Origin of the sequence: Streptomyces sp. NPDC001351 (assembly GCF_042896045.1) — a bacterium.
In the GTDB taxonomy this organism is placed as follows: Bacteria; Actinomycetota; Actinomycetes; order Streptomycetales; family Streptomycetaceae; genus Streptomyces.
In genome coordinates this window covers 451,135-565,789 of sequence record NZ_JBIAWS010000006.1, presented here as the reverse complement: position 1 = coordinate 565,789, position 114,655 = coordinate 451,135, and the positions used below count along the sequence as shown (strand labels likewise).

At 71.3% G+C, this 114,655-nt stretch carries 101 protein-coding genes and 1 pseudogene (1 of these 102 cut by a window edge); 45 read left to right on the top strand and 57 right to left on the bottom strand.

Features of this window, described 5'->3' with window-relative positions:
• From ACFY1U_RS24880 to ACFY1U_RS24860, 5 genes are all read right to left on the bottom strand, one after another.
• Positions 1-233 carry the beginning of a 3-hydroxyacyl-CoA dehydrogenase NAD-binding domain-containing protein gene (locus ACFY1U_RS24880; RefSeq protein WP_390696311.1) on the bottom strand. 1,894 nt of this gene lie to the left of the window's left edge, so 233 of the gene's 2,127 nt are visible here — the first part of the coding sequence; it begins with the start codon at positions 231-233; its stop codon lies beyond the left edge, outside the window.
• Positions 230-1,456 (bottom strand): acetyl-CoA C-acyltransferase, encoded by a 1,227-nt coding sequence (locus ACFY1U_RS24875; protein ID WP_344401850.1) that lies wholly within the window; start codon positions 1,454-1,456, stop codon positions 230-232. The genes ACFY1U_RS24880 and ACFY1U_RS24875 overlap by 4 nt, the downstream gene beginning before the upstream one ends.
• 286 nt (positions 1,457-1,742) lie before the next feature.
• Complete coding sequence (locus ACFY1U_RS24870; RefSeq protein ID WP_390696309.1) at positions 1,743-3,047, bottom strand: HRDC domain-containing protein; 1,305 nt, start codon at positions 3,045-3,047, stop codon at positions 1,743-1,745.
• A gap of 265 nt (positions 3,048-3,312) precedes the next feature.
• Positions 3,313-3,975, bottom strand: a complete 663-nt coding sequence (locus tag ACFY1U_RS24865; protein WP_030939825.1) for a response regulator transcription factor — start codon at positions 3,973-3,975, stop codon at positions 3,313-3,315.
• Between the two features lie 222 nt (positions 3,976-4,197).
• Complete coding sequence (locus ACFY1U_RS24860; RefSeq protein WP_390696428.1) at positions 4,198-4,827, bottom strand: DUF3000 domain-containing protein; 630 nt, start codon at positions 4,825-4,827, stop codon at positions 4,198-4,200.
• Positions 4,828-4,995: 168 nt separating this feature from the next.
• Between ACFY1U_RS24860 and hemE the strand changes: the two genes are divergently transcribed.
• Entirely contained in the window at positions 4,996-6,072 is a 1,077-nt protein-coding gene (gene hemE / locus ACFY1U_RS24855) for a uroporphyrinogen decarboxylase (RefSeq protein ID WP_390696308.1), read from the top strand.
• A gap of 16 nt (positions 6,073-6,088) precedes the next feature.
• Here the strand turns inward: hemE and ACFY1U_RS24850 are convergent, their stop codons facing one another.
• Complete coding sequence (locus ACFY1U_RS24850; protein WP_390696307.1) at positions 6,089-6,913, bottom strand: rhomboid family intramembrane serine protease; 825 nt, start codon at positions 6,911-6,913, stop codon at positions 6,089-6,091.
• A 125-nt stretch (positions 6,914-7,038) separates the two neighbouring features.
• Here ACFY1U_RS24850 and ACFY1U_RS24845 point away from each other — a divergent pair, with 125 nt between their 5' ends.
• Positions 7,039-7,377, top strand: coding sequence for a hypothetical protein (locus tag ACFY1U_RS24845; protein ID WP_390696306.1), 339 nt, complete (start codon positions 7,039-7,041; stop codon positions 7,375-7,377).
• A 16-nt stretch (positions 7,378-7,393) separates the two neighbouring features.
• Here ACFY1U_RS24845 and ACFY1U_RS24840 read toward each other — a convergent pair whose 3' ends face one another.
• Together ACFY1U_RS24840 and ACFY1U_RS24835 are read right to left on the bottom strand one after the other, a co-directional pair.
• On the bottom strand, positions 7,394-8,782 hold the full coding sequence (locus ACFY1U_RS24840) for an FAD-dependent oxidoreductase (RefSeq protein WP_390696305.1): 1,389 nt from the start codon (positions 8,780-8,782) through the stop codon (positions 7,394-7,396).
• Positions 8,783-8,830: 48 nt separating this feature from the next.
• Complete coding sequence (locus ACFY1U_RS24835) at positions 8,831-9,802, bottom strand: DUF4349 domain-containing protein (RefSeq protein ID WP_390696304.1); 972 nt, start codon at positions 9,800-9,802, stop codon at positions 8,831-8,833.
• 129 nt (positions 9,803-9,931) lie between these two features.
• Between ACFY1U_RS24835 and hemG the strand changes: the two genes are divergently transcribed.
• Positions 9,932-11,476 (top strand): protoporphyrinogen oxidase, encoded by a 1,545-nt coding sequence (gene hemG / locus ACFY1U_RS24830; RefSeq protein WP_390696303.1) that lies wholly within the window; start codon positions 9,932-9,934, stop codon positions 11,474-11,476.
• 4 nt (positions 11,477-11,480) lie between these two features.
• Complete coding sequence (gene hemQ / locus ACFY1U_RS24825; RefSeq protein WP_115909758.1) at positions 11,481-12,212, top strand: hydrogen peroxide-dependent heme synthase; 732 nt, start codon at positions 11,481-11,483, stop codon at positions 12,210-12,212.
• 130 nt (positions 12,213-12,342) lie between these two features.
• Here the strand turns inward: hemQ and ACFY1U_RS24820 are convergent, their stop codons facing one another.
• The 6 genes from ACFY1U_RS24820 to ACFY1U_RS24795 all read right to left on the bottom strand — a co-directional run bounded on the left by ACFY1U_RS24820 (position 12,343) and on the right by ACFY1U_RS24795 (position 18,837).
• Positions 12,343-13,983 (bottom strand): alpha/beta hydrolase, encoded by a 1,641-nt coding sequence (locus tag ACFY1U_RS24820; protein WP_390696302.1) that lies wholly within the window; start codon positions 13,981-13,983, stop codon positions 12,343-12,345.
• 98 nt (positions 13,984-14,081) lie between these two features.
• Positions 14,082-14,882 (bottom strand): TIGR04222 domain-containing membrane protein, encoded by an 801-nt coding sequence (locus tag ACFY1U_RS24815; RefSeq protein WP_390696301.1) that lies wholly within the window; start codon positions 14,880-14,882, stop codon positions 14,082-14,084.
• A 103-nt stretch (positions 14,883-14,985) separates the two neighbouring features.
• The gene (locus ACFY1U_RS24810; RefSeq protein WP_390696300.1) at positions 14,986-15,744 is read right to left on the bottom strand and encodes a DUF4142 domain-containing protein; all 759 of its coding nucleotides are present in this window, start codon (positions 15,742-15,744) and stop codon (positions 14,986-14,988) included.
• 71 nt (positions 15,745-15,815) lie between these two features.
• On the bottom strand, positions 15,816-17,126 hold the full coding sequence (locus ACFY1U_RS24805; protein ID WP_390696299.1) for a DUF692 domain-containing protein: 1,311 nt from the start codon (positions 17,124-17,126) through the stop codon (positions 15,816-15,818).
• Positions 17,127-17,250: 124 nt separating this feature from the next.
• On the bottom strand, positions 17,251-18,036 hold the full coding sequence (locus ACFY1U_RS24800) for a DUF4142 domain-containing protein (protein WP_390696298.1): 786 nt from the start codon (positions 18,034-18,036) through the stop codon (positions 17,251-17,253).
• A gap of 84 nt (positions 18,037-18,120) precedes the next feature.
• Complete coding sequence (locus ACFY1U_RS24795) at positions 18,121-18,837, bottom strand: aminoacyl-tRNA hydrolase (RefSeq protein ID WP_390696297.1); 717 nt, start codon at positions 18,835-18,837, stop codon at positions 18,121-18,123.
• 52 nt (positions 18,838-18,889) lie between these two features.
• Here ACFY1U_RS24795 and ACFY1U_RS24790 point away from each other — a divergent pair, with 52 nt between their 5' ends.
• Positions 18,890-19,762 (top strand): ATP-binding cassette domain-containing protein, encoded by an 873-nt coding sequence (locus ACFY1U_RS24790; RefSeq protein ID WP_390696296.1) that lies wholly within the window; start codon positions 18,890-18,892, stop codon positions 19,760-19,762.
• Entirely contained in the window at positions 19,759-20,430 is a 672-nt protein-coding gene (locus ACFY1U_RS24785; protein WP_390696295.1) for an ABC transporter, read from the top strand. The genes ACFY1U_RS24790 and ACFY1U_RS24785 overlap by 4 nt, the downstream gene beginning before the upstream one ends.
• Here the strand turns inward: ACFY1U_RS24785 and ACFY1U_RS24780 are convergent.
• From ACFY1U_RS24780 to zapE, 8 genes are all read right to left on the bottom strand, one after another.
• Positions 20,422-20,601: a hypothetical protein gene (locus ACFY1U_RS24780; RefSeq protein ID WP_390696294.1), complete on the bottom strand. Its 180-nt coding sequence runs from the start codon at positions 20,599-20,601 to the stop codon at positions 20,422-20,424. The two genes, ACFY1U_RS24785 and ACFY1U_RS24780, sit on opposite strands and share 9 nt — an antisense overlap.
• 18 nt (positions 20,602-20,619) lie before the next feature.
• Complete coding sequence (locus ACFY1U_RS24775; RefSeq protein WP_390696293.1) at positions 20,620-21,480, bottom strand: polysaccharide deacetylase family protein; 861 nt, start codon at positions 21,478-21,480, stop codon at positions 20,620-20,622.
• 71 nt (positions 21,481-21,551) lie between these two features.
• Positions 21,552-22,103: a YbhB/YbcL family Raf kinase inhibitor-like protein gene (locus tag ACFY1U_RS24770; RefSeq protein ID WP_390696292.1), complete on the bottom strand. Its 552-nt coding sequence runs from the start codon at positions 22,101-22,103 to the stop codon at positions 21,552-21,554.
• Positions 22,104-22,239: 136 nt separating this feature from the next.
• Positions 22,240-23,058, bottom strand: coding sequence for a slipin family protein (locus tag ACFY1U_RS24765; protein ID WP_390696291.1), 819 nt, complete (start codon positions 23,056-23,058; stop codon positions 22,240-22,242).
• A 100-nt stretch (positions 23,059-23,158) separates the two neighbouring features.
• Entirely contained in the window at positions 23,159-24,616 is a 1,458-nt protein-coding gene (locus ACFY1U_RS24760) for a SulP family inorganic anion transporter (RefSeq protein WP_390696290.1), read from the bottom strand.
• 8 nt (positions 24,617-24,624) lie between these two features.
• Complete coding sequence (locus ACFY1U_RS24755) at positions 24,625-25,203, bottom strand: carbonic anhydrase (protein WP_123968085.1); 579 nt, start codon at positions 25,201-25,203, stop codon at positions 24,625-24,627.
• 87 nt (positions 25,204-25,290) lie between these two features.
• Positions 25,291-25,680 (bottom strand): hypothetical protein, encoded by a 390-nt coding sequence (locus ACFY1U_RS24750; RefSeq protein ID WP_390696289.1) that lies wholly within the window; start codon positions 25,678-25,680, stop codon positions 25,291-25,293.
• Between the two features lie 153 nt (positions 25,681-25,833).
• Positions 25,834-26,940 (bottom strand): cell division protein ZapE, encoded by a 1,107-nt coding sequence (gene zapE, locus ACFY1U_RS24745; RefSeq protein ID WP_390696288.1) that lies wholly within the window; start codon positions 26,938-26,940, stop codon positions 25,834-25,836.
• Positions 26,941-26,977: 37 nt separating this feature from the next.
• Between zapE and ACFY1U_RS24740 the strand changes: the two genes are divergently transcribed.
• The 12 genes and pseudogenes from ACFY1U_RS24740 to ACFY1U_RS24685 form a co-directional block, all read left to right on the top strand.
• Positions 26,978-27,817 carry a pyrimidine reductase family protein gene (locus ACFY1U_RS24740; protein ID WP_390696287.1) on the top strand — a complete coding sequence of 280 codons (840 nt, stop codon included), beginning with the start codon at positions 26,978-26,980 and terminating at the stop codon, positions 27,815-27,817.
• Between the two features lie 133 nt (positions 27,818-27,950).
• The gene (locus tag ACFY1U_RS24735) at positions 27,951-28,424 is read left to right on the top strand and encodes an indole-3-glycerol phosphate synthase (protein WP_390696286.1); all 474 of its coding nucleotides are present in this window, start codon (positions 27,951-27,953) and stop codon (positions 28,422-28,424) included.
• 144 nt (positions 28,425-28,568) lie between these two features.
• Positions 28,569-29,960 carry a UDP-N-acetylmuramate--L-alanine ligase gene (murC, locus tag ACFY1U_RS24730; protein ID WP_390696285.1) on the top strand — a complete coding sequence of 464 codons (1,392 nt, stop codon included), beginning with the start codon at positions 28,569-28,571 and terminating at the stop codon, positions 29,958-29,960.
• Positions 29,961-29,973: 13 nt separating this feature from the next.
• Entirely contained in the window at positions 29,974-30,381 is a 408-nt protein-coding gene (gene msrB / locus ACFY1U_RS24725; protein ID WP_390696284.1) for a peptide-methionine (R)-S-oxide reductase MsrB, read from the top strand.
• 896 nt (positions 30,382-31,277) lie between these two features.
• Complete coding sequence (locus tag ACFY1U_RS24720; RefSeq protein ID WP_390696283.1) at positions 31,278-33,869, top strand: GIY-YIG nuclease family protein; 2,592 nt, start codon at positions 31,278-31,280, stop codon at positions 33,867-33,869.
• Positions 33,870-33,882: 13 nt separating this feature from the next.
• Positions 33,883-34,029, top strand: coding sequence for a hypothetical protein (locus ACFY1U_RS24715; protein ID WP_390696282.1), 147 nt, complete (start codon positions 33,883-33,885; stop codon positions 34,027-34,029).
• A gap of 86 nt (positions 34,030-34,115) precedes the next feature.
• Positions 34,116-34,370 carry a hypothetical protein gene (locus ACFY1U_RS24710; protein WP_390696281.1) on the top strand — a complete coding sequence of 85 codons (255 nt, stop codon included), beginning with the start codon at positions 34,116-34,118 and terminating at the stop codon, positions 34,368-34,370.
• Positions 34,367-34,717 carry a peptide-methionine (R)-S-oxide reductase gene (locus ACFY1U_RS24705; RefSeq protein ID WP_390696280.1) on the top strand — a complete coding sequence of 117 codons (351 nt, stop codon included), beginning with the start codon at positions 34,367-34,369 and terminating at the stop codon, positions 34,715-34,717. Before ACFY1U_RS24710 ends, ACFY1U_RS24705 begins: the two co-directional genes overlap by 4 nt.
• Before the next feature lie 197 nt (positions 34,718-34,914).
• The gene (locus ACFY1U_RS24700; protein ID WP_390696279.1) at positions 34,915-36,588 is read left to right on the top strand and encodes an SWIM zinc finger domain-containing protein; all 1,674 of its coding nucleotides are present in this window, start codon (positions 34,915-34,917) and stop codon (positions 36,586-36,588) included.
• A 116-nt stretch (positions 36,589-36,704) separates the two neighbouring features.
• A complete protein-coding gene (locus ACFY1U_RS24695) occupies positions 36,705-39,092 on the top strand; it encodes a DUF4132 domain-containing protein (RefSeq protein ID WP_390696278.1) in 2,388 nt (795 codons plus the stop codon).
• Positions 39,092-39,484 carry a hypothetical protein gene (locus tag ACFY1U_RS24690; protein WP_351223694.1) on the top strand — a complete coding sequence of 131 codons (393 nt, stop codon included), beginning with the start codon at positions 39,092-39,094 and terminating at the stop codon, positions 39,482-39,484. Before ACFY1U_RS24695 ends, ACFY1U_RS24690 begins: the two co-directional genes overlap by 1 nt.
• 61 nt (positions 39,485-39,545) lie before the next feature.
• Positions 39,546-39,767 (top strand): annotated as a pseudogene (locus ACFY1U_RS24685) (peptide-methionine (R)-S-oxide reductase); the annotation flags it as partial.
• Positions 39,768-39,772: 5 nt separating this feature from the next.
• On the opposite strand, the gene ACFY1U_RS24680 reads toward ACFY1U_RS24685, so the two are convergent.
• The 3 genes from ACFY1U_RS24680 to ACFY1U_RS24670 all read right to left on the bottom strand — a co-directional run bounded on the left by ACFY1U_RS24680 (position 39,773) and on the right by ACFY1U_RS24670 (position 42,834).
• Complete coding sequence (locus ACFY1U_RS24680; protein ID WP_390696277.1) at positions 39,773-40,312, bottom strand: hypothetical protein; 540 nt, start codon at positions 40,310-40,312, stop codon at positions 39,773-39,775.
• Positions 40,313-40,412: 100 nt separating this feature from the next.
• On the bottom strand, positions 40,413-41,621 hold the full coding sequence (locus ACFY1U_RS24675) for a hypothetical protein (RefSeq protein ID WP_390696276.1): 1,209 nt from the start codon (positions 41,619-41,621) through the stop codon (positions 40,413-40,415).
• Positions 41,622-41,817: 196 nt separating this feature from the next.
• A complete protein-coding gene (locus tag ACFY1U_RS24670; RefSeq protein ID WP_390696275.1) occupies positions 41,818-42,834 on the bottom strand; it encodes a YbhN family protein in 1,017 nt (338 codons plus the stop codon).
• Between the two features lie 145 nt (positions 42,835-42,979).
• Between ACFY1U_RS24670 and nagZ the strand changes: the two genes are divergently transcribed.
• Positions 42,980-44,470 (top strand): beta-N-acetylhexosaminidase, encoded by a 1,491-nt coding sequence (gene nagZ / locus ACFY1U_RS24665; protein ID WP_390696274.1) that lies wholly within the window; start codon positions 42,980-42,982, stop codon positions 44,468-44,470.
• 91 nt (positions 44,471-44,561) lie between these two features.
• Here the strand turns inward: nagZ and ACFY1U_RS24660 are convergent, their stop codons facing one another.
• Positions 44,562-45,851 carry a glycosyl hydrolase gene (locus ACFY1U_RS24660; RefSeq protein ID WP_390696273.1) on the bottom strand — a complete coding sequence of 430 codons (1,290 nt, stop codon included), beginning with the start codon at positions 45,849-45,851 and terminating at the stop codon, positions 44,562-44,564.
• 5 nt (positions 45,852-45,856) lie between these two features.
• Here ACFY1U_RS24660 and ACFY1U_RS24655 point away from each other — a divergent pair, with 5 nt between their 5' ends.
• Positions 45,857-46,876 (top strand): N-acetylglucosamine kinase, encoded by a 1,020-nt coding sequence (locus ACFY1U_RS24655; RefSeq protein ID WP_390696272.1) that lies wholly within the window; start codon positions 45,857-45,859, stop codon positions 46,874-46,876.
• 59 nt (positions 46,877-46,935) lie between these two features.
• Positions 46,936-49,092, top strand: coding sequence for a glycoside hydrolase family 3 N-terminal domain-containing protein (locus ACFY1U_RS24650; RefSeq protein WP_390696427.1), 2,157 nt, complete (start codon positions 46,936-46,938; stop codon positions 49,090-49,092).
• Here ACFY1U_RS24650 and ACFY1U_RS24645 read toward each other — a convergent pair.
• The 6 genes from ACFY1U_RS24645 to ACFY1U_RS24620 form a co-directional block, all read right to left on the bottom strand.
• Complete coding sequence (locus ACFY1U_RS24645) at positions 49,082-49,960, bottom strand: carbohydrate ABC transporter permease (protein WP_099931964.1); 879 nt, start codon at positions 49,958-49,960, stop codon at positions 49,082-49,084. The genes ACFY1U_RS24650 and ACFY1U_RS24645 overlap by 11 nt on opposite strands.
• Positions 49,957-50,985, bottom strand: a complete 1,029-nt coding sequence (locus ACFY1U_RS24640) for a carbohydrate ABC transporter permease (protein WP_390696271.1) — start codon at positions 50,983-50,985, stop codon at positions 49,957-49,959. The genes ACFY1U_RS24645 and ACFY1U_RS24640 overlap by 4 nt, the downstream gene beginning before the upstream one ends.
• Before the next feature lie 2 nt (positions 50,986-50,987).
• On the bottom strand, positions 50,988-52,364 hold the full coding sequence (locus ACFY1U_RS24635) for an extracellular solute-binding protein (RefSeq protein WP_390696270.1): 1,377 nt from the start codon (positions 52,362-52,364) through the stop codon (positions 50,988-50,990).
• A gap of 142 nt (positions 52,365-52,506) precedes the next feature.
• Positions 52,507-53,193 carry a peptidyl-prolyl cis-trans isomerase gene (locus ACFY1U_RS24630; protein ID WP_390696269.1) on the bottom strand — a complete coding sequence of 229 codons (687 nt, stop codon included), beginning with the start codon at positions 53,191-53,193 and terminating at the stop codon, positions 52,507-52,509.
• Positions 53,190-57,413, bottom strand: a complete 4,224-nt coding sequence (locus tag ACFY1U_RS24625) for an NEW3 domain-containing protein (RefSeq protein ID WP_390696268.1) — start codon at positions 57,411-57,413, stop codon at positions 53,190-53,192. Before ACFY1U_RS24625 ends, ACFY1U_RS24630 begins: the two co-directional genes overlap by 4 nt.
• A gap of 110 nt (positions 57,414-57,523) precedes the next feature.
• Complete coding sequence (locus tag ACFY1U_RS24620) at positions 57,524-58,408, bottom strand: MurR/RpiR family transcriptional regulator (protein WP_123968103.1); 885 nt, start codon at positions 58,406-58,408, stop codon at positions 57,524-57,526.
• A gap of 171 nt (positions 58,409-58,579) precedes the next feature.
• Between ACFY1U_RS24620 and ACFY1U_RS24615 the strand changes: the two genes are divergently transcribed.
• Complete coding sequence (locus ACFY1U_RS24615) at positions 58,580-59,344, top strand: sugar isomerase domain-containing protein (protein ID WP_390696267.1); 765 nt, start codon at positions 58,580-58,582, stop codon at positions 59,342-59,344.
• A gap of 92 nt (positions 59,345-59,436) precedes the next feature.
• Here ACFY1U_RS24615 and ACFY1U_RS24610 read toward each other — a convergent pair whose 3' ends face one another.
• Positions 59,437-62,526, bottom strand: a complete 3,090-nt coding sequence (locus ACFY1U_RS24610; RefSeq protein WP_390696266.1) for a beta-N-acetylglucosaminidase domain-containing protein — start codon at positions 62,524-62,526, stop codon at positions 59,437-59,439.
• A 202-nt stretch (positions 62,527-62,728) separates the two neighbouring features.
• Between ACFY1U_RS24610 and ACFY1U_RS24605 the strand changes: the two genes are divergently transcribed.
• Positions 62,729-65,593: a SpoIIE family protein phosphatase gene (locus ACFY1U_RS24605; protein ID WP_390696265.1), complete on the top strand. Its 2,865-nt coding sequence runs from the start codon at positions 62,729-62,731 to the stop codon at positions 65,591-65,593.
• A 114-nt stretch (positions 65,594-65,707) separates the two neighbouring features.
• Here the strand turns inward: ACFY1U_RS24605 and ACFY1U_RS24600 are convergent, their stop codons facing one another.
• Complete coding sequence (locus ACFY1U_RS24600; protein WP_390696264.1) at positions 65,708-67,024, bottom strand: hypothetical protein; 1,317 nt, start codon at positions 67,022-67,024, stop codon at positions 65,708-65,710.
• Positions 67,025-67,138: 114 nt separating this feature from the next.
• On the opposite strand from ACFY1U_RS24600, the gene ACFY1U_RS24595 reads away from it, so the two are divergent.
• Positions 67,139-68,377, top strand: coding sequence for a molybdopterin-dependent oxidoreductase (locus ACFY1U_RS24595; RefSeq protein ID WP_390696263.1), 1,239 nt, complete (start codon positions 67,139-67,141; stop codon positions 68,375-68,377).
• Entirely contained in the window at positions 68,377-68,832 is a 456-nt protein-coding gene (locus tag ACFY1U_RS24590; RefSeq protein WP_390696262.1) for a hypothetical protein, read from the top strand. The genes ACFY1U_RS24595 and ACFY1U_RS24590 overlap by 1 nt, the downstream gene beginning before the upstream one ends.
• A 92-nt stretch (positions 68,833-68,924) precedes the next feature.
• Here ACFY1U_RS24590 and ACFY1U_RS24585 read toward each other — a convergent pair whose 3' ends face one another.
• The 3 genes from ACFY1U_RS24585 to ACFY1U_RS24575 all read right to left on the bottom strand — a co-directional run bounded on the left by ACFY1U_RS24585 (position 68,925) and on the right by ACFY1U_RS24575 (position 71,442).
• On the bottom strand, positions 68,925-69,659 hold the full coding sequence (locus ACFY1U_RS24585) for a methyltransferase domain-containing protein (protein WP_390696261.1): 735 nt from the start codon (positions 69,657-69,659) through the stop codon (positions 68,925-68,927).
• A gap of 485 nt (positions 69,660-70,144) precedes the next feature.
• Positions 70,145-70,753, bottom strand: coding sequence for a DUF2064 domain-containing protein (locus tag ACFY1U_RS24580; RefSeq protein ID WP_390696426.1), 609 nt, complete (start codon positions 70,751-70,753; stop codon positions 70,145-70,147).
• A 5-nt stretch (positions 70,754-70,758) separates the two neighbouring features.
• Positions 70,759-71,442 (bottom strand): glycosyltransferase family 2 protein, encoded by a 684-nt coding sequence (locus tag ACFY1U_RS24575; protein ID WP_390696260.1) that lies wholly within the window; start codon positions 71,440-71,442, stop codon positions 70,759-70,761.
• Positions 71,443-71,657: 215 nt separating this feature from the next.
• Here ACFY1U_RS24575 and ACFY1U_RS24570 point away from each other — a divergent pair, with 215 nt between their 5' ends.
• Together ACFY1U_RS24570 and ACFY1U_RS24565 are read left to right on the top strand one after the other, a co-directional pair.
• The gene (locus tag ACFY1U_RS24570) at positions 71,658-72,395 is read left to right on the top strand and encodes a response regulator transcription factor (RefSeq protein WP_390696259.1); all 738 of its coding nucleotides are present in this window, start codon (positions 71,658-71,660) and stop codon (positions 72,393-72,395) included.
• Between the two features lie 2 nt (positions 72,396-72,397).
• Complete coding sequence (locus ACFY1U_RS24565; RefSeq protein WP_390696425.1) at positions 72,398-73,510, top strand: sensor histidine kinase; 1,113 nt, start codon at positions 72,398-72,400, stop codon at positions 73,508-73,510.
• Positions 73,511-73,514: 4 nt separating this feature from the next.
• Here the strand turns inward: ACFY1U_RS24565 and ACFY1U_RS24560 are convergent, their stop codons facing one another.
• The 4 genes from ACFY1U_RS24560 to ACFY1U_RS24545 form a co-directional block, all read right to left on the bottom strand.
• Positions 73,515-73,820: a hypothetical protein gene (locus tag ACFY1U_RS24560; RefSeq protein WP_390696258.1), complete on the bottom strand. Its 306-nt coding sequence runs from the start codon at positions 73,818-73,820 to the stop codon at positions 73,515-73,517.
• A gap of 146 nt (positions 73,821-73,966) precedes the next feature.
• Positions 73,967-74,968, bottom strand: a complete 1,002-nt coding sequence (locus ACFY1U_RS24555; RefSeq protein WP_390696257.1) for an NAD-dependent epimerase/dehydratase family protein — start codon at positions 74,966-74,968, stop codon at positions 73,967-73,969.
• Positions 74,969-75,021: 53 nt separating this feature from the next.
• On the bottom strand, positions 75,022-76,494 hold the full coding sequence (locus ACFY1U_RS24550) for a sensor histidine kinase (protein WP_390696256.1): 1,473 nt from the start codon (positions 76,492-76,494) through the stop codon (positions 75,022-75,024).
• On the bottom strand, positions 76,491-77,180 hold the full coding sequence (locus ACFY1U_RS24545; protein ID WP_344401905.1) for a response regulator transcription factor: 690 nt from the start codon (positions 77,178-77,180) through the stop codon (positions 76,491-76,493). Before ACFY1U_RS24545 ends, ACFY1U_RS24550 begins: the two co-directional genes overlap by 4 nt.
• A 151-nt stretch (positions 77,181-77,331) precedes the next feature.
• On the opposite strand from ACFY1U_RS24545, the gene ACFY1U_RS24540 reads away from it, so the two are divergent.
• The 6 genes from ACFY1U_RS24540 to ACFY1U_RS24515 all read left to right on the top strand — a co-directional run bounded on the left by ACFY1U_RS24540 (position 77,332) and on the right by ACFY1U_RS24515 (position 82,810).
• The gene (locus ACFY1U_RS24540; RefSeq protein WP_390696255.1) at positions 77,332-78,669 is read left to right on the top strand and encodes a ferric reductase-like transmembrane domain-containing protein; all 1,338 of its coding nucleotides are present in this window, start codon (positions 77,332-77,334) and stop codon (positions 78,667-78,669) included.
• A gap of 19 nt (positions 78,670-78,688) precedes the next feature.
• Complete coding sequence (locus ACFY1U_RS24535; RefSeq protein WP_390696254.1) at positions 78,689-79,399, top strand: FMN-binding protein; 711 nt, start codon at positions 78,689-78,691, stop codon at positions 79,397-79,399.
• A 5-nt stretch (positions 79,400-79,404) separates the two neighbouring features.
• Positions 79,405-80,145, top strand: coding sequence for an FAD:protein FMN transferase (locus ACFY1U_RS24530; protein WP_390696253.1), 741 nt, complete (start codon positions 79,405-79,407; stop codon positions 80,143-80,145).
• 150 nt (positions 80,146-80,295) lie between these two features.
• The gene (locus ACFY1U_RS24525) at positions 80,296-81,435 is read left to right on the top strand and encodes an ABC transporter ATP-binding protein (protein WP_390696252.1); all 1,140 of its coding nucleotides are present in this window, start codon (positions 80,296-80,298) and stop codon (positions 81,433-81,435) included.
• Positions 81,432-82,142, top strand: coding sequence for an ABC transporter permease (locus tag ACFY1U_RS24520; RefSeq protein WP_390696251.1), 711 nt, complete (start codon positions 81,432-81,434; stop codon positions 82,140-82,142). Before ACFY1U_RS24525 ends, ACFY1U_RS24520 begins: the two co-directional genes overlap by 4 nt.
• Entirely contained in the window at positions 82,139-82,810 is a 672-nt protein-coding gene (locus ACFY1U_RS24515) for an ABC transporter permease (protein ID WP_389080365.1), read from the top strand. Before ACFY1U_RS24520 ends, ACFY1U_RS24515 begins: the two co-directional genes overlap by 4 nt.
• 63 nt (positions 82,811-82,873) lie before the next feature.
• On the opposite strand, the gene ACFY1U_RS24510 is transcribed toward ACFY1U_RS24515, so the two are convergent.
• From ACFY1U_RS24510 to ACFY1U_RS24495, 4 genes are read right to left on the bottom strand one after another with little or no spacing between them, the layout of a single operon-like run.
• Entirely contained in the window at positions 82,874-83,476 is a 603-nt protein-coding gene (locus ACFY1U_RS24510) for an ATP/GTP-binding protein (protein ID WP_390696250.1), read from the bottom strand.
• Positions 83,463-83,879: a DUF742 domain-containing protein gene (locus tag ACFY1U_RS24505; RefSeq protein WP_266961866.1), complete on the bottom strand. Its 417-nt coding sequence runs from the start codon at positions 83,877-83,879 to the stop codon at positions 83,463-83,465. The genes ACFY1U_RS24510 and ACFY1U_RS24505 overlap by 14 nt, the downstream gene beginning before the upstream one ends.
• 17 nt (positions 83,880-83,896) lie before the next feature.
• Positions 83,897-84,355 carry a roadblock/LC7 domain-containing protein gene (locus tag ACFY1U_RS24500; RefSeq protein WP_389080368.1) on the bottom strand — a complete coding sequence of 153 codons (459 nt, stop codon included), beginning with the start codon at positions 84,353-84,355 and terminating at the stop codon, positions 83,897-83,899.
• On the bottom strand, positions 84,352-87,267 hold the full coding sequence (locus ACFY1U_RS24495) for an ATP-binding protein (RefSeq protein WP_390696249.1): 2,916 nt from the start codon (positions 87,265-87,267) through the stop codon (positions 84,352-84,354). Before ACFY1U_RS24495 ends, ACFY1U_RS24500 begins: the two co-directional genes overlap by 4 nt.
• A 264-nt stretch (positions 87,268-87,531) precedes the next feature.
• Here ACFY1U_RS24495 and ACFY1U_RS24490 point away from each other — a divergent pair, with 264 nt between their 5' ends.
• Positions 87,532-88,491: an ABC transporter substrate-binding protein gene (locus tag ACFY1U_RS24490; protein ID WP_390696248.1), complete on the top strand. Its 960-nt coding sequence runs from the start codon at positions 87,532-87,534 to the stop codon at positions 88,489-88,491.
• Between the two features lie 64 nt (positions 88,492-88,555).
• Here the strand turns inward: ACFY1U_RS24490 and ACFY1U_RS24485 are convergent, their stop codons facing one another.
• The 11 genes from ACFY1U_RS24485 to ACFY1U_RS24435 all read right to left on the bottom strand — a co-directional run bounded on the left by ACFY1U_RS24485 (position 88,556) and on the right by ACFY1U_RS24435 (position 100,883).
• Positions 88,556-89,968, bottom strand: a complete 1,413-nt coding sequence (locus ACFY1U_RS24485) for a glycoside hydrolase family 43 protein (RefSeq protein WP_390696247.1) — start codon at positions 89,966-89,968, stop codon at positions 88,556-88,558.
• 109 nt (positions 89,969-90,077) lie between these two features.
• On the bottom strand, positions 90,078-90,680 hold the full coding sequence (locus ACFY1U_RS24480; RefSeq protein ID WP_390696246.1) for an ATP/GTP-binding protein: 603 nt from the start codon (positions 90,678-90,680) through the stop codon (positions 90,078-90,080).
• Positions 90,667-91,026: a DUF742 domain-containing protein gene (locus tag ACFY1U_RS24475; protein ID WP_390696245.1), complete on the bottom strand. Its 360-nt coding sequence runs from the start codon at positions 91,024-91,026 to the stop codon at positions 90,667-90,669. The genes ACFY1U_RS24480 and ACFY1U_RS24475 overlap by 14 nt, the downstream gene beginning before the upstream one ends.
• 1 nt (position 91,027) lies before the next feature.
• Positions 91,028-91,459: a roadblock/LC7 domain-containing protein gene (locus tag ACFY1U_RS24470; protein WP_365832774.1), complete on the bottom strand. Its 432-nt coding sequence runs from the start codon at positions 91,457-91,459 to the stop codon at positions 91,028-91,030.
• A gap of 15 nt (positions 91,460-91,474) precedes the next feature.
• Positions 91,475-93,844 (bottom strand): nitrate- and nitrite sensing domain-containing protein, encoded by a 2,370-nt coding sequence (locus ACFY1U_RS24465; RefSeq protein ID WP_390696244.1) that lies wholly within the window; start codon positions 93,842-93,844, stop codon positions 91,475-91,477.
• Positions 93,845-94,016: 172 nt separating this feature from the next.
• Positions 94,017-95,024 carry a substrate-binding domain-containing protein gene (locus tag ACFY1U_RS24460; protein WP_390696243.1) on the bottom strand — a complete coding sequence of 336 codons (1,008 nt, stop codon included), beginning with the start codon at positions 95,022-95,024 and terminating at the stop codon, positions 94,017-94,019.
• A gap of 234 nt (positions 95,025-95,258) precedes the next feature.
• Positions 95,259-96,068 (bottom strand): SAM-dependent methyltransferase, encoded by an 810-nt coding sequence (locus tag ACFY1U_RS24455; RefSeq protein ID WP_390696424.1) that lies wholly within the window; start codon positions 96,066-96,068, stop codon positions 95,259-95,261.
• Between the two features lie 126 nt (positions 96,069-96,194).
• Positions 96,195-97,196: an Lrp/AsnC family transcriptional regulator gene (locus ACFY1U_RS24450; RefSeq protein WP_390696242.1), complete on the bottom strand. Its 1,002-nt coding sequence runs from the start codon at positions 97,194-97,196 to the stop codon at positions 96,195-96,197.
• Between the two features lie 136 nt (positions 97,197-97,332).
• A complete protein-coding gene (locus tag ACFY1U_RS24445; RefSeq protein ID WP_390696241.1) occupies positions 97,333-98,718 on the bottom strand; it encodes an aldehyde dehydrogenase family protein in 1,386 nt (461 codons plus the stop codon).
• On the bottom strand, positions 98,718-99,818 hold the full coding sequence (locus tag ACFY1U_RS24440; RefSeq protein WP_390696240.1) for a phenazine antibiotic biosynthesis protein: 1,101 nt from the start codon (positions 99,816-99,818) through the stop codon (positions 98,718-98,720). The genes ACFY1U_RS24445 and ACFY1U_RS24440 overlap by 1 nt, the downstream gene beginning before the upstream one ends.
• 42 nt (positions 99,819-99,860) lie before the next feature.
• Positions 99,861-100,883 (bottom strand): MDR family NADP-dependent oxidoreductase, encoded by a 1,023-nt coding sequence (locus ACFY1U_RS24435; protein ID WP_390696239.1) that lies wholly within the window; start codon positions 100,881-100,883, stop codon positions 99,861-99,863.
• A gap of 388 nt (positions 100,884-101,271) precedes the next feature.
• On the opposite strand from ACFY1U_RS24435, the gene ACFY1U_RS24430 reads away from it, so the two are divergent.
• Complete coding sequence (locus tag ACFY1U_RS24430; protein WP_390696238.1) at positions 101,272-102,723, top strand: MFS transporter; 1,452 nt, start codon at positions 101,272-101,274, stop codon at positions 102,721-102,723.
• A gap of 94 nt (positions 102,724-102,817) precedes the next feature.
• Here the strand turns inward: ACFY1U_RS24430 and ACFY1U_RS24425 are convergent, their stop codons facing one another.
• On the bottom strand, positions 102,818-103,837 hold the full coding sequence (locus ACFY1U_RS24425; protein WP_390696237.1) for an Lrp/AsnC family transcriptional regulator: 1,020 nt from the start codon (positions 103,835-103,837) through the stop codon (positions 102,818-102,820).
• Positions 103,838-104,085: 248 nt separating this feature from the next.
• Here ACFY1U_RS24425 and ACFY1U_RS24420 point away from each other — a divergent pair, with 248 nt between their 5' ends.
• From ACFY1U_RS24420 to phzG, 10 genes are all read left to right on the top strand, one after another.
• The gene (locus ACFY1U_RS24420) at positions 104,086-104,931 is read left to right on the top strand and encodes an SAM-dependent methyltransferase (protein WP_390696236.1); all 846 of its coding nucleotides are present in this window, start codon (positions 104,086-104,088) and stop codon (positions 104,929-104,931) included.
• Between the two features lie 318 nt (positions 104,932-105,249).
• A complete protein-coding gene (locus tag ACFY1U_RS24415) occupies positions 105,250-106,638 on the top strand; it encodes an FAD-dependent oxidoreductase (RefSeq protein WP_390696235.1) in 1,389 nt (462 codons plus the stop codon).
• A gap of 166 nt (positions 106,639-106,804) precedes the next feature.
• Positions 106,805-107,986, top strand: coding sequence for an acyl-CoA dehydrogenase family protein (locus ACFY1U_RS24410; RefSeq protein ID WP_390696234.1), 1,182 nt, complete (start codon positions 106,805-106,807; stop codon positions 107,984-107,986).
• Positions 107,987-108,020: 34 nt separating this feature from the next.
• The gene (locus tag ACFY1U_RS24405) at positions 108,021-108,500 is read left to right on the top strand and encodes a PhzA/PhzB family protein (protein WP_390696233.1); all 480 of its coding nucleotides are present in this window, start codon (positions 108,021-108,023) and stop codon (positions 108,498-108,500) included.
• 38 nt (positions 108,501-108,538) lie between these two features.
• Complete coding sequence (locus ACFY1U_RS24400; RefSeq protein ID WP_390696232.1) at positions 108,539-109,723, top strand: 3-deoxy-7-phosphoheptulonate synthase; 1,185 nt, start codon at positions 108,539-108,541, stop codon at positions 109,721-109,723.
• 48 nt (positions 109,724-109,771) lie between these two features.
• The gene (locus tag ACFY1U_RS24395) at positions 109,772-110,395 is read left to right on the top strand and encodes an isochorismatase family protein (protein WP_390696231.1); all 624 of its coding nucleotides are present in this window, start codon (positions 109,772-109,774) and stop codon (positions 110,393-110,395) included.
• Positions 110,392-112,272 (top strand): anthranilate synthase family protein, encoded by a 1,881-nt coding sequence (locus ACFY1U_RS24390; RefSeq protein WP_390696230.1) that lies wholly within the window; start codon positions 110,392-110,394, stop codon positions 112,270-112,272. Before ACFY1U_RS24395 ends, ACFY1U_RS24390 begins: the two co-directional genes overlap by 4 nt.
• Positions 112,262-112,633, top strand: a complete 372-nt coding sequence (locus ACFY1U_RS24385; protein WP_390696229.1) for a hypothetical protein — start codon at positions 112,262-112,264, stop codon at positions 112,631-112,633. Before ACFY1U_RS24390 ends, ACFY1U_RS24385 begins: the two co-directional genes overlap by 11 nt.
• Complete coding sequence (locus ACFY1U_RS24380) at positions 112,618-113,451, top strand: PhzF family phenazine biosynthesis protein (RefSeq protein WP_390696228.1); 834 nt, start codon at positions 112,618-112,620, stop codon at positions 113,449-113,451. The genes ACFY1U_RS24385 and ACFY1U_RS24380 overlap by 16 nt, the downstream gene beginning before the upstream one ends.
• A 17-nt stretch (positions 113,452-113,468) precedes the next feature.
• On the top strand, positions 113,469-114,107 hold the full coding sequence (gene phzG / locus ACFY1U_RS24375; protein ID WP_390696227.1) for a phenazine biosynthesis FMN-dependent oxidase PhzG: 639 nt from the start codon (positions 113,469-113,471) through the stop codon (positions 114,105-114,107).
• Positions 114,108-114,655 lie beyond the last annotated feature (548 nt).

Below are 114,655 nucleotides of genomic sequence, written 5' to 3'. Positions count from 1 at the left end.
ACGATCTCGCCGGCCGCGGCCTCCTTCTCGACCTGGTCGATGGCGGTGTTCAGGTTCGCCAGCGAGGCCGGACCGAAGGTGGTCGGCTTGGTGTGGTCGAAGCCGTTGTCCAGCGTGATCAGGGCGAAGCGACCAGCGCCGAACGGCAGGTCGAGGTGGCGTACGTGCGCGGACGTCACGACCTCGTCCGGGAACAGCTCGGCCGCGCCCTTCAGGAGTTCGGTGGTGCTCACTTGTTGCCTCCGGCGTCCTTGTGGTTCGGGTTCTCCCAGATCACCGTGGCGCCCATGCCGAAGCCGACACACATGGTGGTGAGGCCGTAACGGACCTCCGGCTGCTCCTCGAACTGGCGGGCCAGCTGCGTCATCAGACGGACGCCGGAGGAGGCCAGCGGGTGGCCGTAGGCGATCGCGCCGCCGTACTGGTTGACGCGGGCGTCGTCGTCGGCGATGCCGTAGTGCTCCAGGAAGGCGAGCACCTGCACGGCGAAGGCCTCGTTGATCTCGAAGAGGTTGATGTCCTCGATCGACAGGCCCGCCTTGGCAAGGGCCTTCTCGGTCGCCGGGATCGGGCCGTAGCCCATGACCTCCGGCTCGACGCCGGCGAAGGCGTACGAGACCAGGCGCATCTTGACCGGCAGGTTGTTCTCGCGGGCGAAGTCCTCGGAGGCGATGATCGAGGCGGTCGCACCGTCGTTGAGACCGGCGGCGTTACCGGCGGTGACGCGGCCGTGCACACGGAACGGCGTCTTCAGGCCCTGGAGGTTCTCCAGGGTGGTGCCCGGGCGCATCGGCTCGTCGGCGGTGACCAGGCCCCAGCCGGTCTCACCGGCCTCCGCGTTGGTGCGGCGCACCGAGATCGGCACCAGGTCCTGCTGGATCTTGCCGTTGGCGTACGCCTTGGCGGCCTTCTCCTGCGAGCGCACGGCGTACTCGTCGGCACGCTGCTTGGTGATCGTCGGGTAGCGGTCGTGCAGGTTCTCCGCCGTCATGCCCATGAACAGCGCGGACTCGTCGACCAGCTTCTCGCTGACGAAGCGCGGGTTCGGGTCCACGCCCTCGCCCATCGGGTGGCGGCCCATGTGCTCGACACCACCGGCGATGACGGCGTCGTACGCACCGAAGGCGATCGAGCCGGCGGTGGTCGTCACGGCGGTCAGGGCGCCGGCGCACATGCGGTCGATGGAGTAGCCCGGGACCGACTGCGGCAGCCCGGCGAGGATGCCGGCCGTCCGGCCGAGGGTGAGCCCCTGGTCACCGATCTGCGTGGTCGCGGCGATGGCGACCTCGTCGATCTTCTTCGGGTCGAGACCCGGGTTGCGGCGCAGCAGCTCCCGGATCGCCTTCACGACGAGGTCGTCGGCGCGGGTCTCGTGGTAGATGCCCTTCGGGCCCGCCTTGCCGAACGGGGTACGGACGCCGTCGACGAAGACGACGTCCCTGACGGTACGAGGCACGATGGCTCTCCTCCAGATGCGGGATGGCACTGCTGCACGGCGCAAGCGCAAGCGCTGAGCGCGCGCTCAGGCCCATGCTACTTGCGGGTAACGTGCCTGCACACCCCTGACGGCTGGAGCGGTGAACGTCACACTCCTGGGGGTGCCGTCGAGCCACGCGGAGTGAGTACGGGCGTGGGTACGGCATGCCAACGCGTGCATGCCGTCCCAGGATCTTGGCGTGATCTCGACATCCCTGTTTCCGCTTCAAGGGTCATCACGAGGGAGGCGACCGGGTGAGGTCTTCCTAGGCGGACAACGCGGCGACCAGCACCGGTGTCACCTGCTCGACCTGCCAGGCCCGCGCGCCGAAACCTGCGAGCGCCGCACCGACCGAGTCCTCGTCGACGACCTTCGGCGGCTCCCAGCACACCCGCCGCACCGTATCCGGCGTGATCAGGTTCTCCTGGGGCATGTTCAGCTGCTCGGCCAGGGCGGACACCGCCGCCCGGGCCGCCGACAGACGAGCCGCGGCCGCCGGGTCCTTGTCGGCCCACGCGCGCGGCGGCGGAGGCCCGGTCACCGGCTGCCCCGGCGCCGGCAGCTGCGCCTCCGTCAGGGCCTTCGCACGATCCACCGCGGCCTGCCACTGCTCCAGCTGCCGCCGCCCCATCCTGTTCCCGAACCCGTTCAGGGCGGCCAGCGCGTGCACGTTGCTCGGAAGGGAGAGCGCCGCCTCCACGATGGCGGCGTCCCCGAGCACCTTGCCCGGCGACACGTCCCGCCGCTGGGCGATCCGGTCCCGCGTCTGCCACAGCTCCCGCACCACGGCGAGCTGCCGGCGCCGCCGCACCTTGTGCATCCCGGACGTACGCCGCCAGGGGTCCTTGCGGGGCTCCGGCGGCGGAGCCGAGGCGATCGCGTCGAACTCCTGCTGGGCCCACTCCAGCTTGCCCTGTCGGTCCAGCTCCTTCTCCAGGGCGTCCCGCAGATCCACCAGGAGCTCGACGTCCAGCGCCGCATACCGCAGCCACGGCTCGGGCAGCGGGCGGGTCGACCAGTCGACGGCGGAGTGGCCCTTTTCGAGTACGAAGCCGAGGACGTTCTCGACCATGGCGCCGAGGCCGACCCTGGGGAACCCGGCGAGACGTCCCGCGAGCTCGGTGTCGAACAGCCGCGTCGGCACCATGCCTATCTCGCGCAGACACGGCAGGTCCTGAGTGGCCGCGTGCAGCACCCACTCGACGCCGGAGAGCGCCTCGCCGAGGCCGGAGAGATCGGGACAGGCCACGGGATCGATCAGCGCGGTCCCCGCGCCCTCGCGGCGCAGCTGCACGAGATAGGCCCGCTGTCCGTAGCGATAGCCGGACGCGCGCTCGGCGTCGACGGCGACGGGTCCTGAACCGGCCGCGAAGGCGGCGACCACCTCGGCGAGCGCGTCCGCGTCGGCGATCACGGGCGGGATGCCCTCGCGCGGCTCGAGCAAAGGGGTCGGTTCCGGGCTCGGTTCTGCGTTCGGCGCCCCCGTAACAGATGTTCCGCCGTCTTCCGGAGGGGCGCCTCCGGTGGTTCGCAGTGAGCTGTCTGCTGCGGTCTCTTGGGCGTCGGTCACGTGTCAAGGGTATCTGTGTATGGACAGCGCCCGCCGACGTAACGTTCCGTCGACGGGCGCCTGAGGGTCGTAAACCAGTCAGGTCGGTGAACGATCCGGTTCACGACAGGTGGGGACACGGGCGGAGAATCAGCGGCCGATCCTGTTCACGTCCGTGAATGGCAGAGATGTACGGGGGAGAGGGCGGAGAGGGGAGAGCCGGAGAGAGGGGGAGGAGCGGAGGGGGAGAGGTAAGGGGCGGAGGTAAAGGGCGGAGACGCACGGGTCAGTGGATGATGCCGGTCCGCAGGGCCACCGCGACCATCCCGGCGCGGTCGCCCGTGCCGAGCTTGCGGGCGATGCGGGCGAGGTGGCTCTTGACGGTCAGCGCGGACAGGCCCATCGAAACGCCGATCGCCTTGTTCGACTGTCCCTCCGCGACCAGTCGCAGCACCTCGACCTCGCGGCCGGAGAGCTCGCGGTAGCCACCCGGGTGACTCGGGGCACCCGGGGGGCGGCGGTGCATACGCGCGGCGGCGGATCCGATGGGGGCGGCGCCCGGCCGGGTGGGGAGCCCGACGTTGGTACGGGTGCCGGTGACGACGTAGCCCTTGACGCCGCCCGCGAGGGCGTTGCGCACGGCACCGATGTCGTCGGCGGCCGACAGGGCGAGGCCGTTGGGCCAGCCCGCCGCGCGGGTCTCCGAGAGGATCGTGAGGCCGGAGCCGTCGGGCAGGTGGACGTCGGCGACGCAGATGTCGCGGGGGTTGCCGATGCGGGGACGAGCCTCCGCGATGGACGAGGCCTCGATGACGTCGCGCACACCGAGCGCCCACAGATGTCGGGTCACGGTGGAGCGGACGCGGGGATCGGCCACGACCACCATGGCGGTCGGCTTGTTCGGGCGGTAGGCGACCAGGCTTGCGGGCTGCTCGAGGAGAACGGACACCAGGCCTCCTGGGGTGCGGGACGGCTTTCAAGGTCACAGTCGTCTTCGGCACCAAACCCGAAGTCCTTTAGGGAAAGATCACGATTTAGTGAGTATCAATTAGTGCAATTCGGACACGCGATCGATCGTGCGATGAGCGAATCGGTTCGTTCGCGGCCCTGTTCGTGACCGAAAGTGGCCGTATCGACAAAGTGACGGTCAAGGCGCCGGCCGAGGTGCCGGTCAGCGTGCCTGCGGGTCCCGACGCTGCGGCAGCGTCACGACCGAGGCGTCCCCCGGACCGGCCGGCGGCAGGCCCGCGACCTGGGCCAGCAGATCGCACCAGGAGGCCAGGTGGGACGCCGTGTCCGGGACCCCGCCCAGGCCCTCGCGGGGCGTCCAGGAGGCGCGGATCTCGATCTGCGAGGCCGCCGGGCGCTCCGCCAGACCGCCGAAGTAGTGCGAGCTCGCCCGGGTGACGGTGCCGCTCGCCTCGCCGTACGACAGACTGCGCGCCTGCAGCGCGCCGGTCAGCCAGGACCAGCACACGTCCGGCAGCAGCGGGTCGGCGGCCATCTCCGGCTCCAGCTCCGCGCGCACCAGCGTCACCAGCCGGAAGGCACCCCGCCAGGCGTCGTGCCCGTCCGGGTCGTACAGCAGCACCAGGCGGCCGTCGGCCAGGTCCTGGTCGCCGTCGACGACGGTCGCCTCCAACGCGTACGCGAAGGGCGCGAGCCGCTTGGGCGCCGGCGCCGGCTCGATCTCGATCTGCGGCCGCAGCCGCGCGGTCCTCAGCGCGTCGACGGCAGCCCGGAAGGGCAACGGAGGAGGTGTACCGCCGCCATTCCGATCCCCCTCCTTGGTGTCGTCCATTCCGTCAGCGCCGTCCGACAGTCGTCCCTGAGCCGCAGCCATGCGGGGAAGATTAAGGGGAACGGGGGCTTCGTGCAGGGAGGGACACCCGTGCGGGGTCCGCATGTCCGGATAGTGCCTCATGAACCCCGGCCGTAGCGCCTCGGGCGCCGTGCGAGACTTGCGGTCGTGAGTGCGAACGAGAGCCCCGCGGGCCACGACCGGACACAGCCGGCAGCGACGTACGAATCGGCCTTCCTCAAGGCGTGCAGGCGCGAGCCCGTGCCTTACACGCCCGTGTGGTTCATGCGGCAGGCCGGGCGCTCCCTGCCCGAGTACCGCAAGGTCCGCGAGGGCGTCCCGATGCTCGAGTCCTGCACCCGCCCCGAACTCATCACGGAGATCACGCTCCAGCCGGTGCGCCGGCACGGCGTGGACGCGGCGATCTACTTCAGTGACATCGTCGTCCCGCTCAAGGCCATCGGCGTCGACCTCGACATCAAGCCGGGCGTCGGCCCGGTCGTCGCACACCCGATCCGCACCCGCGCCGACCTGGCCCAGCTCCGTGACCTCACCCCTGAGGACGTCTCGTACGTCACCGAGGCGATCGGTCTGCTGACGCGCGAGCTCGGCTCGACCCCCCTCATCGGTTTCGCCGGGGCGCCCTTCACCCTCGCGAGCTACCTCATCGAGGGCGGCCCGTCGCGCACGTACGAGAACGCCAAGGCGATGATGTACGGCGACCCCGAGCTCTGGGCCGACCTGCTCGACCGCCTCGCGGAGATCACGTCCGCGTTCCTGAAGGTGCAGATCGAGGCGGGCGCCTCGGCCGTCCAGCTCTTCGACTCGTGGGCCGGCGCCCTCGCCCCCGCCGACTACCGCCGCTCGGTGCTGCCCGCCTCCGCGAAGGTCCTCGACTCCGTCGCCGGATACGGCGTCCCGCGCATCCACTTCGGTGTCGGCACGGGCGAGCTGCTGCAGCTGATGGGCGAGGCGGGCGCGGACGTCGTGGGCGTCGACTTCCGTGTCCCGCTCGACGAGGCGGCCCGCCGGGTCGGCCCCGGCAAGGCCCTCCAGGGCAACCTCGACCCGACCGTCCTGTTCGCCTCCACGGAGGCCGTCGAGGCCAAGACCCGCGAGGTCCTCGACTCGGCCGCGGGGCTCGAGGGCCATGTCTTCAACCTCGGCCACGGCGTCATGCCGTCCACCGACCCGGACGCGCTGACCCGGCTCGTGGAGTACGTGCACACCCAGACGGCCCGCTAGACCTCTTTCCGACGGCTCACCACGTGTGCCGGGGCCGCGCCCTCCTGCCGAACACCAGGCCGCGCGGTTCCGGCGGCGGGGGCGTGCCCGGTTTGAGCGGCCAGGCGAGCAGCATGCCGACGAGGAAGCCGACGACGTGCGCCGCGTACGCCACCGTCCCCGCGGTGGAGACGCCCTCGCCGGAGGAGTACAGGGCCTGCAGCACGAACCAGAAGCCCAGCACCAGCCAGGCCGGCAGTCTCAGCGGCAGGAAGAGCAGGAACGGCACGAGGATCCAGACCCTGGCCTTCGGATACAGCACCAGATAGGCGCCCAGGACCCCGGCGATGGCTCCCGACGCACCGATCAGCGGGTCGGAGGAGTCGGCGTTGGCCAGCGCGAAGCCGTACGACGCCGCGTAGCCGCAGACGACGTAGAACAGCGCGTACCTGATGTGCCCCATGCGGTCCTCGACGTTGTTGCCGAAGATCAGCAGAAAGAGCATGTTGCCTAGCAGGTGCAGCCAGCTGCCGTGCAGGAACATCGCGGTGAAGACGGACACGGGCGGCGACTTGTGGTAACTCGGCGGGGCCACCACACAGCCCGCCCCGTGCGCGCCCACTCCTGTGCCGCCGGTGGGGACCAGCCGGGGCATCTGATGGTGGATCAACTCCCGCGGTACGGCCGCGTAGTGGTCCAGGAACGCCTGCAGATGGCACAGCTGGGACAGGCTGCTGCCGCCCGCCACGGAACCGGCGAGACCGGGCGTGGACAGGAAGACGTACACGTTCGCGGCGATCAGCGCGTACGTCACCCAGGGGGTGCGGCGCACCGGGTTCACGTCATGGACGGGTATGACCACAAGGAATTAGTGCCCCTGATGGACCGCGTGAATCGGTGAACGCGGCCACGCGCGCGTGCGTATGTCTCCTCAACCGCCCGCGGCGCGGGGAAGGCGGGTCGCGGGGACGACGTGAGGAACAGGCGATGAACGACCGAGTTACTCCTCCGATGCACGCCACGCCCGACGGGGAGGCGGAGCTCTCCCTGGTGGTGAGGTTGCCCTGGGAGGACGTCGCCCGGCTCGGCCAGGAGGCCGGACGGCTGGCTTCGCAGATGCAGCGGCCGGTGACACTGGACGAGGCGGTGAGTCACCGGTTGCGGTCCGTACGGGGCGCTGCGCATGCGAAGCCGGCGGGGGAGCAGCCAGCGGCGGTCTCGGCCGCCCCTGCCATGACCTCCACCGCCTCGGTGTCGTCGTTGCCACCGCGGCCTCCGGCGGAGCAGGCGCGTCAGGCCATTGAACGGATCAATGGTTCGGCGTAGGGGTTTCGCCGTGCCCCTAAGAGCCTTGCTGGACCGCCTTTGATGCCTTGCGGGCGGCTACGAGTACCGGGTCCCAGACCGGGCTGAACGGTGGTGCGTAGCCCAGGTCCAGGGCTGTCATCTGCTCCACCGTCATGCCGGCCGTGAGGGCGACCGCGGCGATGTCCACTCGTTTGCCCGCGCCCTCGCGGCCCACGATCTGCACGCCGAGCAGGCGGCCCGTCCGCCGCTCGGCGAGCATCTTCACCGTCATCGGGGAGGCGTTCGGGTAGTAGCCCGCGCGGCTCGTCGACTCGATGGTGACCGTCTCGAATTGGAGGCCGACCCGGCGGGCGTCCTTCTCCCGGAGGCCCGTGCGGGCGATCTCCAGGTCGCAGACCTTCGACACCGCGGTGCCGACGACGCCCGGGAAGGTGGCGTAGCCGCCGCCGACGTTGGTGCCGATGACCTGGCCGTGCTTGTTGGCGTGGGTACCGAGGGCGATGTGGCGCTCCTGGCCCGAGACCAGGTCGAGGACCTCCACGCAGTCGCCGCCGGCCCAGATGTTCTCGTGCCCGCGCACCCGCATGGACAGGTCGGTGAGCAGGCCGCCGTGGGCACCGAGGGGCAGCCCGGCCGCCTCGGCCAGCGCCGTCTCCGGGCGTACGCCGATGCCCAGGATCACCACATCCGCCGGGTACTCGGCGTCCTCCGTGGCCACCGCCCGCACCCGGCCGTCCTGGCCGGTGTGCACCTTGGTGACCTCGGCGTCGTCGACCATGGTGATGCCCATGCCCTCCATGGCCTCGTGCACCAGGCGGCCCATGTCGGGGTCGAGCGTGGACATCGGCTCGCTGCCGCGGTTGACGACGGTCACCTCGTAGCCGCGGTTGATGAGCGCCTCCGCCATCTCCACGCCGATGTAGCCCGCCCCGACGACCACCGCGCGACGGCCACCCGTGCGCGTGAGCGTGTCGATGAGCGCCTGGCCGTCGTCCAGCGTCTGCACGCCGTGCACACCAGGGGCGTCGACGCCCGGCATGTCCGGGCGGATCGGGCGGGCGCCGGTAGCGATCACGAGCTTGTCGTACGACGTCCAGGACTCGTCGCCGGAATCGAGGTCACGCGCGCGTACCCGGCCGCCCGCCACGTCGATCTCGGTGACCTCCGTCCGCATGCGCAGATCGATGTCCCGCGCGCGGTGTTCCTCGGGGGTTCGGGCGATCAGCTGATCCCGTTCGTCGACGTCGCCGCCCACCCAGTAAGGGATGCCGCACGCCGAGAAGGAGGTGAAGTGGCCGCGCTCGAACGCCACGATCTCCAGCTCGTCGGGGCCCTTCAGGCGGCGTGCCTGCGACGCCGCGGACATCCCCGCGGCGTCGCCGCCGATCACGACCAGTCGTTCCCTCGCAGCGCTCATGTCCATGCGAACACGCTACGGGGACGCGGCATTTCGGGCCGGGCGCGGTACCGGTCAGTCCTGGTCGTTCTCGCGCGTGCTCGGGTCCTGCGGTGCCGGACGGGCCGTCGGCAGCGGGCCCAGTGCCCCGGTCGCGGGCGCGGGGGCCGGGCGGTGCGGCAGCCGGGGCCGGACGAGCCGCAGCCACGCGAGCGCGATCAGCGCCGCCACCACGGCGAACGGGAGCACCGCGCCGAACGCCACCGCGAGCCAGCGCAGCATCGTCACGAACGCGCCCCAGCCGCCGGCCAGCGCGTCCACGAACCCGGGACCGTCGTCCTTCGCGGCCTCCTTCACCGGTGTCTCCGAGAGGGACAGGGTGATCGTCGCGAGGCTCGTGCGGTCCTTCAGGGACGCCTGCTGAGCGAGCAGCGCCTCCAGATCGGCCTCCCGGTTGCTCAGCTCGCCCTCCAGCTCCACCACGTCACTCAGCTTGGTGGCCCGGTCCATCAGCTCCCGGACCCGGGCCACGCTCGCCCGCTGCGACTTGATACGGCTGTCCACGTCGACGACCTGGTCGGTGACGTCCTCGGCCTTCGCGGTGCGGTCGAGGAGCTTGCCCGCGCCCTGCAGGCCGGCGAGGACCTCGTCGTACCTGTCGACCGGCACACGCAGGACGACACGGGTGCGCTCCCGGCCCTTCTCGTCCCGGCTGGTGGTCTCGTCGCCGACGTAACCGCCCGCGTTCTCGGTCGTCGTGCGGGCCTCGTCTAGGGCCTTCGGTACGTCCCTGACCTGCACGGTCAGCGAGGCGGTGCGGATGATGCTGCTCGCGGTGAGCTTCGGCGCCCGCTTGGTCCCGGCGCCGCTCGCGTTCCTCTCGCCGCCCGGCGCGGCGGCCTTCCCGTCGCTCCGGACGGCCTTCTCGGCCGTGCTGCTGCCTCCGGAATCGGAGGTGCTCCCGCTGCATCCGGTGAGCGCGAGTGCCGCGGCGAGCAGGAGCGCGGCCAGGGCCGGGACAGGTCGTACGGGACGTCGTGCGCGCATGTGGGTGTACCCCCGAGGGTTGTGACGACTGACGCTCCTTCGACGCCCCAAGGGGCCGGGACGTTGGACCCGGACGGTCCCGATGCGGTCACGGTCGGGACTCGTGAAGGACACCAGGTCGCCGACGGGTTGTCAGAGGGGTCTGAGACGCTTGGGGACATGCGCGAAGTGGAGAGTGGTACGGGCCCCGGGCGGGTCGTCGTCGTCGGTGCCGGGATCGCCGGACTGGCCGCGGCCCACCGGTTGTTGCAGCGGGGTGCGCGGGTGACCGTGCTGGAGGCGTCGGACCGCGTCGGCGGCAAGCTGCTGCCCGGTGAGATCGCGGGCGCCCGCGTGGACTTCGGCGCCGAGTCGATGCTGGCGCGCAGACCGGAAGCGGTGGCCCTCGCCCGCGAGGTGGGCCTCGACGACCGGCTGCAGCCGCCGGCCACGGCGACGGCCTCGATCTGGACCCGCGGCGCCCTGCGCCCCATGCCCAAGGGCCATGTCATGGGCGTCCCCGGCACCGCCGCCGCGCTGACCGGAGTCCTGTCCGACGAGGGCCTGGCCCGCATCGAGCGCGACGCCGACCTGCCGCGCACGGAGGTCGGCGAGGACGTCGCGGTCGGGGAGTACGTGGCGGCCCGGCTCGGCCGCGAGGTCGTCGACCGCCTGGTGGAACCCCTCCTCGGCGGCGTCTACGCGGGCGACGCGTACCGCATCTCCATGCGCTCGGCGGTCCCGCAGCTGTACCAGGTCGCGAAGACGCACGACTCGCTCACTCAGGGCGTCCGCGAGCTCCAGGCCAGGATGGCCGCCGCCCAGCAGACCGGCCCCGTCTTCATGGGCATCCGGGGCGGCATCGGCAGCCTGCCCCTAGCGGTGGCGGACTCGGTCCGAGCGCGTGGCGGCGAGATCCTGACCGGGACGCCGGTGACCGAGGTGCGCCGCGAGACACCCGGCGGCTGGCGTGTCGTCGCCGGTGACCGTGTTCTGCACGCGGACGCCGTCGTCGTGGCCGCCCCGGCTCCCGTGGCCGCCGGCCTCCTGCGCCCCGAGGCCCCGGAGGCCGCCACCGAACTCGCGGCCGTCGAGTACGCCTCCATGGCCCTGGTCACCCTCGCCTACCGCCGCGCCGACACCGCCCTCCCCGAGGGCAGCGGCTTCCTCGTCCCGCCGGTGGACGGACGCACCATCAAGGCGTCGACCTTCGCCTCCCAGAAGTGGGGCTGGATCGCCGAGGAGAACCCGGACACGGTCGTCCTGCGCACATCGGTCGGGCGGTACGGCGAGACGGAGATCCTCCAGCGCGAGGACGCCGGCCTGGTGGACGTCTCCCGTCACGACCTGCGCGAGGCCACCGGCCTTGACGCCACCCCCCTGGAAACCCGCGTCACCCGCTGGACCGACGGCCTGCCCCAGTACCCCGTCGGCCACCACGCGCGCGTGGCCCGCATCCGCGAGCACGTGGCCAAGCTGCCGGGCCTCGCCGTCTGCGGCGCCCCGTACGACGGCGTCGGCATCCCGGCCTGCATCGCGAGCGCGTACGCCGCCGTCGACCAGATCGGCGGGGACCTGGAATCAAGAGGTGCAGCGCGAAGCGCTTCGGTTGAGGGTGGTGGCGGGCGACGGGCGGGCGTGGAGGAGCTCACCGCCAACCCGGTGCAGAGTCTGCACGGCGGAGCGGGAGAATAGCGACATGAGTGACGACGCCCCCACCACCGCCCCGGACCGCATCGCGAACAAGGGCAAGCTGGCCAAGGACCTCAACGAGGTCATCCGCTACACCCTGTGGTCCGTCTTCAAGCTGAAGGACGTACTGCCCGAGGACCGCGCGGGCTACGCCGACGAGGTCCAGGAGCTGTTCGACCAGCTCGCCGCCAAGGACGTGACGATCCGCGGCACGTACGACGTGTCGGGCCTGCGCGCCGACGCCGACCTCATGATCTGGTGGCACGCGGAGACCAGCGACCAGCTGCAGGAGGCGTACAACCTCTTCCGCCGCACCAGGCTCGGCCGCGCCCTGGAGCCGGTCTGGTCGAACATGGCGCTGCACCGCCCCGCCGAGTTCAACCGCTCGCACATCCCGGCCTTCCTCGCCGACGAGACGCCCCGCAACTACGTCAGCGTCTACCCCTTCGTGCGGTCGTACGACTGGTACCTGCTCCCCGACGAGGACCGCCGCCGCATGCTCGCCGACCACGGCAAGATGGCCCGCGGCTACCCGGACGTGCGCGCCAACACGGTCGCCTCGTTCTCCCTCGGCGACTACGAGTGGATCCTGGCCTTCGAGGCCGACGAGCTGTACCGCATCGTCGACCTCATGCGCCACCTGCGCGCCTCCGAGGCCCGGATGCACGTCCGCGAGGAGGTCCCGTTCTACACCGGGCGCCGCAAGTCCGTGGCTGAGCTGGTCGAAGGGCTCGCCTGACCAAACGCGGTGCCCCGTGCCCGGCCGGGGGTCCGGGGGTTGGCCCCCGGGAAATGCAGCACGGGGCGCCGCAAGGACATCGCGGAACTCGTCGCGGGCCTGGCGTAGGCGTCGCCCGGTTGTCGCGCGGTCAGGGACGGGCGGTCTTTCCCTTCAGGTTCTCCTTGAGGGGGGCCGGGTGGGAGCGGCCGTCCGCCGTGGCCGGGTTCGGCCCCGCGTGCGGGGCGCAGGACGCCTCCTCCAGCGGCAGCCGGCCCTCCAGCAGATACGCGTCCAGGTAGCCGTTGACGCACCGGTTCGGGCCGCCCGCGATGCCGTGTGTGCCCGCCTCCCGCTCGGTCACCAGAACCGAGCCGCTCAGCCGCTGGTGCAGTTCCACGGCGCCGTCGTACGGCGTCGCGGCGTCCCGCTCGGCGGCCAGGATCAGCGTCGGCGGCAGTTCACCCGGCCCGGTCCGCACATCGAGGGGCTGCTGCCGGGGCGCCGGCCAGTAGGCGCACGGCAGGTTCATCCACGCGTTGTCCCAGGTCTCGAAGGGGGCCACGCGCGCGAGCTGTGTGTTGTCCTGGTCCCAGACCTTCCAGTCCGTCGGCCAGGGCGCGTCGTTGCACTCGACGGCGGTGTACACCGCGTTGGTGTTCTCCGCCTCGGCGGCCGTCTCGGTGGCCGGACCGGCCTGCTCGACCAGCGGCTTCTCATCGCCCTTCAGATAGGCCGACAGCGCCTTCGCGCGGGTCGCCCAGTAGTCGTCGTAGTACCCGGCCGACAGGAACGCCGCCTGCAGCTCCGCCGGCCCCACCTTGCCGCCCGCCGGCTTCGAGGCCAGCTGCTCGCTCGCCTTCTCGTAACTGGCCTGCACCTCGTCGGCCGTCTTCCCCAGCCCGTACACGTCGTCGTGCCGGGCGATCCACTCCCGGAAGTCCGCCCAGCGCTTCTCGAACGCGGCCGACTGGTCGAGGTTGTTGCGGTACCAGATCTGCTCGGGAGCCGGGTTCACCGCCGAGTCGAACACCATCCGCCGTACGTGCGAGGGGAAAAGCGTCGCGTACAACGCCCCGAAGTAGGTGCCGTACGACGCCCCCATGAACGTCAGCTTCCCCTCGCCCAGTGCCGCCCGCACGACGTCCAGGTCACGGGCGTTGTTGAGCGAGTTGAAGTACTGCAGCCCGCCACCGGACCGCTTGGCGCAGCCCGTCGCGTAGGCCTTCGCCTCCTTGACGCGCTCCTGCTTGTACGCCTCCGAGGGGTACGTCGGCGCCTGCGAGGGTGCCTTGAAGAAGAGCTTGGGCTCCTCGCAGGACAGGGGGGAGGACTTGCCGACGCCGCGCGGGGAGTAGCCGACCAGGTCGTAGGCCGCCGCGAGCCGCTTCCACTGCGGGAGCATCCCGACGAGCGGGAAGTACAGGCCGTCGCCGCCGGGTCCGCCGGGGTTGTAGACCAGGGCGCCCTGCCGGGGTACCCGCCGCTTGCTGTTCTGGGGGTCCTTGTGCGTGGCCGGCACCCGGCTGACGGTCAGCTTGATCTGCTTGCCACGGGGATGCGCGTAGTCGAGCGGGACGGACACCGTGCCGCACTCCATGGTGCCCGGCATGTCCTGCGCGGCGGCGCACTTCCCGAACTCGATGCCGGCCGCCTTGGCGCGCGCGGCGGCCACCGCCGTGCCGTGCAGCTCGGCCGCGTCGGGGCCGACGGGTGTGCTGCCTGCCGGGGCGGCCGCGAGGGCGGTCAGGAGCAAGGATCCGGCGGCCGAGTAGAGGGCGGCAGCTCTCATGACGTATCCCTTCGGTGCATGGCAGCGACAAAAGGGATGTTTCGTTCGGTGCATGAAGAAGGCAAGCACCGCCCCGGCGGTGTCGGCCTCAATGCCCCCTATGCGCCCCTGGCGTGTGGTTCACGCCAGGACTGGTCGCGGTGCGCGAAGGCCGCGCGCAGGTCGGGTTCGCCGATCGCGCGGACGCCTCGTACGGCGACGGTGGTGAGATACGTACGGTCGTCACCGTTCGAGACATGCCGGGTCAGGGCGCCCAGCAGCCGCTGCCCGGCCGGGGAGGCCCAGCGCGAGTAGGGGTGGGCCTCGACCCGGGCGATGGCGAGGCAGCTCAGCGTCAGCGCGAGCGGCAGGGCGAACCACAGGGCGACCAGGCCGCGCGGCATGTCCGGCCGGGCGGGCACCAGCAGCGCGACCGCCCCCAGCACGAGCACGGCCACCGCGGCGAGCTGCACCTGGCGCACTCCGGCGGCGACGGTGGTCCGGGCGCCGGCGGGCACGGCCAGGCCCGCGTCGACGAGCCGGTCGCCGAGACCGGCGACCGCGTCCGCGGAGGCCGCCGCGGCCCGGACCGGCGCGATGCGGCTCTGCCCCCCGGGCCCGATGGCCCCTATGACGGACCGCTCCATGTCGTCCCGGCCGCGCGGGTCGACCACCGTCGCCCAGCCCGTGTGGGCGAGCAGCAGGCGCCGCTGCCGGGCCATGGAGACCATGGTCAGATCGGCGACCCTGCCGGGTCCGCCGGACAGGAACGCGGCCTCGTACAGCGTCAGATCATGACGCCGGGCATGCGCTGCGACGTCCGAGTCCGCGGCCGCCGCACGTACGGCGGCCAGGCACAACCGCGTGCACGCGGTGCCGGCGGCGGCCCAGGCCAGCAGCAGGAGAACAACCCAGAACATGCCGCGTTTCTATGCCAGATGCCCGGGGAAACACCATGCCTTGTTCACCATGCGGACGGAGTGTTGTGGGTATGTGACGTTCCGTTTGCCGGCCCGGCAGCGGTCACGGCGGCGGGCTGGAGGCGGCCGGCGGGAGCGTGTAGGAAGGGGAGGCGGACGGCTCGAGCGGGAGGACGGGGCCGGGGCCCGTGGTCGGGTCGGCCGGCGGGGGAGTGTTCGGCGAGGCCATGTTCCGGGCGAGGGCGTCCCAGTCGATGTAGCCCGTGGCCTCCAGGACCTTGATGTGGTCCAGCACGGTCGTGTTCGCGTCGTCGGCGAGCGCGCGCACCAGCGAGTTCTGGGTGCTCGCGCGGACCTGGGCGACGACCGAGAACACCCTGCCGTGGGCCAGCCGCAGGATGTTGGCGAACTTGCTGTCGTAGTCCGTGCCCTGCGCCGCGTTCAGGGTCGCCAGCCACTGCTTCTGCTGGTCGTTGGGCTCGTTGGGCAGCTGCAGCCCGAGCTTGGCCGCCACGTCCCGTACCCGCTGGTCGAGGAAGGTGTGCCCCAGGACGAGATGCTGCCCCGCGGTCCGTACGGCCTGGGTGGTGCCCTTCTGCTCGGCCTGCTGTCCGGCGGGCAGCTCCCACAGGCCGGCCAGCCGGACCTTGGTGATGAAGTCGCGGTCGAGCGCGGACAGCGGCCCGTACTGCGTCGACACGGTGTCGGCGTTCAGGACGCTGACGCTGACGCCGGTCCCGGACCGGTCGGCGTACGACCAGATCGGGAAGATCAACGCCAGCAGGGTGGCCGTCAGGCCGATGATGATGACCCCGGTGCCGCTGAATATGCCTCGGCCGGTGACAGGTGGTCGCGGTCGCATGGTGCCTCCTACGGCACCGCATATTACTGCGGGGTTCGGCGGGCCCCGCCGGCGCGGCCGTCGCCCGTCACTCAGCGGTGCAGGAGCACCCGCCGTGCCGCCCTGGCCATCCTCACCGCCGGCCGCTGCGAGCGCGGGACGGGCCCCGACCGCTCCAGCCACCACTCCCTGAGCTCCCGCCGGGCCCGGCCCTCCTCCGGGCGTCCGTCGAGCAGCAGCTGCCGGGCGAAGTCGAGGGCGTCCCGGCGGTAGCCGCCGGTCATCGGGTGGCGTTGGGCGTACGCGAGAAAGGCGGGCCGGTACGCGTCCCCGAGGATCGCCGGCAGTTCGGGCGCGACCTTCGCCACGACATCCGCCCGCTTCCCGGCGAGCGCCCGCGCCTGCACCCCCAGCCGCACCCGGTCGAACCCCTCCGGCACGGGTGTCCCGGCGACGAGCGCGGACAGCAGGGCGGCCTGGGCGAGCCCCAGCCGCTGCCGGGTGGCGTCGGTCGCAGGGGCGGCGACGGAGCCCATGGCCGCCTCGGCCGCCTCTGCCGCTGCCTCCCCGCGTATCGCCCGTCCCTTCGCCACGGCTGTCCGAATCGCCTCCAACTCCCCTTCCAGCACGGTGGGTTCGGGAAAGTTCTCGTCCCTCTCCAGCAGTACCCCGGGCGGCGAGACCCGTGCGGCGAGGTCGGTCAGGATGTCGAGGACCGGCTCCGGCACCGGGTGGGCGTGGCTGTCGTGCCAGACGCCATCGCGTTCGAAGCCGCCCGCGACATGGACGTACGCGATGGCCTCCAGGGGGAGTTCCGCGAGCGCCTCGGCCGGGTCCTCGCCGCGGTTGACGTGGTTGGTGTGCAGGTTGGCCACGTCGATCAGCAGCCGTACGCCCGTCCGGTCGGCCAGCTCGTACAGGAACTGCCCCTCGGTGAGTTCCTCGCCCGGCCAGGAGATCAGCGCGGCGATGTTCTCGACGGCGAGCGGCACCGGCAGCGCGTCCTGCGCGATGCGGACGTTCTCGCACAGCACGTCGAGGGCGTCCCGGGTGCGCGGCACGGGCAGCAGATGCCCGGCCTCAAGCAGCGGGGACGCCGTCAGCGGCCCGCCCGCTCGTACGAACGCGATGTGCTCCGTGACCAGCGGCGCGCCCAGCGCCTCGGCCCGCTCGGCGAGTGCGGTGAGCCGGTGCTCGTCGGGCCGGTCGGCGCCGCCGAGGCCGAGGGAGACGCCGTGCGGGACGACGGTCACTCCGCGCTCGCGCAGCCGCCGCAGCGACTCGGGGAGGTGCCCCGGGCACACGTTCTCGGCCACGGCCTCGACCCAGTCGATGCCCGGCATGCGCTCCACGGCGTCGGCGATCTCCGGCCGCCACCCGATGCCCGTTCCCAGTCGCTCCATGGTCCGTCCCCTCCCTGCCGTCTCCTCGACGAACGTGACGGGGGTATGGCCCCGCCGCTCGGACGCGAATCCCGTCGCCGGAACCTTCAGAGCAACATTTGAGCTTCGGTCCGGGCGGCTCGGCTCACCGCGGCACACCCCCGGAGTCCACCGGATCCGGCCGGTCGGTGTTGACGGTGCCGGGCGCGCCCGGTGACGGCCGGGAGGTGGTGCCGACGTCACCGGTGGCCTCGGCGGCCGGCGCCGAGGGCGCCGCCTGGCCGGGGACCGGTGCCGACGGGCCGGTCGGGCTGGCGGTCGTGGTGGCCACCGCGTCGTTGGCGATGGCGTCGAAGTCGACCCGGCCGGTCTTCTCCAGCACCGTGATGTGGTCGAGCACCGTCTGGTTGGCGTCCGAGGCCAGCTGCCGTACCAGCGTGTTCCGGGTGGAGTTCCGGACGGTGCCGATGGCCGGGAAGATCTTGCCGTGCGCGGCGCGCAGCAGGTTCACGAACTTGTACTCGTACTGCGCGCCCGTCGCCGCGGTCATCTCCTGCAGCCAGCCCTGCTGTTGCTCGTTCGGCTGGTTCGGCAGTTCGACGCCGAGCCGGGCCGCGACGATCCGCACCCGCTTGTCGAGGTCGGTGTGGCCGACGATGAGGTGGTCGCCCGCCTCCTTGATCGCCTGGCTGGGCGCGCGCTCGACCGCCTGCTGCCCGGCGGGCAGCTCCCACAGACCCGCCAGCCGCACCCGCACGATCAGATCGCGGTCGGCGGCGGTCAGCGGACCCCACTGGGTGTTCACGGTCCCCGCCGCGACGTTCGCCTGACCGGTGCCCGACCGGTCCGCGTAGGACCACACCGGGAACGCGATGGCTCCGATGGTGACGACGAGGGCCGCGACGAGCAGGGCCGTACCGTTGATCCGCATGCCGGGAAGTACGCGCGGGACCCCCGCATTGTTCAAGCTAAAGAAAAAAAGCTAAATGACTGGCAAAGCCCTGGCGGGCCCGGGTCAGCGCAGCGCCGGGTGTTCGGCCACCACCGTGCAGGAGCCGGGCGCGATCTCCGTGAAGCCCGCGTCGCGCACCAACGGCAGCCCGCTCGTGGTCAGTTGACCCCAGTGGCCCGGGTCGGCGCTCCGTACGGCGAGCGGGAAACCCGCGTCCCGCCAGGCCGCACGCTCCTCGTCCGACAGCTCCCACCAGGCCAGTTGGGCACCGTGCCCCGCCTGCGCCATCGCCTTGCCGGCGGACATGCCGAGATCGGGGTTCAGCCACAGCACGGGCACCTCGGGATCCGCCTTCGCCGGCGGCTCGGGGTCGTCGAGATCCGTGCCGGACACCTGCAGCCTGGCCAGGTCCTTGGGCCATCCGTCCAGCGGGACGGGAGGGAACCCCCGCACCTCCGCCGACTTTCCGCTCACCGTGATCCCGGGCAGTGCCTCGGCCCGCCGCCACTCGGCACCGCGGGCGCGCCGCACCACCTTGCGGATCCGGGCGTCCTGCCAGTCCCGCATGACCTGGGCCCACTCCCCGTCCCCGAGGGAGCGCTCGTCGCTGAGCATCACCAGTACGGCCCGGGCGGCGGTCTCCAGTGCGTCGGTACGGGCGGGCGGCGCGGCCTTCTCGATGTGCACGACGAGCGGCAGCACGAACTGCGGTGCCTGATCCCGCTCGTTGGGCTCGGACCGGAAAGGGCTGTCACTGGCGGACGTCACATCTTGGCTCACATCAGCAACCTTAAGGGGGTGCCGGGCAGCGCCACTTTGCGAGGATGCCGCCATGCAACGTGATCTTCGGCTCGACAACGTCGGCCGCCGCTACGGCATCCGCGGCCCCTGGGTCTTACGCGGTGTCCACCTCGCCGTGACGCCGGGCACACTGACCCGCGTCGAAGGACCGAACGGCACCGGCAAGTCCATCCTCCTGCGTCTGCTGGCCGGCCTGGACGCCCCCAGCGAGGGCCGCATCACCGGCCGCCCCCGCACGGCCTACGTCCCCGAACGCTTCCCGTCGGCCCTTCCCTTCACCGCGCACGGCTACCTCACCCACCTCGGCACCATCCACGGCCTCTCCCGCCGTACGGCGATCCGCGCCGCGGGCGAATGGCTGGACCGCTTCGGTGCAGCCGCCCACGCCCGCACCCCCATGGCCCAGCTGTCGAAGGGCAGCAGCCAGAAGGTCGCCGTCGCGCAGGCCCTGCTCGCCGAGCCGGAGCTGCTCGTCCTCGACGAAGCCTGGACGGGACTGGACGCGGCCGCCCGCACCGAGCTGGAGCGGGCCGTCGCGGAGCGTACCGCCGCGGGCTGCGCCGTGGTCTTCGTCGACCACGACCCGCGCCGCCTGGCGGGCGCGACCGACACCGCATACACCGTGCGCGACGGTGGCCTCGAACGCCGTACCCGCGAGACCGCCGCACCGCACGACGGTCCGCAGGTGGTGGTCGAGGTGCAGGGCCCGCAGGGCGGGCAGCCGCCCGTCGAGGCACTGGGCGCCCTCGTCTGTGCGGAGGAGGCCGCACCGGGCGTGTATCGCCTCACCGTCCCCGCCTCCCACTCGGACGTCGTGCTGCGCACCCTGCTGACGGCCCGCCCGCCGTGGCACGTGGTCAGCGTGCAGCCCATCGACAAACACCCCAAGGACAGCCGCCGATGACCGCCCTCCTGCGCTACCAGGCCGCCCTACTGCTGCGCTCGCAGCGCTGGCTGCCGCCGGTCATCCTGTACGCGGCCTTCCTCGGCATCGGTGTGCAGAGCGGGCAGCCCGTCCTCGACTCGCTGGGGTATGCGGCAGCAGCCGTGCTGCCCGTCGCCGCCTGGCTGGTACGGATCTGCGTCACCGTCGAACCGCCCGCGGCCCGTGCCTGCGTGGCCGCGGCCTCCGGTCCGGGGCGGGCGCATCTGGCCCGGCTGCTGGTGGCCCTGATCGCCGCGGCGGCGCTCGGTACGGCCGCGGTCCTCGTCGTGACCCTGATCAGCGCGCCGGTCAGCACGGACAACCGGACCCGGATCGCACTGCTCCCGGCGGCCGCGGCCGGGCTCCTCGCCGCGCAGGCCTGCGCACTGCTCGGCACGGCGGTCGGCGCACTCACCAACTGGCCGGTACTGCGCGCACCCGGCCGGGCGGTCCCGGCGATGCTGCTCACGGCGCTGCTGTCAGCGGTGACGACGGGCTCCCCGGCACAGGCGGCGGTCAGCGACCTGGTCACCGGCTCCCAGTCGGGCAGGATCCCCGTGCCCCTGCTCCCACTGACCACGGCAGCCGTCCTCGCAGCAGCGGCCATCGCAGCGACCTGCGTCCTCACGTCCCGTCGGTCACCCTGAGCAGGCGGTGCGCTGGGCCTCCTGCCACTCGCACACCGGGCACAGCGTGATCCCCTTGTACGACTCCGGGTACTCCGTCGGCTCACGGCACAGCACGCACTCGGCATACGGCGGCCCGTCCTCCCGGGGCGGCTGCGTCGCGTCGCGGATGGTGCAGGAGTCCTCGCTCACACCTCCAGCGTAAGCCGCTCACTGCCGCCCCCTCGCAGCCCCGATCAGCTCGGACACCTTGACGAACCGGTAGCCCTGCTTGCGCAGCTCCGGCACGATCCGGCGGACCGCCTGCTCGGTCGCCGGCGCCGCGCTGTGTGTGCAGTGCATGACGACGACCGAGCCCGGCCGTACCCCCTCCAGCACCTGCCGGGCCACCGCGTCCGCGTCCGTGGCGAACGCGTCGCCGCTCACCACGTCCCACTGCACGGCGGTGACGCCGGTCGCGGCCAGCGCCTTCAGGGCCTGCCGGTCGTAACAGCCGCCCGGGAAACGGAAGTACGGCATCGCGTTCGGCACCCCTGCCTTGCGGAAGGCGGTATACGCCCGTTCGACGTCCGACCGCATCCGGTCCTCGGAGACGGTCGGCAGGCCATAGCAGTTCCCGGTGAAGCTGTAGTGGCTGTAGGAGTGGTTGGCGACCTCGAAGAGCGGGTCCCGCCCGAGGGACCGCGCCTGCGCCGGATACTCGTCCGCCCACCGCCCGGTCATGAACACGGTCGCCCGAACCTTCAGCGCCCGCAGCGTCGCGATCAGTTCCGGATTGTCGAACCGCTCGCCCGCCGCGGCCCGCGCTCCCTGATCGGCGGTCATGTCGGCATCGAAGGTGAGCGCGACTGTTCTGCCCTGCTTCCGGGGGCCGTTCTTGAAGACGGGGGTGAGACCGGAGGCCCCGGGAGCCAGGGTCGGGGGCCGGGACGGGGCGGCGGGGGTCGCGGAGGGGGCCGGGCGAGCGGAGTGGGGGGCGTGGGGGGCGCCACAGGCGGTGAGCGCGGCGCCGAGTGCACAGGCGGCGGCTGCATGGAGGACGACACATACCGGTCGTACGGGACTGATCATCGTACGAACATAAAGCGATGAAACGGGCGAATCGTGTATCGGCGCACCACTGCGTGGCAAGGCCCCGGCGATCAGCGCCCGTAGCGGCCCGTCAGGGTGCCCGAGGCTGCCGTGTGGCCGGCCAGTGCGCGTTTGACGTCGTCGGCCGTGGTGTCGGCCGACAGGGTGAGGGTCTTGTCGGTGGCGTAGACCGAGAAGACGTAGTGGTGGGGCTTGCCCTTGGGCGGGCAGGGGCCGCCGTACGCGTTTTTCTTGAAGCCGTTGCGGCCCTGTGTGGCGCCCTTGGGCACCTGGCCGGTGGCCCAGTGGGTGTCGTGCGGGTCGATGCCCCACATCAGCCAGTGCACGAAGGTGCCGTGCGGGGCGTCCGGGTCCTCGGCCAGCACGACCAGTTCGGCGGCGGTCTCCGGAACCCCGGACAGGTCCAGCGGCGGTGAGACGTCCGCCCCGTCGCACGTGTAGCGGCGGGGGATGGTGCCGCCGTCCACGAAGGCGCTGCTCGTCACGGTGATCCGTCGCGCGGCGCTGGGTGCGGGGACGGACGTACCACCGCCGTCGTCCCCGCACCCCGAGGCGAGCCCCACTGCCGCCGCGGCGGCGACGATCACGAGCCTGCGATGCATGGACGAAACGCTAGCCGCGCCCCTGCGCGGCCGCTACCTGCGCCAGGGCCCCGTCACCGCGAACGTCGTGCCGGGCGGGTGGCAGTTGACGTACGCGCCGGCGAACTCGCTCCCCTCGGGGTGCGGGTACCACGTGTCACGTCTCGATCTGCTGGTCCGGCGACGGCGTCGGCGCCGGCGAGGGCTGCGGCTGGTGTTCCTGCGCCCTCTCCAGGAACCGCAGCAGTTCCACGGGGAAGGGCAGCACGAGCGTCGAGTTCTTCTCGGCGGCCACCGCGACGACTGTCTGCAGCAGCCGCAGCTGGAGCGCGGCGGGCTGGTCGGCCATCTGCTCGGCGGCCTCGGCCAGCTTCTTGGAGGCCTGGAGTTCGGCGTCCGCGTTGATGATGCGGGCCCGCCGCTCGCGGTCGGCCTCGGCCTGGCGGGCCATGGAGCGCTTCATCGCGTCCGGCAGGGACACGTCCTTGATCTCGACCCGGTCGACCTGCACGCCCCAGCCGACGGCCGGGCTGTCGATCATCAGCTCCAGGCCTTCGTTGAGCTTCTCGCGGTTGGAGAGCAGGTCGTCCAGCTCGCTCTTGCCGATGATCGACCGCAGGGACGTCTGCGCCATCTGGGAGACCGCGAACTTGTAGTCCTCGACCTTGACGAGCGCGTTCGCCGCGTCGACCACCCTGAAGTAGACGACGGCGTCCACGCGCACCGTCACGTTGTCCCGGGTGATGCCCTCCTGGGCCGGCACCGGCATCGTGACGATCTGCATGTTCACCTTGTTGATCCGGTCCACGAACGGGACGATCATCGTGAATCCGGGCTCCCGCACGTCACCGGCGAGCCGCCCGAGGCGGAAGACCACCCCGCGCTCGAACTGCTTGACGACCTTCGCCGCCGCGGCGAGGTAGACGATCCCCGCGGAACCGGCCACCACGGCCGCCGTCACCAGCTCAGGAACCATCACGACCCCCTCTGCCGGAGGGCTGGTATGTCTGCTTCTGTAACGATATGCCCGGTGGCTGGTCCCGGCCACGACGGACCCGGGACCAGCCAGCGGCGAGCTATGCGGCGGTGACCCGCACGGGTTCGGTGCCGACCGCGCTGTGCCGCTCGGCCCAGTTCTCCAGGGCGGTACGGCAGGCGTGGTCGAGGTGGTGCAGCCCGGACAGGTCCAGCTCGACCGGGCGGTCCTGGGGCAGCGCCTCCAGGCTGTCGAGGATCTTCGGCAGCCGCAGGAAGGTGGCGTTGCCCGAGAGGTGGACCTGGATGGGGCCCGCGCCCTTGTCGACGACCTCGGTCTTCAGGTGCGAGGCCTCCCAGGCGGTCTTCACCACGGACAGCGCCAGACCGATGAGTACGCCTTCGAACATGTTCACCGCGACGATCGACACGGCCGTCACCACGAGGATCAGCGCCTCGCCCCGGTGGCTGCGCCACAGCGCCGAGATCTGGCGGAACGGGATCAGCTTCCAGCCCGCGTGCACGAGGATGCCGGCCAGGGCGGGAATCGGGACCAGCGCCAGGGCGGAGGGCAGCGCGGCGGCGAACAGCAGGATCCACACGCCGTGCAGCACGCGTGAGGCCTTGGTCTTCGCGCCCGCGTTGACGTTGGCGGAGCTGCGCACGATCACCGCGGTCATCGGCAGGGCGCCGAGCAGACCGCAGACCGTGTTGCCCACGCCCTGGGCGACCATCTCCTTGTTGTACTCGGTGCGCGGACCGTCGTGCAGCCGGTCCACGGCCGCCGCGCTGAACAGGCTCTCCGCCGAGGCGATCAGCGCGAACGCGACGATCGTGCCCCAGATGGCCGGGCTGGCCAGCTCGCCGAAGGCTCCGGCCCCGGGCACCTGGATGACACCGAACAGGCCCTCCACCGTGACGGTGGCGACCGGCAGGCCGAAGGCCAGGGAGGCGACCGTGGCCAGGACCACCGCGGCGAGGGCGCCGGGCACGGACTGCACCGCCTTCGGCAGCTTCTTCCACAGCACGATGACGGCGATGGTGCCCGCCCCGATCGCGAGCGAGGCCAGGGCCGCGCTGCTGCCGAGCGCGTCGGCGAACGCCCCGGGCAGGCCCGCGATCTTGCCGATGCCGCTCGACGGGGCCTTCAGGCCGGCCGCCGCGTAGATCTGCCCGGCGATGATCACCAGGCCGATGCCGCACAGCATGCCTTCGACGACGGAGACGGATATGGCCCGGAACCAGCGGCCTATCTTGAGGAAGCCCATGGCGAGCTGGAGCAGACCGGCCATCAGCACGATCACGCCGAGCGTGCCGACGCCGAACTCGCTGACGGCCTCGAAGACGAGCACGGTCAGGCCGGCGGCCGGCCCCGAGACCTGGAGGCTGCTGCCGGGCAGGAACCCGGTGACGAGACCGCCCACGATGCCGGTGACGAGGCCCAGCTCCGCCGGGACGCCGGAGGCGACGGCCACGCCGACACACAGCGGCACGGCGACCAGGAAGACGACTATGGAGGCGAGGAAGTCCTGCCTCAGATAAGGGTATTTGGTCGTCATCGCGGCGCTCACAGGGCCTTGAAGACGTCGGAGGCGGTGTCGTGCGCCAGGACGGCGCCGGTGTGGACCTCGTAGTACCAGGCGTGCAAGGACAGTTGACGGTCCTTCAGCTTCTTCTCGATGAACGGGTACGAGCGCAGCCGCAGCAGCTGCGTCAGGACGTGGCTCTGCACGCCCTCGGTGACGGCCGGGTCCTCGACCGCGCCTGCCGGGCGCGGGGTGGCGTGCGCGAGCCAGTCGCGCACGGCGGGGACGGCGGTCAGGTCGTCGCCGCGCACCAGGGCACCGACGGCGCCGCAGTGCGAGTGGCCGCAGACGACGATGTCGTCGACCCCGAGCACCTCCACGGCGTACTCGATGGTGGCCGCCTCGCTGGTGGGGTGCTCGGAGGCGAACGGCGGCACGATGTTGCCCGCGGTGCGCAGCTCGAAGAGCTCGCCCGGGCGGGCGCCGGTGATCAGGGCCGGGACGACCCTGGAGTCGGAGCAGGTGATGAAGAGCACCTGGGGGGACTGGCCTTCGGCGAGTTTGGCGAACTCCTCAGGGCGCTGTCCGAACGTACGGGCGTTGTCGATGAGGGGCTGCATGGTGTGGTGACTCCTCCTGGCGCGCCGCGACGGCGCGTCGGTGTGGGCAGGACAGAGGTGGGGGAACTGCGCTGTTCTGCTTCTCTCTCAGCAGCGGAAGACCTGAAGTGCCGCCGGAGAGTGGGATGTCGAGGGTCTCGACAGATGATGGGCGCGGCTCGCGACCGGTTCGTGGACGGAGGCCGGGTCCTGCGCCAGTAGTTGGCGCTCGGGCTCCTCGGGTGTGCATCCGGTGTTCACGTGCCGCTCGCGGGGGCGCAGGGGGCCGGTTGGCTCCCCGTGGCCGCAGTCGCGGTGCGTCGCGGACTCGTCACGCAGCGCCTTGCCCGAGAGTTTGGTTCCGGGCAGATCCTTGGCCACGGCATGACGAGCCGTGTGCGCGGCTGCGAAGGACGCGGTGGGTGCGAAGAAGGTGAGGGCAAGCAGGGCGGCGGCGAGCACGGCCAGAACCGTACGGGTCGTCGTACCTCGGAACATGCGCCCCCCTTCCTGTCGCTCAGTTTCTTGCATCGACCAAGGAATGGTCAATCACCGGTCAAGAAACACGTTAACCCTGCAAAGTTGTTTGCAGGGTTAACTTCACGTTTCCAGCTGAAGAGAGCCTGAAATGCGCTGGTGGGGTGGCCTGAACTAGTCGCTCTCGGCGAGTCCCTTGCCGTCCCGCGCGAGGGCGGTGAGCCGGGAGATCGCCCGGAAGTACTTCTTGCGGTAGCCGCCGTTCAGCATCTCCTCGCTGAACAGCCGGTCGAAGGGCAGCCCGGAGGCCAGGACCGGCACCTCGCGGTCGTAGAGCCGGTCCGCGAGCACCACGAGCCGCAGGGCCGTCGACTGGTCGGGGACGGGGCGGACGTCGGTGAGGCAGACCGCCTTCAGGCCGTCGGTCAGCGCGCCGTACCGGCTGGGGTGGACCTTGGCGAGGTGGTCGAGGAGGTGCGGGAAGTCGTCGAGCGAGGCTCCCGGGGTGGCGTACGCCGCCTTCGTCACCTGCTCGTCGGAGAAGGGTGCCGGCGCCGCGGGCAGGCCGCGATGACGGTAGTCCTCGCCGTCGATGCGCAGGGCGCGGAAGTGGGCGGACAGGCCCTGGATCTCGCGCAGGAAGTCGGCGGCGGCGAAACGGCCCTCGCCGAGCTTGCCGGGGAGGGTGTTGGAGGTGGCGGCCAGGGCCACACCGGCGTCGACGAGCCTGCCGAGCAGGGTCGACACGAGGACGGTGTCGCCGGGGTCGTCGAGCTCGAACTCGTCGATGCACAGGAGGCGGTGGCCGCTGAGCGTCTGCACGGTCTGCTGGAAGCCCAGGGCGCCGACCAGGTTGGTGAGCTCGACGAACGTGCCGAACGCCTTGAGCGCGGGCTCCGCCGGGGTGGCGTGCCAGAGGGAGGCGAGGAGGTGGGTCTTGCCGACGCCGTAACCGCCGTCGAGGTAGACACCGCGGGGGCCGGCCGGGATCTTCGGCGCCTTCGGCTTCCCGAATCCGAACAAGCCCCGCTTGCCTCCGCCGACGGCGTGCGCCCCGCCGAGCCCGGCCGCGAAGCCCTCGAGGACGCGGACGGCCTCGGTCTGGCTGGGCTGGTTCGGGTCCGGTATGTAGGTGCTGAAGCGGACCGAGTCGAAGCGAGGCGGCGGCACCATCTCGGCGACCAGGCGGTCCGCGGGGACGTGCGGGGCACGGGCGCACAGGGACAGCGGGGCCGCGTCGGCTATCGGGCTGAGGCCGGGGGCGGAAGGGGAGGACGACACGGTTCCCCATGCTAAGCGCCGTGCCACACTGCACGACATGCGACGCCTGTTCCCTGTGACCGACGAGACAGTGCCGACAGCCCCTGGAACTCCCGGTGAGGAGGGCGTGACCGCGGGGGCCGGTGTTCCCCAGGTCCCGGCCGACCGCGAGTGGAGCCTCGCCGAGCTCGCCGCCGCCTACGCCTACCCCGAGCCCACCGCCGGTGGACGGCCCGTCCCCTGGCTGCGGGCGAACATGGTGTCCACGCTCGACGGGGCCGCCCAGCACGACGGCCGTTCGCAGCCGATCTCCAGCGCGGCCGACATGCGGATCTTCGGCACCCTGCGCGGGCTGGCGGACGTCGTGGTCGTCGGTGCGGAAACGGTACGTCAGGAGGGGTACCGGCCCGCACGCGCGCGTGCCGAGTTCGCGGAGCTGAGGCAGACGGCCGGGCAGCCGCCGGCGCCGGCGATCGCGGTGGTCAGCGCCAGCCTGGACCTGGACTTCTCCCTCCCGCTGTTCACCTCGCCGGTGGTGCCGACGCTGATCCTCACGGGCGCCGCGGCGGCCCCGGACCGGGTCGCCGCCGCCGAGAAGGCCGGCGCCCGGGTGGTGATCGCCGGCGACGGGGTCGGCGTGGAGCCCGCCCGCGCCGTACGGGCCCTGGGCGACCTCGGGTACACCCGGCTGCTGACCGAGGGGGGCCCGCGGCTGCTCGGCCAGCTGGTGGCCGCCGGGGTGCTCGACGAACTCTGCCTCGCCGTCTCCCCGATGCTCACCGCCGGCGACGCGCAGCGCATCGCGGGCGGACCGTCGGTCGCGGTTCCGCACCGCTTCGTCCTCGCGTCGCTGCTGGAGGAGGAGGGGTTCCTCTTCACCCGCTACCAGCGGCCCTGAGAATCGTTCAGCGGTACCGCCGGTCCCGAAAACGGCGGAACCTACCGTTCCGCTTTGCTCGGGGCGGGCACACTGAATCTCGCAGTCCCCGTGACGGCACGGGGCCGGAAGGTTTCCACAGAAGGGGCGCCCGGTGTTCACCAGCGTATTGATGATCGAGAAGGCCCTGACGTCCGCAGACGTGGAGTTCGTCACCAGCTTGCACGGGGACGAGGAGGTCTCCTTCCACGTGCTGCTCCAGCCCCGCGGCGACCAGGCGGACCGCCTGCTGCGGGCCATCGACGACGTCGCGCTCGGCGAGCTGGACGAGGTGGCGCGCGAGCGGGACGTCCCCGAGGGGGAGGCCGCGAGGCCCTTCGGGGAGCGGGCGTTGGAGGTGTCGCTACAGGCCTTGCAGGCTGCGGGCAGCTCCGCCGAGGGGCGGCTGATCGAGGATCATCCGTTGGATGCGTTGAAGGGGCTCGTGGACGAGATCGACGCCGATGAGGTGATCGTGCTCACCGATCCCCACTACGTGGAGGAGTTCTTTCATCGGGACTGGGCTTCTCGGGCTCGGCACAAAGTGGGGGTGCCGGTGTTGAAGCTGTTCTCGCACAGTAAGGCGTAGATCTTCGGGTGCGGGTCGGTGTGGGCTGGTCGCGCAGTTCCCCGCGCCCCTTGAGGGCGGTGCAGTGGTCCATTGCTGTCATCGCAACGCATAGGCTGGGCCACCGAACGTCCGCCGTATCACCGCGCACAGGGAGACACACGCATGGCACCCGGCACCCTTCCTCCCGCCATGGACCGACCGCACTTCATCGGGATCGGCGGCGCCGGGATGTCGGGGATTGCGAAGATTCTTGCTCAGCGTGGGGGCAAGGTGGCGGGCAGTGACGCGAAGGAGTCCGCCACCGCCGAGGCGCTGCGGGCGCTGGGTGTGACCGTGCACATCGGGCATGCGGCGGAGCATCTCGCCGACGACGCCAGTTGTGTCGTCGTGTCGTCGGCGATCCGGAAGGACAATCCGGAGCTGGCCCGCGCGGCCGAGCTCGGCATCCCGGTGGTGCACCGGTCCGACGCCCTGGCCGCCCTGATGGACGGTCTGCGCCCGATCGCCGTCGCCGGCACGCACGGCAAGACCACGACCACCTCGATGCTGGCGGTGTCGCTGAGCGAGCTGGGGCTGAAGCCGTCGTACGCGATCGGCGGCGACCTGGACGCGCCCGGCTCCAACGCCCTGCACGGCGAGGGCGACATCTTCGTCGCCGAGGCCGACGAATCGGACCGCAGCTTCCACAAGTACGCGCCCGAGGTGGCGATCGTCCTCAACGTCGAGCTGGACCACCACGCCAACTACGCGTCCATGGACGAGATCTACGAGTCCTTCGAGACGTTCGCCGGACGAATCGTTCCCGGCGGAACGCTGGTGATCAACGCCGACCACCAGGGTGCGCGCGAGCTGACCCGGCGGCTCGCCGGATCCGTGCGGACGGTGACCTACGGCGAGGCCGAGGACGCCGACGTACGGGTCCTGTCCGTCGTACCGCAGGGGCTGAAGAGCGAGGTCACGGTCCTGCTGGAGGGGCAGGAGCTCACCTTCGCCGTCTCCGTGCCCGGCCGTCACTACGCGCACAACGCCGTGGCCGCCCTCGCGGCGGGCGTCGCGCTGGGCGTCCCCGCCGCCGAGCTGGCGCCGGCCCTGGCCGCGTACACCGGTGTGAAGCGCCGGCTGCAGCTGAAGGGCGAGGCGGCCGGCGTCCAGGTCATCGACTCCTACGCCCACCACCCGACCGAGATGACCGCCGACCTGGAGGCGATGCGCGCCGCGGCGGGCGAGGCGCGGATCCTGGTCGTCTTCCAGCCGCACCTGTTCTCGCGGACGCAGGAGCTCGGCAAGGAGATGGGGCAGTCGCTGGCCCTGGCGGACGCGTCGGTCGTCCTCGACATCTATCCGGCCCGCGAGGACCCGATCCCGGGCGTGACGAGCGAGCTGATCATCGAGGCGGCGCGGGCCGCGGGCGCGGACGTGACGCCCGTCCACGACAAGGCGGAGGTGCCCGAGGCCGTGGCGGGAATGGCGAGGGCGGGTGATCTCGTTCTCACCATGGGCGCGGGCGACGTCACCGACCTCGGACCGCGCATCCTGGACCGTCTCGCGAAGTAAGGGGCTGAGCTTCATGTCGTACGACGTCGAAAAGCCGGACGAGCAGTGGCGTGCGGAGCTGACCCCTGCCGAGTACGCGGTGCTGCGCCAGGCCGCGACCGAGCCCGCCTTCACGGGTGAGTACACCGACACCAAGACGACGGGCGTCTACTCGTGCCGCGCCTGCGGCGCCGAACTGTTCACCTCCACCACGAAGTTCGAGTCGCACTGCGGCTGGCCGAGCTTCTACGATGCACGCAACTCGGATGCGGTGGAACTTGTGTCCGACACGTCGCACGGGATGGTGCGGACGGAGGTGCGGTGTGCACGGTGTGGTTCGCATCTCGGGCACGTGTTTGAGGGCGAGGGGTATCCGACGCCTACGGATCAGCGGTACTGCATCAACTCGATCTCGTTGCGGTTGACGCCGGACGAGGAGTGAGGTGCTAGCGGTGAGCTCGAGTATCCACTCGGCAGCCTGATTGGCCACGGGCGGAACAGTTCCCGGCGTATGGCCTGACTCGTCTGCTTCTACGGTCCTGACCTGGGGTTTTCCCGGGTTCAGGACCGTTTGGCGTCGTGGTGCGTGTGCCCGGCTGACCTGCAGTGTTCCCGGGAGTTCCCGCGCATTTGTGCAATGGATGTGCAATGGGGGATCGGCTGGCGGGGGCGTTGTGCCTCGTGGGGCAGGATGTCGGGTGATCGGTGCTGCGCAGGTCCGAGCCCCCGGCGGGGCACTACGCACTCATCCGTCTCAGATGGCCGGGCCGCCCGACGCAGATGACCAGCCCGGTCTGCCCGAGGCTGCAGGGGACGATCTTTTGGAACTAGCCCGAGAGGAGGCCCTCGACCGGGAGATGACGCTCGTGCTCAGAACGACCGACCACCACGTAGAGCCGACCTCCGTCCTGCCCACCGCCCCCGCCGGAAGTGATCCGCTGCCGCAACTCCAGTACGAGACGCAGCCGCCCAGCGGATCCGGCGTAGCTCGACCCGGTCGCCCAGCACGATGCGCCGCTGGATCACCCACGTGAGCGCCTCGCCCACCAGCAGTTCGCATCCCGCCCGCGCCGGGCGCGGTGGTGACCCGCTCGAACTCCGCGTCCAGGGCCGGATCATCCACCTCGCCCGCGGCGAATCGCCCCGTGGCAGATGATCTCCTGCTACCGATCAACCTGCCGACCAGCGCGGACACCACCACGACTGATCACGCCAGCCCCGTGACCAGCGACTTCAGGATGAAACGATCTCAGTGACGTCGAGGACGTGACGGGGGGCTCTGTCAGTGGTCACACATAGACTCCGCTGATACATGGGATGCCACAGATAAACAGGGGGATGAGCACTGTGCCTTCCAGCACCGCCTTAAATGACCTGCGAGATCAATGGCTAGAGAAGATCTGTGCGGGTCTGGCAGCCACCGCCGAAGACGAACCCGCCCTGGATGCGACGCGTATCGCCGCCGATCCGAGCGATCTGAACCTCCTTCGCGCGCTTCTCATCCTGCGGATTGCCATCCTGGACTCACAAGGTCTGTCCGCAGCGCAGATCGCTGAACTCCTCGCCCAGCACCCGGCCCTCAGCGCCCCCAAGCCCAGTGCGGATCAGCTCGCTGGCTTGGTCAAGAGGGTCCGCTGGTGTATGGAGTATGACGGACTCACGGGTTCCGTGCTCCTGTTCCGCGTCGGCCTGCGCGCCGAGAATCCAGAAGGCACGTATGAATTGCTCCTCGATCAATGGGCCCGTCAGCGCTGTCGCACGGCATCTCCCGCTCAAGTCGCCAAGGAGCTGAGACGGCACTGGGGCGTGGAGACCCCTGGCCCAGCAGCTGCCTTGATGCCGAGCTCTCTTATGCCGCTCGAGACGTGTCCCACCACGATCTGGACCAGACTGAAAGCCGAGCCCGATACGCGGGTTGGGAATGCTGTCGCTGTGGGCTACCGGGAGGGAGGCCACGAGGCTCATCATCTATGGTTGGAGCGGTTTCCTCATACCGCGGCAGGCCACCTCTGGAGCATCGGCGCGGAGTCAGATGGCTGCATCGCCGCCAGAGACTGGCTTCTTGAGGCAGTTCGCCACCCCCAGTTCAACGCCCTGCGACCAGTCGTGACCCGCGCCTTGAGCGTGGTCAACGACTACCTTGATGCGCTCGTGGAGGCGATCGAGTGTCTGACCGACACAGAGCGTGATTTGCTGCGAAACGGCACTCAGCAGAAGCGCTTCCGGGACGCCTGCATCCGGACTTTTGTGGACCACATACTCGACCTGCGGGGCCCTGGACGCGGGGGCAGCTTCCTCTTCGATGCACAGGCGGCGCACGGTACCTTCGGTCCTCTGCCTTGGTGGAGCATCATCGTGCGAACCTCGGAGGAGACCGAGGCCGCCCGGGCGGCGGTCAGGGAGGGTGTGCTGCCCCTCGGCTTCGAGCGGGATCCCGATTATCCGAGTCGGCTTCTACTTGTCTGCCGCAAGCCCAGGACCGAGTCACTGGGTATGTGCACCCAGTTCGCCTTCGACTTGGACAACCCGGCCCACGCCTGCGAGTTGCTGCTCTTGGCGAAGCGAGCTGGCGTCCCCATCGACCTCTACGCGCACGCAGTCAACGAGTACGACGAAATTGAGTCCACGCACCTGGGTACGCTGTACGCCCCCATCGGCCGGGAACTCGCGAACCTGATGACGGAGGTCGCCACCGATGCGCTGAACCGGTCTCTGCCGGTCGCCCGTGACCGGGACCATGGCGCGGGCGAGAAGGTCGAGATGCTGGCAGAGGCGCTACAGAGGCTGCCTCGTTCACACGTCGAGCACTTCAGCGGGGGACGCGACATCGTTGCCTGGTCCCAACGCGACCTCAAAGGTGGATTCACGCTCCTGTCAGCCGACCCGCCAGTCGCATTGCCCTCCTTCTCCACGGGCATGAAGAGGCGTCGGAAACCCAGTGGTACAGGCGGGACATCGCCCCGGACGCCTCTGCCTCCGCCGATGACGACGGGGTTCGTGTACGTCCAGCGGAACCCGGCCTTCCCACACATGCTCAAAATCGGCTACACAGACCAGCTCTCGGAAGACCGGGCAAAGGAGCTGTCGGGGACGTCAGTCCCTTTCCCCTTCGATGTTCTTTATAGGGCACATACGTCCCGGCCTAGAGATGTGGAACAGGCTGTCCACCGTCTCCTTGCCAGCCAACGGGTCACCGCAGAACGGGAGTTCTTCCGAGTCTCTTTGGAGACGGCCGTTGAGGCGATCCGGCGATGCCAGGAGGAGGTAAGCGGGCTCAGCAGCTGGGCGCCGATCCCTGTCGTTCATCGACTGCGCGCGAACGATCGCGTCGTCCTGCCGCTGAGGGGCGGGCAGCTGTTCGCGCTCACGGCATATCCGAGTCTGTTCAGCTCGTCGGCCGAGGTCCTGGATATCTGGCAGGCCCACGTGGACGGCGATGTACTCGAGATTCATTCCACGCACGACCCAGGGCACTTGGCTGGGATCAGCGACAACGATCCCGGCGCCTTCGAAGACCCTGTGCCGTTTCTCAACAGAGACAGCACGGCGCGGAACGACATGATTCACGGTCGGGAGCGCTTGGTCGCAGGAGATCGGCTTGTCTGGTTCTCGGACGAGGAGGGGCTGGCCGATGCTCGCGGTGCCGTGTTCGAAGTGAGTTCCTTCTGTCAGGTCATCTATCGGACGTCGGCTCCGAAACAGGGCCCACTGGGCATCCCGCTCCTGCTGAATGACGTTAACCGGAATATCCCGGGCACGATGAGCGCACTCGTCGGGGAGGTCCTCTCTCTGGCAGAACCTCGCTCCTGGGCTCCGCGGAATCCCCGAGAAGAGGACGGCTGGGCCACGGTGGCCACGGATCCTCAGCCGGCCGACTTCTGGCTTCCCCAGCTCGGACAACGCAAGAGCAGTCGCAGGCAGCGGCCTTGAGCGTCATCGGCGCTTGTGGGCGAGCTTCACCCTGGGATTAGACTGCGCGGGCGCGGTCTTCGTCATCGATCCGGAGACGCACGAGACGCTGCTGCTCACGGCGGGCAACGTGGTCGGCGACCCGGCCGTCGCCGAGCAGATCACGCATCCGGATGCCTGAGAGGCAGAGCCGGTACAGAGCACTGACCACAAGCTGACTCGCCCCCAGTGTCGTGTGAAGTCCGAGACGAACCAGCCCGACGCGCCGTGATGCTCACCGACGCCGAGTACGCGTACCTGCGCTTCGAGCTTGGCGACGTTGATCGCGGCGACCTCGGCATCCGTTACCGACGCCTCGGCTCAGTCGAGGCGGTTGCTATCGAGGTCCTGCGGGAAGGTAAGGCGGCACTCATCGCCGCCCCCTTGGCCGTCACCGTCCAGGGGGTTGCCACAGTCAACAACGGTGAGAACGTCAGCGCCATCGAACGTCGGATCCCACGCCCACGCCGATTGGCACAGTGACGGACGACATCTCGCGTTATGCGCCACCGGGAAGCGAGCCGAGCGATGACGGGATCATTGGTCCCGTGCCGTCGATGCCGCCCCGACGACTCGTGGACTCCTTGATGGTTGGCAGCGTGAACTGGGCTTCTGAAGCGCGGATGCCCAGCTTCTACGATGCACGCAATTCGGATGCGGTGGAACTTGTGTCCGACACGTCGCACGGGATGGTGCGGACCGAAGTGCGGTGTGCTCGGTGCGGGTCGCATCTGGGGCATGTGTTTGAGGGCGAGGGGTATCCGACGCCGACGGATCAGCGGTACTGCGTCAACTCGATCTCGCTGCGGTTGACGCCGGACGAGGAGTGACCCCGGGGCCTTCCTCCGGCGCATCCTGATCCCGCTCTGCCATCCTCCGGATGACGCCGGGTGGGATCGCCGTGTTCTGGGCGGCGTTTTCGGAGGTGTGCCGGTCACGGAGGCGGCTCCCCTGGTCATGAGCAGCCTCCGGGGCCCCTAGGCTGGCGGAGCATCAACTGCACTACCGCAGCCGGTCGGGGAGAGTCATGCGCGGTCTGACCGAGGCGATCCTCAAGAAGCTGGCTGGTGCTCGTTCCTTCGAACGCGGCCTGGGGTACCTCGACGCAGTGTCCGGGGTCGAGGTCGGTGACGGGTGGGTCACCGCGACGGTTCACGGCACTGAACGGTACGAGGTGGAACTGGTCCTGGACGGGCCCGGAGGGCTGGTCGGCGAGTGTGACTGCCCGTTTGGACTCGAGGGCAACTTCTGCAAGCACCTCGTCGCCCTCGGTCTGAGGGTGCTCGCCCAGCGGGAGAGCCTGCCACGGCAGCGGAAGGCGGCCCGGGAGCGCGCGCAGGACCTGGACGGATGGCTGTCCGCCCTGTCCAAGGACGAACTGCTCGCTGTGCTGCGGGAACAGATCCAAGAGGACCGGCAGTTGCGGCGGCGCCTGGAGCTGCGGGCCGCGAGCGTGCGCGGGGACCTTGCCGCGGTCCGGGCCCGTATCCGCGATCTGCTCGACGTCGGCCCCTTCGCGCAGTACGGCTACGTTGACTACGCCGATGCCCGTGCCTACGCCAACCAGGCCGGGCAGGCGGTCTCCGCGATTCGGGCGCTGACCGGCTCCGGCCGGGCCGCCGATGCGATCCCCCTGGCGCGAGAGGCGATGCGGCTGCTGGCCGAGGCGGTGGAGAGCGTGGACGACTCCGACGGATGGCTCGGGCAGATCGGTGCGGACCTCGCCGATGCCCACCTCGGGGCGTGCCGTGCGGCACGCCCCGACCCCGGAGAGCTCGCGCGCTGGCTGGTCGGCCACGCACTCGGTGACATCGACGACGGCCTGACCGACATCGACCCCCTCGATTACGCGGACGCCCTCGGCGAGGAGGGAACGGCGGCCTTGCGGAAGTCGGCCGTCGAGGCGTGGCGGGGCAATCGGCGGGGCTGGGCGGAGAAGTACCTGATGGAGCGCGTGGCCAAGGCGGGCGGCGATGTCGACACGGTGATCGCCGTTCACGCCGCCGACCTCGCGCCGAACGGCCACACACACCTGGTCATCGCCCGCGAGCTGGACACCGCCCAGCGCTGCGACGAGGCCCTGCGCTGGGCGGAACGCGGCATCCGGGAATCCCGGGACCTCTCCGCCGTCGACACCGCCCTCGTCGACTACCTCTGCGACCGCTACACCCAGACGGACCGGCTGCCGGATGCCGTCGCCCTGCGCCGCGACCACTTCGGCGCCCGCCGCACTCTGCTCGCGTACCAGCAGTTACGGACCGCCGCGCAGGCCGCCGACCGCTGGCCGACGGAGCGCGACGGGGCGCTGGACCTGCTGCGCGCCGACGCGGAGCGGCACGAGGGCCGGTACGGCGGCCCTGTTCTGATCGACGCCCTGCTCGACGACAAGGACATCGACGCCGCCTGGCAGGCCGCCACCCGAACCGGAGCCCACGACCAGCAGTGGCGCACCCTCGCCGACCAGGCACGCGCCGACCGTCCGGCCGACGCCCTCGGCGTCTACCTGAGCCTGGCCGAGCCACTGACCAAGCAGACCGGCAACACCGCTTACCAGCAGCTCGTCACCCTGCTGCTGAACATCCGTGACTGCCACCGTCTCCTGGACGCAGAGGACGAGTTCGCCGCATACGTCACGGCCCTGCGCACCGCCCAGAGACGCAAACGGAACCTGATGCGCCTGATGGACGAACACGGTCTGTGAGCCGGTACGGCGGCATCTCTGCCACCGGATGGTGCTCTTCGGTGCTTTTCAGGTGAACAGCCGTGAGGGTTCTTCAGGCTGATCGCATTGTCAGTCCCCTCTGCCATCATCTCGCCATGCTCGACGACGCCTTGGTGGCCGAATCCCGTAGGAACGACTCGGACCTTGCAGCCCGGCTCATGCGCGCGCTGACCGATCCGGACTTCGCACTTGAGGAGCGGGACAGGCACCCGGATCTGTCGCAGGTCTCCGACGAGGCGCTCGGCAGCCTGCTCGTGGCGGCCTACCGGGTGGACGCCTCGGCCACGCACGCGATGACGTTGGTCCGCTTCGCGGTCGAGGACGCGGCCGGGGAACGGCAGCCGCGTTATACCCCCGACGCGTGCCGCCGGATGTTCGAGGTGCTCGTCGAAAGATTCGAGGACCGCGGCTGGGCGGACCTCACTCTGGGCCTGGGCGCGCTGGAGCGCTGCACGGGGCCGCTGCCCGACGTGTCCGAACCGGCGCGCACCCTGGTCGGGTTCTGGCTGGAGAAGGACACCGTGCGCCAGCCGTACGCGCTGCTCGCGGTCGCGGGGCTCGCTGGCGGCGGGACGCTGGGCGCGGCCGTGGAGCGCCTCTCCCGTGATGTGGGCCCCATCGTCGCGGACGAGATCGCCGTCATCGCCGGCCTCGCCCCGGCCGAACAGGCGCTGTTGTCCGAGATCGACCGAGAACACAGGTTCGTTTCGCCGCTCGCGCACGCGTGGCACAGGTCGGCCGACAACGCGGCTTACGTGGCGTTCGCCCGCCGCGCGCTGGAAGCGGCGGCCGAGCGCACCGATGCGATCCGGGCGGGCGAGATCCCCTACCGGGCGGACAAGGCGTTCACGGACCGGGAGATCACATTGCTCGGGCAGGCCCTGCGGGTGGCGCTGCTGCGCGACGAGCCCTGGCTGCCGGAACTGTTGGAGCGGCTGCTGCCCGGCGTCGCCCTCGCCCCGACGGCGGCAAAGACGCTTCCGTCGCAGGCCCTGCTGTACGAGGTGGTCCGCGCCGCGCAGGACTTCCCGACGCCCGAGCTGGTGACCGCGATCCGCACCGTGCGCCGGACCGTCCGGCACGCCGGGGTGCCCAAGCAACTCGACAAGATGCTCAAGAAGGTCGACGCGGCCCTGGCCGAGCGCACCGACGTGGCGCTACGGCTGCCGAGGCTGGAGTTCGACACCGCACCCGTCAGCGCCTCCGCCGCGGGCGGAGTCCTGCGCCGGCAGGTCGGGGACTACCGAGCCGTCGTCACGGTCACCGACGTTGCCACATTGACCTGGGAGAAGGACGGCCGCCGGCTGCGCAGTGTCCCGGCGACGGTCCGCCGCGACCACGCCGCCCCCGTCAAGGAGTTGCGTGACCTGGTGAAGCGGGTGAACGCCCAACTCGTCACCCTCGTACGAGCGCTGGAGGGCGGCTTCCCTGTCGAGGCCGTCCATCCCTACGGCTGGTGGCGCACCGAGTTGGCCGGGCACCCCCTCGCCCGGACCCTCATACGCCGGCTGATCTGGGAGATCGAGGTCGCCCCCGGCGAGTGGCGGGCTGTACTGCCCGAAACGGACGAAGACCTTCCCGACGCGCCCGACGACGCCTCCGTACGGCTCTGGCACCCCATCCGCTCCGAGCCGGATACTGTGCGGGCCTGGCGGGACCTGCTCCTCGAACGGCGGATCCGGCAGCCGTTCAAGCAGGCGTTCCGCGAGATCTACCTCCTCACCCCCGCCGAGGAGCAGACCCGTGTCTACTCCAACCGCTTCGCCGCGCACCTTGTCCACTACCGCAAGATGTTCGCCCTGTTCCGGGCTCGGGGATGGAAGAGCGACCTGCTCGGTCCCTGGGATGCCGGGGACGGCGACGAGGCCGAGCGCACCCTGGCGGCGGGGGAGTGGCGGGTCCGCTTCTTCCACACCTTGGCCGACTGGGCGGGCGACGACGAACTGGCCTCGACCGACCAGGTGCGCTTCGAACACCGGGTGGAGGGCGCCTGGCGCGAGGCATTGCTTGCCGACGTGCCCCCGCTGGTGTTCAGCGAGGCGATGCGCGACGTGGACCTCTTCGTCGGCGTGACCTCGATCGCCGCCGATCCCGACTGGACCGACGGCGGTCCCCGGCGTTCCTACTGGGAGCGGGCCTCCTTCGCCGAGCTGACCGAGAGTGCCGAGGCGCGCCGCGACGTACTGGAGCGGATCCTGCCGCGCCTGAAGATCGCCGGCCGGTGCAGGCTCGACGGCCGCTTCCTGATCGTCCGCGGCGAGCTGCGCACGTACAAGATTCACCTGGGCTCGGCCAACATCCTGATGGAACCGGACGACAGCTACCTGTGCATCGTCCAATCGCGAGGCAAGAGCGACGGCAAGGTTTTCCTGCCGTTCGAGGACGAACGGCTCTCCCTGATCCTCAGCAAGGCGTTTCTGCTCGCCGCCGACAGCGAGATCACCGACGAGTCCATTCTCACGCAGATCAAGCGAGGTGCCTGATGGCCGCCGTGACGTTCCGGGACGAGACCGCGACGGGCAAGCCCGTCAGCGAGTGGGAGGTCGCCGGGCTGCCCGAACGGATGACCGTAGGGGAGCTGATCAGGCTCCGGGTCCGCGAGGAGGTCGCCCGGTACAACGCCCGCCCCGGCAACCACTTCAACGGCCTCGTACGCCCTGACGACGCAGAGACGGAGCTGAACGGCTACCGACTCCGCGAACCCCGCCGCATCGACTGGGAGCGCCAGGCCGAGATCGCCGAGCGCGCCTTTCTGGCCAACGGCTTCTTCGTGCTGGCCGGGGACCGCCAGGTGGAGGACCTCGACGAAGTCGTGGATCTCACGGCCGACCCCGACCTGGTCTTCATCAAGCTCGTCGCGCTCGTCGGCGGCTGAGAGACGTGCCCGTGGGTAAGCCGGAGCCGGGCGGCAGAGGAAGGCTGAGAACTGTGAATCCGAGAAGCACGTCGGCTGGCCGTCCTTCTACGACCCGAAGAACACCGACGCGGTCGAGCTGATCGAGGACCGGTCGCACGGCATGGTGCGCACCGAGGTGCGGTGCGCGCGGTGCGGCTCGCACCTCGGGCACGTCTTCGAGGGCGAGGGGTATCCGACGCCCACGGACCAGCGGTACTGCATCAACTCCATTTCCCTGCGTCTGACCGCCGACGAGGGCTGACCGGCCTAGTCCGCCGTCCTGGCGAACGTGTAGGGGGCGGCGACCGCGCCGCTGTGGTGATCCGCTGCGCGCAGGGCGGCGGTGAGGCGTTCGCGTGGTTTCAGGCCGAGGTCGGCGGTGGCGTGCAGGGCGCCGAGGGCGTACTCGTCGCCGCAGCCGACCGCGGCGTAGCCGTCGGCGGACTCGCTGACCTGGTAGTCGCCGTGGATGGCGAAGAGCCGGCCGTGGATGCCCACGAGGAAGCTGCCGGCCTGTTCCTGCTCGGAATCCTTGCGCGCCCAGCCGCCGTCCTTGAGGCAGGTGCGGACCGCGTTGACGAAGGTCGTGGTCATGAAGCGGTAGAGGGCACCTTCCGGGTGCGGGGCCTCAAGCGCGTAGTGCAGCAACTGGCCCATGCGGAAGGACGTGGTGTATCCGAGGACGTAGGGTCCGTTGGTGAACACCTTGGGGTCGCGGCAGATGGTGAGCCGGTAGTCGTCACTGCCCGCGGAGTCTCCGGCCAGATGTACGCGCTTGCGGTGAACCAGGCCGACGATGACCGTCAAGTCAGCACCCCCGTCACGGCGTTGAGGCGTCGGTGTCCGCCCTGGGGGAGTTCTGCCCACCAGCTGCGCGGAGCCACCGCTTCCGTTCAGCGGTACCGCGTCAACAGTTCTGCGGTGTGTCCGACTCCGCACGGCGGCTGTGCCGGATCATGGGGTGCGGTCGGCCCTGTGCCCCGCGGCCGTGTCGTCTGCTGCGCGGTGGGCGGTGGGGCCACAACAGGACGTAGGCGGCGGAACCGGCCGCGAAGGCCAGGCGGATCAGGCCCTGGGCGGAGTCCGAGGGGATGAACAGGGCGCTGCCGTACAGGGAGATGAGGGCGAGCCAGCTGACCCATGGGACCAGCCGGCGCTGGCCGATGGAGTCCCAGATCAGGGTGCCGAGGAGGACCGAGGCGTTGTAGTACGTGTAGACGCTCGGGTCCAGGACGATGCGGGCGTCGGCGGCGAGCAGCACCACCGCCGGCCATCGGTGCCGGCGGACGGCCAGGGCGCCCAGGGCGATGCCGAGGGCCATCTGGGCGGGACGGTCCCACCAGGGGGTGGCGGCGTCGTGCACGCCGAACCAGCGCAGCGCCGAGGCGGGCTGGTTCGGGATCGTGAAGCGGGCGGCGGCCAGCGTGTCCAGGTGGGTGAGGTAGAAGGGCAGCCAGGCCACGGCCACCAGGCCGACGACCCAGGCGGCGGACCGCAGGCGGGCGGGGCGTGGCAGGGCCAGCAGCAGGGGCAGGAAGCCGACCGCCCAGGGTTTGGAGTCCACCGCAAGGGCCAGGAAGACGCCCACGGCCGTCGCCTGGCCGCGCACCAGCGCCCGTACGGCGAGGGTGGTGAAGAACAGCGCCAGGACGTCGTCCAGGTGCGCGAAACGCACCGAGACCTCCACCCACATGGGGATGAAGGCCGCTCCGGCGATCAGCACGCGCTGCTGGAGGCGTTTGTGGTTGAGTCCCGTGCCGCGGTAGTGGTCGGCGGCGGCGCGGCCGACCAGTACCAGCATGTACAGGCCCAGGCCGGACATGAACGCGTCGGCGAGCTTCTCGCCGAGTTCGGCGGGGAACGGGGCGAAGAGCCCGGCGACCAGGAAGCTGACCGGGCCGATCTGCAGATCGGGGTGGTTGGCGTAGAGGGCGAGGCCGCCGCCGGGTAGCTGGTGGAAGAGCAGTTGCTGGCCCTTGACCAGATAGTGCCAGGACACGGCTTCGTGGCGTTCGGCCACGAAGAACCAGGCGGCCGTCCACAGGGCCAGCAGTGCGATGTGCCAGCGAACCGGATAGCCGCCGATACGGCCGATCCGTGCCCCGTCCCCGGGCACGGCAGTCGCCGTCCTCCGCTTCCGCACTTTCCGTCCTCCCCCTCGGCCCGCGCCCGGCGTCGGGACGGCCGAGGTCGCGGGTACTGCCCCGTCGTCCCGTTAGAGGGAGACTCGGCGCTGTGGGTTGCCTGCCCGGGGCCGTGATCCGGTCTGCTGAACGAGAGAGACGAGGGTCGCGGCGCGGGACTCGGTCACCTCACAGCACCTTCCGCTGCACCAGCGCCGACAGCACCAGCGCCCCCGGCAGCAGCGGCAGCCAGACCGTCAGGACGCGGTAGCCGATGACGGCGGTCGCCGACAGGTCCATGGATGCTCCGAGCGCGACCATGGCGAACACGACCGCCGCGTCCACGGGGCCGATGCCGCCCGGTGCGGGCACGGCCCCGACCGCTGTGTTCGCGGCCAGGAACGCGAAGGCGACCTGCAGCCAGGACAGCGACAGCCCGAGCGCCGCCCCGACCGCGAAGAGCACGCTCGCCTGGATCAGCGGGGCGGCGGCCGACCCTCCCCACAGGGCGAGGATCCTCGCGGGCCGGGTGTGCAGCAGCCGTACGTCGGTGAGCGCGCAGCGCAGGGCGTCGAGGAGGGGGCGGCGCAGCGGCCGTACGGTCGTCACGAGCAGGGCGGTGGCGATGAGGGCGAGGGTCACCGCTCCGGCGACCAGGAGCGACGTCCGTCGGTCCGGCACGAGTCTGCCGGTCAGCAGTACGTCGGGGAAGGCGGCCAGGAAGACGAGGAGCACCAGCGTCCTCGCGATCGGCTTGACCGCCGAGTACAGCGCGAGCGAGGCGGTGGCCCGGGCCAGGGGTATGCCGCGGCCCTGGAGGAAGCGCAGGGTGACGGCGTGGGCTCCGATACTGGCCGGCAGTACGTGGTTGGCGGCGCCGGCGGCGAACTGTGAAGCGATCAGCAGCCCGGCCGGGAGTCGCTCCGGCAGCGCGCCCTGTCGGATGCAGGGGGCGGACAGCCAGCCCAGACAGGTGAAGAACAGCGCGACCAGCAGCCACCAGGGGTCGGCGGAACCCAGCCGGGCGGTGCCGTCGTACACGGTCCGCCAGTCGACCGCCGCCCACACGCCGATCACGAGCAGGGGGAGCAGGACCAGGGCGCTGCGGAGCAGGCGGGGCGTGCGGAAGCGGACGGGGGACGGAATGAGGGAGGGGGCGGCCGCGGGGAGTCGGCCGGGGGCGTCGTCGAGCGGGAGCAGGGACACGGCGGAACCGTTCCCGCCGGGTGTGACGCCGTGGTGGCCGGGAGCCTACGGGGTGCGGGCGGGCGGGCGACGGACACCCTTCCGATGAATCATTCATCCAATGAAGTGTTGACTTGCGGATGAATAAGCCAGAACAATCGATGGGGTGACCTCCGAGCAGCTGTCCGTGGGCCTGGCCCCGTCCTCCCTCTCCTCCGACCTGGACGAGGCGGTCCATCGCTGTCTCGTCGCCGGCTTCGAGGGCACGACGACCTTCCCCGACACCCTCAAGCGGCTCATCGACCGCGGCCTCGGCGGCGTCATCCTGTTCACCCGGAACGTGCGCGACGCGGAGCAGGTCCGTGAGCTCACCGACGCCCTGCGCGCGATCCGCCCCGATCTCCTGGTGGCCGTCGACAACGAGGGCGGCGGCATCGGCCACCTGGTCGCCGCGGGCGCCCCCGAGGTCCCCGGCTCCTACGCCCTCGGCGTCGCCGACGACCCGAACCTGACCGCCCGCTGCGCCGACGCCCTCGCCGGCCACCTCGCCACCCTCGGCATCACCGCCTCGTACGCCCCCGTCGCCGACCTCCAGCGCCGGCCCGACAACCCGATCGTGCGCACCCGCTCCTTCGGCGCCGACCCCGAGCTCGCCGCCCGCCATCTGCACGCCTGGATCACCGCCACCGAGGCCCGTGGCATCGCCTCCTGCGCCAAGCACTTCCCCGGCCACGGCGGCACCGTGACCGACAGCCACCACGACCTCGCGGTCGACCCACGGTCCGCCGACGAGCTGCGCGCCGACCTGGAACCGTTCCGCGCGGCCGTCGCCGCGGGCGTGCCGATGCTGATGAGCGCGCACGTCGTCTACCCGGCACTGGACGCCAACCGCCCCGCGACCCTCAGCCGCCGCATCCTCGGCGACCTGCTCCGCCACGACATCGGCTTCGACGGGGTGCTGGTCAGCGACGCCCTGGAGATGAAGGCCATCGCCGACCGCTACGGCGAGGCGGCCGGTGCGCGCATAGCCCTCGCCGCGGGCGCGGACCAGGTGATCGTCGCCGTACCGGACCTGGAGATCACCCTGGCCTGCCGGGACGCCGTGCTCGAGGCGGTGGACTCGGGCCGGCTGTCCGGGGAACGGGTGTGGGAGGCGGCCGGGCGGGTGCGGCGGCTCGCCGAGCGTTATGCGACCCCCGCCGGGGTGGTGGCCGCCTGGGACGCCGGAGCCGGGCTGGAGGCGGCGAGGCGCGCCGTACGCAGCCGGGCCGTGCCGTCCGCCGTACGGGGCCCCCACGTCGTCGACCTCTTCCCTCCCCCGCACCCCGCCCTCAACTGGGGCGGCGAGGACCTCCTGACCGAGCTGCGCCCCCTCGACCCCGTAGCGAGCGGTACGGCGGTGAGCGGGGAGCCCTGCGACCAGGGCACCCTCGTCGACGGCATCCTCCGGCTGGCAGCGGGCTCGCCGCTGGTCGTGGCCACGTGCGACGCCGGGTTGCATCCCTGGCAGGCGCGGTTCCGGGACGCCCTGCTGGCCCGGCGTCCCGACGCGGTGCGCGTGGACACCGGGCTGCCGGAGGGGGGTGACCTGTGCTCGTTCGGGCGGGGGCGGGTCAATCTGCGGGCGGTGGCGGAGGTGCTGGGCGCTTCGCTGTGAGTGCCGGGTTGGGTCGTTGGATGTCTGGGGCGCCGTTGTGGCTGGTCGCGCCCCGCGGCGGAGCCGCATATCGACACGGCCCCGCGCCCCTTCAGGGTGCGAGTCGTACGGTCTGCCCTATGCCCCGTGCCGCCAAGTAGCCCTTGTCGTCCGCCCGTTCCGCCAGCAGTACCCCCGGGCGTTCGCCCTGCTTGCGCAGGCTCATCCACGCGTCGAAGTATGTGCCGCCCGGGCCCGAGACGGAGCGGGTCGAGGGTGTGCAGTCCAGTACCAGGGCGGTGGTGCGTGGTTGCGGGGAGGCGGGCTTCGCGCGCAGTTCGGCGATCGTGTCGGCGAGGGCGGTGGCGATCGGCTTGGGGCGGCCCGTGGAGTCGAAGAGGCCCAGGGTGTACTCCAGCTCCGGATAGTCGGCCAGTGAGCGGTCCACGTCGTGGGAGCACCACCATGTGACGCCCCAAAGTCCTTGGCAGTCGGACGCGTTGAGGACCGTGGCGCGGGCGAAGTCCGGGGCGTCGGCCGCCGGGATGTGCGGTTCGGGGGCGCCCGTCTCCTGGACCCAGACGGGGCGGGACGGATCGTCCGCGTACGCCTTCGCGAGTTCCGTGCCGTACTCGGCGAGGTGCTGCACCTCGAAGGAGGCGGGCCCGTAACGGCGGGCGCAGTCGGCGGAGAACACCCAGGGGTGGACGGTCGTCACATCCCCCTTGCGGGCCGAGGCCTCGGGCGTGAACGGGTGGTCGTCGCCGTACCAGGCGGCGTCGTACGCCGAGTGCGTGGCCAGCTGCCCGGGGCGCAGGCCCTCGCGGGCGGCCGCCAGCAGCGTGTCGAGGTAGTGGTCGACCTCGGCCGCCGTCACCGGGTTGTGCTCGACCAGGTTGTTGAGCTCGTTGCCCAGCTGGAGGCCGATGAGGTTCGGGCGGTCGGCGAGGGCGCGGGCGAGGGTGCGCAGGAGCTCCGCCTGGGCCTCGACGGCCTCCGGGTCGGTGAAGACGTTGCGGTGGTGCCAGCTGCGGGTCCACTCCGGGTAGAAGTCGAAGCTGGACAGATGGCCCTGTACGCCGTCCACCATGACGTCGAGGCCGGCCTCGGCCGCGATGTCGACCAGCCGCGCCAGCTGGTCGACGGCGGCCGTGCGGATGAGGGTGCGGTTGGGCTGGAGCAGCGGCCAGAGGTGGAAGACCCGGATGTGGTCGAGGCCCAGACCCGCGATCTGGGCGAGGTCCTCGCGGGCGTGCTGCGGGTCGAAATCGTGCCAGGCGTGGAACCAGCCGCGGCGGGGCGTGTAGTTGACGCCGAAGCGGAGCGTAGGGATGGGATCCTCCTCGGGTCGCCGGCCCCGCGGGGTCGGGGGCTTGTCCTCGCTGAATGTATCAACCACCATGGTCGATGATGAATAACGATTTCAACCAGGAGTCACGGGAACTGGTGGTCGGCCTGGACGCCGGCGGCACCCGTACCCGTGCGGTTCTCGCCGCCGCGGCGGACGGCCTTGTGCTCGGCGAGGGCGCCGCCGGACCGGGCAACGCCCTCACCGTCCCGCTGCCCCGGCTCACCGACCACCTCGCCGAAGCCCTCGCCAAGGCGGTGCCGGAGTCAGCGCGGGGCCATGTCGCCGCGGTGGCCGGCGGTTTCGCGGGCGCCACCGGGGCGGCGGAGGACGACCCCGGCCGTCTCAACGCGCTCACCGCCCTGACCGCCGCCCTCCGCCGACTCGGCATCACCACCGGCTCGATCGGCATCAGCAGCGACATCGAGGCGGCCTTCGCCTCCGCCCCCGGCGCCCCGGCCGACGGCCTCGCCCTGGTCGCCGGCACGGGCGCGGTCGCCATGCGCATCACCGGCCGCCGCTGCACGGCCACCGTCGACGGCGACGGCTGGCTCCTCGGCGACGACGGCAGCGGCTTCTGGATCGGCCGCGAGGCGGTCAGGGCCGCCCTGCGGATGGCGGACGGACGGGGCGGGCCGACGGTACTGGCGGGAGCGGTGGGCCGGGCGCTGGAGCTGCCGGGCGAGGTGCTGCCGGGGGCCGGTTCCGGTGGCTCCGAGTGGCCTCGCGCGGCCCGCGAGGCCTACCGCATGCATCTGCTCCCCGTCGTGATGGCCGATCCGCCCACCCGGCTCGCCCGGTTCGCTCCGCTGGTGGCCGAGGCGGCCCGTGACAAGGACCCCGTCGCGAGGAAGATCCTCGACCAGGCGGTGGACCAACTGGCCGCAACGGTGGCGGCGTTGGACGCCCGCCCGGGCGAACGGGTCGTCGCCACCGGTGGCCTGCTCGGTCCCGACGGACCCCTGACCGCAGCCCTGACGGCCCGACTGCGGACCCTCGGCCTGACCCTGGACTGGGTGGCCGACGGCTGCCGTGGCGCCGTCGCTCTCGCCCGACTCGAATCCGGACGCCACCTGTGACGACCTACCGCGACCCCACCGCTCCCCTCGACGCCCGCGTCCGGGACCTGCTCGCCCGGATGACCCTCCGCGAGAAGGCCGGTCAGCTCAACCAGCGCATGTACGGCTGGGACGCCTACCGCCGCACCCCCGGCGGTGGCTACGAACTCACCGACGCGCTGTACGCCGAGACCGACCGTTTCGAGGGGCTCGGTGCTCTCTACGGGCTGATGCGCGCCGATGCCTGGTCCGGTGTCGAGCACGGCAGTGGGCCCGGCGGCCAGGACAGCGCGGCTCTCGCGGAGCTGGTGCAGCGGCACGTTCTCGAGCGCAGCCGGCTCGGCATACCCGCGTTGTTCGTGGAGGAGGTGCCGCACGGCCACATGGCCCTGGACGGCACGGTCCTCCCCGTCAACCTGGCGGTCGGCGCCACCTGGGACCCCGGCCTTTACGAGCGCGCCGCCGCGCACGCGGCGGCCGAACTCCGCGCCCGTGGCGGCCACTTGGCCCTGGTCTCGGCGCTCGACATCGTCCGCGACCCCCGCTGGGGCCGCACCGAGGAGTGCTTCGGCGAGGACCCCTGCCTCGCCGCCCGGATGACGGAGGCACTGGTGCGGGGCATGCAGGGGGAGCCCGCCGAGTTCTTCGCCGACGACAAGGCGCCCGTCGTGCTCAAGCACTTCGCCGGGCAGGGCGCCACCGTCGGCGGCCGCAACTCCGCCGAGTCGGAGCTCGGATGGAGGGAGCTGGACGAGATCCACCTGCTCGCCGCCCGCGCGGGCGTCCGCGCCGGGGCCGCCGCCGTCATGGCCGCGTACAACGAGGTCGACGGGATGCCCTGCTCCGGCAACCGTGCCCTGCTCACCGGGTTGCTGCGGGAGAGCTGGGGGTTCGACGGGCTGGTCATGGCCGACGGGCTGGCCGTGGACCGGCTCGCCCGCATCACCGGCGACAAGCTCTCCGCCGGGGCTCTCGCCCTGGGCGCCGGGGTCGACCTGAGCCTGTGGGACGAGGGCTTCACGCATCTGGAGGAGGCCGTGGAGAAGGGGCTCGTCGAGGAGTCCGTCCTCGATGCCGCGGTCGCCCGCGTCCTGCGCCTGAAGTTCCGCCTCGGGCTCTTCGAACGCCCCTACGGCGGCGGTGAGTTGCCGTCCCCGGAGCAGGGCCGCGCCCTGAGCACCGCCCTCGCGCGCGCCTCGGTCACCCTCCTCCACAACGAAGGCGGCGCCCTCCCGATCCCGGCGACCGTCTCCCGTATCGCCGTCCTGGGACCCCAGTCCGCCACCGCCGCCCACCAGTCGGGCGACTACACGGCCCCGCAGCGCACCGGCAGCAGCGTCCTCGACGGGCTCCGCAAGCTCGCCCCGCCCGGCACCGACATCCGGTACGCCCGCGGCTGCGCCCTCACCGGCGGCGACCTCTCCGGCATCCCCGAGGCGGTCGCCGCGGCCGCCGCCTCCGATGTCGCCGTGCTGGTGCTGGGCGGCAGCAGCGCCCGCAGCCCCGAGACGGACTTCGCCGCCAACGGGGCCGCGCTCACGGCCGTTTCGGAGATGACCTGCGGCGAAGGCGTCGACCTCGCCGGACTGCGTCTCGGCAGGGCCCAGTACGTCCTCCTGGACGCCGTCGTGGCGACGGGCACGCCGACCGTGGTCGTCCTGGTCCAGGGCCGCCCCCACCTCGTGCCCGAGACCGCGGCCGCCCTGCTCACCGCCTGGTACCCGGGCCCCTGGGGCGGCGACGCGATCGCCGAGATACTGCTCGGACACGCGGCACCCGTCGGTCGGCTCCCCGTCTCCATGCCCCGCTCGGCGGCCCAGCTCCCCGTCCACTACAACCACAAGGACACCGAGTACGGCGGCTATGTGGACGAGAGCGCCGAGCCGCTGCACTCCTTCGGGCACGGGCTGTCGTACACGAGCTTCGCGTACGGCCGGCCGCGCACGGACGGGCACACCGTCACGGTCGACGTCACCAACACCGGTGTACGGCAGGGCCGTACCGTCGTGCAGGTCTATCTGCGGCGGCTGATCACGTCCACCTGGCCGCGCACCCTCGAACTGTTCGCGTTCGAGGGTGTCGACCTGGATCCCGGCGAGTGCCGTTCGGTCACCTTGCCGCTCGACAGGGACCGACTCGCCGGGACCAGGAGCGTGGAGATCCGGGTCGCCGAGTCCGCGCGGGCCGCGCTCACCGCCGTACCCGCCGTGCTGGACCTGCCGGCCGTCAGAGCTTGACGGCTCCCGCCGAGACACCCCTGTAGAACCAGCGCTGGGTGATCACGAACAGCACCAGCACCGGGATGACGGAGATCACCGAACCGGCCATGACCACCCGCTGGTCGTAGCCGAACGACGAGCTCTGCAGCCGGGACAGGCCCAGCGTCAGCGTCATGTGGCTCTCCGAGCGGAGCACGATCAGCGGCCACAGGAAGTCGTCCCAGGCGCTGATGAAGGTGTTGATGGTGACCACCATGATCGCGCCCCAGGCGGACGGCAGATACAGGTACCTGAACCGCTGCCACTCGTTCGCGCCGTCGAGCATCGCCGAGTCCTCGATCTCGCGCGGGACGGCCAGGAACGCACCGCGCATCAGCAGCACGTTGATGGCGCCGACGAACCCGGGCAGCCACACGCCCGCCAGGTTGTCGACCAGACCCAGGTCGCGGATGCTCAGGAACAGCGACACCATGATCGACTCGAAGGGGAACATCATGGAGGCGACCAGCACCACCCAGACCGCCTTGCGGCCCTTCCAGCCGGGCTTGGAGAGCATGTAGCCGGCCGTGGTGGAGAAGACGAGCTGGCTGACGATCGACAGGACGACCACGATCAGGCTGTTGCGGATGTACGTCGCCACCGGCACCTGGGAGAAGACCTCGCGATAGGCCCGCAGGGTCGGGTGGTGCGGCAGCAGCGAGGCGTCCGCGCCGAAGACGTCCTCCCCGACGCCCTTCAGCGACGCGAGGAACTGCCACACCAGCGGGCCGACCGTGATGCCCAGCACGAGGAGCAACAGCAGGTAGCGGACGACCAGTTCGCGGGGGCGGCCGTACTCCCGCCAGCGCGGCATCAGCCGCCGGGGCTTCTCGACGGCGGTCGTCATGCCTCGTCCTCCTTCGTCAGGCGCTGCGCGAGCAGGGTCAGGCCGAGGGTGAGTACGAACAGGGCGACGCTGACCGCGGAGCCGTAGCCGGCGTTGCCGGTGATCGGGTCCAGGCCGACGTCGCGGATGTAGAAGGGCAGGGTGCGGTCGGCGCCGCCGGGGCCGCCGGTGGAGCTGCCCAGCATGAAGATCTCGGTGAACACCCTGAGGCAGCCGATGCCGGTGAGCGTGCCGACCAGCATCATCGCCTGCCGCACGCCCGGCACGGTGATGTGCCAGAAGCGGCGGACCGCGCCGGCGCCGTCCATCTGCGCCGCCTCGTGCAGCTCCTTGGGGACGTTCCCGAGCGCGGCCAGGTAGAAGATCATGTACCAGCCGAGCCCCTTCCACAGGGTCAGGCCCATCGCGGAGAAGAGGATGAGCCAGGAGTCGGAGAGGAACGGGACGGCGGACCTGATCAAGTGGGCCTTCTCGAGCCAGGTGTTGACCAGCCCGTCGTCGGCCAGCAGCCACTGCCAGCTCAGGCCCACGACCACGCTGGAGGCGAGGACGGGCGTGTAGAAGGCGGAGCGGAAGAACCCGATGCCGGGCAGGTTCTTCTCCACCAGCACGGCCAGCATCAGCGGCAGCAGCACCATCAGCGGGACGACGACGACCGCGTACAGGATGCTGTTGCGGGTGGCCAGCCAGAAGTCCGAGTCGCCCAGCATCCGCTTGTAGTTGTCCAGCCCGACGAAGCTCGCGGCGCCGCCGAGCGGCTTGGCGTCGGTGAACGACAGGAGGACGGTGTTGAGGAACGGGAACACTCCGAACACCACCGCGCACACGATCGCGGGCGCGGTCCACAGCCAGGGCAGCCACCAACGGCGGTACAGGGCCGCGCCGTTGGCGCCAGGAACGGGGCCGGGCAGCACGGCCCGGCCGATGCGGCCGATGCGGCGGATACGGGACGGGGCCGTGCCCGGCACGGAGGCAGTACGCCCCGTACCAGGCACGGTCACCGGCTCAGCGGTCTCGGTCGCCACGCTCAGCCCGCCTGCTTCAGCAGGTCGTTCGCCTTCGCCTGGGCGTCCTTGACGGCCTGTGCGGGGCTCTTCTTGCCCTGCATGGCCAGCTGCACCTGTCCCACGATCGCGTTCTGCACGGCCGGGGAGAGGTTGGTCTGGTTGGTGTCGGCCGTCTTGAGCTGGTCGGCGACGAGCTTGCGGGCCTGGGAGAACGGGTCGCTGCCGGTGACGTTCTGGAAGAACGGGTCGTTGAGCGAGGCCGTGGTCGTCGGGAAGATCACCACGTTCGGGTCCTTGCACCAGGCCGTCTGGTTCTCGGCGTTGGTCAGGTACTCGGCGAAGGCGAGCGCCACCGGCGCGTGCTTGCTGGTCGCGGCGACCGAGATGTACTGCGGGGCGCCGGCGGAGGCGCGGCCGAGCGCGTCGTAGGGCTGCTGGCCGACGGCCGTCCTGGCGTAGATCGACGGGCTGTTCTGCTTCACGAACCGCACGAAACTCGGGTTCGTCGAGCCGTAGGCGACCTTGCCCTGGCTGTAGAGCGTGGACGGGTCGTTGCTGGAGGACAGCGAGTCCTTCGGCATCGCGCCCTCCTTGTACAGCTTCGCCATCCAGGCCACCCACTGGGTGGTCCTCGGATCATTGGCGAAGACGGCGGACTTGCCGTCCGCGGAGAGCGTCTTGATGCTCATCTGGTCGAAGTCCGCCGGTATCCGCCAGATCGGGTTGGCCATCGTCGCGAAGAACTTGCCCTTGCCCGCCTTGGCGACCTTCTCGTAGTCGGCGAACAGGCCGAAGAGCGTCGTCGGCGGCTTCGCGGGGTCGATGCCCGCCTTGTTCAGCAGGTCCTTGTTGTACGTCAGCAGGACGCCGCCGGTGTACCAGGGGAGCGTGGTGTGGATCGCCGAGCCGGAGGCGTCCTTGAAGGTGGCGGACTTCCAGAACGACGGCACGAACGGCTTCGCGACCTGCGGGTCCTTCACGCTCAGGTTGAGCAGGTAGCCCGCCTTGGTGAGGGCGGTCGCGGTCGGGGCGTTGACGTTGATGACGTCCGGCAAGGTACAGGCCTGGGCGTCGGCCACCGTCCGCTGGGTGAAGGTGTTGTCGCCCGGGTCGTCGATCCACTTGACCTTCGCGCCGGGGTGCGCCTTCTCGAAGGAGGCGATCACTCCGTTGAAGAAGGCCCCGAAGTCTTTCTTCAGATTCGTCGTCTGGAAGGTGATCTGTCCCTTGACGTCACCTGTCAGCCTGCCCGAGCCGACGTTGCCCTTGTCGACCTTGCAGCCCCCGGCGGTGCCGTCCCCGCTGCCGGATCCGCCGCCGGACAGGCCGCAGCCGGCCGCCGTCAGCGTCAGGGCGATGATTCCCGCCACGGATGCGGTGAGTCTTCCAGCGCGCATGTCCACCCTCCTGGGACCAGCCGAGAGGCTGGTTCAATCAACCAACTTCGACTCCGATTGATGAAAAGGTGGACCAGAATTCATCGGAGGTCAATGGTTTGCCGTGTTGCGTTTCTGTTCCGCCCGCGGTTTCGCCGATGACTCAGTGGCGGTGCTCGTGGTCCGGGTGCGAAGGGTCGCCGGGGTGCTCGTGCCCGGCTGCGTACACCACGTCGGCCCGGGCCTGGTCGAACCAGGCGAAGAAGGCACGGTGGGCCGCCGCGCGTCGCAGCTCGCCTTCGACGGCCTGCCGGACCTGCTCGAACGGCAGGAAGTCGGAGGGTGCCGCCCTCCGCCCGAACGGGTCGACTCCCCGCCGCAGTGCCTCCGGGGTGAGGAAGCGGTCCCGGTTGCGGTCGTAGTAGTCCTGTACGGCTTCCTCGGGGATGTGCTGCTCGGCCTCGAGTTCGGTGAGGAGGGTTCGGGCGGCGGGGGAGTGGGCGAGGGCGGCTGCGACGATGCTGCCGAGGTCTGCGACGTCGTTCTCGGCCACGGCCAGTAGGCGGGTTGGTGATACCTCCGGCACGGGGGGTAGGCCCCGTTCCGCAACGGCCCTGCGGGCGAGTTCGTCTGCGACGACGACTTGTGTCGCCCAGCGTCTGCGTTGGCGCTCCGCGCGGGCCGGGGAGGATAGTGCCGCGTTGTGTCGATGGCCGTCTGCTGCGTCGTTGTGGCTGGTCGCGCCGTTCCCCGCGCCCCTGAAGGGGCGCTCTTGCACCGTCTCCAGGAGAGCGTCCACACGGCTTTTGGGGACCGGTTCGCCGTGTACTACCGCTGCGTGGTCCGTCATGGCGTCACCTCCAGCTCCACGGCCTTCGTGTAGGCCACCCGGCCGTGCCAGGCGGTCTTTGCCAGCAGCCAGTACGAGCCAGGCGGGATCGTCGCGCCGTTCACGTCGATGGTGCAGTTCAGTTGCGTGCCGGCTGCGATCGTGAAGCCCTGGCAACCCGGGGTGACTCCCGGCCAAGTGCCCCAGGAGGAGACCGCCCACAAGGTGCCGTTGATCGGGCCGCGAGTGGTGTTGTGCAGCGTCACCGGGACGCGGGTGCGTTCGCCGCTCCTGACCCTGATCCGGTCAACTCCCAGATCAGTCAGCAGAGTTGGACCGACCGGCCCGCCCGGTACGTCGACGGCCGCTACGTCCTCGTACGTCTGCCCCTCGTACGACAACCGTGCCGCCAGCCAGTGTCGGCCGGGTGTGGCGTCCGGCGGCGGCGTCACCGTGACCTCGGTGAGGGTGAAGCCGCCGGGGGCCAGTGCGTACGGCAGCGTGGCGGGCTCGGTGGACCAGCCGGGCGGGGCCGCCACGGTCACGGTGCCCGAGACGGGCGCGTCGGTGAGTTCCGAGGAGATGCGGACGGTCGCGGTGAAGGGGCCGTCGGAGGCGGTGAGCGTCGTCGGTGAGATGTATACGGCCACCGGCATGTTGCCCCGGGGCGCGGGGCCGGAGCTGTGGAGCCAGTAGCGGGTGTGGACCGGCTGCGCGGGCTCGTGGGCGGCGACTCCGGCGTCGTACGCGCTCCGAGAGCCCTCGGTGGGCGTGGCCAGGACCGTCGCGACCTCGAACCCGGTCAGGCCGATGGAGAGCACTCCCTGTTCGTCCGGTGCCAGTTGCTCCGCGGGTGTTTCCAGTACGTCGGTGCGGGCGCCCCGCGTCCAGGGGCGCGGCCCGTGCACTCGCGCCCGTACCGGACGGCCGTTGACCTCGTGCATCCGCACGACGACCCCGCGCCCCGGGTCCGCCGGTGCAACGCTCCCGCGGGCGAGTGGGGAACCGGCCGGCTTGAGGGCGTCGAGCAGGACCTCACCCGCCGGTTCGAGGCGCAGCAGGCTCAACTCCCTTGGTAGGGAGGCAATGTCCGATGTGTGTCGCACTCGCGCGCTCAGCGGGTGGTTGAACTCATGCCCGATGCGGGGCAGTTGCTGCTCCCGCCAGTCGCCCTCGCCGCCTGCCACCGCGTACTCGAAGGTGTGGGACCAGCGTTGGAGCTGGAAGCCCGAGCCGTCGGGGGCCGTGCGGCGGGGTGGGTCGACCCAGATGCCGGAGGGCCAGCCCGTGCAGGAGCGCATCAGTGACATGTAGAGGTCGCCCGAGGAGGTGACGACACAGCCCGGTGTGCCCCGGTTGAGGACGGCGAAGCCGCGCCCGTCCCAGGCGTCGCCCGGTGGCAGGGCCTCGCCGCCGCCGGCCGCCGTGGCCGTGACGGTCGCGTCGTCCAGGTCGGCGATCAGCGCGTCGACCGCCTTCGCGTCCCCCTCGGCGTCGGCGCCCGCGACCACCAGCAGCGGCAGCCGTTCGAGGTCGCGCAGGTCGGCCCCGGGCACCCACTCCTCGCGTAGTGAGGCGCGCGGCGCGACCCAGACGGCCGCCACGCCGCCCTCGGCGAGCTGCCGCTGCAGCTCCCGCCCGGCGGCCGGATCCCAGCCCAGCGCCTCGGCGACGAGGGAGTTGCGGTCCGGGCCGCCGACGGCGATCCGGATGTCGGGCAGGTTGGAGTCGACCTCCAGGTCGCCGTAGCGCGGGCCGTCGGCGATCGTCGAGGTCGCCGTGACCCCGGCGCGCACCAGGGCGGCCGCGAGCGGCGTCCCCAGCTCACCCGCCTCCTCCCAGGAGGCGTACACGAGCTCGGCGACCCCGATCGACCGGCGGCCGAGCAAGGCACCTGTGTCGTCGCGCAGTTCGACCCGTGCCGTCGACCCCAGCCCGAACCAGGTGCCCGCGGGGTTGTCCAGCGTCCACGGGAACTCCTCGCTGTCCACGTCCACGAATCCGAAGCCGCGCCCGATCACCGCGTCCGCCACCTCGTGCACCGGCAGCCCGCCCTGCACGTCGGAGGGCCAGCGCACGCGGATGAGCCGGTCGGCGCCGTCGTAGCCGTCGATGGTCGTCGTCACGTCGAGGCGCGCAACGCCGGTCCACAGCGTCAGGCGCTGGGTGTACCGGAACAGCCCGAGGTCGGCGCGGACGGTGATCCGGGCGCCGGCGGGGGAGTGCTCGACCTCGGCCTGCGCCACCACGTCACGGCTGCGGGCGGCAGTGGTGCCCGTCGGCGTGAGGTGCCAGGGGCCCTCGCCGAAACGCGGGTGCCTGGGGTACTCCTCCTGGACGACGAGCTCGTTGCCGATGTCCCCGGCGCGCAGCAGCTCCCGGCCGCCCTCGGTGAGCGCGCGCAGGCTGCTGACGCCGCCGCCGCGCGCCGGGTCGACCGTGACCTCGTAGAACTCGTTGCGGATGGTGGTGCCCTCGCTGGGCGCCCACTCGGGGACGGTGCCCTCGGCGAGGGGCAGGGCCTTGAGTCCCATGGCGGGCAACTTCGGTACGACGACGTGGAGTTTCCCGTCCTCGCGGACCGCGGGGAGGTCGACGGGCACGAGCCCCGGGTCGTCGACCGTGAGGACGTCCTGCCGCTGCCAGGTTGCGGAGTTGAAGACGACCAGGTCGGCGCCCTTGCCCGGGGTGACCCGGTCGGCCAGTGCCTGTGTGGCGTCGGCGTGCACGGTCTCCGCCAGGTCGGCCAGCTCGCGCCAGCCGGTCATCAGGTCGATGTAGACCTGGTCGGACTCGGAGCCCGTGATGGCGTCGTGGTGGGCGCCGTAGATCAGCTGCCGCCAGGCCTTGTCGAGCGCCGCGTCCGGGTACGGGTGCCCGGCGACCAGCGAGGCGAGCGTCGCCCAGGCCTCCGCGTCGGCGAGCAGCGTCTCGCCGTACCGCTGGGCCTGTTTGGTGTCGATGTAGGAGACGTCCTTGCCGGTGTAGACCGGGTTCATGTCCCGTGTCTGCGGGGACGCCTTGCGGCCCTCCGCGTCGAGCTCGGCGCGCACGGCGGCGAAGAAGTCGCGCGGGGTGCCGCTGATGAAGCGCGGCCAGACGTAACGGGCGTTCCAGTCCCGGTGGATGTCCATCACCCAGCGGCACGGCGGCGCGTAGTCACCACCGACCGGGAGCAGCACATTGCGGGTGAGGGCGACCGACCTCAAGCCCCGGAACAGCTTGAGGGCGGCCGCCTCCGCCGCCGGCAGGGTGGGGGCGTTGTCGATCGCCCAGCCGGCGCCGTAGTGGTTGACCATGTAGGCCGTCAGCAGACCGCGCCCCGAGGGGGCGATCCAGCTGAACTCGGCCGGGAACTGCATCCGCCCGGGATCGCGCGGCTCCTCGCCGAAGACGGAGAGAGTGGGCCCCCACTGGTGGAACGGCCCGCGCGCCCACGAACTGGAGCTGATGCCCGCGTCCGCCATCAGCCCCGGGAACTGCGGATCGTGCCCGAACGCATCGAGCTGCCAGGCCGTCTCCGGCGACGAGCCCATGATCCCGCGCTGGAACCCGTCGCCGTACAGGGCGTTGCGTACGGTGGCCTCGGCGCCCGTGAGGTTGGTGTTGGGCTCGTTGTAGGTGCCGCCCATGATCTCGACGCGGCCGGTGCGGATCAGCTCCCGCAGGAAGGCCCGCTCCTCGGGGAAGGAGTCCCAGTACGGCTTGAGGTAGTCGACCTCGGCGAGCACGAAGGTGTACGCCGGGTCGCGACGGGCCAGGTCGCAGTGGGCGCGGACCAGGCTCATCCCCGACTGGCCGCGCGAGTCGAAGGTCCGGGCGGGCAGTCCGGTGGAGGCGGGGTCGTCGGCGACGTCCCAGGTCTCGGTGTAGGCGGCCTGGGTGTTCCACCAGACGGGGTCGTAGTGGAAGTGGCTGACCATGAACATGGTCCAGCCGGGCTCGGCGGCCGTGAAGGGGACCGTGAGCGCACCGGCCTGCGCGGGGTCGCCGGCATCCTCGGCGGTGACCGTGACATGGGTGCCGGCGCCGGGGGCGAGATCGGTCGTCACGGGTATCTCGGCGCGGACCGTGCCGTCGTCGCCCGTGGTCGCGACCGTCGTCCCGGAGACGCCCGGGCCGACGGCGGCGATGCGGACCGTGCGGCCCGGTGCGTGGCTCAGCTCGACGGCCATCACCTGGTGCGGATGCTCGGTCGTCCCGACGAAGAGCTCCGTCGACTCGGCAGAGGTGACGCGCATGGGTCTCCTACGAGGATGCTCGGGGGAGTCCCATCCTGGCATCGCCGGGATGATTCAAACAACCACCTTCACGCATTCTCGGTGGTTCATCCATGCAGTCGCGCCCGGTTTCACCTCGTCCGGCGCGACTTCACCGCATGCTGCGGGGCGATGTGGTCGGTGAGGGCGAGTGAGGCGCTGGCCCGCTGGTAGGAGAGCTGGCCGACCCGGACGTAGAGACAGTCGACGATCATCAGGACCGAGTGGCGGCCGCCGATGCTGCCCGTGCGGAAGCTGGTCTCGGAGGTGGCCGAGATGAGCCGGATGTCGGCGGCCCGGGCGAGCGGCGAGCGCGGGTCGGTGGTGATGGCGACGGTGGTGGCGCCGCGCTCCTTGGCCATCTCGAACGGTTCGAGGGTCTCGCGGGTGGCGCCGGAGTGGGAGATCCCGATGGCCACGTCGGCCGGCGTGAGCAGGGCCGCGGAGGTGGCCGCGCCATGCACCTCGGTCCAGCCGCGGACCGCGCAGCCGATACGGAACAGCCGGGTCTCGGTCTCCTGAGCCACCGTGCCGCTGCCGCCGACGCCGTACACATCGATCCGCCGGGCCTTGGCCAGTGCCTGGGCCGCGCGCTCGACCGCGTCGAGGTCGATCCGGTCGATGGTCTGCTGGATGGCGCGCAGGTCGGCGCTGCCGACGACCTGGACGACCCGCTCCAGGCTGTCGTCCGGCGAGATGTCGGGGCCGATCTCGGCGGAACCCCAGTCGGAGACCTCCCCGCGGCCGCGCTCCTGGGCCAGTTCGATCAGCAGGTGCTGGTACGAGTCGAGCCCGATGGCACGGCAGAAGCGGGTCACCGTCGCCTGTGAGGTGCCGGTGCGGCGGCCCAGTTCGGCGGCCGAGCAGTGGGTCACGGCGGCCGGATCCTCCAGGATCAGCTCGCCGACCTTGCGAAGGGATCCGGCCAGCCGGGGAAGCTCGGTGCGGATCAGTGTGGTGACGTCCGTCGAGGGCATGAGGAGAAGGTACCAGCCACCCATAGGCGGATGGATTGAATACCAGGACCACGAAGGCGAGCCATGTTCACGCATCGTGCCGTTGCATTGCTTGCTGCATCATCCATGTGATTTATTGATTCATCTATGGAGTCGGGTGGGGTGGTTCAATCCACCAGTGGGGAGTGTCGTGTGTCCGTCGAGTCTGTGAGCGCCGAGGGCTTCGCACGGGAGAGCCTGTCCGTCCTGGCGAAGCTCACCGAGTCCGCGCGCGAAGAGGTGGCGGGCGCCGCCGGACTGATCGCCGACTGCGTCCGCTCGGACGGCGTGATCCAGGCCTTCGGCACCGGCCACTCCCAGGCGATGGTGCTCGAGGTCGCGGGCCGCGCGGGCGGTCTGGTCCCCACCAACCGGCTCCAGATCGCCGACCTCGTCCTGTACGGCGGTGACGCCCCGAGCGTTCTCGACGATCCGCTCCTGGAGCGCGAGCCCGGTGTGGCCGAACGGCTCTACCACCTTGCAGCGCCGAACCCGCAGGACCTGTTCGTGATCATCTCCAACTCCGGTGTCAACAATGTGGTCGTCGAGATGGCGCTGCAGGCGAAGGAGCGGGGTCACCGGGTGCTTGCCATCACCTCCCTCACCCATACGCGGGCCGTGCCCGCGGGGCATCCGAGCGGGAAGAAGCTCGTCGATCTGGCTGATGTCGTGCTCGACAACCGGGCGCCTCGGGGGGATGCGTTGTTGGAGCTTCCGGAGGGTGGGGCGGTGTGCGCGCTGTCAACCCTCACCGGGGTGATGTTGGTCCAGATGGCTGTCGCCGAGGCCTCGAAGCTGCTGCTTGAGTCCGGTGAGCGGCCGCCCGTGTATGTGTCGGCCAATGTGCCCGGTGGGTTCGAGGGGAACCTGGAGTTGGAGAAGCGGTACGCCGGGAGGATTCGGCGTACCGCCAGTTGAGGGCTCCTTTTTAGGGTTGTGGTCGGCTGCAGGTCGGTGGGGGTTGATCGCGCCCCGCGGCGGAGCCGCATACCGACACAGCCCCGCGCCCCTTAAGGGGTTGTCGCCACCGCCAGGGGATATGCGCCGGTGGGGAGGGGTGGCCCCGCTGTCCCCGTGGCTGTGTCGACCGGCACCAGGGCGTTTTCGTCGGCTGTTGTGACGTAGGCCTTGGTGCCGTTCCAGTTCAGGGCGACGTCGAAGGCCGACTTGCCGACCGTGATCTGCTTGCCTGGGGCGCCGGTCACCGTGTCGACGGGGGTCACGGAGTCGCCGTTGCTGGGGCTCACCCACAGTGTCCGGCCGTCCGGGGAGAGGGCCAGGCCGTAGGCCTGGCCTGTGACCAGCAGGGTCGGTTCGGTGTCGTTCGTCGCGGTGTCGATCGGAGTGACCGTCGAACCGCCGGAGTCGGAGACGTAGACCGTCCTTCCGTCGGGCGCGGCGACCACGTTGAAGGGGCTCGGGCCGACCGGGACCGCGGTCTCGGTCTTACCCGTGGTGAGGTCGACGGGCGAGACCGTGTTGTCGTGGATGTCGGCGACGTACAGGGTCCTGCCGTCGGGTGTGATCGCCATGTTCTCCGGTCCGGAACCGACCGGGAGAGGTGTCCCCGTTGCCAGCGTGGTCGTGTCCACGGGCTGGACCGTGCCGTCCGTGTAGTTGGCGACCCAGAGCGTACGGCCGTCAGGGGTGAGGGTGAGGCCGGCCGGGACGCGGCCCACGGGGACCGTCGCGGTGACCTTGCCGGCGGCCACGTCGATCACGCTGACCGTGTTCGAGCCCTGATCGGCGGCGTAGGCGGTGCGCCCGTCGGCGCTCACGACCACCTCACCGGGGTTGGCGCCCACCGCGAGGGCGGTGCTCTTTCCGGAGGAGAGGTCGATCGAACTCACCGAAGCGCCACTGAAGTCGGCGGTCAGTGCCCTGGGCGTTCCCGTTCCGTCGGTGACCCGGACCGGGAGAGCGCGGCTGAGGATTCCGGTGCCGGATACGACGAGCGAGCGGACTCCCTGTGCCGTCCCGGCGGTGACCCTGACCGTTGCCGAGGCGCTGCCTTTGGCCGGGACGGTGACACTGCCCTCGGTGGGCGAGGCGGTGACGCCTTCGGGGACGGCCAGCTTCCAGGAGACCGTGCGGGAGGCGGTGGAGCGCTTGTCGGAGAGGTCGAGCGTGACCGTCCCGGTCGCGCCCGGCTCGAGGCTCAGCGAACCCGGGGCGAAGGAGGCGTCGACACCGGGGTCGGGCGCCGTGTCCAGCATCGTCGTGTAGAGGAACTGGTCCATCACGCCCGGCGACACCTGCTGGGGGATCGCGTCGAGTTCCTTGCGCTCGGCCCTCAGCCGGTTCCAGTACGTGGTGACGGCTTCGGTGTCGCCCTTCTTGTCGGCCAGCAGCAGGGCCACGGCGGTCCGGCCCGCGCTGCCGTAGCGGCCGAGCTTGTCCAGCCAGGCCGAAGTCTCGTCCAGGAAGGCCGGGTTGGCGAGGTGGGCGCGCAACTCGGCGGGCGTGGCTGCCATGTCGCTGAAGTACGACGTCAGCGCGGCGGCCGCCCGGTCGAGGCCGCTGTCGTCGGCGTAGGCCTTACGGAAGGCCGCAATGAGCTGGGTGAGCGTGGGTGATTCGGTCCGGTCCAGCTGGGAGGAGTAGTTCGCCTCGGCGAAGGTGCCCAGCCATTTCGCCGCCGAGGGCCCCGCGAGATCGCGGACCGAGGCGAGGAAGGCCGCGCGGGGGTCGTAGGCGGCCGGGTTCCAGAGGTACGCGGCCGAGGTGAACAGGGCCAGGCGGCTCGCCTCGCCCTGGACCATCGGGTTGGCGGTCACACCGACGGCCTCGCTCGCGACACCGGGTTCGCGGCCGGTGTAGGGGCCGAGGAGGAGACGGCTGGTGACGTAGTCGTTCACCGGGTAGTTGTCCCAGACCAGGATCGGGTGACCGTAGACCGTGCGGGCCTGCTTCAGCTGCTCGGTCGTGATGCTCGGCGCGATCACGCCGACACCGGTCCACTCCACGACGACGGACGGGTCCAGCTTCTCGCGCAGGGCCTTCTTGTACGGGGAGTCAGCCAGGTCGGAGTACTCGGTGGGGACCATCTCCAGGGGCTGGAGGCCGGTGTGGTGGGCGGAGAAGTCCTTCCACGCCTGGTTGAGGAGATGCGCCTGGGCCGCGCCCGCCGCGCCCCCTCCCGTGCCGAACTCCTGCGCGTCGGCGTCGCAGTTCCACTTCGTGTAGCTGATGTCGTCCAGCGGGATCGCGAACGACCGCACGCCGATGCCGTACAGCGAGTCGAACTTGCGGGTGAGGGCGGCGATGTCCGATGCGGCGGAGTAGCAGACCGACAGGCCGGGGGAGAGGGCGTAGGTGAAGCGGACATGGTTGGCGTCGGCGCGGTCGACCAGCTCCCTGAGCCGGGACAGCTCGGCGGCCGGGTACTCGTCGCGCCATCGGGCACGCAGGTAGGCGTCGTCCTTGGGGGAGTAGACGTAGACGTTCTGTTTCGTACGGCCGTAGAAATCGAGCTGGTTGAGGCGCTCGGCGTGTGTCCACGGGGTGCCGTAGAAGCCTTCGACGACTCCGCGCAGGGCGGCGATGGGCCAGTCGCGGACGGTGACCGGGGGCAACTCGCCCTTTTTGCGAACCAGTTGGCGCAGGGTCTGGGCCGCGTAGAACGTGCCCGTGGTGTCGATGCCGGACAGGGCGAGAAGGGCGCGGCCGTCAGCGCGGCCGGAGGCGAGGGCGTAGCCGCCGGAGGGAAGACCGGTGGGGGACTTGGCGTGCAGGCGCTTCAAGATGCCTGCGGTGGCCGGGTTTTCCGTGGGACCGCCGAGATAGACGGTGAGACCGGCCTTCGGAGGTCTGCCGTCGGCCCGCACGATGGTGATGTGTGTGGCGCCGGCGCCACGGAGAACGGAGTCGACGAGACGGCGGGCCGAGGGGTCGGTGCTGGGGCCGACGACCTCCACCACCCTTGCCGGGACGGTGAGTTGGCCCGGCGCCGTCCTCTGGATCTGCTGGGGCGTCGGCCATACCTGGGGTGGCCGTGCGGCCGGGGCGGCCGTCGCGGTGGTCGCAGTGGGGGCGGTCAGTGCGGCGGTCAGCAGGAGCGCGGCGGTCGTGGAACGCCATGGACGTCTGGCTGGGAACATGGATTCTCCTGAGCCAAGGGTGAATGCATCCACCGCGTGATGCTAGAGATGCTGAATACATCATTCAATGGGGCGTGGGTGGAGCGGTCAGTGCCTGATGTTGTGGTGTGCGTCACAGCGGAGCTAGGGTGAAAGCGCTTGGAGGACCACGCCCGGGCGTACCGATCGGCGGCGCGCGACCGGGCCTGCTCCAGGTGAGGAAGTGATCTCGGTGTCCGTCGCCTGGGACGACATCGGCGGACTCGTCGATGCCCACGAACGTTTCCTGGCGGGCGCGCGGGTCGAGGCGGACGTCCGGGGTTCGGTACTCGAATCCTGGAAGCGCTGCCGCTCCGCGGGGCTCGAACCCGGTCGTCTGCGCGTCCCCTACGAGCAGGGCCTGACGCTGGATGAACGGTTCCTGCGCGCCGCCGACCCGGTGCTGACGAGACTGAGCGCCTCCCTGGCGGACATGGGCATGTCGATCGCGCTGTGCGACGCGCGGGGCCGCATGGTGCGGCGCCTCGACGGCGACCCGCGGCTGCGCGACCGGCTGGACGAGGTGAACTTCGCCCCGGGCTTCGACGCCTCCGAGCCGGTGGTCGGCACCAACGGCGTCGGCACCGCGCTCGCCGAGCGCGGCCCGATCTATGTCGTCGGCCGTGAGCACTTCGCCGACTGTCTGCAGCCCTTCGCCTGTGCCGGCTCGCCCGTCCGCAACCCGCTGAGCGGCCGCATCGAGGCCGTCCTGGACCTCACCTGCCTGCGCGACGACGGCGACCCCACCATGCTGCGACTGGTCCGGGCGGCCGCCCGGGACATCGAGGGCCGCCTCCTCGAACAGGCCACGGAACGGGAACGCGCGCTCCTCGCCGCCTACCGGCGGGCCGCCCTCGACGTGCGCGGAGCGGCACGGCCGCCCGTCCGTCCGGCGCCGGGCGACGGCAACGGACACGACGCCGACGGCCTCGGCCGGATCGACCTGGCCGTACTGCGCGAGCGGGCCGAGGAACTCATCGCCTCGCCGGGCCGCACCCTCGACGAGGTCCCGCTCTCGGGCGGCCGTGTCGCCACGCTGCTGCGGCGCCAGGTCATGGGTGCGGCCGGGGAGACGGGCGTCGTGGTGGAAGCGCGCATCCTGGGCGGGCCGCAGCTCAGCGGACTGGGCCGGCCGACGTCGCCACCGGTTGCCGGGCCGGTGCCGGTGGCGACCCCGGGGCCGAACGGGCCGGTGGCCGCACGCGAGGCGACCGACCCGACGGTCTCCCGGCCCGCCGTCGTCGTACGAGCCGTCGTGCCTCCGCCCCAGCCCCCGGCACCACAACCCGCCGAAACCGTCGACGACATCCTCGACGGCGCCGAGAGCCGGCTGCTGCTCGTCGGGGAACCCGGCGTGGGCCGGCTGGCCGTACTCGCGCGCAGACGGCTGGAGTTGCTGCATGAGGCGGGGGTGCGGATCGGCACCACCCTCGACGTCACCCGCACCGCGGAGGAACTCGCCGCGGTGACCGTGCCCCGGTTCGCCGACTTCGTCGCCGTCGACGTGCCCGACGCGGTGCTGCGCGGCGAGGAGCCGGTGGCGCTCGGCGGCTGTACGGCGCTGCGCCGGGTCGCCATCCGCGCCGTACGCAAGCAGCCCGCGAATCTGTATGACGTCGGAGACGCCGTCGAGTACGTCTCGTCCACACCGCAGGCCCGCTGCCTGGAACTCACCCAGTCCGTCATGGAACCGGTCCTCGCGGAGGCGGGCGGCTGGATCGCGCAGGACCCCGAACGGATGGGGCGGGTGCTCGCGGCGGGCGTCCACTCCCTGATCGCCGTGCCGCTGCGGGCCCGCGGCACCACGCTCGGCGTGGTCAGCTTCTACCGTTCCGAGCGGCCCGCACCCTTCGAGGACGACGACCTCTCCCTCGCCCAGGAGCTGGTCCTGCGCGCCGCGACCTGCATCGACAATGCCCGCCGCTACACCCGCGAGCACAACACCGCCCTCGCCCTGCAGCGCAGCCTGCTGCCCAAGGGCCGCCCCGAGCAGAGCGCCGTCGAGGTCGCCTACCGCTATCTGCCCGCGCAGGCCGGCGTCGGCGGCGACTGGTTCGACGTCATCCCGCTGTCCGGCGCCCGGGTCGCCCTGGTCGTCGGGGACGTCGTCGGCCACGGCCTGCACGCCGCCGCCACCATGGGCCGGCTGCGCACCGCCGTGCACAACTTCTGCTCCCTGGACCTGTCGCCCGACGACCTCCTCACCCACCTCGACGACCTGGTGGGACGCCTCGACCGGGGCGAGGGCTGGGCGGTGGAGAGCACCCAGGCCGACTCCGGCATCGTCGGAGCGACCTGTCTCTACGCGGTCTACGACCCGGTGTCCCGGCGCTGCACCCTCACCCGCGCCGGGCACCCCCTGCCCGCGGTCGTCGCCCCGGACGGCACGGTCGAGTTCGTCGACCTGCCACCCGGCCAGCCCCTCGGCCTCGGCGGCATGCCCTTCGAGACCGTCGAGCTGGAGCTCGCCGAGGGCAGCCAACTCGTGCTCTACACCGACGGGTTGGTCGAGGACCGGCTGCGGGACATGGACTCCGGTCTGGACCGGCTGCGTACCGTCCTGGGCGTTCCCGGCCGGTCGCCCGAGGACACCTGCGAGGCGGTCCTCGACGCGCTGCTGCCGGAGCGGCCGAGTGACGACGTGGCGCTGCTGGTGGCCCGGACTCGCGTCCTCGGGCCGGAACGGGTCGCCGAGTGGGTGCTGCCCAGTGACCCGGCGGTCGTCTCCCGCGCCCGCACCGCGGTCACCGGACAGCTCGCCGCGTGGGGGCTGGACGAACTCGCCTTCACCACCGAGCTGGTCGCCAGCGAACTCGTCACCAACGCCATCCGTCATGCCACCGGGCCCGTGCAGCTCCGCCTTCTGCGCGACCGTGCGCTGCTGTGCGAGGTGTCCGACGGGAGCAGCACGTCGCCGCGGCTGCGGCGGGCTCGTACGGAGGACGAGGGTGGGCGCGGGTTGTTTCTGGTGGCCCAGCTCACCGAGAGGTGGGGGACTCGGTATACGCCATACGGGAAGGTGATCTGGACGGAGCAGGCACTGCCGTGAGCCGTGCGGGTGGGGCGTGTTTGGTCTGTGGCGCCGCCTCGGCTGCCCGCGCGGTTCCGCGCACCCCTGCCGGGGCGCCGCGCAACCGCACGGGGTCCCGCCCCGCCTGCCCGGTCACCAGGCCGTGAACAGCAGGTGGTTCACGAGCAGCGCCAGCACCCCCTGCGCCGCCAGCCAGCCGCGTGCCCCCGTCAGGAAGGCGCAGCTCGGCAAGAGCCACATCGCGAAGGGCAGCCAGATTCGTTCCGTTTCTGCCTTGCTCATGCCCGACGCGTCGGCGACGAGGAGGGCGAGCAGGGCCGCGGCCACGAGGATGGCGAGGCGGAAGGCGGATGCCTGGGTGCGGTGGATGAGAGTGGTGCAGGTGCGGCGCAGGCCTGCCGCGGTGGCCGGGCCGACGATGAACACCGTGGAGGCCAGGTTCGCCCACACCCAGTAGCTGTACGGCCGGACGCCGCCCGCGCCCTGGTAGTAACGGATGACCAGCAGGCGGTACGCCTCCCACCAGTTGAAACCCAGCGCGGTGAAGACCGCTGGGACGACGGCGAGTCCCGCGAGGAGGAAGGGGAGGGGGCGCGTGCGGTTCATACCGAGGAGGAGGACCACGGCGGCGATCAGGGCGAAGAGGGTGAGGCCGTAGGAGAGGTAGGCGGTCAGTCCGAAGAGGAGGCCCGAGGCGAAGCCCGTCCAGCGCGGATGGTGGCCCGTCACCGCGAGGGCCAGGAGCGCGGTCGCCCAGGCGGCGACCGCCGTGAAGTAGCCGTCGGCGGAGGCCCCCACCCAGACCGCCGCCGGGGCCAGGGCGAGGAAGGGGGCGGCCCGCCGGGCCAGCTTCTCGTCGGCGAGTACGCGTACGGCGATCAGGACCGCGGCCGTCGCCGTGGTGCCGACGGTGATGACGAAGGTGCCCGCCCAGCCGCCGCCGCGCAGTCCGATGCGGTCGAGGAGGACGAAGGTGACGGTGGCCCCCGCGGGATGGCCGGCGATGTGCGCGGGCCAGTTTCCGGGGGATTCGATCAGGATGTGGTGGGTGAAGTCCCGCAGCGCGCCGGGGATGTCGTGGAAGCGGTCGATGACCTGCAGGTATTCGTTTCGCGTCGTCAGTCGCCGGGCGATGCCGCGCTGCCAGCCGTCGATCAGGGCGAGGGACCACGTCCAGGCCAGTGCCGTCCCCCAGGTGACGAGCAGCAGGGGGCGCCAGGGCAGGCGGGCGGCCAGCGGGGGACCGTACGCCACCACGGCGACCGCGACGGCGATCGCCGCCGGGGTGCCGGGACCGACGTGCGGGTCCCAGGTCGCCAGGAGCGGGGGCCAGCCGACGCGGAGCGAGCCGTTGCGGTGCTCGATGCCGGTGCCGATGACGGCGGCCGTCACGGCGAGCAGGGCGGCGGCCGCGGCGGCGTAGAGGTCTCGGCGGAGGTCGCGGTTCACGGCGCACACGCTAGGGCGCGGGACGTCCCCCGGGCGGCTGACATGCACGGACGTCAGAGTTTCGTCATGGTTCGCGGACCCCTTTCGGGGGTGCGCCGGACCTACGGTCGGGGCATGAGACGGACTCCCTTCTCGCCTTCCTTCTGGCGCAGTCCCGTGCGCGGCCCCTGGTTCACCTCGGTCCTCGGCATCGTCCTGCTCGGCGGCATCACCGTGCTGTTCGTGACGGGGCTGCTGTCGTACGCCGCCTACAACCCGGACCTGGCGCGGGTGAACGACAAGACCCCGGACAAGGGGATCCTCGGCTTCTATCTCTTCTCCTGGCCGACCGATCCGCACTGGCTGTACCGGCTCACCCAGGGCGTCCACGTCACCCTCGGGATCACCCTGATCCCCGTGCTGCTGGCCAAGCTGTGGTCGGTGGTGCCGAAGCTGTTCACGCTGCCGCCCGCCCGTTCCCTCGCCCATGCGCTGGAGCGGATCTCGTTGCTGCTGCTGGTCGGCGGCGGCCTGTTCGAGTTCGTCACCGGCGTGCTGAACGTCCAGCTCGACTACGTCTTCCCGGGCTCCTTCTACCCGCTGCACTTCTACGGGGCGTGGGTCTTCTTCGCCGCGTTCGCCGCGCACGCGGTGCTGAAGACTCCGGCGGCCCTGCGCAATCTGCGGAGTATGCGTCAACCGCATCAATTGACGCAGGAGGAACGGGAATTGGAGTCTCCTGACCCCGACCCGCCGACCGTCTCCCGACGGGGGGCCCTCGGGCTGGTCGGAGGCGGCTCCCTGCTGCTGTTCGCCACGACGGCCGGGCAGGACTTCGACGGGCTGCGGTGGTCCGCCGTACTCGCCCCGCACGGGGGCGCCGACCCGGGCAGCGGTCCGGGCGGCTTCCAGATCAACAAGACCGCCGTGTACGCCGGCATCAGTGCGTCGGAGCGGAGTGCGGAGGCGTGGCGGCTGACCGTCAGCGGTCGCACCGGCACCGTCCGGCTCAGCCGCGCCGAACTGCTCCAACTCCCCCTGCACAGCTCGGCGTTGCCCATCGCCTGTGTCGAGGGCTGGTCGACCTCCGACCAGTGGTGGCGGGGCGTGCGGCTGCGGGATCTCGCGGCCCTCGTGGGGTACGAGGACGATCCGCCGGACGTCTTCGTGGAGTCACTGCAACGGCACGGCGCGTTCCGGCGGGCCGCCCTGCGCGCCAACCAGGTCGCCGACCCGCGTTCCCTGCTCGCCCTGTTCGTCAACGGCGAGGAGCTGACCCCCGACCACGGCCATCCGGCACGGGTCATCGTGCCCGCGGCACCCGGTGTGCTCAACACCAAGTGGGTGGCGCGGATGACGTTCGGAGACCTGTGATGAGGCGCCCCCGGTTCGCGCTGCCGCTCGGCAGCCCCCTGCAGATCCTGCTGCTGGCCTGCTCGTTCGCGCTTGCCGCCTATGCGGCGGTGCGGCTGCTCGTGGGGGACTGGCTGGGGGTCGCGCTGTGGTTCGCGGGCGCGGCGCTGCTGCACGACCTGGTGCTGCTTCCGCTGTACGCGGCGGCGGACCGCGCCCTGGTGAAGGCGGCGGGCCCGCGGCGCGGGTGGGTGGGGTACGTCCGGGTGCCGGCCGCGCTGTCGCTGCTGCTTCTGCTGGTCTGGTTCCCGCTGATCGGCGGACAGGTGACGGCGCGTTACGCGTCCGCCACGGGCCTGTCCGCGGACCGGTTCCTGTCCCGCTGGCTGCTGCTGACGGCCGTGCTCTTCGGTGGTTCGGCGGTGTTGTTTGTGCTGCGGGTGCGCAAGGCGACGAAACGGCGGTCCGTCCATTGATCGTCGGCACGGCTGCCGACGTGGGTGTGCGTGTGGCGGCGGGGCGGCCTGGTAGCGGGGCGAAGCGCTCCGCGACCGGCCTGTGCCGATGGCTACTTCCTCGCCTGCCGGCCGCCCGTGACGGCGCTGCTGTTCCTGCTGCGGCTGCGCAGGGCGACGAAACAGCGGCCCCCGGCCGTCCACTGATCCACGGCATGCCAGCCCGCCCGGCGCGCGTGCCGCAGCAGGGCCGGCGTGCCGAGCCGGGCCCACGGGAAGGGGCTGCCGGCGGCTCCTCGGGCGTCGGTGACATGCACCCGGACCCGCTCGTCGACCTCCGGGTCCGGGACCGTCTCGGCGATCAACAGGCCGCCGGGGGCCAGGAGTCGGGCCATGCGGTCCAGCAGGGCGCGCGGGTCGCCGCCGATGCCGACGTTGCCGTCGAGCAGGAGTGCGGTGCCCCAGCGGCCCTCGGCGGGCAGCGGCTCGAAGACGGAGCGGCGCAGCGCCTGCCCGCCGAGGGCGACCGTGCGGGCGACGGCCGCCTCACTCACGTCGATCCCGAGCACCGGCAGCCCCCGCGCGCCCAGCGCGACGACCAGCCGCCCGGGCCCGCACCCCACGTCGAGCACCGCACCCTCGCACCGCCGCAACACCTCCAGATCGACACCGTCGGCCTCCGCACACCACCGCTCGACCTCCAGCAGAAGCAACCAGCCGTCGGCGCGGCGCAGGAAGAGCGGGCCGCGTCCGGCGCGCAGGGCGCAGGCATAGGGGTCGGCGGACCAGGTGCCGTCGTCCTCGGGGCCGACCTGCGAGCGAGGACCGTCGCCGGGGCGCCGACGCACTGCGACACGGCTCGGCACGACGGGCCGCGCGGCTCCGAGCCCGCCGCCTGAGCCCGACGGCCGGGCACCTGATGGGGTGCTGCCGACCTCCGGGGCCACCCCTCGACGTGCCATGGGGCCGCTCGCGGCAGGGGAACCCTGGGTGTTGGAGGCGGTGCCTGGGTTGGTCGGGCGGGTGCTTGGTGGGGAGTGGCCGGGCCCCGGGGTCGGCTGGTGGCGGGACAGGTAGCTGTTCGCGTCGTGGGGCCGCTGGGTGTGGGAGGCGGCGGACGGGTTCGTCGGGTGGGTGTCCGCCTCAGGGGTTGGTGCTCGGCGGGGCGTGGGGGTGCTTGGCCCGTGGGGGCCCTGGGTGTCGAGGCCGGTGTCCGGGGTCGTTGCCGGCGGGGAGTCGTCGGGCTCCGGGGCCGGGTGGTCGGGAGCCGTGTCGGTGGGTGGCTGGCGCCCGATCCGTGTAGTCAGTTGCGGGACGCCTTGCGTCGTGCCGCTCATCGGTCCGCCGCCGTGAGGTGGGCCAGCTGAGCCGCGAAGCGGCTGGTGGGTGCGGTCTTGGCGACCAGTTCGGCGTCGTACGCCGTGTCGACGTCCCGCAGGCGCGGCAGGTCCCGTACACGCAGGCCTGCCAGCCGGGCGCGTTGGACGGCGCCCGTGCGGGGTGTCGACATCGGCACGCCGAGGAGGAGTGCCGGGTCCGGGGCGGCCAGGCCCAGGGCCCAGAAGCCGCCGTCCTCCGCGGGGCCGAAGTAGGCGTCGCAGCCGGCGAAGTCCACAGCGAGCAGCTCCGGTGTCACCTGGGGGGTGTCCATGCCGATGAGCAGAGCCGGGCCGGCGCAGTGCGCGAAGGCCGCGGCCAGGCGTTCGTCGAGGCCGCCCGGGCACTGCCGTACGACCTCGAAGCCCGGCGGCAGCCAGGGGCCCGGCTCGCCCTCCAGGACCAGGACCCGGCGGTGGGCCGGAGTCCGTGCGACGGTGTCCAGGGTGTCCGCCAGCGCCGCCTCGGCGAGCGCCGCCGCCTCCCGAGGGGTGAACGGCGGCGTCAGCCGGGTCTTCACCCGGCCGGGCCTCGGTTCCTTCGCGATGACCAGGAGCGTGGCCAGGGAGGTCATGGGCGGACTCCTTCGCGTACCCGCGCCGCCACCGGCGGCTCGGCCAGGACCCGGCTCATGTCCCGCACCGCCTGCCAGGTGCCGCGCCAGGTGCCGGTCACCTTGGAGGCGCCCGCACGCGGCAGGTACGGGACGTCGTGCTCGGCGATCCGCCAGCCCGCGTCCGCGGCACGGACGACCATCTGCAGGGGGTAGCCGCTGCGGCGGTCCGTGAGGGCCAGGGACAGCAGCGGCTCGCGGCGGGCGGCGCGCAGCGGGCCCAGGTCGTGCAGGCGCAGGCCGGTGCGGCGGCGAAGGAGACGGGCGAGGGCGAGGTTGCCCGCGCGGGCGTGCAACGGCCAGGCGCCGCGCGTCAGCGGCCGGCGCCGGCCCAGCACCAGATCCGCCTCCCCGGCCCGGATCCGCTCCACGAACGGCACCAGGTCGGCCGGGTCCAGCGAGGCGTCGCAGTCGCAGAAGCAGACGATGTCCGCGGTGGCCGCCGTCAGGCCCGCGTGGCAGGCGGCACCGAAGCCGCGCCGCGCCTCGCGCACGACCCTCGCGCCGAGCGCGCGAGCGATGTCCGCAGACCCGTCGGTGGAGCCGTTGTCCACGACGAGCGCGCGCCAGCCGGGCGGGATGCGGTCCAGCACCCACGGCAGTGCCTCGGCCTCGTCGAGGCAGGGGAGTACGACGTCCACGGACGTCGCGCCCGGGTCTCGTACGGCGGATACGTCTTTCCCGGATACGTCTTTCCCGGATACGTCTGTTCCGGATACGTCTTTGTCGGAAGGGGGCGTCACGGCACTCACCCTACGAATCAGAATCGGACAAATCGGGCTTCGGCTCCTTACGAAACGGGGACGTCAGGAGGCGGACGGCGGCTTACGCGCGCGTGCGGTGCGAGGCTGGGCCCATGGAGCAGCAGCAGTACGGACAGGGCGGCGCCCGGGTGCTCGTCGTGGACGACGATCCGACCGTCGCCGAGGTCGTCACCGGGTATCTCGACCGCGCCGGATACGTCGTGGACCGGGCCGGCGACGGGCCCGACGCGCTCGCCCGCGCCGCCGCCCACTGGCCCGACCTCGTCGTCCTCGACCTGATGCTGCCCGGCATGGACGGCCTCGAGGTGTGCCGGCGGATGCGGGGCCGCGGACCGGTGCCGGTCATCATGCTCACCGCGCGCGGCGACGAGGACGACCGCATCCTCGGGCTGGAGGTCGGCGCCGACGACTACGTCACCAAGCCGTTCAGCCCCCGCGAGCTGGTCCTGCGCGTGGAGTCCGTGCTGCGCCGCACCCGGCCCTCCCAGCCGTCGGGCCTGCTGCGGGCGGCCGGGCTCTCCGTCGACCCGGCGTCCCGCCGTGCCCTCAAGAACGGCGCCGAACTCGCCCTCACCATCCGGGAGTTCGACCTCCTGGCCTTCTTCCTGCGGCACCCCGGCCGGGTCTACAGCCGCGAGGACCTGATGCACGAGGTGTGGGGCTGGGACTTTGGCGACCTGTCGACCGTCACCGTTCATGTACGGCGGCTGCGCGGCAAGGTCGAGGACGACCCGGGCAGGCCTCGGCTGATCCAGACCGTGTGGGGCGTGGGCTACCGCTTCGACGGCTCCGAGGACGTCTCCGACGGCGCCTTTCGAGCGGAGGCGTGACCGTGCACGACAACCTCCTCATCGCCCTGTTCGCCTTCCTCGGCGCCGCCGCGGCCGGACTGCTCGGCGCCTGTGTGCTGCTGCTCATCCGGCGCCGCTCGCTCGCCCTGCACCTCGGTGTGGTCGCCGCCGTCGCCGTCACCGCGATGCTCGCGGGCACCCTCGCGGTCGCGCAGGCCATGTTCCTGTCCGGGCACGACCTGAAGGTCGTCACGACCGTCGTCGCCATGGCCGCCGTGGTCTCCCTGGCCACCGCCCTGCTGCTGGGCCGCTGGGTCGCCGCCCGCAGCCGCGCCCTCACCCTCGCCGCCCGCTCCTTCGGCGACGGCGGCGACTTCACCTCGCCCGCCGGCCCCGCCACTGCCGAACTCGCCGCCCTCAGCCGGGAGTTGGAGGCCACCAGCGCCAAGCTCGCCGAGTCCCGGGAACGCGAACGTGCCCTGGAGTCCTCCCGCCGTGAACTGGTCGCCTGGATCTCCCACGACCTGCGCACCCCCCTCGCCGGCCTGCGCGCCATGTCGGAGGCGCTGGAGGACGGCGTCGCCGCCGACCCCGGCCGCTACCTCAAGCAGATCCGCACCGAGGTCGAGCGCCTCAACGACATGGTCGGCGACCTCTTCGAACTCTCCCGCATCCACGCAGGCACCCTGGCGCTCAGCCCGAGCCGGATCTCCCTCTACGACCTCGTCGGCGACGCACTCGCGGGCGCCGACCCCCTGGCCCGCGAGCACGGCGTACGGCTGGTCGGCGACCGGGTCGAGCCCCTGCCGGTGGAGGTGGACGGCAGGGAGATGAGCCGGGTGCTGGGCAATCTGCTGGTCAACGCCATCCGGCGGACTCCCGCCGACGGCACGGTGGCGATCGCCGCGGAACGCTCGCCGGACGGTGTGGTCGTGTCCGTGACGGACGCCTGCGGCGGCATCCCGGAGGAGGACCTGCCCCGCGTCTTCGACACCGGATGGCGGGGCACGCATGCCCGGACTCCCCCTGCCGGAGCGGGCCTCGGCCTCGCCATCGTGCGGGGCATCGTGGAGGCGCACCAGGGCCGCGCGACCGTCCGCAACATCCCGGGCGGCTGCCGCTTCGAGGTGACCCTGCCGGTCGCGAAGGCCTGAACGGTCACCTCTCGGGGCGGCACTCGATGTCGGTCGCGGAGATCTCCCGGCAGGTGAGACCACTCCCGGGGCCGATGGCATGCGAGAGGAGCGGTGCGACGAGCTTTTCGCAGGTCCCGTCCGCGCCGTCCTCGGAGTCCTCGCTCGCGTGCTTGCAGGCTCTGTCGATGACGGTGGCGCTGTCGACCTTCTTGCCCGGCGGCGGCGTGTCCGCAAAGGCCGCCGGGGCGAGGAGGAACACGCCCACCACCGGTGCGCTGAGCAGCGCGGCGATCCGGGTGCGGGTGGGCTTGAGGGTACGCCGGAGCATTCTGCGGTCCTTTCAACTTATGTGTGACGAACAGCGCCATGATCGACGACAACGCCGTCGTCCAGGCGTGGACACGCTCGGTGCGTCCGCGTGAACTCCCTCATCCCCGGCTGCCCCCAGGGCAGCACCAGCGGTCCGTCGCGGGCCTATGCCTCACGCATTCCGGCCCGCGCGAACTCCCGCATGCCCTCCTCGAAGCCCACCTCGGCCTTCCAGCCCAGCTCGGCCCGCAGTCGCGCCGAGTCCGCCGTGATGTGCCGTACGTCGCCGAGCCGGTACTCCCCGGTGACGACCGGCTCGGGGCCGCCGTACGCCGCGGCCAGCGCACGGGCCATCTCGCCGACCGTGTGCACCTCGCCGCTGCCGGTGTTGTACGCGGTCAGCGCCCCCTCGCCACAACCTGCCTCCAGCGCCGCCACATTGGCCGCCGCCACGTCCCGCACGTGCACGAAGTCCCGCCGCTGACGGCCGTCCTCGAAGACCCGCGGGGACTCACCGCGGGCCAGCGCGGAGCGGAAGAAGGAGGCGACGCCCGCGTACGGGGTGTCGCGGGGCATCCCCGGCCCGTACACGTTGTGGTAGCGCAGCGACACGGCCGAGCCGCCCGTGGCGCGCGCCCACGCCGCCGCCAGGTGCTCCTGGGTGAGCTTGGTCGTCGCGTACACGTTGCGCGGGTCGACCGGGGCGTCCTCGCCGACCAGCCCGGGGGACAGGGCCGCACCGCACACCGGGCACGGCGGTTCGAAGTGGCCGGCGTCCAGGTCGGCCACCGTGCGCGGGCCCGGCCGTACCAGCCCGTGCCGAGGGCAGCCGTAGCGCCCCTCGCCGTACACCACCATCGACCCGGCCAGCACGAGCCGTCGTACGCCCGCCTCGGCCATGGCGGTGAGCAGGACGGCGGTGCCGAGGTCGTTGTGGGAGACATAGTCGGCCGCGTCCGCGAAGCCGGTGCCCAGGCCGACCATCGCCGCCTGGTGGCACACGGCGTCGACCCCGGTGAGGGCGCTGCGGACGGCGGTGGGGCTGCGTACGTCCGAGGCGGGATCGGCCCGGACGTCGTACACCACGGGCTCGTGCCCGTGTGCCTCCAGTGCCCGCACGACATGGGACCCGATGAACCCGGCACCGCCGGTGACCAGTACTCGCATGCGGCCACGCTAGGGCCGTGACCAGGCGGGACGGGTGGGCCGCGCCCGGGATGTCACGGGTCCGTAAGACCTCCGGGGCCCAGGAGCCGGCCGCGCACCGGCAGCGAGACCGTGAACACCGTCGACCCCGGTGCGCTGCGCAGCTCGATCGTGCCGCCGTGGGCGCGCACCAGGGAACTGGCGACCGACAGGCCGAGCCCGCTGCCGCCCCGGTCGCGGCTGCGGGCCTTGTCGACGCGGTAGAAGCGGTCGAAGACGCGTTCCTGGTCGGCGGCCGGAATTCCGGGGCCGGTGTCCTCGACCCGTACGACGGCCCTGTCGCCCGTCACCTCGACCGCCATCGACACCGGCGTACCGGCCGGTGTGTGCACAGCCGCGTTGGTGAGCAGGTTGTCCAGGACCTGGCGGATGCGGTGCGGGTCCAGACGGAGCTTCAGCGAGGGCGGGCCGGAGGTCACCTTCAAGGGGCGCTCCGGGTGGGTCGCCCGGAAGGCGGCAGCCGCCTCGTCCACCAGCTCCACCAGGTCCGCGTCCTGCATCCGCAGCGGCGCGTCCACCTCCGCCGCGTCCAGGCGGGCGAGCAGCAGCAGGTCGTCCAGGAGCACGCCCATCCGGGCCGCCTCGGCGCGCAGCCGGGCCAGGTGCTTGTCGCGCTCCTCGGGGGCGTTGGCGGCGGCGTACTGGAAGAGGTCCGCGTAGCCCCGTACGGACATCAGGGGGGTGCGCAGCTCGTGCGAGGCGTCCGCGACGAAGCGGCGCAGCCGCTGTTCGGCCTCCGCGCGCACCGCGAGCGAGTCGTCGATGTGCTCCAGCATGGTGTTGAAGGCGGTACGCAGCTCCTCGACCTCCGGGCCGCCGCCCCGTTTGTCGGCGCGCAGCGGCAGCCGGGCCGCCGACTCGGTCAGGTCGTGCGAGGCGATGCCGTGGGCGGTGTGCGCCATGTCGCTCAGCGGGTTCAGGCCCCGGCGCAGCATCCGCCGGCCCGCCAGCACCAGCGCCAGCAGGGCCAGCCCGAAGGCGACCACCTGGACCGTGACCAGCCGCCGTACCGTGTCGTCGATGTCGGCCGTCGGGGCCCCGCTGACCAGGATCACGCCGGGTTTGACCTCGCAGCTGCGCAGCCGGTACTCGCCCTGGCCCGCGATGTCCTCGGTGCGCAGCACCTCCGTGTCCGCGGAGATCTGCGCCTTGGCCACGGCCGTCAGCCCGGCGACGTCCTCGGGCAGGTCGCCCGGCTCCTCGGGCTTGCGGAGCACAGGGGTGCCGTGCGACACGTCGTACACCGCGTAGTACCAGCCCCAGTACTTCTTGCCCGCGAGCGTGCCGGTCTCCGCGATGCTCCTGGACTGCGCGACCTGGGCGAGCCCCAGCTGGTCGTCGAGCTGGTTCGACAGGTAGTCCCGCATATAGGTCGTCAGGGCGGTGCCGACCACGGCGAACACCACCAGCGCCAGCGCCCCGAGCCCCAGCGCCAGCCGGGTGCCGAGCCGGAGCCTGCGGTACGACCTGAGGAGCCGGCGGATCACTCGGCCGCCTGCCGGATCACATACCCGAAGCCCCGCACCGTCTGGATCAGCGGCTCACCCGTGTCGTCGAGCTTGCGGCGCAGCCGGCTGACGACCAGCTCGACGACGTTCGAGCGGCCCCCGAAGCCGTACTCCCACACATGGTCGAGGATCTGCGCCTTGGTCATCACGGTCGGCGACTTGCGCATCAGGAAGCGCAGCACCTCGTACTCGGTGGGGGTGAGCGTGAGCAGCTTGTCGCCGCGCCGCACCTCGCGGGTGTCCTCGTCCATCGTCAGGTCCGCCACCCGCAGCACGGAGCGCTGGAAGCCGGGTCCGGCGCTGCGCCGCAGCACCGTCCGCAGCCGGGCCATCAGCTCCTCCACCGCGAACGGCTTGACCAGGTAGTCGTCACCGCCGCGGGTCAGGCCCGCCACCCGGTCGGCGACGCCGTCCCGCGCGGTCAGGAACACCACGGGCACCATCGTGCCCGAGCCGCGCAGCCGGTCCAGGACACCGAAGCCGTCCACGTCGGGCAGCATCAGGTCGAGCACCACGATGTCCGGGTGGAACTCGCCGGCCAGCCGCAGGGCCTCCTCACCGGAGTTCGCGGTGACCGCGTCCCAGCCCTCGTAGCGGGCCACGGTCGCGACGAGATCGGCGATCGGCGGGTCGTCGTCCACGACCAGGAGGCGTACTTTTTCCACCCGCTCATAGTGCGGTACGCGGCAGGCCGGGCCATGTGGTCGGGCCCACAGCCGGCACATCGATAAGTACTTGTAAGTTGTACGACAGGTTATCGACAGCTCCCTCCGGCCAAGCTCGGTTTCCCAGGACCCGATCAAGGAGCTGCCGTCCGTGACGACCGTCCAATCACCCCCTGCGCCCCCCACGGCGATACGCCCCAGGGTGGTGGCCCGCACGGGCCTGTACGCCGTGCTCGCCGCGAACGCGGCCGTGGTCGCCTACTTCTTCGCCCAGGCGGGCTTCGCCTCCAACGCCCTGATCGTCATCGGCCGCCTCTTCGGCCTCTACGGCGCCCTCGTCATGGCCTTCCAGCTGGTGCTGGTGGCGCGGCTGCCCTGGCTCGACCGCCGCATCGGCATGGACCGGCTGACCTCCTGGCACCGCTGGACCGGCTTCGCCCTGCTGTGGACGCTGCTCGCGCACGCCGTCTTCATCAGCTTCGGCTACGCGGGCGACGCGGGCGTCGGTCCCGTCACCGAGCTCTTCGACCTCGCCCGGACGACCGAGGGCGTGCTCCGTGCGATCGTCGCGCTCGGCATCATCCTCGGGGTCGGCGCCGTCTCGGCCCGCTACGCCCGCCGTCGTCTCGCCTACGAGACCTGGCACTTCATCCACCTCTACACGTATGTCGCCGTGGTGCTCGCGTTCACGCACCAGGTCGCGGTCGGTACGACGTTCACGGCGTCGTCCGCCGCGAAGACGTACTGGTACGGCGTGTGGGGCGTGGTCCTCGGCGCGGTGGTCCTCGGCCGTCTCGTGCTGCCGCTGTGGCGGAACCTGCGCCACCAGCTGCGGGTCTCCGCCGTCGTCCACGAGTCCGACAACGTCGTCTCGGTCTACATCACCGGGCGCGACCTGGACCGGATGCCCGCGCGGGCCGGCCAGTTCTTCCTGTGGCGCTTCCTGACCCGCGACCGCTGGTGGCAGGCGAACCCCTTCTCCCTCTCGGCCGCCCCCGACGGCCGCACCCTGCGCCTCACCGCCAAGGCGGCGGGCGACGGCAGCGCCGCCCTGCGGCATGTGAAGGTCGGTACGCGCGTGTTCGCCGAGGGCCCCTACGGCGCCTTCACCACACTTCACCGCATGAAGTCCGAGTCCCTGCTGATCGCGGGCGGCGTCGGCGTCACCCCCATCCGGGCCATCCTGGAGGACATCGAGGGCCACGCGGTCGTCATCTACCGCGTGGCCTCGGACCGCGACGCCGTCCTCTACGAGGAGCTGCGCGAGCTGGCGGCGGCCAAGGGCGCCGTGCTGCACCTGGTCACCGGACCGGCCGTCCCCGACAAGCTGGCGCCGCGCGAGCTGGCGCGGCTGGTGCCGGACATCGGCGACCGGGACGTCTTCCTGTGCGGGCCGCCGCCGATGATGAACGCGGTGCTGCGCAGCCTGGGCGAGCTGGGCGTGCCCAGGCAGCAGATCCACTTCGAGCGCTTCAGCCTGGCCGGATGAGGAAGACGGGAAAGACATCGTGAAGCGAGCCATACCTGTCGTCGTCCTGAGCATCGCGGGCCTGGTCCCGGTCTGGCGCTACGAGCCGTCCGTGGGCGCTGCGACCTCCACCGCCGAGCCCGCCTCGACGCCGTCGGCGCCCTCCTCCGCGGGCTCTTCGTCCGGCACGGTCGTCAAGGGCACGACGATCCAGACGGAGAAGGGCCCCGTGCAGGTCCAGGTGACCTTCTCCGGCGAGAAGATCACGGCCGTGAGGATGCTGCAGCAGCCGAACCATCCGCAGACGGCGGCGGCGGTGCCGAAGCTGGTCGCGGAGACACTGAAGGCGCAGAGCGCGGACGTCGACACGGTGTCGGGTGCGACGATCACCAGTGAGGCCTACAAGAAGTCCCTCCAGGCGGCGATCGACTCGAACGGTGCGAGCGCCAAGACGTCCGCGTCCTCCCCGGCCTCCGCCTCTCCCGCCTCCGCCGCGCAGACGGTGTCGGGTTCGACGGTGAACACCGACAAGGGTCCCGTGCAGGTCCAGGTGACCTTCTCCGGCGAGAAGATCACGGCCGTGAGGATGCTGCAGCAGCCGAACCACCCGCAGACCACGGCCGCCGTGCCGAAGCTGGTCGCGGAGACACTGAAGGCGCAGAGCGCGAAAATAGACACCGTGTCCGGTGCGACCGTCACGAGCGAGGGCTACAAGGAGTCCCTCCAGGCCGCGATCGACGCGAAGGGCTGATCCGAATGCACCGCGTCGAACATGTGATGGGCTTCCCCGTCTCGCTCCGGGTCGACGACGAGGACGTTCCGGAGTCGGCCGCCGACGCGGTCTTCGCATGGCTGCGCGAGGTCGACGCACGGTTCAGCCCCTTCAAGCCCGACAGCGAGGTCTCCCGCCACGGCCGCGGCGAGCTGGCCTCCCACGAGCTCAGCGACGACCTCGTCGAGGTCCTCGACCTGTGCGAGCACTACCGGACCGCGACGGGCGGAGCCTTCGACGTACGGCTGCCCGGCCGCGGGCTCGACCCCTGTGCGGTGGTCAAGGGCTGGTCGGTGCAGCGGGCGGCGGAGCTGCTGAAGGCGGCCGGCGCGCAGAGGTTCGTGCTGAACGCCGGCGGTGACGTGGTCGTCGCCGGCGGCCCCTGGCGGGTCGGCGTACGCCACCCCGAACACGCCGACAAACTGTGCACCGTCCTCGAGCTCACCGACGGGGCGGTCGCCACCTCCGCGCGCTACGAACGCGGCGACCACATCATCGACGGCCGTACGGGACTCCCGGCGACCGGGCTGCAGAGCCTCACGGTCGTGGCCGCCACCCTGACCGAGGCGGACTCGGTCGCGACGGCGGCGTTCGCGCTGGGCGTGCAGGGCATCGAGTGGGCCGCCGCACTACCGGGCTGCGAGGTGTTCGCCGTGGACGCCGGAGGGCACGTGCTGCGGACGGAGGGGTGTCCGGTCGCGGGGGAGCCCTCGGCGACCGTGTGACCGACAGCAACCCGCTGGAGCCCGGGCGGGGCGAGGACGAGGACGGTGCCAAGCCCGGGCCCGGATCTGGCCAAACTCCCGAAGGAAACCCGAAACAGAGGAGGTCTAGACTCTGCCTGCAACTGCCCAGACCGAAGGGTGAACGGCGTCTTGATACGCATAGATTCAGTCACCAAGCGCTACCCCGACGGTACGGTCGCGGTCGACAACCTCTCGCTTGAGATACCCGACCGCTCGATCACCGTATTCGTCGGACCGTCGGGCTGCGGCAAGACGACGACCCTGCGCATGATCAACCGGATGATCGAGCCGAGCGAGGGCACGATCACCCTTGACGGCAAGGACATCACCCAGCAGCCGGTCAACACCCTGCGTCGGTCCATGGGTTACGTCATCCAGAACGCCGGCCTCTTCCAGCACCGCACCATCGTCGACAACATCGCCACCGTGCCCCGGCTGCTCGGCTGGAGCAAGGACAAGGCACGAGCGCGGGCCCGGGAGCTGATGGAGCGGGTCGGACTGGACGGAGCGCTCGCCAAGCGGTACCCGTACCAGCTCTCCGGAGGCCAGCAGCAGCGCGTCGGCGTGGCGCGGGCGCTGGCCGCGGATCCGCCGGTGCTGCTGATGGACGAGCCGTTCTCGGCCGTCGACCCCGTCGTACGGAAGGGGCTGCAGGACGAACTGCTCCGAATCCAGGAGGAGTTGGGCAAGACCATCGTCTTCGTCACCCACGACATCGACGAGGCCGTCAAGATCGGCACCATGGTCGCCGTGATGCGCACCGGCGGTCACCTCGCCCAGTTCGCGCCGCCCGCCGAGCTGCTGTCCGCCCCCGCGGACGCGTTCGTCGAGGACTTCCTCGGCGCGGACCGCGGCATCCGGCGGCTGTCGTTCTTCTCCTCCGCCGGACTCGACCTGCTCACCACCCCCGTCGTGGCCGTCGACGCCACCGCCGAGCAGATCGCCGAGCGCGGTGCGAACGGCGCGCCGTACCTGCTCGTCACCGATGTGGACGGCAGGCCGCTCGGCTGGAGCGAGCCCGGCGCCCTGACCGCGGGGGAGGTCGACCCCGCCCGACTCCTCGCCTACGGCCGCCCCTTCGAACACGGCAAGGACTCGCTGCGCGCCGCGCTCGACTGCGCCGTCCTCTCGCCCACCGGGTGGGCCGTCGCGGTGGGCGCCGACGGCCGGGTCGCGGGCGTGGTCTCGCAGCAGACCATCGGCGAGGCGATCCGCACCGCCCACGCCAAGGGCCGCAGCGACGCGGACGACGCGAAGGTCGCGGGATGAGCGGCGGCCTCTTCGACATCCCGAGCGACCTGCAGAACACCTACTGGGGCCTGGTCGGGCTGCATCTGCGCGAGGCGCTGATCCCCGTCGTGGCCGGACTGGTGGTGGCGCTGCCCATCGCTCAGCTGTGCGTGCGGCTGCGCTGGCTGTACCCGCCCGTGCTGTGGGTGACGACCATCCTGTACGCGATCCCCTCGCTCGCCTTCTTCGTCGTCCTGATCGACTACACCGGCCAGACCGAGACGACGGTGATGATCCCGCTGGGCATCTACAGCCTGGTGGTGTTCGTCCCGGCGATCGTGGACGGCGTCCGGTCGGTGCCGCAGGAGACCCTCGACGCGGCCACCGCGATGGGCCTCGGGCCCGTACGCCGCTATTTCCAGGTCCAGTTGCCGATCGCGGCGCCCGCGATCATCGCCGGGCTGCGGGTCGCGACCGTCTCCAGCATCTCGCTGGTCAGCGTCGGCATGCTGATCGGCAACCAGGGCGGCCTGGGCAATCTGCTCAACGACGGCATGATCTACCACCAGTCGCGCCTGATCTGGCTGTCCGTCATCGGCACTGCCGTACTCGCCATCCTCGCGGACGCCCTGCTGGTCCTCGTCCGCGTCCTCGTGACCCCCTGGATGCCGCGCGGCACCCGCAAACCCCGTCCCGTCGACGAACCCGAACCGATGCAGGCCGCACTGGAGGACGCCGTCCGATGAACGTCCTCCACTTCATCAACGCCTTCTTCAGCGACAGCGCCCACTGGCACGGCTACGACGGCATCCCCACCCGGCTGCGCGAGCACATCCAGTACTCGCTGACCGCGCTCGCCATCGCCGCCGCGATCGGCCTGCCGGTCGGCCTGCTCACTGGCCACACCGGGCGCGGCGGCAACACCGTGGCGTTCGTCGCCACCGCGGGCCGGGCCCTGCCCAGCTTCGGCCTGCTGGTGCTGATGTTCGTGCTGCTCGGGCTCGGTCTGACGCCGGTGATGATCCCGCTGGTCGTCCTCGCCGTACCGCCGATCCTCGTCACCACCTACGAGGCGGTGCGCTCCGTCGACCCGTCCCCGGTGGACGCGGCCCGCGGCATGGGCATGGCCGAGCCACGCATCCTCTTCCAGGTCGAACTCCCGGTCGCCCTCCCACTGATCCTCAGCGGCCTGCGCTCGGCGGCCATCCAGATCGTGTCCACGGCCACCATCGCGGCGTATGTCTCGCTCGGCGGTCTTGGGCGCTACATCGTGGACGGCCTGTACCAGCGCAACTACGAGAAGGTGGTGGGCGGGGCGAGCCTGGTGGCGATCCTGGCTCTGCTGACGCTGGGTCTCTTCGGAGCGGTGGCACGGTTCACTGTGTCACCCGGGGTGAGGAGGAGCGCCCGCTAGGGGCGCGGCGCGACAAGCCCTCACCGACCCGCGGACGAACGAGGACCGGTTGGGGGCTGACCATCACCCCTCGGTGCGAGCCAGTGCAAGCTCGAGTACAACCAGCAGAGCATCCCGTACCGAGCCGCGCTCCCGGGCATCAAACACGATCACAGGGACGCGCTCGGCAACGTCGAGAGCCCACCGCACCTCGTCCAGGCCGTGCTCGACCTTGCCGTCGAAGGCGTTGACGGCGACGGCGAACGGGATCTGGCGGTGCTCGAAGTAGTCGACGGCGGCGTAGCAGTCGTCGAGACGGCGGGTGTCCACGATGACCAGGCCGCCGACCGCGCCCTCCACGATGTCGTCCCACATGAACCCGAACCGCTCCTGGCCGGGCGTGCCGAACAGATACAGCTTCAGCGTCGGGTCGATGGTGATGCACCCGAAGTCCATCGCCACCGTGGTCGTGGTCTTGCGCGGGGTGTGACTGAGGTCGTCCACGCCCGCCGCGACCTCCGTGATGGCGGCCTCGGTGGTCAGCGGCTCGATCTCGGAGATCGCACCCACGGCGGTGGTCTTGCCCACGCCGAAACCGCCCGCGATCACCATCTTGACCGGCAGCGGCGGTCGTACGGCGGCCCCCTGGTCGACCGGGGCGAGGGCGGCCGGTTCAGTCGGTGTCACGCAGTACCCCTCGGGAGTTCGGGATGGCGCGCAGGCCATCGATCACCCTGCGCAGAACGGATGCGTCGTGGGTGACGTCGACGTCGGGCACGTACACCGTCAGATGCCCGGCGGCGCGCAGGTCCTCGGCGAGGACCCGCACGACGTTGAGGTGCAGCCGCAGCCGGGCCGCCAGCTCCGCGACGGACTGCGGCAGCCGGCAGGCGGCGACGATGTCGTGCTGCTCGAAGGAGAGCCCGTCGAGGACGGCGAGGCCCTCGGCGGTGGCCACCACCTGGGTCTCGACCGGCATCGGCCTGCCGGACGCCGTCGGCGCCACCCGGCCGGCGGTGACCAGGAACGGCCGTACGGCGGGGGCCGGACCGACCGGGTCCGGGCCCGGAGGTGGGGAGCCGTCCGCCATGGGGTCGCCGGGCCCGGTCAGAGAGCCGTCGGCGAGCCGACGCTGTTCTTGAGCGCGAGCACGAGCTGCGGGTTGAGGGCGCTGCCGGCCCGGTTGGCGAACAGGGTCATCTCGTACGCGATGTTGCCCAGCTTGGCCTCCTTGTCGGTGACGACGCCGAGCACGGCGCCGCTGCCGATCGCGGAGACCAGGACATGGCCGCCCTCCAGGTCGATGATGACCTTGTTGAGGGCGCCCAGGCCGTAGTTGCCGGACGCGCCGGCGGCCAGGCTGGTGATGCCGGAGACGATCGCGGCGAGCCGCTCCGAATCCGCGGGTTCGCGCAGCTCGGACACGGCGATGAGCAGTCCGTCGGACGAGACCGCGATGGCGTCCACGACGCCCGCGGTCTCTGTGGCGAAACGGTTGAGCAGCCAGGTGAAGTCGGCTGCGGCGGCCTGCAGTTCGGCGGGCGTGGCGCCAGTCGGCGTACTCACTGCTCGGCTCCTTCCGGGAGGTGCTTCTGGTCGTGCGTGTCGGTGGTCGCGGGCCGGCTGCCGGAGGCGCTGTCGCGGTGCGCGCGCTGCACGGCCGCCTCGAACTCGTCGAGCGCGTCCCGTACGGCGTTGGCATCGGCGAGCCGGGGGGCCTGCCGTGCCGCCTGGGCAGCGGCGTCGACGGTCGTACGGAGAGTGGCACCGCGGACACGGCGACGCAGGGGCCGCGAGGAGCCGTCGCCGGGGGGCGTCTGGCCCGTCCCGCCCGGGTCGGACAGCGCTGGCGCGCCCGGGGTGACCTGGGAAGACGATACCTCCGGGCCAACCCCCGAAGAACCGCCGGGTGTTGTGTCATCGGCCCGGGAGTGGCTCACGTCGCTGAACGCCTCGGTACGGGCCCGGGGGACCTGCCCGGAGCCGGACGGGGAGGAAGACACAGCCCCGGCACCCGCCGCAGTGTCTGACACGGGCGCGCTCGGCCTTGCGTCCGCGCCCGGGCCCATGGCTGGTGCGCTCCATGGGGCGTCCGGTGTGGTCCCCGTGGTGGGTGCGGTCGGTGTTGCGTCCGCGGCCCCGCTCGGTGCGGGTGCGGTCGTCGTCTCGTCTGCCGTGTTCGGCGTGGGAGCGGTCGGTGTCATGTCCGCCGGCGTGTGCAGGGCGGGTGTGGCCGGTGTCGGGTCCGAGGCCGGGCCTGGCCCAGGCGCGGGGGATGCCCCGCCCGAGGCCGAGTCCGGCTCAGGTGCGGTGGCGGTCGCGCTCGGAGGATCGGCTGGGTCCGCTTCCCGGCGGGGCACCCGGCGCGGGAGCGGTCCGCCGAGGTGTGTGGTGTCGGCCGGCGTTCCGGTGGCTTCGGTGGCGGCGGACCGGCGCGGGCCGGACACGGCACCGGACAGCGGCCGTTCAGCGGCCGTCCGCCCCCCTGCGACCTCGCCCCGAGTCTCCGTAGGCACTTCGCCCGTGGGCCCGACCGGGCTCATCGTCAGCAGCAGTGACGACGGCACCGTCACCTCCGCCGTCAGGCCGCCGCCCGGTGTGCGGGACAGCAGGACGCTGACGTCCCAGCGGCGCGCCAGGGTGCCGACCACGAACAGGCCGAGCACCTTCGTCGGCATCACGTCCAGGCGTTCGCGGCGGATCAGCCGGGCGTTCTCCTCGGCGAGCCGCTCGGCGCTCATGCCGAGGCCGTGGTCGGAGACGACGATGGTGGCACCGCCCGAGAGGGCTGCTTCCTCGCCGGAGGTGTCCCGTACGTACACCTCCACGGGGCTGCCCGCGGGCGAGAACGACACGGCGTTCTCGAGGAGTTCGGCCACCATCAGCGTCAGGTCGCCGATGATGTCGGGCTCCACCATGACCTCGGTGCGCGCGTGCAGTTGTACCCGCTGGAAGCCCTCGATCTGACCGAGGGCGGCGCGTACGACGTTGGTGAGGGCGGTGGGCCCGGAGTCGAGGACCGTCTCGCGGATGCCGGCCAGCAGCATCAGGCTGTCCGCGTTGCGGCGCAGTCGGACCGCGATGTGGTCGATGGAGTAGAGGCGTTCGAGCAGGGCCGGGTCCGTCTCGCCCCGCTCGACCGCGTCGATCAGCGCGAGTTGACGGGTTGTCAGGTTGCTGACCCGGCGGCCCACGTTGCCGAACATCTCGGCGACGTTGCGGCGGCTGAGCACCTGCCGTTCGAGCAGCGCGATCGCGGTGGTCTGCACGCGGTTGATCACGCCGGCCAGCTCACCGATCTCGTCGTCCGCGGTGACCGGCATCTCGCGCAGCTTCGGCGGGCTGTCGTCCTCGGCGTCGTCGTCGGCGACCCGGGCCAGTTCCCGGCCCGCCACCTCGGCGACCTCCCGTGCGGCGCCGGTGAGGGCCTGCACCGGCCCGACCACCGAGCGGCGCACCAGCACCGAGAAGGCGAGCCACAGGACGAAGCCGAGCAGCGCCGCGGCCAGCAGCAGACTCGCACGCCACCAGGCCTTGGTGGAGGCATGGTCGGCACCGTCGGCGATCTGGTCGATGAGGGACGAGGTGATCTTCAGCCGGGCCGCGGCCTGTTCCGGGTAGGAGGGATAGGCGGTCAGGGCGGTCTGGAACGTCGCCTTGATCTCCGCCGGTGTGCTGGCCTGCAGGCCGCTGGGGGCCACCTGGAGCTCGGCGTACGTCAGGGCGATGTCCTGCTGGGCGGCGGTGTGCTCGATGCCGGAGAGCTCGTCGGCCTGCTGCTCGGTGGCGAATCGGGAGAAGCGTTCGGCCTGGCTGGTGTAGAGCTGGTACGCGCCGACCGCGGTCGTGAACTCGATCTGTGCGTTCGTGTCACCGGTCGTCGCGGAGAACACGCCGGTCTCGAAGGAGGCGTGCGCGGCATCGGCGCGCAGCAGCGAGTCGAGGAGGTTGCCGGTGAAGGTGGCCGCCAGCTCCGCGTTGCGGTCGAGACCCAGGCCGTCGATCACGGTACTGGCGGCGTTGTCGTAGGCGGGGTCGATGTTGCTCGCGGGCAGATAGCTCTGCTCGACCGTCCCGCGCAGACTGGTGAGGCCCTCGACCTCCTTCAGCGCCTGCGCCTCGCCGTCCGGCAGCCCGTCGCCGAAGGTCCGGCGCACCTGAGCGATCTGCGCGTCGACCGCGTCCTGCGCCTTGCGGTAGGCGGTGAGCGTGGACTGGACGCCCCGGCCTCCGGCCTCGTAGCGCACGGACAGCAGGATGGCCAGCTGGTGCTCGCTCTCCAGGTCGTTGACCAGCGACGCCACCTGCTCGCTGTTGCGCACGAGGTCCGCCGCGGACGCCGCGTCCCGCGCCTGGCCCACCTGGCCGGCGATGAGATAGGAGAGCAGGGCGGCCACCACCGCCAGGGGTACACCGACCAGGAGGTTGAGCTTGCGCCGGAACGACCACCGGTCGGCGAAGCCCCGTATGCCGCCCACCGGGCCTCCTCTGTTTGACCGATTCTGATCGCCAACTGCGTGGAGACTATCGCCTCATTGAACGATCAAGCACGTTGCTCTTAGTCAAGAATCCATTACAAAGAGCCTCCGGTTCCGCCTATCTCTGTTTACACAGAATTCACAACTGATCACGCATCGACGCCAATTGGTGACCCGACTGCTCTTGACTGAGTAAGAACAGGCTGGATTGGATCAGTTCCAGAGCTTGCTTCTCATCAGTCCTCAAGGTCCGGAACGGGAATCGTGACTTCCAACGCCCCACGCAGCAGGTCCATCAGGAGTTACCCCGCGGCGGCCGTCGCGCTTGCCGCGACCACGGCCCTGCTGGCGGGATGTGGCTCCTCAGACGGCAACAAGTCCTCCGATCCGCTCCAGGGCGGGGGGTCCGACGGCAAGACCGTCGTCGTCGGCTCGAACAACTTCCCCGAGAGCATCCTGCTCGCCGACATCTACGGCGAGGCCCTCAAGGCCAAGGGCGTCAAGGTCACCTACAAGCCGAACATCGGCAGCCGCGAGACGACGTACGGGCTGCTGAAGAACGGCTCCGTCACCGTGTTGCCGGAGTACAACGGCGCCCTGTTGGCCTACCTCGACCCCAAGGCCGCGCCGAAGACGGTCGAGGCGACCACCGCGGCGATCGAGGCCAAGCTGGACTCCAAGCTGACGCTGCTCGACCCCGCCGCCGCGCAGGACAAGGACTCGGTCACGGTCAACAAGGCCACCGCCGACAAGTACAAGCTGACGTCCGAGTCCAGCATCGCGGACCTCAAGGGCATCGCGAAGGGCCTGACCATCGGTGCCTCGCCGGAGTTCCAGACCCGGCAGCAGGGCCTGGTCGGTCTGAAGTCGGTGTACGGCCTGGAGTTCGAGGGCTTCAAGGCGCTCGACGCGGGCGGCCCGCTCACCCTGGCGGCGCTGAAGAAGAACACCGTGCAGCTCGCGGACATCTTCACCACGGACCCGAACATCACCAAGGAGAAGTTCGTGGTCCTCCAGGACCCGAAGAACCTCTTCGGCTTCGAGAACGTGCAGCCGCTCGTCTACAAGAGCGGCCTGTCCTCGACGGGCACCTCCGCGCTCAACGCGGTCTCGGCCAAGCTCGACACCAAGGCCCTGCTGGAGCTGGACTCCCAGGTCCAGCTCGACAACAAGGACCCGCTGGACGTCGCCAAGGCCTGGCTGAAGTCGGTCGGCCTGGGCTGACCCCGGACGAACACGACGCGGGCGTCCCCACTCGGGGGCGCCCGCGTCGTCTGCGCGGGCCCGCTCAGTAGCCGACGTGGAAGGTCGCGTCCTGCTTGTCGGTGGTGGTCGAGACCGGGTCGATGCGCAGAGCGTAGTTCGAGTGCCGGATGTAGCGCGTCGGGTAGTTGTACGAGCGGAACGACGACCAGGAGGAGTCGGCCAGCCCGGCCGTCCGGTAGAAGGTGGCGTCCTGGGCGAACGTCGACGTCCCGTCGTTCACGTCCAGCTGGAGTGCGTAGTCGTAGTGCCTCAGGTACCGGGTCGGGAAGCTGACCGACTGGAAGGAGACCCCGGAGCTGTCGGCCAGGCCGGGCACCAGCTTCCACTGGGAGTCGGAGGGCGGGTCGATGGGGTACGGGTCGATGCGTCCGAGGTAGTTGCTGTGCCGGACGTAGCGGTCGGGGTAGTTGTGCGACTTCAGCCGGTTCCAGGTGGGGGTGCCCCACTTGGCGACGAGGTTGTCGTATTCGGTCGTGGTGATCGCCGTGATGCCGCAGTGCTTGGAGTTGAGCGGCTGGGTGTATGTCCGCTGGTCGAGCGGGGTCCAGGTGCCGGCCGCCAGGTCGGTGGTCTGCCAGGCGTAGAAGACGCCGTTGGGCGTGTAGGTGTCGCCCCACATCCAGTAGGTGCTGGAGGTGAGGGACTTGACGACGGCCGGGGCCTCGGTGCCGCCGTGTGAGACCGCCGCAGTGAAGGGCGTGAAGCTTCCCGGGGCGAGCGAGGTGGAGCGGGCGCCCAGCAGTGTCCCGTTCCTGTTGTTCTTGAAGTAGAGGTAGTTGACGCCGTTCACGCCCACCGTCATGTCGCCGTCGATCGCGTCGTACCCGGGGTCGAAGAAGACCTGCGGCGCCGAGACCGTGACGAAGTCGGTGGTGTAGTTGACCATGATCACGTTGTGGCCGCTGGAGTTGACCGACGAGTAGATGACCGCGTACTGGCCGCGGCCCGCGTCCCAGAAGGCCTCCGGCGCCCAGCTGTGGGTGACCATGTCGTGCAGCTTCAGCCGGTGGTAGCCGGTGAAGGTGCGCAGGTCGGTCGAGTACCAGACGTGGATGTACTGGCTGTTGTACGTCCAGTCGGTGCCCTTGAGGTCGGTGGCTAGCACCACGAACGTGCCGTCCTGCCTGCGCAGGATGAACGGGTCGCGCAGGCCCATGGCACCCTCGGTGGGGGTGACGACGGGGTTGTTCTGGTTGAGCGGCGTCCACTCCAGTCCGTCGGTGCTGACGGCGAGGTGCAGTCCGTAGTCGGTGCCCTCGCCCAGGGAGGTCGACTCGGTGAAGTAGCACATGACGTAGGCCGAGTTGGTGGCGGCCCGCGCGGGACCCGCGCCCAGGGCCAGCGCACCGGTGGCGGCGAGCGGCACGGTCGCCGCCATGCCGAGGAAGGAGCGGCGGGAGGGGTGGGGGTGCGCGGGACGCGGCGTCGCGTTCATTCGTGCTCCGTGGTCGATATTTCGAACTAAGTTCGGTAAATCGATCAGAAGGTAAGGATGTGGCGCGAGTGCGTCAACGAATCGGACGTGCTTGGCTGGTTTTCGCCGTTCACTTTTCCGCCGGCCGTGGACCGTCCGTGTGGACGGCCGCCGCGATCAACTGGTCGATCAGCGCGATCAGTACGTCCCGGGACGACTCCCGCTCGCGTGCGTCGCACAGCAGCACCTGGACATGGTCCGGGAGGGCGAGGGCCTCGCGGATCTCCTCGGGCGGGTACGGGTGGTCGCCGTAGAAGCCGTTGACGCCCACCACGAAGGGGATGCCCCGGCGTTCGAAGAAGTCGATGGCGGCGAAGCTGGTCTCCGGGCGGCGGACGTCGATGAGGACGACCGCGCCCAGGGCGCCCAGGGCGAGGTCGTTCCACATGAACCAGAAGCGCTGCTGGCCGGGCGTGCCGAAGAGATAGAGGACGAGGTCGCTGCCGATGCTGATGCGGCCGAAGTCCAGGGCCACGGTGGTGGCCCGCTTCTCCTCGATGCCGTCCAGGTCGTCCACGCCGAGCCCGGCGGCGGTCAGCGGTTCCTCGGTGCGCAGCGGAGTGATCTCGCTGACCGAGCCGACCATGGTGGTCTTGCCGACGCCGAAGCCACCGGCTATCAGGATCTTCACCGTGTCGGGCGCCGCCCGGGTGACGAGGTCAGAGCCGGCCAAGGCCGTCCCTCACTTTCTGCAGCAGGTCCAGGTCTTCCGGCTCGCAGGAGACGGGGTGCGGGGGGCGGACGGTGATACGGCCGCACTCCAGCAGATCGCAGAGCATGATCACGACCACGCTCACCGGCAGATCGAGCAGGGCGGCGAGTTCCGCGACGGCGATCGGCTCGGCGCAGCGGCGCAGGATGCGCTGGTGCTCGGGCTGCGGTCGGGTGGCCCAGGTCGGCGGCGGGTCCACCGCGGTCACCGTCGTGATGAGCGTGAAGTCGGCACGGCTGGGCCGGGTCCGTCCTCCGGTGAGCGCGAACAGCCGTACCAGACGGCCGTCCGTGTCGCCTCCGCTCACCTCACGCGCCGGACTCGGCGGTCGGGCCGAGGCCCGCCCTCGGTGCCGCGCTGAGGTGCTCGCCGATCTTCTTCACCAGCATGTTCATCTGGTACGCCACCACGCCGACGTCCGCGCCCTGACTGGTGAGGACGACGAGATGGGCGCCCGGCCCGGCCGAGGTCAGTATCAGATAGCTGTGCGCCATCTCGATCAGCGCCTGCCGCACCGGACCGCCACGGAAGTCCATGCTGACGCCCTTGCTCAGGCTCATCAGGCCGGACGCGGTCGCCGCAAGCCGCTCGGCGTCGTCGCGCAGGAACCCGGTGGACTTGCTGACGACCAGGCCGTCCTCGGAGAGCACCACGGCGTGGTTCACCTCGGCGACCCGCTCCACGAGTCCGGTCAGCAACTGGTCGAGCTGGGTATGGGTGGCTGGGATGGGGGGTGTCATGGCGGTGTTCCTTCGTCAGCGGTCGGCGGGCGGAGTCGAGGGGACGGTGGTGGTGCCTTCGGCGGTCAGGTGCGCACCCGGTTCCCGAGTGACGGGTGCCCCCTCCTGACCCTGGTCGTACTGCGTGTCTGTGTCGTCGTCACGTGCTTGGAGCGTGCCGCGCTGGAAACCGGCGAGCGAGGAGGCGGCCTGCTCGGCGGTGAACTCCTCGGCGTGGTCGTGCTGTTCGTCGCCGGGGGCCTCCTCGCGCAGTTCGGCGGCCAGGCTGGTCTGGGGGACGCGGCGGGGGAGCGGGGCGACGCCGTCGCGCCGGGTGGAGGGGGCAGCGGCGGCGGGTGCGGTGCGTGCCGGGGCGGTGGGGCGCGGCTCCCGGACGGGCTGGGCGGGCTCCTCCGCAGGGGACGGACCCGCCACGGCGGGGGTCTCCTCGCCGGGGGTCTCCTCGGCGGGTGCCGGGACCGGCTCCCGTACGACGATCTCGTGCGGGAGCAGCACGATCGCCGTCGTTCCCCCGTACGGCGAGGGCCGCAGCGTGACCGCGATGCCGTGCCGGGTGGCGAGGCGGGCGATCACGAACATGCCGAGCCGGAGGTCGTCGGCCAGCGCCACCACGTCGAACTGCGGCTCGACCGCCAACTGGGCGTTGAAGGAGGCGTAGTCCTCCTCCGACAGGCCGAGGCCGCGGTCCTCCACCTCGATCGCAAGTCCCTTGGCGACCAGCGCGGCCCGCACGCCGACCGGGGCCGGGGCGGGCGAGTACACGGTCGCGTTGTCGATGAGCTCGGCCAGCAGATGGATCACGTCGGCCACCGCGGGCGGCGCGATGCACACGTCCTCATCGGTGTGCACCTCGACCCGCTGGTACTCGGCGACCTCGCCGACGGCGCTGCGCAGGATGTCGATCAGCGCGACCGGCTCGCGCCAGCTGCGCCGCGGCTGCTCGCCGCTGATGATGACCAGGTTCTCCTCGTAGCGGCGCAACTGGCTGGCCGTGGAGTCCAGTTCGTACAGGCCCTTGAGGACGTCCGGGTCGGAGTGGCTGCGCTCCAGCGCGTCCAGCTTGGTGAGCTGCAGATTGACCAGGTTCTGGCTCTGCCGGGCGATGCCGAGGATGACCTTCTGGAAGCCGCGCCGGGTGTCGGCGAGCTCGACCGCGGTGTGCACGGCTGTGCGCTGCGCCTTGTTGAACGCCCGTGCCACCTGGCCGAGTTCGTCCCGGCCGTAGTCCAGCGGCGGGGTCGCCAGGTCCGCGTCGACCTTCTCGCCCCGGTCGAGGCGGGCCACGACATCCGGCAGCCGTTCCTCGGCCAGGCTGAGGGTGGCCTCCCTGAGGCCGCGCAGCCGCCGCGACAGGGACCGGGTGATCCGCCAGGACATGCCCACGCACAGCAGCAGCGCGATCAGACCACCCGCGCTGAGCGAGGCGGCGGTGAGCAGCAGGCTCTCGGATTTGTCGGCGCTGCGGTCGAGCAGTCCGGATGTCTGGATCCGGATCATCTGCCCGTACTCGTCGCCGACCTTGGCGAAGGCGAGTGCCCACTGCCGGCGCGCGTCGGGCAGGGTCACCCTTCCGTCCGGACCCGGCCGGGCCGCGAGCACCTTGTCCTCGATGTCCTGGACGGTCCGCCACTCGGGGCTCTGCAGGATCCGCTCGGTCTGGGTCTTCGCGTCGCCCTGCAAGGAGGGGACGATCTGGTCCTCGACCAGCCAGCGCCGGGTGTCGACCAGCTGCGTGAACGTCACCCACGACTTGTCGCTCAGCCGCCCCGCCGGCCAGGCCAGTGTGAGCTGCGCGTCCTCCTGCGCGACCAGCTCCGCCGCGTGCTCCAGGGCGACCAGCGGTCCGGCCTGCGAGGTGAGGTCGCCGTCGTCGACCTGGGAGAGTTCCTGGAAGGCGTGGATCTGGTCGTCGATGATCGAGCTGTACTGGTCCAGCGCCTGCGCCGCGGTGATGTCCGTGGGATCGTCCACCTGGCCCCGGTAGTACTCCAGACTGCCCACCGAGCCGAGGACCGAGTACAGCCGGTCCGAGATACGCGCGGGCGCCTTCTTGATCGCGTCGGACTGGCCGACCAGCTTCGCGACCGCCTTGTCCGTCTCCTTGCGCTGGGCGACCAGCGCGGTGCGGGAGCCGCGCGGATCGCCGGCCAGCCAGGCCGCCGACAGGCTGCGCTCCCGCTGCAGCGCGAGCGTCGCCTCCGTGCCCATGGCCCCGGTCGACCGGCTCAGTTCGGTCTGCCCGCGCAGCCGCAGCCCCTCGTCGAACATCTGCGTAGTCGTCAGGGCCCACATCGCGGCGAGGGTGACGCTGGGCACCAGGGCCAGCAGGATCAGGGAGAGACGTATGGAGCCGAGACGGCGCCGGGCACCTGTCCGTGGAGACATCGTCGTCCTAGGCGGTCAGCGGAGCGGAGGGGGCGGAGAGAGGAAAACGGGGGTGGCCGTGAGCGGGGAGAGATGGGGTGCACAGGATGCTATCCGTACAAGTGACCGCACGTGCCACAGCTCTCCGAATCTTTCGCGACATTGATGTACGAGGTGCCGCCGGCCGTCCGGCTCAGCGTGTGCCGCGCGCCGCGTACCTGGCGACCGAGGCCACGTTCGCCTTGGTCACGAAGGCCGGGCCGGTGAGCACGGGGGACACGCCGCCGCCGGTGATGTTGCCGTTGGTCTTGTACAGCCACAGCGCGTCCACCGCGAGATAGCCCTGCAGATACGGCTGCTGATCCACCGCGAACTGCACGTCACCGCTCTCGACGGCCTTCACCAGGTCCTGGTTGAGGTCGAAGGTCGCGACATGGGCCCTGCTGCCGGACTGCTGCACCGACTTCACCGCGGTGAGCGCGAACGGGGCGCCCAGGGTGACCACTTCGTCGATCGTCGGGTCCTGTCGCAGTTTCGCGGTGATCACGGCGGCGGTCGCGTTCGCGTCGGCGCCCTCGACGTAGAGCATCTCGGTCCTGCCGTCGAAGGTCTTCTTCACGCCGGCGCAGCGGGCCTCCATGGCGACGTTGCCGCGCTCGTGGATCACGCACAGGGCGTGCTTGGCGCCCAGGGCGTCCAGCCTGTCGCCGACGGCCCGCCCGGCGAGGCTCTCGTCCTGACCGAAGAACTCCAGCACCCCCTCGGACTGCCAGGAGTCGATGCCGGAGTTGAGCCCGACCACGGGGGTGTCCGCGGCCTTGGCCGCCGCTATCGGGCCCTTCATCGCCTGCGGCTTGGCGAGTGTCACCGCGATGCCGTCGACCTTCTGGCGGATGGCGTCCCGCACCAGTTCGGCCTGGCCCGCCGCGTCGGGGTCATTGGCGTAGGTCAGATCGATGTTGTCCTTCGACGCGGCGTCCTCGGCGCCCTTCTTCACCAGGTCCCAGAAGGTGTCGCCCGGCGAGGCGTGCGTGACCAGGGCGACCTTGAGACGGGCGGTGCCCGCCGTGCCGACGCCGCCCTTGGAGCCGGACGTGGCGCCGGCCGCGGAGCAGCCGGCCGCGAGCAGGCACACGGCCGCGGCCAGGGCGGCGACGCGTGCGGATCTGTGGGAAGCGGGAGGCGGGGGAGGAGTGTTCATGAGGGTGGGGCACCTCGCTGTGCGGCCGAGCAAGCGGAACGGCGAGAGGGGTCCCCGAACGGCGTCCGACACCTCGCACGCCGTCCGGATGACTCTCGCTGGCCGGAGCCAATCGTGTGTGACCGCCGGTAGTCAAGTGATCAGCAACATTGCGTGAGTTGTCGCTGCCGCATCGTGATGATGCGTTCCGGCCGGCAGGGGGAATCCATGGCCCGCGGGCCGTGGCGGGTCTCGTCATGGCTTGCGCGCCACCGCCCCGTACATGGCGATGTCCTCGTCGCGGATCGTTTCGCCGTCCGTCCCGTCCGGATGCCATGTGTGGACCTGGACGATGCCCGGCGCCACGAGTTCGAGGCCCTCGAAGAACTCCGCGGCCTCCGCGAAGGTGCGCAGCCGCATCGGCATGTCGCGGGCCGCGTACTCGCGGGCGACCCGGCCGACCTCCTGCGGTGCGAACTCGGCCGTACCGATGGACATCGCCAGGTAGCTGCCGGAGGGGAGCGGTTCGAGCAGGCGGCGGACGATGCCGACGGCGTCGTGCTCGTCGAGCAGGAAGTGGACGATGGCGACGACGGTCAGCGCGACCGGCTCACTCAGGTCCAGGGTGTCGCGGAAGGCGGCGCTGTCGAGGATGGCCCGCGGGTCGCGCATGTCCGCCTCGACGTACGCGGTCCTGCCCTCGGGCGTGCTGTTCAGCAGGCCGTGGGAGAGGGCGAGGACGAGCGGGTCGTTGTCGACGTATACGACTCGGGAGGCGGGGGCCGCCGACTGGGCGATCTCGTGGATGTTGGGCGAGGTCGGTATGCCGCTGCCGATGTCGAGGAACTGCCGTATCCCCGCCTCCTCGGCCAGCCACCGCACGGCACGGTTCATCCAGTCGCGGTTGGCCCGCATGTGGATGGGCAGGGCGGGCCACTCCCGGCACATGGCGTCGCCCGCCTCCCGGTCGGCGGGGTAGTGGTCCTTTCCGCCCAGGATGTAGTCGTAGATCCGCGCGGCGTGCGCGGTCGTTCCCGCGGCGGAGCCGCTGTCGGCTGCGGTGATGCGGCCGATCGGCCGGGCGCTGTCCTCGGGCACGGCGGCCCCTCCCGTGACGTCGTCGGTCTCCACGAAACCTCGACGACAACCTCGTCAACTCGCGGACCGCGCAAACCACTTGGTTCACGGCAGTCACCGGTTCGCCCTCGCCGGCCCGGCGGGCGTGATCGTGCCCACCGCCTTGAGAGTGCGCAGCACGGGTGCCGTTTCCAGGGTGCGGATCGCCTTGACCGCGCCCAGACCGCGGGTGAGGTACTGGTACAGGGCGGCCGTGTCCCGGCACAGGGCGTGCGCCACCAGGTTGGTGGGGCCGGTGGTGTGGGCGACGAAGGCCAGCTCGTCGTGGTGGGCCAGGGTGGTGGCGACCTCGTCGAGATGGGCCGGGGCCACCGCCATCCACAGGAGGGTCTTGGCGCTGCCGCCCAGCAGGCCGGGGTCGAGCTCGATGTCGAAGAAGATCGCCCCGCAGGCGCGCAGATGGTCCAGGCGGCGCGAGACCGTCGCCGACGACCAGCCGGTGCCGGCGGCAAGCTCCCCGACGGCGGCCCGCCCGTCCCGCCGCAGGGCGTCCATCAGGGCGTGGTCGGCGGGCGTGAGCTGCACCTGGTGGCTGGGCAGCGACATGCCGTACCCGGTGAACCGTGGTGCGCCCAGCATCCGTTGCTGGCGTGCGGTCAGCGCGTTGGCGCTCATCCGCCACGGGGTGCGCCAGCCGAGGTAGGTGTGCAGCAGGTGGTGGGCGGAGACGGCGGTGAGGCCGACGCTGGGCGGCAGTTCGTGCAACAGCAGGGAGTGGCCGTGCGCCATGCCCAGCGGGGTCTCGAGAACGGCGACGATCTCGGTGCCCCCGCCGGTCAGATACACCCATGAGGTGTCCGGGCGGCGCACCAGCGCGTGCGCGAGGTCGAGGGCGGTCTCCGGGCCCGCCGTCAGCCGCAGCAGCCACTGCTCCTGTCCCGTCAGCTGTGGGTCGGGCAGCCCCACCACGCGCAGCGCCGCCTCGTCGCGCAGCCGCTCGTAGCGGCGGGAGACCGTCTGCGGGGAGACCGCCAGCACGGCGGCCAGCTGGGTGAAGGAGGCACGGCCGTCGATGTGCAGCGCGTGGATCAGGGCACGGTCGAGTCCGTCGAGCATGCGCACACCATCCTTCGGGCACCCCGCGCGGCGGGGGCGGACACGGCCGTCGGCGGGGAGAACCCTCCCAGGAGGTTCTCCCCGCCGGCGGGGCGGTGCGTGCGCACCGCCTCGGGCAGGGGTCGGTCGGGTCGGGTCAGTCGCGGATCACCGACTTGCAGCGCATCAGGAACTCGGCGAGATAGCCGTCGTGGGGCAGTCCGGACTCCATCCGGTGGGTGGGCTGGTCACCGACGTACACATTGCCGATCGAGGGCTCCTGGACCAGGGCGGACAGCAGGTCCTCGTCGTCGGTGAGCGCGGTCAGCACCAGGCTGTCGCGCAGCGGACCGAGCCCCGCCTCGCGGGTCCAGGGCGCCACCCACACACAGGGGAACGGTAGTTCGACCGCGGCCTGCGGAGCTCCGGGATGTTCCAGCTGGTGCACGGCGGCACGCAGCACGGCGCTGCCGTCGCCGAGTTCACCGAGGACCTGCTCGCCGCCCAGCCACGCCTTCGTGCCGGACGCCCGGTGCTGCAGATGCGCCTGGAGCGCCTTCGCGGTGGCCAGCGGCTGCACCGGGAACACCGCCGCCGGGTCCTCGGGAGGCAGACTCGGTACGGCCGCCAGCCGCTCCGCGAGTGCCGCGCACAGCGGCCCGGGATCTCCCTCCACGAACACGGCCGTGGTGTTGACGCAGCCCGTGCCGCCGTGCCCGCTCACCGAGTCGACGATCACGTCCAGGTGGTCGCGCCAGTCCACCTCCCGGGTGATCAGGATCTTCGACCGGCCGGGTCCCTGCGGCAGCACCGTGGGGTCCGAGGCGTACCCCCGCACCACGTCCTCGCCGCCGTACACCAGCCCCAGGTCGGCGCCCCGCAGCAGGGCGCCCGCGGTCGTGTGGTCGGTCGGCAGCAGCGCCACCCGGTCGTCGCCGAAGCCCGCCGCCCGCAGCGCGGTGACCAGCCGGTGCGGGGTGAACGGCTCGCGCCGGGAGGGCCGGACGGCGACCCGGTAGCCCAGCGCGAGCGCCTCGGGCCACAGACTGTGCGGCCCGGGATGGTTGCCCGCCGCCTGCACCGCGAGCACACTCCCGCGGCGCACCCACACCGCCCGCCCCGCCCGCGTCAGCGGATCGTCCCACCGGTGCACCGCCCCGGCCGGCCGGGCCTGCTCCACCGCGTGGTGCACCGTGCGCAGCCGCGCCGCGATGGCCGCGGCGGTGACCCGTACGACCGAGATCGGTGTCCCGCCCACCCGGCTGACCCTGAGGGCGTACTCCTCGGGCGTCAGACCGTTCAGCTCGGCGGTCGCGAAGAGCCCGGCGGCCCGGGCGATCATGCCGATCCGCTCGTCGGGTCCGGGTGCGGCGGCCCGGCGCAGCGCCTTCATGGTGCGGTCCACGAACAGCGGTGGTACGAGGCTGAGTTCGGCGTTCTCCCGGCCCGCCACGTCGGTCACACTCAGCCGGTTGCGGGCCCGGTAGGACCCCTGGGCGCCCAGAGCGTCCAGCGCGACCACGCGTGAGGAAGGCCCGGGCATCAGTACACGCCCTCGATCACGGTCTCGTTCTCGAAGGTGGCCACGGGCGCGATGTCCGCCACCGCGTCCCCGCACTGCCCCGCGAGCGGCTCGGTCCGGGTCGCCAGGTCCCGCTCCAGGTTGTTGGGCAGGAAGAACGACTTGCTGACGTGATGCACCAGCACCCGCCCGCGCTCGCCGTACCCCACCGGGAGCAGGGTCGCCGGGTCGACGACACGGAAGGTCACATACGGGCTGTACGGGTCGAAGACGCAGCCGGCGTCCTCGGACAGACCGGGGCGCTCGCCGGCGAAGCCGAGAATCATCGTGGAGCCGTAGTTGCCGCACAGCACCGTGTCCGGGAAGACCTCGGTCCGGTACAGGTACCGGGAGTCGGGATCCAGCTGGGTGCCGCCCCAACGGATCGCCCGCACCTTCGAGTTGACCAGCTCGGCCAGGTCGTCGCGGCGGGCGATGCGCTCAAGGAGCGGGGGAGTGACGGTCAGCACGCCGATGTCCTGGGTGCGCAGCACGAACTCCGCCTGGTCGACGAGGTGTTCGGCGTAGGCGTCGGCATCCGCCCCGCGACCGGCGGCGATCAGCTTCTTCACCCAGCGCGGGTCCAGGTCGAGGGTGAAGCCGTACCGGCCGTGGGTGGCCGCGGAACGGCGGAAGTACTCGCCCACGATGTGCGGTCCGGTCGGCACCAGGCCCAGCCAGTCCACGCCGCGCGGGAAGCCGTGGGCGTCCAGATTGAGATTGCTCCAGTGCAGCATCCGCTCCAGCCAGTCCCGCAGCAGGACGACCCGCTTCGGCGCCCCGGTCGTCCCGCCGCTCTCGAACACCCCCACCACGTCCGGGCGCCCGCCGTACCCGCGCGGTATCAGCTCCTGCGCGGGGACCCCCCGCAGCTCGGCCGCCACATTGGGAAACAGCGTCAGGTCGTCGTGGCTCTTGACGTCGGTCAGCGGATCGAAGGGCAGGCTCTTGGCCCGCTCCAGCCAGAACGGCGATCCCGTCCGGGGGCCGAAGTGCCACTGCATGGCGGCACGGATCAGCTCGTCCGGCTCCGGCCGGACGCCCGGAGGCAGATCGAGGATGTCGGTGGCGGACTGTGGCACGGGGAACTCCTGACGGGGTCGGTGGTACGGCGGTTGCGCGGGCTACAGCTCGACGACGACGGCGCCGATGTGCCGTCCCTCGATCACCTCCAGCAGGGTCCGCGGCGCGTTCTCGATGCCCTTGACCCGCACATGCGGGAAGGAGATCTCCCCGGCCCTGAGCCAGGCCCCGAAGCGCTCGGTCCACTCGTCCTTGCCGGCGAAGTCGTCGGAGCTGAAGCCGCGCATCTCGATCCGCTTGTGGATCAGCGGCAGCGAGTCGAGCTCCACGGGCGCCGTGGTCCCGGTGCTCTCCGCGGCCAGCTGCCCGGACAGCGCGCCGATCAGCACGAACCGGGCGCCGGGCCGTGCCGCCGCCACGGCGGCCGCGAGCTGCTCGCCGCCGACGTTGTCGAAGAAGACGTCGATGCCCTCGGGCGCCGCCTTCGCCAGCTGCTCCGCCAGCGGCCCCTCGCCGCGGACCACCACGTCGTCGTAACCGATCTCGGCACGCAGCCGCTCGGCCTTCTCCCGTGAACCGGCGCTGGCGATGACCCGCCCGGCCCCCAGCCGGCGTGCGATCAGGCCGGCCATCGAGCCGATGCCGCTGCCGCCGGCGGAGACGAACACCGTGTCGCCCGCGCGCAGTTCGACCCCGCGGGTGAGCGCCGCGTACGCCGTCCAGCCCTGCTGCAGATGGGCCGCCGGGTCGGGCAGCACCGTCGGATCCAGCCGGGTGCACTCGGCGGCGGGTACGACGGCGTACTCGCGCCAGCCCAGCCAGTGCGAGACCAGGTCGCCCGGGTCGAGGCCGCAGCCCTCGGGGGACTTCTCGACCACGCCGACCGCCGCGCCCACCAGGGTGTCCCCGTCGTGGAGCACCGGGAACGGCGTGTCCTGGGTCGCTCCCGCGATCAGGATGCGCAGGGTGGCGAAGACATGGAAGAACAGGTTGCGCACCAGCACTTCGCCCTCCGCGGGCGCTGCGACGGGTGTCTCGACGACGCCGAAGTGCTCGGGCCCGGGCAGACCGGCGGGCTTGGCGAGCAGACGGACTTCTCTCTGGGTGGCGGGCAGGACAGTCATCCACGCTCCTGAACAAGGTGAACGAAGGAGTAGGCCTCCGGCACACGGGAGGTGGCCGGGAGACCCCAGCGTGGAGTGATCACGCCCGCCCGCTCCAGTCGCGGCGGCGGACTGGAGCATTTCTTCCATCGAGGGCGGCCCTGTGAAGGAACCTCACACCGCCCAGGGGGACCCGTCTTCCCGTTGGCGGCACGGGCGACGGCGGACGAGCCCCGCCCCGCGGTGTGGGAAATCGACAGGGCGCAGGGCTCGGATGGAAGGAATCCTCCATCTTCCCGCTCTGGCTGGAGCCTCCTGTCCGCCCCGCCCCACGCTGAGTCGTGGTCGGCCAAAGGCCCCTCGACCGGGGCCGGGCCGGCGTGTCGACAACGGTGGAGAGGAACCCCCGATGACTGCTGAGCGTGTGCTGACGCCGACTCCCACGGCGTACCGATGGCGGTGGCTGGCGCTCACCGCCCTGCTGCTCGGTGAGGCGATGAACCTGCTGGACGCGACCATCGTGCAGGTCGCCGCGCCGGCGATCCACGCGGACCTGGGCGGGTCCGTGTCCGACATCCAGTGGTTCACGACCGCCTACACCCTGCCGTTCGCCGTGCTGCTGATCACCGGTGGCCGGCTGGGTGACATCGCCGGCCGCAAGCGGCTGTTCGTGACCGGTGTCACCGGATTCATGATCGCGTCCGCCGCCTGCGCCCTGGCGCCCTCCGTCGGACTGCTCATCGCCTTCCGGGTGGTGCAGGGGGCCGCGGCGGCCGTGATCATCCCCCAGACCATCGGTCTGATCAAGACGATGTTCGCCGGGCCCGAGATGTCCAAGGCGCTTGGCAGCATCGGCCCGGTGATGGGCCTGGCAGCCGTCTGCGGGCCGGTGCTCGGCGGGGTGCTCACCCATGCGAACCTGTTCGGCTCCTCCTGGCGCGCGGCCTTCCTGGTGAATGTTCCCGTGTCACTGGTCGTGCTGGCGATCTCGCCCAGGCTGATGGAGAACCGCGCCCCCAAGCGGCCCACTCTCGACGTGACCGGCACCCTGCTGGCCATGGCCGGCATCGGGCTCGTGGTCTACCCGCTGATCGGCGCCGATCTGTCGGCCATGTCCGGGTGGAGCTGGGCGGCCATCGCGGCCGGGCTGTGCCTGATGGTGGTGTTCGCGCTGCACCAGCGGTCGGTGGCGGCCGCCGGGCGCAGCCCGCTGGTGGAGCCGAGCCTGTTCGCCCACCGCGGCTTCCCCGCCGCCCTGGTGACCTCGACCGCGTTCTTCGCCGTCACCAACGGCCTGATGATGGTCATCGTGCTCCAGCTGCAACTGGGCCTGGGCACGGACGTGTTGAAGGCGGGCCTGACCCTCGCGCCGTGGTCGGTGGGCCTGGCGGTCGCCTCCTGGGTGGCCGGCGCGCACCTGGTCAGGCGTTACGGGCACCGCATGATGTCCCTGGGGCTCGCCGTGCTGCTGGCCGGCGCGCTCGCCGCCGTCGCCGTGTACCACGCGGCGGACCCGGACAAGTACCCCACGCCGCTGCTCCTCGCGCTCGGTGTCGTCGGGCTCGGCGTGGGGCTGTTCAGCCCCGCCTTCTTCACCATCGCCCTCAAGCCGCTGCAGCCCCAGGAGATCGGCTCGGCCGCCGGTCTGCTCAACGCCGTCCAGCAGCTGGGCGCCACGCTCGGTGTGGCGATCCTCGGCAGCGTCTACCTGGGCAGCGCCCGCTCCGGCGACGCCTCCTCGGCGCTGCACGCCGTACAGCTGGCCTTCTGGGTCGCCGTCGCCCTGGTGGTGGTGAGCTTCGCGACGAGCCGCATGATGATCGACAGGGACGCGCCGGCGGACGCCGGGACGGGACATTAGCCGAGCCCTTTCACACGGGGAGCGGACCAGCGGATCAGCGCAGGGACGAGCGGCGGCCTTCGGGCCGCCGCTTCTTCCGTATGGGCAGGGGTTTTCAGACCCGGGTACGGGGTGCCGCCGCGGCGCGCCTGGTCCGGGCCAGGTCCGTGATGATCGGGCTCGCCGCCTTGAGGTTCTGCAGGACCGGGCTGGTCTCCAGGGTGTGGATCGCGTCCAGTGAGCCGAGCCGCCGGGCCAGGTAGTGGTGCAGGTCGGCGGGGTCGCGGCACAGGGCCTGGGCCACCAGGTTGGTGGGGCCCGTGGTCGCGGCCACGAAGGCCAGCTCGTCGTGGCCGGCGAGCGTCGTCGCCACGTGCTCGAGGTGCGCGGGGCTCACGGACATCCACAGCAGCGCCCGGGTGTTGGCGCCGAAGTGCCCGGTGTCGACCTCCACGTCGAAGAAGATCGCGCCGCCCGCCTGCAGATCCGCGAGGCGGCGCGCCACGGTGACCGGGGACCAGCCGGTGGCCTGCGCCAGCTCGGCGTGTGTGGCCCGTCCGTCCCGCTGCAGGGCGACCAGCAAGTCCGTGTCGGAATCGGTGAGTTGGCGTGGCACGGGCACGTAGGAGGTGTCCGCCGCCTCGTGCTCGCGCAGCACGCGCTGCTGCTTGTCGTCGAGGCTGTCGGCGCTGCGCCGCCAGTTCGTCGACCCGCCCAGGTAGGTGTGCAGGATGCAGTGCGCGGACACCGCGGTGATGTGGTTGGTGCGCGGAATGTCGCGCAGCAGCAGGGAGTTGCCCGCGCCCGCCTCGGTCGGTGTGTGGATGATCGCGACGATCTCGGTGCCGCCGGAGGTGAGCTTCACCCACGACGTGTCCTGCCGCCGCACCAGGGCGTGCGCCAGGTCCTGCGCGCTGCTCGCCGCCGCGGTGAGCCGCACGAGCCACTGTGTCTGACCTGCCTGATGAGGATCCGGCAGTCCCACCACCCGCAGGGACGCCTCGGTGCGCAGCCGCCGGTAGCGACGGGCCACGGTCTGCGGCGAGACGTCGAGCGCGGCGGCGATCTGACTGAACGGCGCACGGCCGTCGATGTGCAGCGCGTGGATCAGGGCACGGTCCAGGTCGTCGAGCATGCACACATCCTTCAGTGGGGGCCTGCTCCGTGGAATAAAGTTGAAGATAACGCAGTGCACGCTACCATCGCAGCCGCAAGGCCCCGCAGAATTCCATCAGATCGCCGCTCGGGCCATGTTCCCCCGGGCATTCGAGCCCCATCTGCCGGGAAATAGCAAGCAATTGCGCCGGAAGTTTCACGCTTGACTATCAGCCTGCGTAGACCCGTGCTTTTTCATTGAGTTGAACTCGTCTTGGGGAGGATTTTATGGTGGAGCTGAAGACGCCTTCGGCCGGAGTCGGGCAGACCGCACTCTTCATCGCGTGGATGCGTCAACTGGAAAGCGAGAGTCCGGATCCGCTGTTCCGGGACCCGCTCGCCGGCGCGATGCTCTCGGCCCTGGCCGAGGACCCGGTGCTGGGTGACGTGGCCGAGGTGATCAAGCAGACGCACACCAGCGCCGCGGGCTTCCCGACGTACTTCGCGGTGCGCACCCGGTTCTTCGACGACGAGATCCTGGCCGGGCTGGGCACCGGGATCCGGCAGGTCGTCACGCTGGCAGCCGGAGTGGACGGCCGGACGATACGGCTTGATCTGCCGGCCGGCACCCGCTGGTTCGAGGTGGAGCTGCCGGAGATGACGGAGTTCAAGGACGCCCTGATCGCGCGGTGCGGGCTGCCTCTCGCCTGCGAGCGCCGCGGGGTCGCCGCCGATCTGCGCGGGGACTGGCAACAGGCCCTGCGAGCTGCCGGTTTCGATCCGGCGCAGCCGACGGTCTGGCTGGTCGAGGGCCTGCTGATGTATCTGACCGACGCGGCGAACGAGTCGCTGCTGGCCGGCCTGAGCGAGCTTTCCGCCCCCGGCAGCCGGCTCATGCTGGAGCACCTCCAGGCGGCCATGCTGCGGGAGGAGGGCAGGCCCGTGCGCGAGCGGGTCGAGGAGCAGGGCGCCCAGTGGCTCTCCGCCCGCGACGACCTGGCCGAGTGGCTCGCGGACCACGGCTGGCGGGCCCAGGTCCACGCGGGCGACGACCCGCGCATCGGCCACGGGCGCACGGTGGCCCCGCTTCCCGCCTGCTGGCTCACGACCGCGGTGCTCACCGGTCCGCGATAGTGAGGTATACGGGGGAAGAAGTCCCGCGTCCGGTAATTCGGAATTCCTCATTCCGTTGCCTGCCGCCGTTTTTCGGTCACCGTCGCGGTATTCGGCCGGGACCGGTCGAGCATCCAGTTTTCCCGGCGCAGGCCGATCGGGCCGCCCGTACGGCGTATTTGAGCCACGTCCACATCGGCCCTGTCGTATCCGCTCGCCGAAAGTCGCCGTTCCACGGTTCGGAACGCGGGATTCCCCAGGAATTCTCCTGCCTTGCCATTGCGGGCGCATCCGGGAAACCCGCTCGGCCATCCGCCTCACGGACAGCAGAGGAATCGCATGTCTGACGACACCGCACGCCCCCACGATCCCAAGGAGCCGCGCGCCCGCGGCGGCCACTGCGTGGTGCTCGGGGCCAGCATCGCCGGCCTCTTCGCCGCCCGGGTGCTGTCCGACACCTTCGACCGGGTCACGGTCGTCGACCGGGACACGCTCCCCGAGACCGACGAGAACCGGCGCGGGGTGCCGCAGGGCCGGCACGCCCACGCGATCCTGCCCGCCGGCACCCGGGGACTGCAGCGGATGTTCCCCGGTCTGCTGGAGGAGTTCGAGGCCGACGGGGTGCCCGTGGTCCGCGAGCCCGTCGAGATGCACTTCGCGCCGGGCGGCCATCTCCTGTGCCAGGAGGGCCGGTACGCCGATCCCACCCCCACCTACCAGCCGACCCGGCCCCAGCTGGAGGGCCGAGTCCGGGCCCGGGTGCGGGAATTGCCGGGCGTGCAGATCATCGACCGGTGCGAGGCGTCCGGCCTGACCGGCACCCCGGACCGGACCCGGGTGACCGGCGTACGCCTGGTGCGGCGGGACGGCGGGGACGAGCGGGAACTGGCCGCCGACCTCGTCGTCGACGCCACCGGCCGCGGCGGCCGCACCACCCGCTGGCTGTCCGACCTCGGCTACGAGCCCCCGGCGGAGGAGAAGATCGCCGTCGACATCAAGTACGTCAGCCGAAACCTGCGGCTCGCTCCTGGCGCCCTCGGCCGCCGCAAGGTCGTCATCGTCGGCGCCGAGCCCGGCCGGCCCACCGGCGCCACCTTCCTCCAGCACGAGGCCGACCGCTGGATGCTCACCCTGATCGGCTACGGCGGCCATCACCCGCCGACCGACCCGGCCGAGTTCCTGGAGTACGCCAAGCCCATCGTGCCCTCCGACGTCTTCGAGGCCCTGTGCGCGGCCGAGCCGATCGACGACCCGGTGGCGCATCGCTATCCGGCCAGCGTGCGCCGCCGCTACGAACGGCTGCAGCGCTTCCCCGAGGGGCTGCTCGTCTTCGGCGACGCGATCTGCAGCTTCAACCCCGTCTACGGCCAGGGCATGTCCGTCGCCGCGCTCCAGGCCGCCGCACTGCGGGAGTGTCTCGACAACGGCCGCGACCGGCTGCCGTACCGCTTCTTCCGGGCGGCCGCCCGGAAGATCGAGGTGGCCTGGCAGATGGCCGTCGGCAGTGACCTGACGCTCCCCGAGGTGGCGGGCCCCCGGCCGCTGCCGGTGCGGCTGAGCAACGCCTTCTTCGGCCGGGTGATGACCGCCGCGGAGCGGGACCCCGTGGTGGCCCAGGAGTTCGTCAAGGTCGGCTCGCTGCTCTCGTCGCCTCTCATCCTGCTGCATCCCGCCACGCTCGGCCGGGTCCTGCTCGGCAACCTGCTCCACTCCTCCCGGCCGAATTAACAATTCCGCTTCGCAGAACGCGGACCGTAAAACGCGCCGCGTCGCTTGAACCTGCCCATTTTCAGAATTTCGCCTTCCAGGCGAAGCCGAAATGATGGCCTTGACTCCAAGGTTTTGAGCGGCTTAGCGTCACAAACGCCGAGAAATTCGAGAGGAATGATTCGGAATGACGATTCCCGACCGTGCCGAGCTTGTCGCGCGGGCCGACGGCCTGCGAGAGCTGCTGTGGGAGGACGCCGTCGAATGCGAACGTGAAAGGCGCCTGTCCGACCGGGTCGTCGCCGCCCTGACCGAGGCCGGGCTGCTGCGTCTGCAGACACCGCGCCGGCTCGGCGGCCACGAGACCGACATGCGCACCCTGCTCGACGTCGCCACCGCGCTCGGCCGGGGCTGCCCGTCGGCCGCCTGGATCGCGGGTGTGCTCAACGCCGGCAACTTCATGGCCGGCCTCTTCCCGGCCGCGGCCGGCGACGAGGTGTGGGGCGAGGACCCGGACGCCCGGGCCGCGCTCGTGCTGGGCATGCCCTCGCCGGCCGTCGAGCTCGTCGAGGGCGGAGCGATCGTCAGCGGCGAATGGGCCTATGTCTCCGGCTGCCTGCACGCCCAGTGGGTCAGCGCCCTGATCGCCGTGCCCACCGAAGCGGGCCGGCCCGACGTGCGGTTCGCGCTGATGCCGGTCGACGAGGTCGCCGTCAAGGACACCTGGTACTTCGCCGGCATGCGCGGCACCGGCTCCAACACCGTCGTCGCCGACCGGATCTTCGTACCCGACCACCGCCTGGTGCCCTACCTGCCGATCCTCAACGGCGAGACCGACGGCGTGGTCGACCCGTCGCTGCCCTACCGCAACAGCCTGACCGGCCTCTTCGCGATCGGGCTGATCGGCGCGCTGATCGGCGGCGCCGAGGCCGCCCTCGACTTCGTCCGCGCCAAGGGCCCGACCCGCCCCGTGGCCGGTTCCACCTACCGCGACCAGACCCAGTCCCCGACCTTCCAGCTGGACCTCGCCGAGGCCACCTCGAAGATCGACACGGCGAAGCTGGTGGCCGCCCGCATCGCGGACACCGTCGACGAACTCGCCCGCGCCGGCGTCAACGCCGACCTCACCGTCCGCGCCCGCAACCGGCTGGAGTCCGCGCAGGTCGGACGCCTGTGCCGGGAGGCCGTGGACACCCTCCTGACCGCCCACGGCTCCTCCGCCTTCAACGAGTCCAACCCGCTGCAGCGGCTGTGGCGCGACATCAACGTCGGCAGCCGGCACGCCGGCTTCGGCATGGGCATTCCCGAGCAGGTCTACGGCCGTGCCCTGGTCGGCGGCGACCCGCGCGACATCAGCTTCATCGTCTGAGCCCCCAGCCCACCCCCCACCATGAAGGACACCCATGTCAGACCCCCGAATACCCACCGACCGGACCGAGCTGCGCACCCACAACCGGGAGATCGTCGAGCGGTACATGAACACCCGTGGCGAGGACCGGCTCAGGCGCCACCTGCTGTTCACCGAGGACGGCACCGGTGGCCTGTGGACCACGGAGAGCGGCGAACCGATCGTCATCCGCGGCCGCGACCGGCTGGGCGAGCACGCCGTCTGGTCGCTCAAGTGCTTCCCCGACTGGGCCTGGACCAACGTCGAGATCTTCGACACCCAGGACCCGAACCGCTTCTGGGTCGAATGCGACGGAGAAGGCAGGATTCTCTTTCCCGGATATTCCGACGGGTATTACAGGAACCACTTTCTGCATTCCTTCCTCTTCGAGGACGGGAAAATCAAGCAGCAGCGCGAGTTCATGAATCCGTGCCAGCAGTTCAAGGCCCTGGGAATCGACGTCCCGCGCATCGAGCGCGCCGGCATCCCCACCTGACCAGAACGTTAACCCTCTCCGTTCACGGGGGAATTGTCGTGGGACAAGCACTTACTGAAATCCAGCGGGCCAAGGCCCTGCAACAGCCCGAATGGCCCGACCCCGCCCAGGTTCAGCGGGTACGGGAGATCCTCGGCTCCCGTCCGCCGCTGGTCCGGGTCGACGACGTACGCACCCTGCGCTCGCTGCTGGCCTCCGTGGCCGCGGGCGAGGCGCTCGTGGTGCAGGCCGGCGACTGCGCGGAGGACCCGGAGGAGTGCACGGCCGAGCATGTGCGGCGCAAGACCGCCGTGCTCGATCTGCTGGCCAGCACCCTGAAGATGCTCACCGGCAAACCCGTCGTCAGGGTCGGGCGGATGGCCGGCCAGTTCGCCAAGCCCCGCTCCAACAACTACGAGCAGATCGGCGAGGTGGCGCTGCCCGTCTACCGCGGGCACATGGTCAACAGCCCCGAGCCCGACCCGGAGAGCCGGCGCCCCGACCCGCTGCGCATCCTCACCGGCTACATGGCGGCCGGCGACATCGTCGAGCACCTCGGCTGGCGCGCCCCCGCGCTGCGCTCCTGGCCCGGCACCGAGCCCCTGGTGTGGACCAGCCATGAGGCCCTCCTGCTGGACTACGAGGTGCCGATGATCCGCGAACTCGGCGACTCCACCCGCTGGCTGGGCTCCACCCACTGGCCCTGGATCGGCGAGCGCACCCGCCAGCTGGACGGCGCCCATGTGGATCTGCTGTCCGACGTGGTGAACCCGGTCGCCTGCAAGGTCGGCCCCACCATGACGCCCGAGGAGATCACCTCGCTGTGCGAGCGGCTCGACCCGCTGCGCGAGCCCGGCCGCCTCACCCTGATCTCCCGGATGGGCGCCGACGTCGTCGCCGAACGCCTGCCGGCGCTCGTGGCGGCGGTGCGCTCGGCGGGCCACCCGGTGATCTGGCTGTGCGACCCGATGCACGGCAACACGATCACCGCACCCGGCGGCCACAAGACCCGGCTGCTGACCACCATGGCCCACGAGGTGCAGGCCTTCGGCCATGCGGTCGCGGCGGCCGGCGGAGTCGCCGGCGGACTCCACCTGGAGACCACCCCGGACGACGTCACCGAGTGCGCGGCGGACGCCTCCGCGCTCGGCCGGATCGGCGAGCGCCACACCACCTTCTGCGATCCGCGCCTCAACTCCCGGCAGGCCGTAGCCCTGGTCACCGCCTGGGCGAGCGCCCTGTGACGCCCGTTCCGCCCGACGCGGCCACCCCGCTGGAAAGGAGCTGACCTCATGGCCGGCCTACCCCTCATAGCGTCGTACCCTCTGCCCGCCCGCGCGAGCCTGCCCGAGAACGTCGCGGACTGGACCCCCGACCCGGACCGCGCCGTCCTGCTCGTGCACGACATGCAGCGCTACTTCCTCAGGGCCCTGCCCGACCCGCTGCGCTCCGAACTCGTCGACAACGCCGCAGCGTTGCGGGGACGGGCCGCCGCCCTCGGGGTGCCCGTCGCCTACACCGCGCAGCCCGGCCGGATGACCGAGGAGGACCGCGGTCTGCTCAGGGACTTCTGGGGCCCGGGCATGCGCACCGACCCCGCCGACCGGGAGGTCACCGGGAAACTGGCGCCCGCCGAGGGCGACTGGGTGTTCACCAAGTGGCGCTACAGCGCCTTCTTCCGTTCCGACCTGCTGGAGCGGATGCGGGCGGCGGGCCGCGACCAGCTCGTGCTGTGCGGGGTGTACGCCCATGTCGGCGTCCTCGCCACCGCCCTGGAGGCGTACACCAACGACATCCAGGCCTTCCTCGCCGCCGACGCGCTCGGCGACTTCTCCGCGGACCACCATCGCCTCGCCCTCCAGTACGCCGCCCAGCGCTGCGCGGTGGTCCTCCCGTCCACGGAGGTGTTCGCATGAGCGCCTCCCACGGCGACCTCCTGGACCGGGTGCTGAACCTCGAGGTCCCCGCCTTCGCCCTGCTGCACCGCCCGGAGACCGGAGTCCCGGACACCGTCGACGTCCTGGTCGGCGAGGTGACCCTGCCCGAGACGCTCGCCGACATCCCGCTCGCCGACGGGGCATCGGGCCCCGGGCACGACGTCCTGGTCGTGGTGCCCTACCGGCAGCTCACCGAGCGGGGCTTCACCGCCCCCGACGACGGCGCGCCCCTGGTCGCGCTCTCCGTGACCGGCCAGGACCAGGTGCCGCTGCCCGAACTCCTGCTCCGCCTCCCGGACACCGCCGGCTCCGTGACCGCCCACGGCTTCGACATCGACGACGAGCAGTACGCCGAGACCGTGCGCCGGGTCGTCGCCGACGAGATCGGCACCGGCGAGGGCGCCAACTTCGTCGTCAAACGGTCCTTCCTCGCCGACATCGGCGGCTACTCGCTCCACGACGCGCTGGTGTTCTTCCGCCGGCTGCTGGAACGAGAGCAGGGCGCCTACTGGACGTTCGTCATCCACACCGGCGAGCGCACCTTCGTCGGCGCGACACCCGAGCGGCACATCTCGGTCAGTGGCGGCACCGCCGTGATGAACCCGATCAGCGGCACCTACCGCTACCCGCCGGCCGGGCCCACCCTCGAAGGCGTCACCGAGTTCCTCGCCGACCGCAAGGAGACCGACGAGCTGTACATGGTCGTCGACGAGGAACTGAAGATGATGGCCCGCATCTGCGAGGGCGGGGGCCGGGTGCTCGGCCCCTATCTCAAGGAGATGGCCCGCCTCGCCCACACCGAGTACTTCATCGAGGGCCACACCCGCAGGGACGTCCGCGAGATCCTGCGCGAGACCCTGTTCGCACCCACCGTCACGGGCAGCCCGCTGGAGAGCGCGGCCCGGGTCATCGCCAAGTACGAGCCCGCGGGCCGCGGTTACTACAGCGGGGTGGCCGCGCTGATCGGCCGCGACAGCAGTGGCGAGCGCTCCCTCGACTCGGCCATCCTCATCCGCACCGCCGACATCGACACCACGGGCCGCGTACGGATCGGCGTGGGCGCCACGCTCGTACGGCACTCCGACCCGCACTCGGAGGTCGCCGAGACCCGCGCCAAGGCGGCCGGACTGCTCGGCGCACTGGAGTCCGGCCGCGGCACCCGCTACGGCAGCCATCCGGACGTCCGCGCCGCACTGGACCGCCGCAACGACGGCATCGCGGAGTTCTGGCTCAAGGGCGCCGGCGCGGCACGGCCCGCCGTGCCCGGGCTCGCGGGCCTGAGCGCCCTGGTCGTCGACGCGGAGGACACCTTCACCGCGATGATCGGCCACCAGCTGCGGTCACTGGGCCTTGAGGTGACGGTACGCCGCTTCGACGAGCCGTACGCCTTCGAAGGCCACGACCTCGTGGTGATGGGCCCCGGCCCCGGTGACCCGCGTGCCGTGGACGACCCCAAGATCCGTCACCTGCGTGCGGCGATCGCCCGACTCCTCGCCGAACAGCGGCCGTTCGTCGCCGTCTGCCTCAGCCACCAGGTTCTCAGCCTGAGCCTCGGCCTCGACCTGGCCCGCCGCGATGTGCCGAACCAGGGCGTGCAACGGGAGATCGACCTGTTCGGCAGCCGGGAACGCGTCGGCTTCTACAACACGTTCGCCGCCCGCAGCGCCGAGGACAAGCTGGACACCGCCGCCCACGGGCTCGTGGAGGTCAGCCGGGACCCGGTGACCCGCGAGGTGCACGCCCTGCGCGGGCCCTCGTTCGCCTCGATGCAGTTCCACGCCGAGTCGGTGCTCACCGTCGACGGGCCGCGCATCGTGGGCCGCACCCTGCGGGAGGTGCTCCAGCGTGCGGGTTGACATCGCCTGGTGGGACCTCGACGGCACCGGGCAGACCATCGACTCCCTGACCGCCGACCTGCGCGACGGAGCCGTCGCCGACTGGAGCGACGTACCGGGGCTGCGGCTGAAGATCTGGCTGGCGGACCGGGAGACCAACCGGTGGGGCGCGGTGATGCTGTGGGAGGGAGATCGCCCGGCCGAGCTGCCTCCCAACCGGGCGGCGCAGCTGATCGGCGGCCCGCCGACGCACCGCGGCCGCTTCGAGGTGGAGGCCACCGTCGAGGGGGCGCACGACCTACCTCGACTCGACGGCCTGGGGCCCGTGCTCACCGCCATGGCAGCTACTACGGGGGATGTGGAACCGTGCACGAATACATAGTCGTCGACGCCTTCGCCCGCACCCCGCTCGAAGGCAATCCCGTGGCGGTGTTCCTCGACGCCGCGGACCTCACCGGCGAGCTGATGCAGCGCATCGCCAAGGAGATGAACCTCTCCGAGGTCACCTTCGTCCTGCCGGCCGAGCAGGGCGGCGACGCCCGCATCCGCATCTTCACACCGGTCAACGAACTGCCTTTCGCGGGCCATCCGTTGCTCGGCACGGCGGTGGCGCTGGGCCGCACACTCAAGGAGGACCGGCTCAGGCTGGAGACCGCCATGGGCGTGATCCCCTTCGAACTCGCCCACGACGAGGACGCCTCGACGGCGCGGATGCGGCAGCCCGTCCCCACCTGGGAGCCGTACGAACACCGCGAGGAACTCCTGGCGGCGCTCGGCGTGCACGAGACGGTCGCGCCCGTCGAGATCTACCGCAACGGTCCCCGGCACGTCTTCGTGGGCCTGGAGAGCGTGGCGGCGCTGTCCGCCCTGCGGCCCGACCACCGCGCCCTGAGCGCCTTCGAGGACATGGCCGCGAACTGCTTCGCCGGGTCGGGCACCCACTGGCGCACCCGCATGTTCTCGCCCGCCTACGGCGTGGTCGAGGACGCGGCGACCGGCTCGGCGGCGGGCCCCCTCGCCATCCATCTCGCCAGGCACGGGCTCGCCGGCTACGGGCAGCACCTGGAGATCCTCCAAGGCGTCGAGATGGGCCGCCCCTCCCTCATGCTCGCCACCGCCGAGGGCACCGGCGAGACGGTCCGCTCGGTCGAGGTGGGCGGCCACGGCGTCATCGCCGCCCACGGCACCCTCCACGTCTAGCGCTCAGCGAGGAACCCGTGAACAGCAGCCGATTCGAAAGCCTCACCGGCGAAGTCGACCTGGACTTCCCCGAGTACGACGACCCGCCGGCCGAACCCATGGGCCTCGTCCAGGAGTGGATCGACGAGGCCACCGCCCGCGGCGTGCGCGAACCCCGCGCGCTGGCCCTGGCCACCGCCGACAGCCAAGGACGCGCCTCCAACCGCATCGTGTCCATCAGCGGCATCAACAACCGCGGCCTGGTCTTCGCCAGCCACGCCACCAGCCAGAAGGGCCGCGAGATGGCCGCCACCGGCTGGGCCTCGGGCCTGCTCTACTGGCGCGAGACCGGACAGCAGCTCATCCTCTCCGGTCCCGTCTCGCAGCTGAGCGACGCCGACTCCGACGCCCTGTGGTACGGCCGCCCGATCCCCATGCACTCCATGTCCGCGGCCTCCCGGCAGAGCGAACCCCTGCGCGACGCCGCCGCCCTGCGCGCCGAGGCCGACCGCCTGGCCGCCCCCGGCACCGCGCTGCCCCGCCCCGCCCGCTACAGGGGCTACCTGCTCGCCCCCGTCGCCGTGGAGTTCTGGTCCGCCGACTCCGACCGGCTGCACCGCAGACTGCGCTACGACCGCCACCACCACGGCTGGTCCACCAGCCACCTCCAGCCGTGACCGGGCGGTCCGGGGCCGGGCGTGGGCCGCTTGCCGTCCTGACCGTCATGTCCGCGGCCGGGCGTGGGCCCGTTCCTGTCCCGAGCGGCTCGTTCGCGGCCGAGTGTGAGCCGCTTTCCGCCCTTACCGGCTTGTCCGCGGCCGGGTGCCGGCCGTTTCCGCTCCTGAGCGGCACGCCTGCGGCCGGGTGCCGGCCCCTTTCCGTCCTGAGGGGCCCGTCGGGGGCCGGGCGTCAGCTGCTTCCTGTCCTGTCGGTCGCGTCTGTGGCCGGACGCCGTCCGTTTCCCGTTCTGGCCGGCGCGTCCGGGGCCGGGTGTGGGCCGCCTTCCGTCCTGAGGGGCCCGTCGGGGGCCGGGCGTCAGCTGCTTCCTGTCCTGTCGGTCGCGTCTGTGGCCGGACGCCGTCCGTTTCCCGTTCTGGCCGGCGCGTCCGGGGCCGGGTGTGGGCCGCCTTCCGTCCTGAGGGGCCCGTCGGGGGCCGGGCGTCAGCTGCTTCCTGTCCTGTCGGTCGCGTCTGGGGCCGGACGCCGTCCGTTTCCCGTTCTGGCC

Bases quoted from the DNA above. Each gene is read 5' to 3' on its own strand.
- ACFY1U_RS24860 (WP_390696428.1), bottom strand. From the start codon at position 4,827: ATGGACGACACCAAGGAGGGGGATCGGAATGGCGGCGGTACACCTCCT.
- ACFY1U_RS24845 (WP_390696306.1), top strand. From the start codon at position 7,039: ATGAACGACCGAGTTACTCCTCCGATGCACGCCACGCCCGACGGGGAG.
- ACFY1U_RS24840 (WP_390696305.1), bottom strand. From the start codon at position 8,782: ATGGACATGAGCGCTGCGAGGGAACGACTGGTCGTGATCGGCGGCGAC.
- ACFY1U_RS24835 (WP_390696304.1), bottom strand. From the start codon at position 9,802: ATGCGCGCACGACGTCCCGTACGACCTGTCCCGGCCCTGGCCGCGCTC.
- hemQ (WP_115909758.1), top strand. From the start codon at position 11,481: ATGAGTGACGACGCCCCCACCACCGCCCCGGACCGCATCGCGAACAAG.
- ACFY1U_RS24820 (WP_390696302.1), bottom strand. From the start codon at position 13,983: ATGAGAGCTGCCGCCCTCTACTCGGCCGCCGGATCCTTGCTCCTGACC.
- ACFY1U_RS24815 (WP_390696301.1), bottom strand. From the start codon at position 14,882: ATGTTCTGGGTTGTTCTCCTGCTGCTGGCCTGGGCCGCCGCCGGCACC.
- ACFY1U_RS24810 (WP_390696300.1), bottom strand. From the start codon at position 15,744: ATGCGACCGCGACCACCTGTCACCGGCCGAGGCATATTCAGCGGCACC.
- ACFY1U_RS24805 (WP_390696299.1), bottom strand. From the start codon at position 17,126: ATGGAGCGACTGGGAACGGGCATCGGGTGGCGGCCGGAGATCGCCGAC.
- ACFY1U_RS24800 (WP_390696298.1), bottom strand. From the start codon at position 18,036: ATGCGGATCAACGGTACGGCCCTGCTCGTCGCGGCCCTCGTCGTCACC.
- ACFY1U_RS24790 (WP_390696296.1), top strand. From the start codon at position 18,890: ATGCAACGTGATCTTCGGCTCGACAACGTCGGCCGCCGCTACGGCATC.
- ACFY1U_RS24785 (WP_390696295.1), top strand. From the start codon at position 19,759: ATGACCGCCCTCCTGCGCTACCAGGCCGCCCTACTGCTGCGCTCGCAG.
- ACFY1U_RS24775 (WP_390696293.1), bottom strand. From the start codon at position 21,480: ATGATCAGTCCCGTACGACCGGTATGTGTCGTCCTCCATGCAGCCGCC.
- ACFY1U_RS24770 (WP_390696292.1), bottom strand. From the start codon at position 22,103: ATGCATCGCAGGCTCGTGATCGTCGCCGCCGCGGCGGCAGTGGGGCTC.
- ACFY1U_RS24765 (WP_390696291.1), bottom strand. From the start codon at position 23,058: ATGGTTCCTGAGCTGGTGACGGCGGCCGTGGTGGCCGGTTCCGCGGGG.
- ACFY1U_RS24760 (WP_390696290.1), bottom strand. From the start codon at position 24,616: ATGACGACCAAATACCCTTATCTGAGGCAGGACTTCCTCGCCTCCATA.
- ACFY1U_RS24755 (WP_123968085.1), bottom strand. From the start codon at position 25,203: ATGCAGCCCCTCATCGACAACGCCCGTACGTTCGGACAGCGCCCTGAG.
- ACFY1U_RS24750 (WP_390696289.1), bottom strand. From the start codon at position 25,680: ATGTTCCGAGGTACGACGACCCGTACGGTTCTGGCCGTGCTCGCCGCC.
- ACFY1U_RS24740 (WP_390696287.1), top strand. From the start codon at position 26,978: ATGCGACGCCTGTTCCCTGTGACCGACGAGACAGTGCCGACAGCCCCT.
- murC (WP_390696285.1), top strand. From the start codon at position 28,569: ATGGCACCCGGCACCCTTCCTCCCGCCATGGACCGACCGCACTTCATC.
- msrB (WP_390696284.1), top strand. From the start codon at position 29,974: ATGTCGTACGACGTCGAAAAGCCGGACGAGCAGTGGCGTGCGGAGCTG.
- ACFY1U_RS24720 (WP_390696283.1), top strand. From the start codon at position 31,278: ATGAGCACTGTGCCTTCCAGCACCGCCTTAAATGACCTGCGAGATCAA.
- ACFY1U_RS24700 (WP_390696279.1), top strand. From the start codon at position 34,915: ATGCGCGGTCTGACCGAGGCGATCCTCAAGAAGCTGGCTGGTGCTCGT.
- ACFY1U_RS24695 (WP_390696278.1), top strand. From the start codon at position 36,705: ATGCTCGACGACGCCTTGGTGGCCGAATCCCGTAGGAACGACTCGGAC.
- ACFY1U_RS24690 (WP_351223694.1), top strand. From the start codon at position 39,092: ATGGCCGCCGTGACGTTCCGGGACGAGACCGCGACGGGCAAGCCCGTC.
- ACFY1U_RS24660 (WP_390696273.1), bottom strand. From the start codon at position 45,851: ATGGTGGTTGATACATTCAGCGAGGACAAGCCCCCGACCCCGCGGGGC.
- ACFY1U_RS24655 (WP_390696272.1), top strand. From the start codon at position 45,857: ATGATGAATAACGATTTCAACCAGGAGTCACGGGAACTGGTGGTCGGC.
- ACFY1U_RS24650 (WP_390696427.1), top strand. From the start codon at position 46,936: ATGACCCTCCGCGAGAAGGCCGGTCAGCTCAACCAGCGCATGTACGGC.
- ACFY1U_RS24645 (WP_099931964.1), bottom strand. From the start codon at position 49,960: ATGACGACCGCCGTCGAGAAGCCCCGGCGGCTGATGCCGCGCTGGCGG.
- ACFY1U_RS24635 (WP_390696270.1), bottom strand. From the start codon at position 52,364: ATGCGCGCTGGAAGACTCACCGCATCCGTGGCGGGAATCATCGCCCTG.
- ACFY1U_RS24630 (WP_390696269.1), bottom strand. From the start codon at position 53,193: ATGACGGACCACGCAGCGGTAGTACACGGCGAACCGGTCCCCAAAAGC.
- ACFY1U_RS24625 (WP_390696268.1), bottom strand. From the start codon at position 57,413: ATGCGCGTCACCTCTGCCGAGTCGACGGAGCTCTTCGTCGGGACGACC.
- ACFY1U_RS24620 (WP_123968103.1), bottom strand. From the start codon at position 58,408: ATGCCCTCGACGGACGTCACCACACTGATCCGCACCGAGCTTCCCCGG.
- ACFY1U_RS24610 (WP_390696266.1), bottom strand. From the start codon at position 62,526: ATGTTCCCAGCCAGACGTCCATGGCGTTCCACGACCGCCGCGCTCCTG.
- ACFY1U_RS24595 (WP_390696263.1), top strand. From the start codon at position 67,139: ATGAGACGGACTCCCTTCTCGCCTTCCTTCTGGCGCAGTCCCGTGCGC.
- ACFY1U_RS24590 (WP_390696262.1), top strand. From the start codon at position 68,377: ATGAGGCGCCCCCGGTTCGCGCTGCCGCTCGGCAGCCCCCTGCAGATC.
- ACFY1U_RS24570 (WP_390696259.1), top strand. From the start codon at position 71,658: ATGGAGCAGCAGCAGTACGGACAGGGCGGCGCCCGGGTGCTCGTCGTG.
- ACFY1U_RS24560 (WP_390696258.1), bottom strand. From the start codon at position 73,820: ATGCTCCGGCGTACCCTCAAGCCCACCCGCACCCGGATCGCCGCGCTG.
- ACFY1U_RS24555 (WP_390696257.1), bottom strand. From the start codon at position 74,968: ATGCGAGTACTGGTCACCGGCGGTGCCGGGTTCATCGGGTCCCATGTC.
- ACFY1U_RS24530 (WP_390696253.1), top strand. From the start codon at position 79,405: ATGCACCGCGTCGAACATGTGATGGGCTTCCCCGTCTCGCTCCGGGTC.
- ACFY1U_RS24520 (WP_390696251.1), top strand. From the start codon at position 81,432: ATGAGCGGCGGCCTCTTCGACATCCCGAGCGACCTGCAGAACACCTAC.
- ACFY1U_RS24515 (WP_389080365.1), top strand. From the start codon at position 82,139: ATGAACGTCCTCCACTTCATCAACGCCTTCTTCAGCGACAGCGCCCAC.
- ACFY1U_RS24505 (WP_266961866.1), bottom strand. From the start codon at position 83,879: ATGGCGGACGGCTCCCCACCTCCGGGCCCGGACCCGGTCGGTCCGGCC.
- ACFY1U_RS24485 (WP_390696247.1), bottom strand. From the start codon at position 89,968: ATGAACGCGACGCCGCGTCCCGCGCACCCCCACCCCTCCCGCCGCTCC.
- ACFY1U_RS24470 (WP_365832774.1), bottom strand. From the start codon at position 91,459: ATGACACCCCCCATCCCAGCCACCCATACCCAGCTCGACCAGTTGCTG.
- ACFY1U_RS24465 (WP_390696244.1), bottom strand. From the start codon at position 93,844: ATGTCTCCACGGACAGGTGCCCGGCGCCGTCTCGGCTCCATACGTCTC.
- ACFY1U_RS24460 (WP_390696243.1), bottom strand. From the start codon at position 95,024: ATGAACACTCCTCCCCCGCCTCCCGCTTCCCACAGATCCGCACGCGTC.
- ACFY1U_RS24450 (WP_390696242.1), bottom strand. From the start codon at position 97,196: ATGCTCGACGGACTCGACCGTGCCCTGATCCACGCGCTGCACATCGAC.
- ACFY1U_RS24445 (WP_390696241.1), bottom strand. From the start codon at position 98,718: ATGCCCGGGCCTTCCTCACGCGTGGTCGCGCTGGACGCTCTGGGCGCC.
- ACFY1U_RS24435 (WP_390696239.1), bottom strand. From the start codon at position 100,883: ATGACTGTCCTGCCCGCCACCCAGAGAGAAGTCCGTCTGCTCGCCAAG.
- ACFY1U_RS24430 (WP_390696238.1), top strand. From the start codon at position 101,272: ATGACTGCTGAGCGTGTGCTGACGCCGACTCCCACGGCGTACCGATGG.
- ACFY1U_RS24425 (WP_390696237.1), bottom strand. From the start codon at position 103,837: ATGCTCGACGACCTGGACCGTGCCCTGATCCACGCGCTGCACATCGAC.
- ACFY1U_RS24420 (WP_390696236.1), top strand. From the start codon at position 104,086: ATGGTGGAGCTGAAGACGCCTTCGGCCGGAGTCGGGCAGACCGCACTC.
- ACFY1U_RS24415 (WP_390696235.1), top strand. From the start codon at position 105,250: ATGTCTGACGACACCGCACGCCCCCACGATCCCAAGGAGCCGCGCGCC.
- ACFY1U_RS24410 (WP_390696234.1), top strand. From the start codon at position 106,805: ATGACGATTCCCGACCGTGCCGAGCTTGTCGCGCGGGCCGACGGCCTG.
- ACFY1U_RS24405 (WP_390696233.1), top strand. From the start codon at position 108,021: ATGTCAGACCCCCGAATACCCACCGACCGGACCGAGCTGCGCACCCAC.
- ACFY1U_RS24395 (WP_390696231.1), top strand. From the start codon at position 109,772: ATGGCCGGCCTACCCCTCATAGCGTCGTACCCTCTGCCCGCCCGCGCG.
- ACFY1U_RS24390 (WP_390696230.1), top strand. From the start codon at position 110,392: ATGAGCGCCTCCCACGGCGACCTCCTGGACCGGGTGCTGAACCTCGAG.